Annotated in this window: 101 protein-coding genes and 1 tRNA gene (2 of these 102 cut by a window edge); 66 read left to right on the top strand and 36 right to left on the bottom strand. The window is 65.3% G+C overall.

Annotated features, from left to right (window positions below):
- From AC56KL_RS03805 to AC56KL_RS03730, 16 genes are all read left to right on the top strand, one after another.
- Positions 1 to 1222, top strand: partial view of a response regulator gene (locus AC56KL_RS03805; RefSeq protein ID WP_497178802.1) — the final stretch only. Its footprint begins 2249 nt before the window's first position; only the last 1222 of its 3471 coding nucleotides appear in the window; its start codon lies off the left edge, out of view; it ends in the stop codon at positions 1220 to 1222.
- A gap of 47 nt (positions 1223 to 1269) precedes the next feature.
- On the top strand, positions 1270 to 2061 hold the full coding sequence (locus AC56KL_RS03800) for a CheR family methyltransferase (protein ID WP_497178952.1): 792 nt from the start codon (positions 1270 to 1272) through the stop codon (positions 2059 to 2061).
- 29 nt (positions 2062 to 2090) lie between these two features.
- Positions 2091 to 2687 carry a chemotaxis protein CheB gene (locus tag AC56KL_RS03795; protein WP_497178951.1) on the top strand — a complete coding sequence of 199 codons (597 nt, stop codon included), beginning with the start codon at positions 2091 to 2093 and terminating at the stop codon, positions 2685 to 2687.
- Complete coding sequence (locus tag AC56KL_RS03790) at positions 2684 to 3898, top strand: hybrid sensor histidine kinase/response regulator (RefSeq protein WP_497178801.1); 1215 nt, start codon at positions 2684 to 2686, stop codon at positions 3896 to 3898. The genes AC56KL_RS03795 and AC56KL_RS03790 overlap by 4 nt, the downstream gene beginning before the upstream one ends.
- Before the next feature lie 374 nt (positions 3899 to 4272).
- Complete coding sequence (ahpC, locus tag AC56KL_RS03785; RefSeq protein WP_497178800.1) at positions 4273 to 4836, top strand: alkyl hydroperoxide reductase subunit C; 564 nt, start codon at positions 4273 to 4275, stop codon at positions 4834 to 4836.
- Between the two features lie 114 nt (positions 4837 to 4950).
- Positions 4951 to 6534, top strand: a complete 1584-nt coding sequence (gene ahpF / locus AC56KL_RS03780; protein WP_497178799.1) for an alkyl hydroperoxide reductase subunit F — start codon at positions 4951 to 4953, stop codon at positions 6532 to 6534.
- Between the two features lie 105 nt (positions 6535 to 6639).
- Positions 6640 to 7227, top strand: a complete 588-nt coding sequence (locus AC56KL_RS03775; protein ID WP_497178798.1) for a helix-turn-helix domain-containing protein — start codon at positions 6640 to 6642, stop codon at positions 7225 to 7227.
- The gene (locus tag AC56KL_RS03770; RefSeq protein ID WP_497178797.1) at positions 7224 to 7748 is read left to right on the top strand and encodes a GNAT family N-acetyltransferase; all 525 of its coding nucleotides are present in this window, start codon (positions 7224 to 7226) and stop codon (positions 7746 to 7748) included. Before AC56KL_RS03775 ends, AC56KL_RS03770 begins: the two co-directional genes overlap by 4 nt.
- A 363-nt stretch (positions 7749 to 8111) precedes the next feature.
- A complete protein-coding gene (locus tag AC56KL_RS03765) occupies positions 8112 to 9263 on the top strand; it encodes a sensor histidine kinase (protein WP_497178796.1) in 1152 nt (383 codons plus the stop codon).
- A 64-nt stretch (positions 9264 to 9327) separates the two neighbouring features.
- A complete protein-coding gene (locus tag AC56KL_RS03760) occupies positions 9328 to 9669 on the top strand; it encodes a response regulator (protein WP_497178795.1) in 342 nt (113 codons plus the stop codon).
- A gap of 411 nt (positions 9670 to 10080) precedes the next feature.
- Positions 10081 to 11787 (top strand): RecQ family ATP-dependent DNA helicase, encoded by a 1707-nt coding sequence (locus AC56KL_RS03755; protein WP_497178794.1) that lies wholly within the window; start codon positions 10081 to 10083, stop codon positions 11785 to 11787.
- A 27-nt stretch (positions 11788 to 11814) separates the two neighbouring features.
- The gene (locus tag AC56KL_RS03750) at positions 11815 to 12891 is read left to right on the top strand and encodes a ligase-associated DNA damage response exonuclease (protein WP_497178793.1); all 1077 of its coding nucleotides are present in this window, start codon (positions 11815 to 11817) and stop codon (positions 12889 to 12891) included.
- The gene (locus tag AC56KL_RS03745) at positions 12884 to 14518 is read left to right on the top strand and encodes an ATP-dependent DNA ligase (protein ID WP_497178792.1); all 1635 of its coding nucleotides are present in this window, start codon (positions 12884 to 12886) and stop codon (positions 14516 to 14518) included. The genes AC56KL_RS03750 and AC56KL_RS03745 overlap by 8 nt, the downstream gene beginning before the upstream one ends.
- Positions 14515 to 16977, top strand: coding sequence for a ligase-associated DNA damage response DEXH box helicase (locus tag AC56KL_RS03740; protein WP_497178791.1), 2463 nt, complete (start codon positions 14515 to 14517; stop codon positions 16975 to 16977). The genes AC56KL_RS03745 and AC56KL_RS03740 overlap by 4 nt, the downstream gene beginning before the upstream one ends.
- Positions 16974 to 17648 carry a ligase-associated DNA damage response endonuclease PdeM gene (gene pdeM / locus AC56KL_RS03735; protein ID WP_497178790.1) on the top strand — a complete coding sequence of 225 codons (675 nt, stop codon included), beginning with the start codon at positions 16974 to 16976 and terminating at the stop codon, positions 17646 to 17648. Before AC56KL_RS03740 ends, pdeM begins: the two co-directional genes overlap by 4 nt.
- Before the next feature lie 84 nt (positions 17649 to 17732).
- The gene (locus AC56KL_RS03730; protein ID WP_497178789.1) at positions 17733 to 18878 is read left to right on the top strand and encodes a glycine zipper 2TM domain-containing protein; all 1146 of its coding nucleotides are present in this window, start codon (positions 17733 to 17735) and stop codon (positions 18876 to 18878) included.
- Positions 18879 to 18984: 106 nt separating this feature from the next.
- Here AC56KL_RS03730 and AC56KL_RS03725 read toward each other — a convergent pair whose 3' ends face one another.
- The 3 genes from AC56KL_RS03725 to AC56KL_RS03715 form a co-directional block, all read right to left on the bottom strand.
- Positions 18985 to 19779: a Crp/Fnr family transcriptional regulator gene (locus AC56KL_RS03725; RefSeq protein WP_497178950.1), complete on the bottom strand. Its 795-nt coding sequence runs from the start codon at positions 19777 to 19779 to the stop codon at positions 18985 to 18987.
- Between the two features lie 432 nt (positions 19780 to 20211).
- A complete protein-coding gene (locus tag AC56KL_RS03720) occupies positions 20212 to 20856 on the bottom strand; it encodes a response regulator (protein ID WP_497178788.1) in 645 nt (214 codons plus the stop codon).
- A 76-nt stretch (positions 20857 to 20932) separates the two neighbouring features.
- Positions 20933 to 21442, bottom strand: coding sequence for a universal stress protein (locus AC56KL_RS03715; RefSeq protein WP_497178787.1), 510 nt, complete (start codon positions 21440 to 21442; stop codon positions 20933 to 20935).
- 386 nt (positions 21443 to 21828) lie between these two features.
- Here AC56KL_RS03715 and AC56KL_RS03710 point away from each other — a divergent pair, with 386 nt between their 5' ends.
- The 13 genes from AC56KL_RS03710 to AC56KL_RS03650 all read left to right on the top strand — a co-directional run bounded on the left by AC56KL_RS03710 (position 21829) and on the right by AC56KL_RS03650 (position 37076).
- Positions 21829 to 22683: a protein phosphatase CheZ gene (locus tag AC56KL_RS03710; protein ID WP_497178786.1), complete on the top strand. Its 855-nt coding sequence runs from the start codon at positions 21829 to 21831 to the stop codon at positions 22681 to 22683.
- Positions 22683 to 24560, top strand: a complete 1878-nt coding sequence (locus AC56KL_RS03705; protein WP_497178785.1) for a chemotaxis protein CheA — start codon at positions 22683 to 22685, stop codon at positions 24558 to 24560. The genes AC56KL_RS03710 and AC56KL_RS03705 overlap by 1 nt, the downstream gene beginning before the upstream one ends.
- 339 nt (positions 24561 to 24899) lie before the next feature.
- The gene (gene leuC, locus AC56KL_RS03700; protein ID WP_497178784.1) at positions 24900 to 26300 is read left to right on the top strand and encodes a 3-isopropylmalate dehydratase large subunit; all 1401 of its coding nucleotides are present in this window, start codon (positions 24900 to 24902) and stop codon (positions 26298 to 26300) included.
- Positions 26301 to 26344: 44 nt separating this feature from the next.
- Positions 26345 to 26467, top strand: coding sequence for an entericidin A/B family lipoprotein (locus AC56KL_RS03695; protein ID WP_497178783.1), 123 nt, complete (start codon positions 26345 to 26347; stop codon positions 26465 to 26467).
- Positions 26468 to 26508: 41 nt separating this feature from the next.
- Positions 26509 to 27156 carry a 3-isopropylmalate dehydratase small subunit gene (gene leuD, locus AC56KL_RS03690; RefSeq protein ID WP_497178782.1) on the top strand — a complete coding sequence of 216 codons (648 nt, stop codon included), beginning with the start codon at positions 26509 to 26511 and terminating at the stop codon, positions 27154 to 27156.
- An 18-nt stretch (positions 27157 to 27174) separates the two neighbouring features.
- Complete coding sequence (gene leuB / locus AC56KL_RS03685; protein ID WP_497178781.1) at positions 27175 to 28245, top strand: 3-isopropylmalate dehydrogenase; 1071 nt, start codon at positions 27175 to 27177, stop codon at positions 28243 to 28245.
- Between the two features lie 32 nt (positions 28246 to 28277).
- Positions 28278 to 29417: an aspartate-semialdehyde dehydrogenase gene (asd, locus tag AC56KL_RS03680; protein WP_497178780.1), complete on the top strand. Its 1140-nt coding sequence runs from the start codon at positions 28278 to 28280 to the stop codon at positions 29415 to 29417.
- Positions 29418 to 29820: 403 nt separating this feature from the next.
- On the top strand, positions 29821 to 33021 hold the full coding sequence (locus AC56KL_RS03675; RefSeq protein ID WP_497178779.1) for a FimV/HubP family polar landmark protein: 3201 nt from the start codon (positions 29821 to 29823) through the stop codon (positions 33019 to 33021).
- A complete protein-coding gene (gene truA, locus AC56KL_RS03670) occupies positions 33018 to 33818 on the top strand; it encodes a tRNA pseudouridine(38-40) synthase TruA (protein WP_497178778.1) in 801 nt (266 codons plus the stop codon). Before AC56KL_RS03675 ends, truA begins: the two co-directional genes overlap by 4 nt.
- Before the next feature lie 8 nt (positions 33819 to 33826).
- Entirely contained in the window at positions 33827 to 34519 is a 693-nt protein-coding gene (locus tag AC56KL_RS03665; RefSeq protein WP_497178777.1) for a phosphoribosylanthranilate isomerase, read from the top strand.
- Positions 34503 to 35744 carry a tryptophan synthase subunit beta gene (trpB, locus tag AC56KL_RS03660; protein WP_497178776.1) on the top strand — a complete coding sequence of 414 codons (1242 nt, stop codon included), beginning with the start codon at positions 34503 to 34505 and terminating at the stop codon, positions 35742 to 35744. Before AC56KL_RS03665 ends, trpB begins: the two co-directional genes overlap by 17 nt.
- Positions 35745 to 35794: 50 nt before the next feature.
- Positions 35795 to 36592, top strand: a complete 798-nt coding sequence (trpA, locus tag AC56KL_RS03655; RefSeq protein WP_497178775.1) for a tryptophan synthase subunit alpha — start codon at positions 35795 to 35797, stop codon at positions 36590 to 36592.
- A 199-nt stretch (positions 36593 to 36791) separates the two neighbouring features.
- A complete protein-coding gene (locus AC56KL_RS03650; RefSeq protein WP_497178774.1) occupies positions 36792 to 37076 on the top strand; it encodes a hypothetical protein in 285 nt (94 codons plus the stop codon).
- A gap of 271 nt (positions 37077 to 37347) precedes the next feature.
- Here AC56KL_RS03650 and AC56KL_RS03645 read toward each other — a convergent pair whose 3' ends face one another.
- Positions 37348 to 37647 carry a hypothetical protein gene (locus AC56KL_RS03645; RefSeq protein WP_497178773.1) on the bottom strand — a complete coding sequence of 100 codons (300 nt, stop codon included), beginning with the start codon at positions 37645 to 37647 and terminating at the stop codon, positions 37348 to 37350.
- A gap of 381 nt (positions 37648 to 38028) precedes the next feature.
- Here AC56KL_RS03645 and accD point away from each other — a divergent pair, with 381 nt between their 5' ends.
- The 7 genes from accD (at position 38029) to AC56KL_RS03610 (ending at position 45708) form a co-directional block, all read left to right on the top strand.
- Positions 38029 to 38901, top strand: coding sequence for an acetyl-CoA carboxylase, carboxyltransferase subunit beta (accD, locus tag AC56KL_RS03640; RefSeq protein ID WP_497178772.1), 873 nt, complete (start codon positions 38029 to 38031; stop codon positions 38899 to 38901).
- A 174-nt stretch (positions 38902 to 39075) separates the two neighbouring features.
- Complete coding sequence (gene folC, locus AC56KL_RS03635) at positions 39076 to 40374, top strand: bifunctional tetrahydrofolate synthase/dihydrofolate synthase (RefSeq protein WP_497178771.1); 1299 nt, start codon at positions 39076 to 39078, stop codon at positions 40372 to 40374.
- A gap of 12 nt (positions 40375 to 40386) precedes the next feature.
- The gene (locus tag AC56KL_RS03630; protein WP_497178770.1) at positions 40387 to 41313 is read left to right on the top strand and encodes an SPOR domain-containing protein; all 927 of its coding nucleotides are present in this window, start codon (positions 40387 to 40389) and stop codon (positions 41311 to 41313) included.
- A 17-nt stretch (positions 41314 to 41330) separates the two neighbouring features.
- On the top strand, positions 41331 to 41819 hold the full coding sequence (locus tag AC56KL_RS03625; RefSeq protein WP_497178769.1) for a CvpA family protein: 489 nt from the start codon (positions 41331 to 41333) through the stop codon (positions 41817 to 41819).
- Between the two features lie 37 nt (positions 41820 to 41856).
- Positions 41857 to 43380, top strand: coding sequence for an amidophosphoribosyltransferase (gene purF / locus AC56KL_RS03620; RefSeq protein WP_497178768.1), 1524 nt, complete (start codon positions 41857 to 41859; stop codon positions 43378 to 43380).
- Between the two features lie 10 nt (positions 43381 to 43390).
- A complete protein-coding gene (locus AC56KL_RS03615; protein WP_497178767.1) occupies positions 43391 to 44644 on the top strand; it encodes a cystathionine gamma-synthase family protein in 1254 nt (417 codons plus the stop codon).
- Positions 44645 to 44940: 296 nt separating this feature from the next.
- On the top strand, positions 44941 to 45708 hold the full coding sequence (locus AC56KL_RS03610) for a tetratricopeptide repeat protein (RefSeq protein WP_497178766.1): 768 nt from the start codon (positions 44941 to 44943) through the stop codon (positions 45706 to 45708).
- Between the two features lie 62 nt (positions 45709 to 45770).
- Here the strand turns inward: AC56KL_RS03610 and lexA are convergent, their stop codons facing one another.
- Positions 45771 to 46403 (bottom strand): transcriptional repressor LexA, encoded by a 633-nt coding sequence (gene lexA, locus AC56KL_RS03605; RefSeq protein ID WP_497178765.1) that lies wholly within the window; start codon positions 46401 to 46403, stop codon positions 45771 to 45773.
- 296 nt (positions 46404 to 46699) lie between these two features.
- Between lexA and rpsF the strand changes: the two genes are divergently transcribed.
- The 8 genes from rpsF to pulA all read left to right on the top strand — a co-directional run bounded on the left by rpsF (position 46700) and on the right by pulA (position 54797).
- Positions 46700 to 47089, top strand: coding sequence for a 30S ribosomal protein S6 (gene rpsF, locus AC56KL_RS03600; protein WP_497178764.1), 390 nt, complete (start codon positions 46700 to 46702; stop codon positions 47087 to 47089).
- Between the two features lie 39 nt (positions 47090 to 47128).
- Positions 47129 to 47419 carry a primosomal replication protein N gene (gene priB, locus AC56KL_RS03595; RefSeq protein WP_497178763.1) on the top strand — a complete coding sequence of 97 codons (291 nt, stop codon included), beginning with the start codon at positions 47129 to 47131 and terminating at the stop codon, positions 47417 to 47419.
- Positions 47420 to 47468: 49 nt separating this feature from the next.
- Positions 47469 to 47759, top strand: a complete 291-nt coding sequence (gene rpsR, locus AC56KL_RS03590) for a 30S ribosomal protein S18 (protein WP_091874943.1) — start codon at positions 47469 to 47471, stop codon at positions 47757 to 47759.
- 36 nt (positions 47760 to 47795) lie between these two features.
- Complete coding sequence (gene rplI, locus AC56KL_RS03585; protein WP_497178762.1) at positions 47796 to 48248, top strand: 50S ribosomal protein L9; 453 nt, start codon at positions 47796 to 47798, stop codon at positions 48246 to 48248.
- A gap of 132 nt (positions 48249 to 48380) precedes the next feature.
- Entirely contained in the window at positions 48381 to 49766 is a 1386-nt protein-coding gene (locus tag AC56KL_RS03580; RefSeq protein WP_436104940.1) for a replicative DNA helicase, read from the top strand.
- A gap of 88 nt (positions 49767 to 49854) precedes the next feature.
- Complete coding sequence (locus tag AC56KL_RS03575) at positions 49855 to 50481, top strand: DUF47 domain-containing protein (protein WP_497178761.1); 627 nt, start codon at positions 49855 to 49857, stop codon at positions 50479 to 50481.
- Positions 50482 to 50505: 24 nt separating this feature from the next.
- Positions 50506 to 51516, top strand: a complete 1011-nt coding sequence (locus AC56KL_RS03570; protein WP_497178760.1) for an inorganic phosphate transporter — start codon at positions 50506 to 50508, stop codon at positions 51514 to 51516.
- A 194-nt stretch (positions 51517 to 51710) separates the two neighbouring features.
- Entirely contained in the window at positions 51711 to 54797 is a 3087-nt protein-coding gene (pulA, locus tag AC56KL_RS03565) for a pullulanase-type alpha-1,6-glucosidase (protein ID WP_497178759.1), read from the top strand.
- A 135-nt stretch (positions 54798 to 54932) separates the two neighbouring features.
- On the opposite strand, the gene AC56KL_RS03560 is transcribed toward pulA, so the two are convergent.
- Positions 54933 to 57293, bottom strand: coding sequence for a GspE/PulE family protein (locus tag AC56KL_RS03560; protein WP_497178758.1), 2361 nt, complete (start codon positions 57291 to 57293; stop codon positions 54933 to 54935).
- A gap of 10 nt (positions 57294 to 57303) precedes the next feature.
- Positions 57304 to 58209 carry an MBL fold metallo-hydrolase gene (locus tag AC56KL_RS03555; protein ID WP_497178757.1) on the bottom strand — a complete coding sequence of 302 codons (906 nt, stop codon included), beginning with the start codon at positions 58207 to 58209 and terminating at the stop codon, positions 57304 to 57306.
- 237 nt (positions 58210 to 58446) lie between these two features.
- On the opposite strand from AC56KL_RS03555, the gene AC56KL_RS03550 reads away from it, so the two are divergent.
- From AC56KL_RS03550 to AC56KL_RS03530, 5 genes are all read left to right on the top strand, one after another.
- Positions 58447 to 60066, top strand: coding sequence for a GAF and HD-GYP domain-containing protein (locus tag AC56KL_RS03550; RefSeq protein ID WP_497178756.1), 1620 nt, complete (start codon positions 58447 to 58449; stop codon positions 60064 to 60066).
- 15 nt (positions 60067 to 60081) lie between these two features.
- Positions 60082 to 62346, top strand: coding sequence for a CHASE2 domain-containing protein (locus AC56KL_RS03545; RefSeq protein WP_497178755.1), 2265 nt, complete (start codon positions 60082 to 60084; stop codon positions 62344 to 62346).
- A gap of 202 nt (positions 62347 to 62548) precedes the next feature.
- Positions 62549 to 64156 (top strand): ShlB/FhaC/HecB family hemolysin secretion/activation protein, encoded by a 1608-nt coding sequence (locus AC56KL_RS03540; protein WP_497178754.1) that lies wholly within the window; start codon positions 62549 to 62551, stop codon positions 64154 to 64156.
- Positions 64157 to 64165: 9 nt separating this feature from the next.
- Positions 64166 to 69676 carry a two-partner secretion domain-containing protein gene (locus AC56KL_RS03535; RefSeq protein ID WP_497178753.1) on the top strand — a complete coding sequence of 1837 codons (5511 nt, stop codon included), beginning with the start codon at positions 64166 to 64168 and terminating at the stop codon, positions 69674 to 69676.
- Positions 69642 to 70469, top strand: a complete 828-nt coding sequence (locus AC56KL_RS03530; RefSeq protein WP_497178752.1) for a FecR family protein — start codon at positions 69642 to 69644, stop codon at positions 70467 to 70469. Before AC56KL_RS03535 ends, AC56KL_RS03530 begins: the two co-directional genes overlap by 35 nt.
- A gap of 67 nt (positions 70470 to 70536) precedes the next feature.
- Here AC56KL_RS03530 and AC56KL_RS03525 read toward each other — a convergent pair whose 3' ends face one another.
- From AC56KL_RS03525 to AC56KL_RS03485, 9 genes are all read right to left on the bottom strand, one after another.
- Positions 70537 to 71808 (bottom strand): RNA polymerase sigma factor, encoded by a 1272-nt coding sequence (locus AC56KL_RS03525; RefSeq protein ID WP_497178751.1) that lies wholly within the window; start codon positions 71806 to 71808, stop codon positions 70537 to 70539.
- Positions 71808 to 72245 carry a VOC family protein gene (locus tag AC56KL_RS03520; RefSeq protein ID WP_497178750.1) on the bottom strand — a complete coding sequence of 146 codons (438 nt, stop codon included), beginning with the start codon at positions 72243 to 72245 and terminating at the stop codon, positions 71808 to 71810. Before AC56KL_RS03520 ends, AC56KL_RS03525 begins: the two co-directional genes overlap by 1 nt.
- 27 nt (positions 72246 to 72272) lie before the next feature.
- Entirely contained in the window at positions 72273 to 72704 is a 432-nt protein-coding gene (locus AC56KL_RS03515; protein ID WP_497178749.1) for a VOC family protein, read from the bottom strand.
- A gap of 24 nt (positions 72705 to 72728) precedes the next feature.
- On the bottom strand, positions 72729 to 73097 hold the full coding sequence (locus AC56KL_RS03510; RefSeq protein ID WP_497178748.1) for a YciI family protein: 369 nt from the start codon (positions 73095 to 73097) through the stop codon (positions 72729 to 72731).
- Between the two features lie 103 nt (positions 73098 to 73200).
- A complete protein-coding gene (locus AC56KL_RS03505) occupies positions 73201 to 73557 on the bottom strand; it encodes a YciI family protein (RefSeq protein WP_497178747.1) in 357 nt (118 codons plus the stop codon).
- A gap of 28 nt (positions 73558 to 73585) precedes the next feature.
- Positions 73586 to 74407, bottom strand: coding sequence for a hypothetical protein (locus AC56KL_RS03500; RefSeq protein ID WP_497178746.1), 822 nt, complete (start codon positions 74405 to 74407; stop codon positions 73586 to 73588).
- Positions 74408 to 74508: 101 nt separating this feature from the next.
- Positions 74509 to 76353, bottom strand: coding sequence for a PhoH family protein (locus AC56KL_RS03495; RefSeq protein WP_497178745.1), 1845 nt, complete (start codon positions 76351 to 76353; stop codon positions 74509 to 74511).
- Between the two features lie 246 nt (positions 76354 to 76599).
- Positions 76600 to 77070: a peroxiredoxin gene (locus AC56KL_RS03490; protein ID WP_497178744.1), complete on the bottom strand. Its 471-nt coding sequence runs from the start codon at positions 77068 to 77070 to the stop codon at positions 76600 to 76602.
- A gap of 207 nt (positions 77071 to 77277) precedes the next feature.
- Complete coding sequence (locus AC56KL_RS03485; RefSeq protein WP_497178743.1) at positions 77278 to 77652, bottom strand: SMR family transporter; 375 nt, start codon at positions 77650 to 77652, stop codon at positions 77278 to 77280.
- A gap of 253 nt (positions 77653 to 77905) precedes the next feature.
- Between AC56KL_RS03485 and AC56KL_RS03480 the strand changes: the two genes are divergently transcribed.
- Positions 77906 to 80719: a DUF4214 domain-containing protein gene (locus AC56KL_RS03480; protein WP_497178742.1), complete on the top strand. Its 2814-nt coding sequence runs from the start codon at positions 77906 to 77908 to the stop codon at positions 80717 to 80719.
- 75 nt (positions 80720 to 80794) lie between these two features.
- Here the strand turns inward: AC56KL_RS03480 and AC56KL_RS03475 are convergent, their stop codons facing one another.
- Positions 80795 to 81178, bottom strand: a complete 384-nt coding sequence (locus AC56KL_RS03475) for an Mth938-like domain-containing protein (protein ID WP_497178741.1) — start codon at positions 81176 to 81178, stop codon at positions 80795 to 80797.
- 184 nt (positions 81179 to 81362) lie between these two features.
- Here AC56KL_RS03475 and AC56KL_RS03470 point away from each other — a divergent pair, with 184 nt between their 5' ends.
- Together AC56KL_RS03470 and AC56KL_RS03465 are read left to right on the top strand one after the other, a co-directional pair.
- Complete coding sequence (locus AC56KL_RS03470) at positions 81363 to 82589, top strand: pyridoxal phosphate-dependent aminotransferase (RefSeq protein WP_497178740.1); 1227 nt, start codon at positions 81363 to 81365, stop codon at positions 82587 to 82589.
- Positions 82590 to 82619: 30 nt separating this feature from the next.
- On the top strand, positions 82620 to 83939 hold the full coding sequence (locus AC56KL_RS03465) for a homoserine dehydrogenase (RefSeq protein WP_497178739.1): 1320 nt from the start codon (positions 82620 to 82622) through the stop codon (positions 83937 to 83939).
- A 102-nt stretch (positions 83940 to 84041) separates the two neighbouring features.
- Here AC56KL_RS03465 and AC56KL_RS03460 read toward each other — a convergent pair whose 3' ends face one another.
- A complete protein-coding gene (locus tag AC56KL_RS03460; RefSeq protein ID WP_497178738.1) occupies positions 84042 to 84224 on the bottom strand; it encodes a hypothetical protein in 183 nt (60 codons plus the stop codon).
- Between the two features lie 285 nt (positions 84225 to 84509).
- Here AC56KL_RS03460 and AC56KL_RS03455 point away from each other — a divergent pair, with 285 nt between their 5' ends.
- Entirely contained in the window at positions 84510 to 86405 is a 1896-nt protein-coding gene (locus tag AC56KL_RS03455; protein WP_497178737.1) for an MFS transporter, read from the top strand.
- Between the two features lie 74 nt (positions 86406 to 86479).
- Here the strand turns inward: AC56KL_RS03455 and AC56KL_RS03450 are convergent, their stop codons facing one another.
- The 7 genes from AC56KL_RS03450 to AC56KL_RS03420 form a co-directional block, all read right to left on the bottom strand.
- Positions 86480 to 87016 carry a GNAT family N-acetyltransferase gene (locus AC56KL_RS03450; protein ID WP_497178736.1) on the bottom strand — a complete coding sequence of 179 codons (537 nt, stop codon included), beginning with the start codon at positions 87014 to 87016 and terminating at the stop codon, positions 86480 to 86482.
- Between the two features lie 161 nt (positions 87017 to 87177).
- Positions 87178 to 87254 (bottom strand) — tRNA-Pro (locus AC56KL_RS03445).
- 157 nt (positions 87255 to 87411) lie between these two features.
- Positions 87412 to 87975 carry a D-glycero-alpha-D-manno-heptose-1,7-bisphosphate 7-phosphatase gene (locus AC56KL_RS03440; RefSeq protein WP_497178735.1) on the bottom strand — a complete coding sequence of 188 codons (564 nt, stop codon included), beginning with the start codon at positions 87973 to 87975 and terminating at the stop codon, positions 87412 to 87414.
- Positions 87972 to 89408 (bottom strand): glycosyltransferase, encoded by a 1437-nt coding sequence (locus AC56KL_RS03435; RefSeq protein WP_497178734.1) that lies wholly within the window; start codon positions 89406 to 89408, stop codon positions 87972 to 87974. The genes AC56KL_RS03440 and AC56KL_RS03435 overlap by 4 nt, the downstream gene beginning before the upstream one ends.
- Before the next feature lie 7 nt (positions 89409 to 89415).
- Positions 89416 to 90414 (bottom strand): glycosyltransferase family 2 protein, encoded by a 999-nt coding sequence (locus AC56KL_RS03430; RefSeq protein ID WP_497178733.1) that lies wholly within the window; start codon positions 90412 to 90414, stop codon positions 89416 to 89418.
- A 246-nt stretch (positions 90415 to 90660) separates the two neighbouring features.
- Positions 90661 to 90981, bottom strand: a complete 321-nt coding sequence (locus tag AC56KL_RS03425) for a hypothetical protein (protein ID WP_497178732.1) — start codon at positions 90979 to 90981, stop codon at positions 90661 to 90663.
- Positions 90978 to 91655, bottom strand: a complete 678-nt coding sequence (locus AC56KL_RS03420) for a hypothetical protein (protein WP_497178731.1) — start codon at positions 91653 to 91655, stop codon at positions 90978 to 90980. The genes AC56KL_RS03425 and AC56KL_RS03420 overlap by 4 nt, the downstream gene beginning before the upstream one ends.
- 349 nt (positions 91656 to 92004) lie before the next feature.
- On the opposite strand from AC56KL_RS03420, the gene AC56KL_RS03415 reads away from it, so the two are divergent.
- The 5 genes from AC56KL_RS03415 (at position 92005) to AC56KL_RS03395 (ending at position 95725) form a co-directional block, all read left to right on the top strand.
- The gene (locus AC56KL_RS03415; protein WP_497178730.1) at positions 92005 to 92316 is read left to right on the top strand and encodes a KGG domain-containing protein; all 312 of its coding nucleotides are present in this window, start codon (positions 92005 to 92007) and stop codon (positions 92314 to 92316) included.
- 197 nt (positions 92317 to 92513) lie between these two features.
- A complete protein-coding gene (locus AC56KL_RS03410) occupies positions 92514 to 92885 on the top strand; it encodes a hypothetical protein (protein WP_497178729.1) in 372 nt (123 codons plus the stop codon).
- 65 nt (positions 92886 to 92950) lie between these two features.
- On the top strand, positions 92951 to 94072 hold the full coding sequence (locus tag AC56KL_RS03405) for a M14 family metallopeptidase (RefSeq protein ID WP_497178728.1): 1122 nt from the start codon (positions 92951 to 92953) through the stop codon (positions 94070 to 94072).
- A 10-nt stretch (positions 94073 to 94082) separates the two neighbouring features.
- The gene (locus AC56KL_RS03400; RefSeq protein WP_497178727.1) at positions 94083 to 94553 is read left to right on the top strand and encodes a CYTH domain-containing protein; all 471 of its coding nucleotides are present in this window, start codon (positions 94083 to 94085) and stop codon (positions 94551 to 94553) included.
- An 11-nt stretch (positions 94554 to 94564) separates the two neighbouring features.
- Positions 94565 to 95725: a serine hydrolase domain-containing protein gene (locus tag AC56KL_RS03395; protein ID WP_497178726.1), complete on the top strand. Its 1161-nt coding sequence runs from the start codon at positions 94565 to 94567 to the stop codon at positions 95723 to 95725.
- Between the two features lie 130 nt (positions 95726 to 95855).
- On the opposite strand, the gene AC56KL_RS03390 is transcribed toward AC56KL_RS03395, so the two are convergent.
- Entirely contained in the window at positions 95856 to 96593 is a 738-nt protein-coding gene (locus tag AC56KL_RS03390; RefSeq protein ID WP_497178725.1) for a carboxylesterase family protein, read from the bottom strand.
- A gap of 112 nt (positions 96594 to 96705) precedes the next feature.
- On the bottom strand, positions 96706 to 97959 hold the full coding sequence (locus tag AC56KL_RS03385) for a DUF2863 family protein (RefSeq protein WP_497178724.1): 1254 nt from the start codon (positions 97957 to 97959) through the stop codon (positions 96706 to 96708).
- A 204-nt stretch (positions 97960 to 98163) separates the two neighbouring features.
- On the opposite strand from AC56KL_RS03385, the gene AC56KL_RS03380 reads away from it, so the two are divergent.
- Complete coding sequence (locus tag AC56KL_RS03380; protein WP_497178723.1) at positions 98164 to 100500, top strand: TonB-dependent receptor; 2337 nt, start codon at positions 98164 to 98166, stop codon at positions 100498 to 100500.
- Positions 100501 to 100584: 84 nt separating this feature from the next.
- Positions 100585 to 101268, top strand: a complete 684-nt coding sequence (locus AC56KL_RS03375; protein ID WP_497178722.1) for a Fe2+-dependent dioxygenase — start codon at positions 100585 to 100587, stop codon at positions 101266 to 101268.
- Here the strand turns inward: AC56KL_RS03375 and AC56KL_RS03370 are convergent, their stop codons facing one another.
- Positions 101269 to 101400 carry a hypothetical protein gene (locus tag AC56KL_RS03370; RefSeq protein WP_497178721.1) on the bottom strand — a complete coding sequence of 44 codons (132 nt, stop codon included), beginning with the start codon at positions 101398 to 101400 and terminating at the stop codon, positions 101269 to 101271. It lies immediately after the preceding gene.
- A 109-nt stretch (positions 101401 to 101509) separates the two neighbouring features.
- Here AC56KL_RS03370 and AC56KL_RS03365 point away from each other — a divergent pair, with 109 nt between their 5' ends.
- Complete coding sequence (locus tag AC56KL_RS03365) at positions 101510 to 102889, top strand: DUF4214 domain-containing protein (RefSeq protein WP_497178720.1); 1380 nt, start codon at positions 101510 to 101512, stop codon at positions 102887 to 102889.
- Between the two features lie 168 nt (positions 102890 to 103057).
- Here the strand turns inward: AC56KL_RS03365 and AC56KL_RS03360 are convergent, their stop codons facing one another.
- The 4 genes from AC56KL_RS03360 to budC all read right to left on the bottom strand — a co-directional run bounded on the left by AC56KL_RS03360 (position 103058) and on the right by budC (position 106282).
- Positions 103058 to 103573 (bottom strand): type II secretion system protein, encoded by a 516-nt coding sequence (locus tag AC56KL_RS03360; protein ID WP_497178719.1) that lies wholly within the window; start codon positions 103571 to 103573, stop codon positions 103058 to 103060.
- 108 nt (positions 103574 to 103681) lie between these two features.
- Entirely contained in the window at positions 103682 to 104974 is a 1293-nt protein-coding gene (locus tag AC56KL_RS03355; RefSeq protein ID WP_497178718.1) for a PQQ-dependent sugar dehydrogenase, read from the bottom strand.
- A complete protein-coding gene (locus tag AC56KL_RS03350; protein WP_497178717.1) occupies positions 104971 to 105399 on the bottom strand; it encodes a DUF2231 domain-containing protein in 429 nt (142 codons plus the stop codon). The genes AC56KL_RS03355 and AC56KL_RS03350 overlap by 4 nt, the downstream gene beginning before the upstream one ends.
- Positions 105400 to 105517: 118 nt before the next feature.
- On the bottom strand, positions 105518 to 106282 hold the full coding sequence (gene budC / locus AC56KL_RS03345; protein ID WP_497178716.1) for a meso-2,3-butanediol dehydrogenase: 765 nt from the start codon (positions 106280 to 106282) through the stop codon (positions 105518 to 105520).
- Positions 106283 to 106553: 271 nt separating this feature from the next.
- Here budC and AC56KL_RS03340 point away from each other — a divergent pair, with 271 nt between their 5' ends.
- Together AC56KL_RS03340 and AC56KL_RS03335 are read left to right on the top strand one after the other, a co-directional pair.
- Positions 106554 to 107192, top strand: coding sequence for an OmpA family protein (locus AC56KL_RS03340; protein WP_497178715.1), 639 nt, complete (start codon positions 106554 to 106556; stop codon positions 107190 to 107192).
- A gap of 33 nt (positions 107193 to 107225) precedes the next feature.
- Complete coding sequence (locus AC56KL_RS03335; RefSeq protein WP_497178714.1) at positions 107226 to 107687, top strand: hypothetical protein; 462 nt, start codon at positions 107226 to 107228, stop codon at positions 107685 to 107687.
- Between the two features lie 107 nt (positions 107688 to 107794).
- Here the strand turns inward: AC56KL_RS03335 and acnA are convergent, their stop codons facing one another.
- The 4 genes from acnA to AC56KL_RS03315 all read right to left on the bottom strand — a co-directional run bounded on the left by acnA (position 107795) and on the right by AC56KL_RS03315 (position 113251).
- Entirely contained in the window at positions 107795 to 110503 is a 2709-nt protein-coding gene (gene acnA, locus AC56KL_RS03330) for an aconitate hydratase AcnA (protein WP_497178713.1), read from the bottom strand.
- Between the two features lie 65 nt (positions 110504 to 110568).
- Complete coding sequence (locus AC56KL_RS03325) at positions 110569 to 111144, bottom strand: hypothetical protein (RefSeq protein WP_497178712.1); 576 nt, start codon at positions 111142 to 111144, stop codon at positions 110569 to 110571.
- Positions 111144 to 112148, bottom strand: a complete 1005-nt coding sequence (locus AC56KL_RS03320) for an HpcH/HpaI aldolase/citrate lyase family protein (protein WP_497178711.1) — start codon at positions 112146 to 112148, stop codon at positions 111144 to 111146. Before AC56KL_RS03320 ends, AC56KL_RS03325 begins: the two co-directional genes overlap by 1 nt.
- A gap of 113 nt (positions 112149 to 112261) precedes the next feature.
- The gene (locus AC56KL_RS03315; RefSeq protein ID WP_497178710.1) at positions 112262 to 113251 is read right to left on the bottom strand and encodes a malate dehydrogenase; all 990 of its coding nucleotides are present in this window, start codon (positions 113249 to 113251) and stop codon (positions 112262 to 112264) included.
- Positions 113252 to 113515: 264 nt separating this feature from the next.
- On the opposite strand from AC56KL_RS03315, the gene AC56KL_RS03310 reads away from it, so the two are divergent.
- The 3 genes from AC56KL_RS03310 to sdhD all read left to right on the top strand — a co-directional run.
- Positions 113516 to 114280 (top strand): GntR family transcriptional regulator, encoded by a 765-nt coding sequence (locus AC56KL_RS03310; protein WP_497178709.1) that lies wholly within the window; start codon positions 113516 to 113518, stop codon positions 114278 to 114280.
- Positions 114281 to 114619: 339 nt separating this feature from the next.
- Positions 114620 to 115045 (top strand): succinate dehydrogenase, cytochrome b556 subunit, encoded by a 426-nt coding sequence (gene sdhC, locus AC56KL_RS03305; RefSeq protein ID WP_497178708.1) that lies wholly within the window; start codon positions 114620 to 114622, stop codon positions 115043 to 115045.
- A gap of 2 nt (positions 115046 to 115047) precedes the next feature.
- Positions 115048 to 115343 carry the 5' portion of a succinate dehydrogenase, hydrophobic membrane anchor protein gene (sdhD, locus tag AC56KL_RS03300; protein ID WP_497178707.1) on the top strand. Its footprint extends 73 nt past the window's final position, so 296 of the gene's 369 nt are visible here — the first part of the coding sequence; its start codon is at positions 115048 to 115050; the stop codon falls past the right edge of the window.

Below are 115343 nucleotides of genomic sequence, written 5' to 3'. Positions count from 1 at the left end.
TTCCTTCCCCGATGATCGCGACCAGCCTGCCATCGGTAGCCGAACCGTGCTGGTGATCGAGGACGAGGCCGAGTTCGCGCGCATCCTGTTCGACCTGGCGCACGAGCTCGATTACCGCTGCCTGGTGGCGATGAGCGCCGGCGAAGGACTGGCGCTGGCGGCCACCCAGAAGCCCGACGCGGTGCTGCTCGACATCCGCCTGCCGGACGGCTCGGGCCTGTCGGTGCTGCAGCAACTGAAGGACAACCCGGCCACCCGCCACATTCCGGTGCACGTCGTGTCGAGCATCGAGAACGGCGGCGAAGCGCTGCACCTGGGCGCGATCGGCTATGCACTCAAGCCGACCTCGCGCGAACAGCTGGAGGAGGTGTTCCGCAAGCTGCAGGAAAAGTCGAGCCAGAAGATCAAGCGCGTACTGCTGGTCGAGGACGACGAGCGCCAGCGCGACAGCGTGGTGCAGCTGATCGCCGACGCCGACGTCGAGATCGCGGCGGTCGGCACCGGCGGCGACGCCCTCGACCTGCTGCACAAGCAGATCTTCGACTGCATGATCATCGACCTCAAGCTGCCCGACATGCAGGGCAGGGAACTGCTGGAGCGCATGTCGCACGAAGAGCTGTGTTCCTTCCCGCCGGTGATCGTGTACACCGGCCGCAACCTGACGCGCGACGAGGAAGCCGAACTGCGCAAGTATTCGCGCTCGATCATCATCAAGGGCGCGCGCTCGCCCGAGCGCCTGCTGGATGAAGTGACGCTGTTCCTGCACAAGGTCGAAAGCGAGCTGTCCTCGGAACGCCAGACGATGCTGAAGGCCGTGCGCGGACGCGACCGCGTGTTCGAAGGACGCACCATCCTGCTGGTGGACGACGACGTACGCAACGTGTTCGCCCTGACCAGCGCGCTGGAGTCGCGCGGCGCCAGGGTCGAGGTGGGCCGCAATGGCTTCGAGGCGATAGACAAGCTCGACCAGGTTCCAGGTGTCGACCTGGTGCTGATGGACGTGATGATGCCGGGCATGGACGGCCTGGAAGCGACGCGCCGCATCCGGGCTGACGGGCGCTTCGACCGCCTGCCGATCATCGCGATCACGGCCAAGGCCATGAAGGACGACCAGGAACAGTGCCTGGCCGCCGGCGCCAACGACTACCTTGCCAAACCGATCGACCTGAGCCGCCTGTACTCGCTGCTGCGCGTGTGGATGCCGGCACTGGAGCGCATTTGAACACCGGGAACCAGCAGCCGCCGGAGGACTTCGACATCGAGCTGAAGATGCTCGTGGAAGCCGTCTACCTGAAGTACAACTACGACTTCCGCGACTACACCGGGGCCTCGCAGAAGCGCCGCGTGCTGGTGGCCATGCGCGAAATGGATTGCGATACCGTCTCCGCGCTGCAGGCCAAGGTGATGCATGCCCCGGACGGCTTCGCCCAGCTGCTGCAATACCTGACGATTCCGGTCACCGAGATGTTCCGCGACCCGGAATACTGGATCGCGCTGCGCGAGCAGGTCCTGCCTTTCCTGAAGACCTATCCGTCGCTGAAGATCTGGGTGGCTGGCTGCAGCACCGGCGAAGAGGTGTATTCGCTGGCCATTCTGCTGCACGAAGAAGGGCTGCTCGACCGCACCATCATCTACGCCACCGACATCAACCCGGTGTCGCTGGAAGCGGCGCGCAAGGGCGTGTTCAAGGTCGAGGCGATGCGCCTGTACACCGAGAACTACCAGAAGGCGGGCGGCAAGCGCGCGTTTTCCGACTATTACACGGCGGCCTACGAAGGCGCGCTGTTCGACCGCGCCCTGATCGAGAACGTGACCTTCGCCGACCACAGCCTGGCCACCGACAGCGTGTTTTCGGAGACCCATTTCGTCAGCTGCCGCAACGTGCTGATCTACTTCAACCGCAAGCTGCAGGACCGCGTGCTGGGCCTGTTCCACGAGTCGCTGTGCTACCGCGGCTTCCTCGGGCTGGGCAGCAAGGAGAGCATCGAGTTCTCCAGCCATGCCGGCCGCTTCGACGTGCTGGCGCGGCGCGAGCGCCTGTATCGCAAGGGCGCCGCGTGAGCACCGGAGGCAAGCCGCTGGCGGGCGCGCTGGAGCAGGTCGGCGAGCTGCTGCGCGGACGCCATACCGAGCTGGTCGTGATCGGCGGTTCGGCCGGCGGCGTCGATGCGCTGGTTGGCCTGCTGCCTGCCGTGCCGCTGGACTACCGCGCGGCCGTCGTGTGCATCCTGCACGTGCCTGCCGACCGCGAGAGCCGGCTGGCCGAAGTGTTCGACCTGCGCGCCGCCTTGCCGGTGCGCGAGGCCCGTGACAAGGAGCCCATCCAGCCCGGCACGATCTATTTCGCCGGTTCGGGCTATCATCTGTCGATCGAGCGCGATCGCCGCTTCTCGCTCAGCTGCGAGCCGCCCGTGCATTTCGCGCGTCCGGCGATCGACGTGCTGATGGAGTCCGCCGCCGACGCCTATGGGCCGCGGCTGGCCGGCATCCTGCTGACCGGCGCCAACCACGACGGCGCCGGGGGCATGTGCCGCATCCGCGAACGGGGCGGCCTGACCGTCGTGCAGGACCCGCGTGAAGCCCAGGCCAGTGCAATGCCGGAAGAAGCCATCCGCCGCTGCGCACCGGACCTCGTGTTGCCGCTGTCCGGCATCCGGACACTGCTCCCCATGCTGAGGAACCAATGAGCATTCAAGACCCAAGCAAACTCCTGATCGTCGACGACCTGCCGGAAAACCTGCGCGCCCTCGACGCCCTGATCCGCGGCGAAGGCCGCCTCGTATTCCAGGCATCCTCGGGCGAAGCGGCGCTGGCGCTGATGCTCGAACACGAGTTCGCGCTCGCCATCCTGGACGTCCAGATGCCGGGCATGGACGGCTTCGAGCTGGCCGAACTGATGCGCGGCACGGAACGCACCCGCAACATCCCGATCGTGTTCGTGTCCGCCGCCGGGCGCGAGCTGAACTACGCCTTCAAGGGCTACGAATCGGGCGCCGTCGACTTCCTCTACAAGCCCCTCGATTCGGATGCGGTGCGCAGCAAGGTGCACGTGTTCGTCACGCTCGACCAGCAGCGCCGCGAGATGCAGCGCCAGATGGCGGCGCTGGAGCGCAGCCGCCAGGAGCAGGAGACCCTGCTGCGCGAACTGAACCAGACCCAGGACGAGCTGCAGCGCTCGCTGCGCATGCGCGACGAATTCATGTCGCTGGTGGCGCACGAGCTGCGCACGCCGCTCAACACCCTGTTCCTGGAAACGCAGATGCGCAGCCTGCAGCTCAAGCGCGGCACCCTGGCTGCCATCAAGCCCGACCAGTTCGAGACCATGATCCGGCGCGACGAACGCCAGATCAAGGCCATGATCCGCCTGATCGACGACATGCTCGACGTCTCGCGCATGCGCAGCGGCCAGCTGTCGATCCGCCCGGCCCAGGTCCAGCTGATGGACCTGCTCGAGCGCATCGTCAGCGACCTGTCGCTGCAGGCGGCGGCCACCGGCTGCACGCTGTCGCTCGAGCCGCATCCGGCGGTGGAGGGCTGCTGGGACGAGTTCCGCATCGAGCAGGTGGTGGTGAACCTGCTCACCAATGCCTTGCGCTATGGCGGCGGACAGCCGGTCGAGGTCAGCGTCCAGCGCAGCGGCGACAGCGTGCGCATCGACGTGCGCGACGAGGGCAAGGGCATCGCCCCGGCCGACCTGGAACGCATCTTCGAGCCCTACGAACGCGGCGCGCGCAACGGCGAGCCGAAGGGGCTGGGACTGGGGCTGTACATCTCGCGCCAGCTGGCGATGTCGCATGGTGGCGAGTTGCGGGTGAGCAGCAGGCCGGGGGAGGGCTCGACGTTCTCGCTGATCCTGCCGACCTGTGAGCAGACCGCTGAAGCGAGCACAGTCGCGTAGGGTGGTCGGCTGTGCCGACCGCGCGTTCAAATCACGCTTGAATACACGGCGCGACTGGTTATCCGCTGCCTGAACGCGCGGTCGGCAGTGCGTGGTCCAGTCCACTGGACTGGACCACCCCTACGACACCCTCCAATAACACAAAGCCCGTATCCTCCCCAATCGAAGCACGGGTTGCGCAATACTGTCGTTTCGGCCACACTCCCCGGATCGCGCCGGCGCGCCCGGCGCGGTAGACCCAATAGACTAAAACAATACTTGCTCGATAGTTAAAATCAATCGACAATATCGTATCAATCAATTTCACAAAAGACGACCGCGGCACTACACTGGCGTCTATCAACTCTCTCAACAACCCGAAAACAGGAGAATACATGTCCCTCATCAACACCCAGATCAAGCCGTTCAAAGCCACCGCTTACCACAACGGCAAGTTCATCGATCTGACGGAAGAGAACTTCAAGGGCACCTGGTCGGTTCTGATGTTCTACCCGGCTGACTTTACCTTCGTCTGCCCGACCGAACTGGAAGACCTGGCTGCTTTCCAGCCTGAATTCGAGAAGATGGGCGTGAACGTCTACGGCGTGTCGACCGACAGCCACTTCGCGCACAAGGCATGGCACGACACCTCGGACGCCATCAAGAAAGTGAACTACCCGCTGATCGGCGACCCGACCGGCGCCCTGTCGCGCAACTTCGAAGTCATGATCGAAGAAGAAGGCATGGCGCTGCGCGGCACCTTCGTGATCAATCCGGAAGGCCAGATCAAGCTGATGGAAGTGCACGACAACGGCATCGGCCGCGACGCATCGGAACTGATGCGCAAGGTGAAGGCTGCCCAGTACGTCGCTTCGCACCCGGGCGAAGTGTGCCCGGCCAAGTGGACCGAAGGCGCTGAAACCCTGACCCCGTCGCTCGACCTGGTCGGCAAGATCTAAACAGCAGTCCGGTAGGTCTGTCCCGGGCCGCCGTGGCGGCCCGGTTCATTTCAGGGATCCGATTCGGGTCCAGGCCCTGTCATACCCCATCACGTCATCGTCAAGGAAACCATCATGCTGGACGCAACCCTCAAGAAGCAGTTGCAAGCCTATCTGGAAAAAGTGGTGCAGCCGATTGAGCTCGTTGCATCGCTGGATCATTCGCCAAAGGCGCGCGACATGGACGAACTGCTCCGCGAAATCGCCGCGTTGAGCAACAAGATCACCGTGCGCAACGATGGCGCCAACGCCCGCAAGCCATCCTTCTCGATCCGGCGCGTGGGCACCGATGTCGCCGTCGATTTCGCCGGCATCCCGCTCGGCCACGAATTCAGCTCGCTGGTGCTGGCGCTCCTCCAAGTGGGCGGCCACCCGATCAAGCTCGACCAGGCCGTCATCGACCAGATCAGGAACCTGGACGGCGACTACGTATTCGAAACCTTCATTTCGCTGAGCTGCCATAACTGCCCGGAAGTGGTGCAGGCACTCAACGCGATGTCGGTCATCAACCCGCGCATCAAGGTCGTCGCCATCGACGGCGGCGTGTTCAAGAGCGAAGTCGAAGCGCGCCAGATCATGGCGGTACCGATGATGTTCCTGAACGGCCAGCACTTCGGCCAGGGCCGCACCAGCGTGGAAGAGATCCTGTCGAAGATCGACACCGGCGCCGGCGCCCGCAAGGCCAAGGAACTGAACCAGAAAGAACCGTTCGACGTGCTGATCGTCGGCGGCGGCCCTGCCGGCGCGGCCGCGGCGATCTACGCGGCCCGCAAGGGCATCCGCACCGGCGTGCTGGCCGACCGCTTCGGCGGCCAGGTGCTGGACACGCTCGCCATCGAGAACTTCGTCTCGATGAAGGAAACCGACGGTCCGAAGTTCGCCGTTGCCCTGGAAGAGCACGTCAAGCACTACGAAGTCGACATCATGAACACCCAGCGCGCGAACAAGCTGGTCGAAGGCAAGCTGATCGAAGTGCATACCGAGACCGGCGCCGTCCTGAAATCGAAGTCGGTCATCCTGGCCACCGGCGCCCGCTGGCGCGAGATCAACGTGCCGGGCGAGCGCGAGTACCGCAACAAGGGCGTTGCCTATTGCCCGCACTGCGACGGCCCGCTGTTCAAGGGCAAGCGCGTGGCCGTGATCGGCGGCGGCAACTCGGGCGTCGAGGCGGCGATCGACCTGGCGGGCATCGTCAAGGAAGTGACCCTGGTCGAGTTCGGCGCGGAACTGCGTGCCGATGCGGTCCTGCAGCGCAAGCTCTACTCGCTGAAGAACGTCACCGTGATCAAGTCGGCCCAGACCACCGAGATCCACGGCGACGGCAAGATCGTCAACGGCCTGTCCTACAAGGAACGTCAAAGCGGTGAACTGAAGCGCGTTGACCTGGAAGGCGTGTTCGTGCAGATCGGCCTGGTGCCGAACGCCGAATGGCTGAAGGGGACGCTGGACCTGTCGGCGCACGGCGAAATCGAAGTCGATGCCAAGGGCCAGACCTCGCTCCCGGGCGTGTTCGCGGCCGGCGACGTCACCACGGTGCCGTTCAAGCAGATCGTGATCGCGGTGGGCGAGGGCGCCAAGGCCTCGCTGGCAGCCTTCGACTACCTGATGCGCCTGCCGGTGGAAGAAGAGAGCATCGTCGAGGAAGCCGAGGCGGCGTAACAGACGGATCGGCTCAACAGAGCGCCATTCTTGTCATGAGGATGGCGTTCTTTTTTGTCCACCGTATCCAGTTTACCGGATAAAAGATTCCGGTATAATGGATGCATGGAGATCAATGAACGCATTTCCCGCCGTGTGCGGGCCCTGCGCGAGGAACGCGGCTTCTCGCTCGCGACCCTTGCCGAGCTGAGCGGTGTCGGCCGCTCGACCATTTCCCTGATCGAGCGCGGCGAGAGCAGCGCCACCGCCACGGTGCTCGACAAGCTGGCCACTGCCCTGGGCGTCACGCTGGCCGCGCTGTTCGAGCAGTCGGGCGGCGAGACCGAAGCCTCGCCCGTTTCTCGCGCCGCCGAGCAGCCGGTGTGGACCGACCCCGTCAGCGGCTACGTGCGCCGTCACTTGTCTCCTGCGTCGCCTTCGCCGGTCCAGCTGGTCGAGGTTGTCTTCCCGCCCGGCCAGCGGGTCGCCTTCGACACCTCCGCGCGCGACGTCGACATCCGGCAGCAGGTCTGGATGATCGAAGGAGAAATGGACATCACGGTCGGCGACGCGCACTGGCGCCTGGCAAGGGGCGACTGCCTGGCCATGCGCGTGGACCGCCCGGTCAGCTTCCATAATCCCGGCGCCAAAGCGGCGCGCTACCTGGTGGCGCTGGTGACGCAGGCGAACATGCCCAACAGGAGGAACCCATGAGGGAGACCGTGACCGTGCGCCGCCTGGGCGAACCGGACGCCGCCGCCATCGAGGCGCTGGCCGATGTCGTGCTCGACTGTGTCGAAGGGGGCGCCTCCGTGAGTTTCATGTGGCCGCTGGCGCGCGAGCGTGCGCTGGCCTTCTGGCGTGGGGTGGCCGAGGGCGTCGCACGCGGCGAGCGCGCCCTGCTGGTGGCCGAAGATGGCGCTGGCCGGATCGTCGGCACCGTGCAGCTCGTCACGGCGATGCCGGACAACCAGCCGCACCGGGCCGATGTCGCCAAGATGCTCGTCCATCGCTGCGCGCGCCGTGCCGGCGTCGGACAGCGGCTGCTGGCGGCGCTCGACGCGGTGGCGAAACAGGAGGGAAAGTCCGTGCTGGTGCTCGACACGGTGACGGGTGGCGACGCCGAACGCCTCTACGAACGGGCCGGGTGGCAGCGCGCCGGCGTGGTGCCGAAGTTCGCGCTGATGCCCGACGGCGAATTCTGCGCGACCACCTTCTTTTACAAGCATCTCTAGCATTGCTGTGTGCCTTGCCGGATTGGCCCGAGTGACAGCTCAACCGGGCTAATCCTGATTGCTCGCTTGCGTTGCCGGCAATAATACAGATAGAAAATGATTTTGCTTGAATAAGCACACCGTTACGAAATGCGAAAAAATGCGCTGGATTTGAGCTGGAAATTTCGGGGGGATATTGTACAGGTGTTTCCGGTATAAACAGAACCGTTTTTCTGGTATTCCTGGATTGTCTGATAAAGGAAATGAATTACCGAATAGCTGTTAATATGGATTTCCGCTCCAGGTAAATCCCGTTGAATCGGCAATATAAAGGTTTTGAAAATAATGATCCAATATGGGTTAAGCCGTTTCATCGAAAATAACATGGAGCCCATCATGCAGGCGTGGGAGGATTTTGCGCGAACGATCGAGCCGCCGGCGCTGACGATGGACGATGTCGAACTGCGTGACCACGCGAAGCAGATGCTGCATGCCTTCGCTGCCGACCTGGCAACGCCGCAATCCGAGCACGAACAGGTCGCCAAGTCGCGAGGGCTCGGGAAACGCGGGCCCGAGGATACGGCAGCCGAGACGCATGCCGAAGCGCGTCTCCTGTCGGGTTATACCGTTGTCCAGCTCGTCTCTGAATACCGCGCATTGCGTTCCAGCGTGCTGATGCTGTGGGCTGCGGACACGGATGGGCACGGGCGCAATGACCTTGCCGAGATTACCCGTTTCAATGAGGCGGTTGACCAGGCGCTGGCCGAATCGATCGCCCGCTACGAATTCATGGTGAAGCAATCACAGAACATGTTTCTTGCGATACTAGGGCACGACCTGCGCAACCCGCTCGGCACCGTCGTATCCGGGTCGAGTTTCCTGATGCAAGCGATGGACCTGCCACCAAAATATATTTTGGTCGCAACAAGGATGTTTAACAGCGGCAAGCGCATGAGCAAACTGATCAATGACCTGATCGATTTCACGCGCACCCACCTCGGCCCCGGCATCCCTATTCGCGTCAAGCAAAACAGCCTTGTTGCCCTGTGTGAAGAGGTCGTCAACGAATCACGCACTTTCCATCCGGAGCGCTCGATCGAGCTCCAGGTGCCAGCGAAACTGGACGCCATTTTCGATGAAGCGCGCCTTGCGCAAGCGCTGTCGAACCTGATCGGCAACGCCATCCAGTACAGCGGCCCGGATTTGCCTGTGAGCATACGGCTTGCCGGTGATGGCGACCGGGTGAGTATTTCGGTGAATAACCGGGGAGAAGCCATCCCGCCGGAAAAGATGGCGAGTATTTTCGATCCCATGGTGCGCATCGCGTCGCACGCAAGCCATCGGGAGCACGACTATACGGAACGCACCAGCCTGGGGATTGGCCTCTACATCGCCCGTGAAATCATCCATGCGCATGACGGGCAGATTCAGCTGACTTCCACTGTGGAAGAGGGCACGACGTTTACCGTGACCATGCCGCGCTTGCCGCAGGGGTTTCGCCTTCCGGACGGCGCCGCAGATGTCAAGATACGCTGAGGCCGCAGCCATGATCGAACAGTGCAGTGGTGTCGAAGAGGACGGGAAGCTTGCAGGACCTCGCTTGACCACCCTGGTGGTCGACGACGAACCGGATCTGGCGGATATAGCGGGAGAGTTGCTGACCTACCATGACATCGACGTAGTGGTGGTGAACTCGGCCCGCGCAGCCCTCGCACTTCTGAAAGTGCGCGGAGACATCAACGCGGTCTTTTCCGACGTAATGATGCCCGGCATGAATGGGCTTGATCTGGCAGACACGGTCGCCGACGCTTACCCGACCATCAAAATCGTATTGACCTCGGGATTTACCGCGCGTGCTGACTGGGAACGGCACACTCGCCGTTTTCCCTTCGTCGAAAAACCCTATTCGATCGACACGGTCGTCCGTCTGTTGACTTCCTGAGCCCGTCGCGCGAGCGGGACAGTGACATACAGTGGTCTTTGCCCGGCAAAGCAGGCGACAGTGGACAGCGATTTAGTGGAATGCCACCAGCAAGGCGCCTGTCAGCGCTTCGGTCTCGAGCAGCAGCCAGGTGGCCGCACTGGCCAATGCCAGGTGGACTGCGGTCCAGGTCATAGGATGACGGCGTGCCATGGTGAGACTCCTGTTCGGTGGAATGTGTAGTGAGGATGGTGTCATCTTAGTCACTCCGCTCGACCGTAACCATCGGCAAAAACTCCGTACAGTTGTAGGATTAGAGCTTGTGAGATTGTCACGATGAATATCAGTGACGGGAAACGCTGAGCTCCTACGGGCGAGCTAGGCTGTGTCCTATACGGTGCGCGGGGCGGCGGGCATAGAGTAGCCTCCATCATGACCCGACACGAACCCAAACTCCTGCACCGCGGCCTGCTCGCCGTGCGCCGCAATACCATCCGCCGCCTGCTGCGTTCCACCTTTGGAATCGAACAGCTGCGCGACGGCCAGCAACGCATCATCGACAGCGTCCTCGACGGCAAGGACACGCTGGCGATCATGCCCACCGGCGGCGGCAAGTCGCTGTGCTACCAGATCCCCGCCAAGATGCTCGAGGGGATCACCATCGTCGTCTCACCCCTGATTTCCCTGATGAAGGACCAGCTCGAGAAGCTGGAAGAGCTGGGCATCCGTTCGGTCCAGGTCAACAGCAGCCTGAACGCGGAGGAAGAAGCGGCGGCCATCGAGGCGATCGCCAGTGAAGCCTGCGAGATCGTGTTCTGCACGCCGGAACGCCTGGTCTCGCCCGAATTCATCGCCGTCCTCAAGGGGGTGACGCTGGACATCGTCGTCATCGACGAAGCCCACTGCATCTCGCAATGGGGACACGATTTCCGCCCCGCCTACATCGGCCTGTCCGCTGCCCTCGACGCCCTCGGCAAGCCGCCGGTGCTGGCGCTGACCGCCACCGCGACCGACGAGGTCATCGCCGACATCGGCAAGCAGCTGGGCCGCAAGCTGAACGTCATCAATACCGGCATCTACCGGCCCAACCTGCACTACAGCGTGGTGCAGGTGACCAATCCCCAGGAAAAGCTGACGCAGGCATTGAAGCTGGTGCAGGACACCGAGGGCGTCGGCATCGTGTATGCCGCCACCGTCAAGCTGGCCGAGGAAATGCTGGCGGTGCTGGAAGAAGCGGGCGAGTCGGTCACGATCTACCACGGCAAGCTGGCAGCCAGCGAGCGCAAGCAGAACCAGGACATGTTCATGGACGGCGAACGCCGCGTCATGGTCGCCACCAACGCCTTCGGGATGGGCATCGACAAGAGCGATACCCGCTTCGTGATCCACCTGCAGATTCCCGCCAACCTGGAGTCCTACTACCAGGAGTCCGGCCGCGCCGGGCGAGACGGACTGGACGCGCAGTGCACGCTGCTGTTCCTGCAGGACGACAAGCGCATCCAGCAGTTCTTCCTGGTCAAGCACTATCCGGCCGAGGCCGAGCTGCAGACCGTGTATACCGTCGTGCGTGAACTGGCGGAAGACGGGCCGGTCACCACCGAGCGCCTGGAAACGGCCCTGGAAGAGGCGGGCGAAGCCAAGCTCAAGGTGTGCATCAAGCTGCTCAAGGATGGCAAGCTGCTGCGCCAGAACCGCAAGCTCGACTACCTGCCTGCCGCCAGGGAACCTGAACCGGGAGTGTTCGGGAAACTGGCCGAGGTCTATGTTCACAAGGCTGAACGGGAACGCGAAGCGCTCGACCAGATGGTAGGCTATGCGGTAAGCGGTTTTTGCCGCTGGAAGCTGTTGCTGGACTATTTCGGCGACGCGGTCGAGGGCTTCGAAACCTGCTGCAAGTGCGACAACTGCCTGAATCCGCCGGCGCTGGCGCTCGAGGACATCGAGATCCGCGACGACGAATTCGACCGCGAGCCGCATCCGGAGCCGAGTGGGCCGCAGTTCGAGGTCGGCAGCCGGGCCCGGGCGCCGAAGTATGGCAAGGGCACGGTGGTTGCCGTCGCCGGCGACCAGGTGACACTGGCATTTCCCGGCCAGGAAGAGCCGCGCACCTTCCTGGCTGAATTTCTCGCGCCGGCGTAACGCCGCGCTTTTTCGTGAAGGGACCGCATGGGAGACATGGTCGTCGTTCGCAAGGAAGGCTTGTATTGCGTACCCGGAGGGTTCTACATCGACCCCTGGCGCCCGGTGGACCGGGCCGTCATCACGCATGCCCACGGCGACCATGCGCGCTACGGCCACGGCCATTACCTGGCGGCGGCTCCCGGCGTGGGCGTCCTGAGGTCGCGCCTGGGCGACATCCATGTGCAGGGCCTGGCGTACGGGGAGAGCATCGTTCACAACGGCGTCACGGTCTCGCTGCATCCGGCCGGCCACGTGCTGGGTTCGGCGCAGGTCCGCATGGAGTGCGGCGGCGAAGTCTGGGTCGCATCCGGCGACTACAAGGTGGAGCCGGACAAGACCTGCGCCCCCTTCGAGCCGGTGCGCTGCGACACCTTCATCACCGAATCCACCTTCGGGCTGCCGATCTACCGCTGGGAGCCGGAGCAGCAGGTCATCGACGAGATCAACGCCTGGTGGCGCCGCAATGCCGACGAAGGCCGCTGCAGCGTGGTGTTCGCCTACGCCTTCGGCAAGGCCCAGCGCATCCTGTCGCGCCTGGATCCTTCCATCGGACCGATCGTCTGCCACGGCGCGGTGGAGCCGCTCAACCGCGTCTACCGCGCGGGCGGCGTCGACTTGCCCGAGACGGTCATGGTGAGCGAGATCGACAAGGCGGCCCTGCGCCGGGCGATCGTGATCGCGCCGCCATCAAGCAGCGGCTCGCCCTGGATGAAGCGCTTCGGTGACTACAGCGATTCCTTCGCCAGCGGCTGGATGCTGCTGCGCGGTGCACGGCGCCGGCGCGGTGTCGATCGCGGCTTCGTGCTGTCCGATCATGCCGACTGGCCGGGCCTGATGAGCGCCATCAAGGCCACCGGGGCGCAGCAGGTCATCGTCACCCACGGCTCGATTCCCACCATGGTGCGCTGGCTGTGCCAGAACGGGCTGGATGCCAAGGGCTTCGATACCGAGTACGGCGACGAGGAAGAGGACAAGGCTGGCCCAGCGGCCGGGGCGGCCGCAGCGAAAGAAGCGGCGAAGGATCCTGCCGAGGAGGCGTCGCCGGGAGATGCCGATGCGTGAATTCGCCCGCCTGTACGCCGAACTCGACGAAACCACCTCCACCACCCGCAAGCTCGACGCCCTGCAGTCCTATTTTTCGCACGCCGCCCCGGAAAACGCGGCCTGGGCCGTGTACTTCCTGGCCGGAGGAAAGCCCCGGCAAGCCGTACCAACGAAATTGCTGCGCCAGTACGCCATCGACTACGCGGGCCTCGACGAGTGGCTGTTCGACGAGTCCTACCATGCGGTGGGCGACATGGCCGAAACCATCGCCCACATCCTGCCGCCGCCGACACGCCGCAGCAACATCGGGCTGGCCGAGTGGATGGAGACCCGGATCGGGCCCCTGCGCGGCGCCGACCCGGGCGCCATCCGCGAGGCCCTGTTCGCGGCCTGGGATGAACTCGACTGGCGCGAGCGCTTCCTGTTCGTCAAACTCATCGGCGGCGGCTTCCGGGTGGGCGTGTCGCGCCTGCTCGTGACGCGTGCGCTGGCGGCGATCGCGGCCGTGGACAGCAAGCTGATCGCCCAACGCCTGATGGGATGGACCGACAATTCGGTCAGACCCACCGCCACCAGCTTCCTGCTGCTGATCGCCGCCCAGTCCGACGAGGAACACACGCTGCGCGGCGGCCAGCCCTATCCCTTCTTCCTGGCCCACCAGCTGCAGGGGGAACCAGCCGCTTTGGGCGAGGTCGACGACTGGCAGGTGGAATGGAAATACGACGGCATCCGCGCCCAGCTGGTGCGACGCGGCGGCCAGAACTTCCTGTGGTCGCGCGGCGAAGACCTGATTACCGAACGCTTTCCCGAGCTGGCCAGTATACGCATCCCCGAAGGGACGGTATTGGACGGCGAAGTGCTGATCTGGCAGCCCGGTGTTGATGCGCCCGCGCCGTTCGCCGACCTGCAGAAGCGCATCGGCCGCAAGACCTTGAGCGCCAAGCTGCTGGCCGAGCTGCCGGCCGTGCTGTGCTGCTACGACCTGCTGGAGTTCGGCGGCGTCGACCTGCGCGCGCTGCCCCAGCACGAGCGGCGCGCCCTGATGGAAACCGAGGTGGCGGCGATCGATACGCCGCAACTGCGCCTGTCGCCGCTGGTCGAAGCGGACGGCTGGGACGCACTGGCGGCGCTGCGCGCCGAGTCGCGCCGGCGCGGCGTGGAGGGAATGATGCTCAAGGCGAGGAGCAGCGAGTACGGCGTGGGCCGCACCAAGGACGTTGGCACCTGGTGGAAGTGGAAGATCGACCCCTACACGGTGGACGCGGTGCTGATCTACGCCCAGGCCGGCAGCGGGCGCCGCGCCTCGCTGTATACCGACTACACCTTCGCCGTGTGGGACGGGGAGGGCGAAGAGCGCAGGCTCGTCCCCTTCGCCAAGGCCTATTCCGGCCTGACCGACGCCGAGATCGCCCAGGTGGACAATGCGGTGCGCAAGACCACCATCGAGAAATTCGGCCCGGTGCGCTCGGTGAAGCCCACCATGGTGTTCGAGCTGGGCTTCGAGGGGATCGCCCTGTCGACCCGCCACAAGGCCGGCATTGCGGTGCGCTTCCCGCGCATCCTGCGGCGGCGCTTCGACAAGCCGGTGGAGGAGGCCGATACCCTCGATACCCTGAAAGGCCTGCTGGCCGCCGCAGGCGCATGAGCAAGAACCTTGTTACCGAACGCATCGACGCCTGGTTCGCCGCGCGCGGCTGGAAAGTCTTCCCGTTCCAGCGCAATGTCTGGAAGGCGGCGCTCAAGGGCCAGTCCGGCCTGCTGCACGCGAATACCGGCGCCGGCAAGACCTTCGCGGTATGGTTCGCCGCCCTGCAGCGCGCTGGACTGAAGAGCGGAAGGCACACTGCCGGCCTGCGGGTGCTGTGGATCACGCCGATGCGCGCCCTGGCTGCCGACACCATGCGCGCGCTGCAGGAATCGACCGCCCAGCTGTTACCGGAGTGGGAAGTCGGGGCCCGCACCGGCGACACCGGTTCCGCCGAGCGCGCGCGCCAGACCCGCAAGATGCCTGCCGCGCTGGTGACCACGCCCGAGAGCCTGTCGCTGATGCTCAGCCATGCGGCAGCGGCCGAGCAGTTCAGGCACCTGGACATGATCGTCATCGACGAATGGCACGAACTGATGGGCAGCAAGCGCGGGGTGCAGGTGCAGCTGGCGCTGGCGCGCCTGCGCCACTGGCGCCCGGAACTCTTGATCTGGGGCGTGTCGGCCACCATGGGCAACCTGGACCTGGCGCGCCAGGTGCTGCTGGGCGGCGACGAGGGTGTGCTGGTCGAGGGCGACCTGCGCAAGCAGATCCTGGTGGATTGCCTGATCCCCGAGAACGTGGCGCGCTTCCCCTGGGGTGGGCACATGGGGCTGCAGATGCTCGCCCCCGTGATCCGCGAGATCGAGCAGCACGCCGCCACGCTGGTGTTCACCAACACCCGGGCCCAGTCCGAGATCTGGTACCAGAACATCATCGACGAGCGTCCCGACTGGGCCGGCCTGATCGCGCTGCACCACGGCTCGCTCGACCGCGACGTGCGCGAATGGGTCGAGATGGGACTAAAGAAGGGCGAGCTGAAGGCGGTGGTCTGCACCGCCAGCCTGGACCTGGGCGTGGACTTCCTGCCGGTCGAGCGCGTGCTGCAGGTGGGCAGCGCCAAGGGCATCGCGCGCCTGCTGCAGCGCGCCGGGCGCAGCGGCCACGCGCCGGGCAGGGTGTCGCGCGTGACCCTGGTGCCGACCAACAGCCTGGAGCTGCTGGAAGCGGCCGGCGCCAGGAAGGCGGTGGCGGCGCGCCGCATCGAAGGGCGCTACGTGCCGAACAAGCCCTTCGACGTGCTGGTGCAGCACCTGGTGACGGTGGCGCTGGGTGGCGGTTTTCGCTCCGGCGAGCTGTATGAGGAAGTGAAGCGCGCCTGGTCCTACCGTAACCTGGGCGAGGAAGAGTGGCAGTGGGCGCTCGACTTCGTCGCGCGCGGCGGCCAGAGCCTGCTGGCCTACCCGGAATACCGGCGCGTGCTGCCGGACGAAGAGGGCGTGTACCGGGTGCCGGATACGGCCATCGGACGCCGTCACCGCATGGGCATCGGCACCATCGTGTCCGATTCGACCATCTCCGTGAAATACATGAGCGGCGGGCGGATCGGCAGCGTCGAGGAATCCTTCATCTCGCGCATGAAGCCGGGCGACCACTTCCTGTTCGGCGGGCGCATCCTCGAGCTCGTGCGGGTGCACGAGATGACGGCCTTCGTGAAGCGCGCCACCAGCAACCGCGGCGCGATCGCACGCTGGGGCGGCGCCAAGATGCCGATGTCGTCCGAGCTGGCCCATGCGGCGCTGGAAGAACTGCGCCTGGCCTCGCAAGGCATCTACGACAGTCCGGAAATGGAGTCGATTCGCCCGCTGATCGAGATCCAGTGCCGCTGGTCGGCGCTCCCGACCAGCGAGACCCTGGTCCTGGAGAGCATGAAAAGCCGCGAAGGCTGGCACCTGTTCGTCTATCCCTTCGCGGGGCGATCGGTGCACATGGGACTGGCCTCGCTGTTCGCCTACCGGATCGGCCGCATGCAGCCGTCGACCTTCTCGATCGCCATCAACGACTATGGCTTCGAGCTGCTCGCGCCGGAACCGGTGGACTGGTCGCGCATCTTCGATGGCGAAACGGGCGCCGCGGTGGACCTGTTCAGTACCGACTGTCTTCTGGAAGACGTGCTGGGCAGCCTGAATGCGACCCAGCTGTCGCAACAGCGTTTCCGCGAAGTGGCGCGCATCGCTGGCCTGGTGTTCCAGGGCTATCCCGGCCAGCCCAAGTCGAACCGCCAGCTGCAGGCCTCGTCCTCGCTGTTCTTCGAGGTCTTCCGCAAGCACGATGCGGGCAACCTGCTGCTGACCCAGGCCCAGCGCGAAGTGCTGGAGCAGGAGCTGGAACTGACGCGCCTGCGCGAGACCCTGGTCGAGCTGCACGGGCGGCGCGTCGCCTACCGCGAAGTCAAGCGCGCCACGCCCTTCGGCTTTGCGCTGATGGTCGAGCGCTTCCGCGAAAAGGTCAGCACCGAGAAGCTGTCCGACCGGGTCGCGCGCATGGTGCGCGAACTCGAGAAGGCGGCTGCGGTATGAACGGGAAGCCAGGTACGGGCACGGGCGGCGTCGCGGTGCGGGTCGCGGGTGAAACGCTCGTGCTGCTGCCCGAGAAGGCGCTGTATTGGCCGCATGAGAAGATGCTGATCATCGCCGACATCCACTTCGGCAAGGCTGCTGCCTTCCGCGCCCTCGGCGTGCCGGTGCCGCGCGGGACCACCACCGAGAACCTGCTCGGCCTCGATGCCTTGGTCGAGGCGCACGGGGCGCGTCACATCGTATTCCTCGGCGACTTCCTGCATGCGCGCGCAGCGCATGCCAGCGCTACCCAGCTGGCGATGCTGGCCTGGCGCCAGCGCCGCCGCGACCTGGCGCTGACCCTGGTGCGCGGCAACCACGACCGCCATGCGGGCGACCCGGCGGCCGCGCTCGACATCCTGCTCGTCGACGAGCCGCATGCGGTCGGCCCGTTTGCCTTCTGCCACCATCCCGATCTCGAAACGCCACATTACGCGCTGGCCGGCCACATCCACCCGGTCTATGTGCTGGCGACCCGCTTCGACTCCTTGCGGCTGCCCTGCTTCGTGGTGGGGGAGGACCGCATGATCCTCCCATCCTTCGGCGCCTTTACCGGCGGCCACGCGATCCGTCCGGAGCCGGGCGACAGTATCTACGTGACCTCGGGCGAGGCCGTTCACTGCGTACGATAGCGTACGGACCCCTGTCGTGCTGGAGCGTAAATTCCTCTTAGACAGAGGTGATCCTGTACCGCCATCGACAAGGGAGGAGTAGCCATGTATTTCCGCAAGTTCTTACAAGCTGCGTTCGTCGCGCTGGTCGCGTTGGGCCCAGTCACCCTGGGCGGCGCTGCGGCCCAGGCCCAGCAATACCAGAGCAACCGTGCCTACGCACCGGTCATCAACGGATTCAACGTGGAAGAAGTGCGCCGCCTGACCCCGGGCGTCGAGCTGCAGTTCGACATGTATGGCACCCCTGGCGGCGCCGCCACCCTGCGCATCGACGGCGCCAGGCGTAACCTCAACCTGACCGAAGTCGAACCCGGCCAGTACACCGGTACCTACATCATCGGCACCCATGACCGCATTCGTCCGGAAAGCGGCGTCACCGCCAACCTGCGCCTGGGCAACCAGGTAGCGACCAGCCTGCTGAGCGAATCGCTGCTGCAGCCGAACGCGCCGCGCAGCCGCAGCGGCCAGCTGGCGTCGACTGTACCGCGCAGCCGCAGCGGCGAGCTGGCCTCGGCCCCGGCGATCGAGCGCTTCGAGGTGCAGGGCAGCCCCGACCTGGGGCCGGGCAACGAACTGCGCTTCACCGTGTTCGGCACGCCCGGCGGACGCGTCGAGTTGTCGCTGGCCGGTGCGCGCGGCGTGTTCTTCCTGCCGGAAGTACGCCCGGGCGAGTACGACGCCATCTATACCATCCGCAACGCCGACCGGATCACACCAAGCAGCCGCGTGACCGCGACCATCCGCGCCAACGGCCGCTATACCAGTTCGGTGCTGGGCCGGCCGCTGCTGGCAAACGGACCGGCAAACGGACTGGCAAACGGACGCGTCAGCGAACCGCGCCAGGCGCGCTACTGCACCAATTGCGCCGTCGTGGAAGCGGTCAACGTGATCGAAGTGTCGGGCAACGGCAACTACCTGGGCACCGCCGGCGGCGCCGTCGTGGGCGGCCTGCTCGGCAGCCAGGTCGGCAGCGGCAGCGGCCGTACCGCAGCCACGGTCGCCGGCGCGGTGGCCGGTGGCCTGGCTGGACGCAACATCCAGCGCAACATGAACCGCGACCAGCGTTATGAAGTGGTGGTGCGCTATGCGAACAGCGGTGCTACCCAGACTTTGCAGTACGAGAATGATCCGGGCTTCCGCCAGGGGGACCGGGTGCGGGTTAACAATGGTGTGCTGTCGCGCGACCAGTAAGGCTAGCGTTCTTTTGAATGTAGGGTGGTCGGCAGAGCCGACCACCCTACAAAAAAGGCCGGCTCCTTCGCAGGGGCCGGCCTTTCCTTCTTTTCTAACGAGCGGTTCAAGCCGTCGCCAGCACCTGATCGTCACCCGGCTGCTCCAGCTCTGCCTTCTGCCTGGCCGCGTTCTTGGTGCGCGAGCGCGAGGGCGGCAGGCGGCGCAGGGTCTTGAGGGCCTCGGCATCCTTGATGCCGATGGTGCGCTGGTCGACCGTGATCAGGCCGATTTCGTTGAAGGCAGACAGCGTGCGGCTGACGGTTTCGAGGGTCAGGCCGAGGTAGCTGCCGATCTCGTGGCGCGTCATGCGCAGGTTGAACAGCTTGCTGGAATATCCCATGGCGGCGAAGCGGTCGGCCAGCGAGACCAGGAAGCGGGCCACGCGCGCCTCGGCCGAGAGGGCGCCGAGCATGCCGATCATGGTTTGCTCGCGCACCAGTTCGCGGCTCATCACGCCGTACATCATGTTCTCGAGCTCGGCATGGACGCGGCCGAGGGCGGTCAGTTTCTTGAAGGGCAGCAGGATCAGGTCGCAGTCGGACAGGGCCACGGCTTCGGAAGCGTAGTGGCGGGTATGGATGCCGTCCACGCCCAGCATGTCGCCCTTCATCGGGAAGCTCAGCACCTGCTCGTTGCCGAACTCGTCGATGAGCACGGTCTTCAGGAAGCCGGAGTTGACGATGTACAGGGTGTCGAAGGCCTGGCCGATGGTGTGGACGCGCTGGCCGGTCTTGAACTGGACGTGCTGGAACAGCAGTTCTTCGGAGGTGACGGAGACGCTGGCCGGGATGCGGAGCAGGTCGCAGACTTCCTTGAGATTGGACCAGAGGCGGCCCTGGCGCTGGCGGCCGGCTTCCATGGGGGTATGCAGGGTCGGCTGGGTGACGCTACGTTGTTCTGACGTTGGCTGGGACTGCATGCTCATCTCCAGGTGAAAGACTCAGGGTTTCAGGCGGCGACCACGGGGCAGAGCCCATGAGTGAAGCTGTGGCGGCACTGGGGAGTCAACTCCGCCGAACACCGGCTCACGCTGGGACTTGGATCGCAAGCAAGTCGAAACGCTGAATTCAGTATGCCAACACGAGTCCGGCACGGATATCAGCGACTGCTGAATATGTAGGTAGGAGAGATCATCGGTCTGTAGGAATGCTCTTACCCCTACATGGCGGCCCCCAGAGGAAAGGGCCGCTCGAGATGGAAATACGGGGAAACATTGGAAGGCAGCAGGCGCTGCCGGAAGAAGGCGCTACGGGCACAAAGCGAGCAGCGCCGTGTCTAAACGGGTTGCGCTTCAGGCCTGCATCGGCGAGAGCAGCCGGTGCGCCACGGCATACTGCACCATCTCGGAGAGCGAGTTCATGCCCATCTTCTGCATGATGCGGGTCTTGTGGGTACTCACCGTCTTGACCGACAGGTGCAGGCTGTTGGCGATTTCGGTAATCGATTTGCCACCGACGAGGTGCGAAAATACCTCGAATTCGCGGTCTGACAGCTGCTTGTGCAACAACTGTTCGTTTGGCGCCATGATGTTCAGGGCCAGCTGCTCGGCCACTTCGGTACTGATATAAGGGCGTCCCGAGGCCACCTTGCGGATCGCGCCCACCAGCTGGGTGCCTGCGCTTTCCTTGGTCAGGTAGCCCTGGGCCCCGGCGCGGATCGCGCGCACCGCGTACTGCTCTTCTTCATGCATGGTCAGGATCAGGATGGCCAGCTTCGGCGCTTCGCTGCGTACCTGGCGTATCAGGTCGACGCCGCTGCGGCCCGGCATCGACAGGTCGAGCAGCAGCAGGTCGAATCCGCCCTGGCGCACTTGGGCCAGCACCTCGAAGCCATTGGTCGCTTCGCCGGCGATGTCGATATCCGGCGCGCCGTCGAGGATGCGCTTGAGGCCTTCCCGCATGATCGTGTGGTCGTCGGCAATTACGATGCGAATCATAAATCCATCCTTCCCGGGAGGCGACAAGACCGAATCAGGCTAACACAGGATCGCCGCGCCAATTGTCTTCCTTTGGTCAGGTCCGGCTTTCCGGGGTGCGGCCTTCCGGGGGGCGGCTTTCCTGCGCCGCCGGTTCGCTGATCAGGCGGTGCACCAGGACCGGCCTGGTGGTGTGCGACAGCACCTTGTTGGTCACGCTGCCCAGCAGCAGCTGGCCCCAGCCGCTGCGGCCGTGCGAGCCCATGAAGATCAGGTCGCAGCCTTCCTGCTCGGCGACCTCGACGATCTTCAGGGCTGCAGCGTCGGAAAACGCCGTCATGCAGGCGTGGGGCAGGCCGGCGCCGGCGCAGGAGCGCATGATCTTCCCCATGTATTCCTCCCCCATGCGGCGCATCTGGGCGGTGTATTCTTCTTCGCTGGGGTAGGAGGGCGGGATGATTTCCACGTACACCGGATACTGGTACTCGGGCGCGACGAACAGCGCCAGCACCTCGGCGCCCATCTGTTGGGCGAATTTGACGCCGGCGCAGGCCGTATGCTGCGACACGGCCGAGCCGTCGGTGGTGATCAGGATTTTGCGGTACATGATGACTCCTCCAAAGGCCACGCCATTCTGGGCGTTTCGCGGCGTGGCGGCGATTGCAAGAACGCAAACTGTTGAGCTCGATCAAATTTGTAGCTTATTTTCCAGTGCGCAACAACACGCGCACCGAGGCCGTTGCGTTACGAAAAACAACACCTCCATTGTGTAAACAATCAGGAACCCTGCGATTTGATTGTCGCGGAATTAAGTTTCCATGTCCATTTTGTTGCGTCCCTATCTCCGACATTTACCTGCGGCAACCACACTGCTACACTCGCATGCAGATTCGAACCATCCCGCATGTTGCACCTGAGCGGCCGGATGGTCGCAGCAAACACACCTACGCAGAGCGCTTTGCGAACTAAATACACCATGGAGAAGCAGGGATCATGACCGACGCCGCTGACGATTTCGACGCACTATTCGAGGAAGTGGCAGCGCAGCGCGCCAGCACTCCCGCTGCCGCCCCGGCGCCTGCGCCCGAGCCGGCCGCCGCCCCAGCCGACGAGGACGACCTCGAATCGCTGTTCGACCAGGTGGCTGCCTCGAGCGCACCCGCCGCCGCAGCCGCTGCGCCGGCCGCTCCTGCAGCAGCTGCCCCGGCCGCCGCTCCGGCGGCCGTGAACGAAGGCGAGCATATGATGTTCGAACGCCTCGGCGGCATCGTGCGCCTGCTGCACGATTCGCTGCGCGAACTCGGCTACGACAAGGCGCTGACGGAAGCCTCGTCGGCCATCAACGATGCCCAGGACCGCCTGGAATATGTCGCCACCCTCACCGAACAGGCCGCCAACAAGGTCCTGAACACGCTGGACGAAGGCATGCCGGCCCAGGACCTGCTGTCGAAGCAGGCCAAGGACATGGAAACCCGCTGGGCCGACCTGTTCTCGGGCAAGCTCAGCCTGGACGAATTCAAGGCCCTGGCCGGCGACGCGCGCCAGTTCGCCGCCAGCGTCAACGAAGCGACCGAAGCCGAGAAGGCGCGCCTGCTCGAGATCATGATGGCCCAGGACTTCCAGGACATCACCGGCCAGTTGATCAAGAAAGTGGTCAAGATCACCCAGACGGTGGAGTCGGAACTGGCGCAGCTGCTGCGCGACAGCGCCCCGGCCGACCTGAAGGAAAAGCTGGCGAAGAAAGAGGCGCCGGCCGCGCCTGCGCCGCTGATGCAGGGCCCGTCGGTGCCGGATACGGCGCTGAACCAGGATAACGTTGACGATCTTCTCGCCGATCTGGGGTTCTAATGGACGATATGCTCAAGGACTTCGTCGTCGAGGCGATGGACCTTGCGGTAAATGTTGAAGAACATTTGCTGCGTCTCGAACGCGATCCGGACAACAAGGAAACGCTCAATGCCGTGTTCCGCTCCTTCCACACGATCAAGGGCGGCGCCGGCTTCATGGGCCTGCCCGCGCTGGTCGCGGCCTGCCACCTGACCGAGAACCTGTTCGACGCGCTGCGCACCGGCGCCGCGCCGGTGACCCCGCTCGCCATCGAAGCGGCGCTCGAGGCCTCCGGCTTCGTGGCCGACCAGCTCAATGACCTGAACAACGGCACCCCGCCGGAAGGCCTGGCGTCGATGCCGCAAGCCCTCGAGCGCATCCTGATGGACGCGATCGAAGGCAAGGACGCGCCGGCTGCGGCCGCCGCGCCTGCCGCTGCAGCACCGGCCGCAGCCGCTCCCTCCGCAACTGCGGTAGCGCTGGCAGCGCCGGCGGTCGGCGCCGATGGCCTGGACTGGGTCGGCATGTACAACGCCGTGGTCCCGGCCGGCGCCGCGATCGCCTCCGCGCCGGCAGTTGCAGCCGCTGCACCGGCTGCGGCGTCGGCCGCAGCGCCGGCCGACGCCGCGCCGGCCGCCAGGCCGAACGGCTGGGACGGCATCGACCGCCGCCAGCAGGACAAGGTCGCCGAGGCGCGCGCCGCCGCGGCGCCGGCCAAGGACGAAAGCATCCGTATCGATGCGGTCAAGCTGGACGCGCTGCTGGAAGTGGCGGGCGAATCGGTGCAGGCCGCCAACCAGGCTGCCGTGCTGCTCGAGCGCCTGCAGCAGTTCAAGTTCGAAGGTCCTGCCGCCGCCCTGATGGCGACGCTCACCGAGACCCTGGAACGCGCCTCGCGCTACTCGGCCGAACTGCAGCGCGCCACGCTGGCGACCCGCATGCAGCCGGTGGGCCGCCTGTTCCAGAAGTTCCCGCGCCTGGTGCGCGAGCTGGCCAAGGACCTGGGCAAGGATGTCGAGCTGACCATCGAGGGCGCCGAGACCGAAGTCGACCGCGTCGTGGTGGACAGCCTGTACGATCCGCTGGTGCACATGCTCCGGAATGCGCTCGACCATGGCGTCGAGTCGCCGGAAGAACGCGTGGCCGCCGGCAAGCCGGCCAAGGCCTTCATCCTGCTGAAAGCCTGGCAGGAAGCCAACAGCGTCATGATCGTGCTGCAGGATGACGGCAAGGGGATGGACCCGGTCAGGCTGCGCCGCAAGGCGATCGACAAGGGCCTGATTGGCGAGAACGGCGCCCCCAACGACGACGACGCCTACCAGCTGGTGTTCCTGCCGGGCTTCTCGACCAAGGAAGTCGCTTCCTCGGTCTCGGGCCGCGGCGTGGGCATGGACGTGGTCAAGACAGCGGTGGAAAAGAACCGCGGCGCGATCCGCATCGAGTCGCAGCTGGGCGCCGGCACGCGCTTCGCGATCCGCCTGCCGATCGAACTGTCGATCGTGCCGACCATGCTGGTCTCGACCTCCAGCGCCTCGCTGGCGCTGCCGATGGCCGTCGTCGAGCGCGTGGTCGAGCTGCCGGAAGAGTTCCAGTGCGTGGGCGGCGCCCCGGTACTGAAGGACCAGGGCCGCCCGCTGCCGGTGCGTTCGCTGGCGCTGGCGCTGGGCTACGAAGCCTGCTCGGAACGGGTCGGCATCGTCATCAACGCCCCGCAGCCCTATATCCTGGCGGTGGAAGCGGTGGACGGCACGGCCGACCTGGTGATCAAGCCGATGACGGCGCTGTCGGTCGAAGGCATTACCGGTACGGCGCGTTCCGCCGAGGGCGAGCTGGTGCTGGTGGTCGGCCTGTCCTTCCTGATGGATGGGTGCCGTAGCAACGTGCGCCTCGCCGCGTAGGGTGGTCGGCTTCGCCGACCGCGCGTCCAAGCGGCTTGCGAATGGCCGCGACGCTATTCCATTAAGATTTGAACGCGCGGTCGGGGGACCCGACCACCCTACCGCAGTGCGCAAAGCGGACACCGCGCCACTCTGTGACAAAAGCGCATACAAAAGCCTGAGCCACCCCGCTCAGGCTTTTTTTATTTGCATTGGAAGTTTTCTATGCAAATTAAATTTGCATGAATCTATCTTGATTGGCAGAAAAATGCGTTGCCCCGGCTTGGTGCGGCAGTGCACAATTATGGCATAATCAAAAACCGTCCCCGCCCAAGGGGTAGCGCCTTCACCGGATAGATCATGCAAAAAACGCTCTACGACAAACTCTGGGATTCCCATGTCGTGCGTGCCGACGCCGATGGCACCACCGTCCTCTACATCGACCGCCACCTGGTGCACGAAGTCACCAGCCCGCAAGCCTTCGAGGGCCTGCGCGAAGCCGGCCGCGGACTATGGCGTACGGCAGCGAACCTGGCCGTGGCCGACCACAACGTGCCGACCACCGACCGCGCCCATGGCATCCTCGACGCCACCTCGCGCCTGCAGGTCGAAACCCTGGACGCCAACGCGAAGAGCTTCGGCCTGACCTACTTCGACATGAACGACAGGCGCCAGGGCATCGTGCACGTGATCGGCCCGGAGCAGGGCGCCACGCTGCCCGGCATGACGGTGGTGTGCGGCGACTCGCACACCAGCACCCACGGCGCCTTCGGGTGCCTGGCGCACGGCATCGGCACCTCGGAAGTGGAGCACGTGCTGGCCACCCAGACGCTGCTGGCGAAGAAGTCGAAGTCGATGCTGGTGCGGGTCGAGGGCGCGCTGCCGCCGGGCGTGACGGCGAAGGACATCGTCTTGGGGGTAATCGGAAAGATCGGCACCGCCGGCGGCACCGGCTACGCCATCGAATTCGGTGGCTCGACCATCCGCGCGCTGTCGATGGAAGGCCGCATGACGGTTTGTAACATGGCGATCGAAGCGGGCGCGCGCGCGGGCATGATCGGTGTCGACGACACCACCATCGGGTATGTGCAGGGTCGCCCGTTCTCGCCCAAGGGCGAGCAGTGGGAACGGGCTGTCGCCTACTGGCGCACCCTGCATTCGGACGAAGGCGCGAGCTTCGACACGGTCGTGGAGCTCGACGCCCGCGAGATCCGCCCGCAGGTCACCTGGGGCACCTCGCCCGAGATGGTCACCGCGATCGACGGCCGCGTGCCGGACCCGCGCGAGGAATCCGACGCCGTACGCCGCGGCGCGCTGGAAAAGGCGCTGGCCTACATGGACCTGGCGCCCAACACGCCGATCGAGAACATCCGCATCGACAAGGTCTTCATCGGTTCCTGCACCAACTCGCGCATCGAAGACCTGCGCGCCGCCGCCGAAGTGGTGCGCGGCCGCCGGCGCGCGGCCAACGTCAAGCTGGCGATGGTCGTGCCGGGCTCGGGCCTGGTGAAGGAACAGGCCGAGCGCGAAGGCCTCGACCGCATTTTCCTCGATGCCGGTTTCGAGTGGCGCGAGCCGGGCTGCTCGATGTGCCTGGCCATGAACGCCGACCGCCTCGAGCCGGGCGAGCGCTGCGCCTCGACCTCGAACCGCAACTTCGAGGGGCGGCAAGGGCAGGGCGGGCGCACCCACCTGGTCTCGCCCGCGATGGCCGCCGCAGCGGGCATCGCCGGCCACTTTGTCGACGTACGCGCCTTGTAGCGCGTTAATACCGTTTTAACCGTCACACCGACCACAGGAACATCATGAAAAAAGCAATCGCCCTCTCCGTCATCGCCATCGTCCTGGCAGGCTGCAACACCATTTCCGGCATCGGCAAGGATGTGCAAAAGGTCGGCCAGGTCGTCACCAGCGCCGGCGGCAAGTAATCAACCAGCGGCCGCCAGGGCCGCGCACAAGGGGGCACGAATTGGACAAATTCACCGTACACGAAGGACTGGTGGCGCCGCTCGACCGCGCCAATGTCGACACTGACGCCATCATCCCGAAGCAGTTCCTGAAATCGATCCGCCGTACCGGCTTCGGCCCCAACCTGTTCGACGAATGGCGCTACCTGGACCACGGCGAGCCGGGCCAGGACTGCAGCACCCGTCCGCTGAACCCGGACTTCGTGCTGAACCAGCCGCGCCATGCGGGCGCCTCGATCCTGCTGACCCGCAAGAACTTCGGCTGCGGCTCATCGCGCGAACATGCACCCTGGGCCCTGCAGCAGTTCGGGTTCCGGGCGATCGTCGCGCCGAGCTTCGCCGATATCTTCTTCAACAACTGCTACAAGAGCGGTCTGCTGCCGGTCGTCCTGTCGGAAGAAGCGGTGGACGGCCTGTTCAGGGCGGTTGACGCGCAACCGGGCTTCAAGCTGGTCGTCGACCTGGCAAACCAGCGCATCGGCACGCAGGACGGCAGCCTCTCGTATGGCTTCGCCATCGACGAGTTCCGCAAATACTGCCTGCTGAACGGCCTCGACGACATCGGCCTGACCCTGCGCCACGCCGACGAGATCCGCGCCTTCGAGGCGCGCCACCTGGCCGCCCAGCCCTGGCTCGCGAACACCATCTGAACCACTGAAAGAGAGCGCATGAAAATCGCAATCCTGCCGGGCGACGGCATCGGCCCGGAGATCATGGACCAGGCGGTCAAGGTCCTGGACGCGCTGGGCGAGCCCTTCGAGATGGAAACGGCCCACGTCGGCGGCGCCGGCTATGCCGCGCATGGCCATCCGCTGCCCGACAGCACGCTGGAGCTGGCCATGCAAGCCGATGCCGTGCTGTTCGGCGCGGTGGGCGACTACAAGTACGACACGCTCGAACGCGCACTGCGCCCGGAGCAGGCCATTCTCGGTCTTCGAAAAGAACTCGGCCTGTTCGCCAACCTGCGCCCGGCGATCCTGTATCCGGAACTGGCCGGCGCCTCGACCCTCAAGCCCGAGGTCGTGTCGGGGCTGGACATCCTGATCATCCGCGAACTGACGGGCGACATCTACTTCGGCAAGCCGCGCGGCGTGCGCGAATGCCCCGACGGGCCGTTCGCCGGCCAGCGCGAAGGCTTCGACACGATGCGCTATGCCGAAGGCGAGATCCGCCGCATCGCCCACGTCGCCTTCCAGGCCGCGCGCAAGCGCGACCGCCGCGTGACCAGCGTCGACAAGGCGAACGTGCTGGAAACCTTCCAGTTCTGGCGCGACATCGTCACCGATGTGCACAAGGAGTACCAGGACGTCGAACTCGAGCACATGTACGTCGATAACGCGGCCATGCAGCTGGTCCGGGCCCCGAAGAAGTTCGATGTCCTCGTTACTGGTAACATGTTCGGCGACATCCTGTCGGACGCTGCCGCCATGCTGACCGGTTCGATCGGCATGCTGCCCTCGGCCTCGCTCGACGCGAACAACAAGGGCCTGTACGAGCCCTCGCACGGCTCGGCGCCGGATATCGCGGGGCAGGGCGTGGCCAATCCGCTGGCGACCATCTTATCAAGCGCGATGATGCTGCGCTTTACCTTCGGACGCACGGAGCAGGCCGACCGCATCGAGAACGCGGTCAAGCGTGTGCTGGCCCAGGGCCTGCGCACGCCCGACATTTACGAAGCGGGTACCACGAAGGTAGGTACCGAAGAGATGGGCAAGGCGGTGGTGGCTGCGCTTGCATAACATCCAAACATTTTGATAGCCAAGGGAAAATCATGAAACTTGTAGGCCTGGTAGGTTGGCGCGGCATGGTGGGTTCGGTCCTCATGCAGCGCATGCAGGAAGAGGGCGATTTCGACCACATCGAGCCGGTGTTCTTCACCACCTCGAATCCGGGCGGCGCCGCGCCGAAGATGGCGAAGAACGAAACTACCCTGAAAAGCGCGCTCGACGTCGCCGAACTGTCGAAGTGCGAGATCATCATTTCCTGCCAGGGCGGCGACTACACCACCGAGGTCTATCCACAGCTGCGCGCAGCCGGCTGGAACGGCTACTGGATCGACGCCGCGTCGACCCTGCGCATGCAGGACGACGCCGTCATCGTGCTGGACCCGGTCAACAAGGAAGTCATCAAGAACGCCATGTCGCGCGGCGTCAAGAATTTCATCGGCGGTAACTGCACTGTGTCGTGCATGCTGATCGGACTGGGCGGCCTGTTCGAGCAGGGCCTGGTCGAATGGATGAGCTCCATGACCTACCAGGCGGCATCGGGCGGCGGCGCGCAGCACATGCGCGAGCTGCTGACCCAGTTCGGCACCATCAACGGCGCCGTCAAGCCGCTGCTGGACGATCCGGCTTCGGCTATCCTCGAGATCGACCGCCAGGTGCTGGCCACCCAGCATGGCCTGTCCCTTGAGGAGACCAGGCAGTTCGGCGTGCCGCTGGCCGGCAACCTGATCCCCTGGATCGACAAGGACCTGGGCAATGGCCAGTCGAAGGAAGAGTGGAAGGCCGGCGCCGAGACCAACAAGATCCTCGGCCGGGGCGAAGGCTTCGGCAAGGGTGACGGGAACAAGGCGATCCCGGTGGACGGCCTGTGCGTGCGCATCGGCGCGATGCGCTGCCATTCGCAGGCGCTGACCATCAAGCTGACCAGGGACGTGCCGCTCGACGAGATCAGCGATATCATCGCCTCGCACAACCAGTGGGTGAAGGTGGTGCCGAATACCCGCGAAGCCTCGATGCGCGACCTGACGCCGGCGGCCGTCACCGGCAGCCTGACCATCCCGGTGGGCCGCCTGCGCAAGCTGGCGATGGGCGGCGACTACCTGTCGGCCTTCACCGTCGGCGACCAGCTGCTGTGGGGCGCCGCCGAACCGCTGCGCCGCATGCTGCGCATCGTGCTGGACAAGTAGCCTCTGTAGGGTGGTCGGCTTTGCCGACCGCGCGTTCAGCATCAGTTCGCTTCGTGGTAGCACATGCCGGAGTTGGACGCGCGGCCGGCGGAGCCGGCCACCCTAGGTGGGTACGATTTGCCATTGCCAACTGCATTGGCAGCATTGAAACACCTCCTGTAATATTGCCAAGCGCTGGTAGTCAAACGCTATCAAACGCCGTTCGCAGCGCTCATTCTGGCCACACATCCCCCACTGCTGCGCCTATCATGTGCGCAGGGAGCTTGCATGCTCCAGAGCATGGTGATATGTTGAGACTCGCAGGAAACGTCTTTCCTACGGTCAACTTCTTTCTCGTCTTTTCTCGCGCCTAACTATGCATTTTCCTCACCGTCCTCCGCTCATGGCGTTTGCGCTGAAAACAGTGTCCGCGGCCGTGGCCAGCGCCGTGCTTCTGGCGCCCGCCGTCCAGGCAGCCGGCCTCGGCAAGCTGACGGTGCTGTCGGCACTCGGCCAGCCGCTGCGCGCCGAGATCGAACTGACAACGACCGCCGGTGAAGATGCATCCAGCCTGGCCGTCAAGCTGGCGTCGCCGGAAGCCTTCCGCACCGCCAACATCGAATTCAACCCGGCCCTGCTGTCGCTGCGCTTCAACGTCGAGCAGCGAGCGGGCCGCCAGTTCATCCGCGTGAGCTCGACCCAGCCGCTCAACGAGCCCTTCGTGGACATGCTGCTCGAGCTGACCTGGAACAATGGCCGCCTGGTGCGCGAGTACACCTTCCTGCTCGACCCGGCCGAACTGCGCACGACCCAGTCGGCCCAGGCCACGGCCGAGGCTCGTCCCGCCACGCCCGCGGCCCAGCCGCGCGCCGCCGCGCCGCAGCCGGCCGCATCGCAGCCGCAGCCCCAGCCGCCAGCGGAACAGCGCCGCGATACCGCCACCAGCGCTCCCGCGCCGGCCCCGCGCGCCACAGCTCCGGCTGCGGCAGCAGAGGCTCCGTCGCGCTACCGCGTGCGCCAGGGCGACACCCTGGGCAAGATCGCATCCCGGCTCAAGCCGGCCGACATCTCGCTCGACATGATGCTGGTAGCCCTGTACCGCGCCAATCCGGACGCCTTCATCGGCAACAACATGAACCGCCTGAAGTCAGGCCAGATCCTGTCGGTGCCGGATGCCGGCGCCCTGCAGGGTACGGGCGAAGGCGAGGCGCGCGGCATCGTGGTCGCGCACGCGGCCGACTTCAACGCCTACCGCAACAAGCTGGCAGGCCAGGTCGCCAACGCCGCGCCCCAGCGCACGCCGCAGGCCGGCCAGAGCGCGGCCGGCAGGATCACCGCCAAGGTCGAGGAACGCCCGACCGCGGCCAAGGAATCGGCCGACCAGTTGCGCCTGTCGAAAGCCACCGGGGTGGCCCCGGGTGCGGGCGGCGCCACCGCCAGCGCCGAGGACAGCATCGCGCGCGAGCGCGAACTGGCGCAGGCCCAGGAGCGCGTCAGGGAACTCGAGCGCAACGTGAACGAGCTGGAACAGCTGATGACGGTGAAGAGCCGTTCCGGCAGCGAGGTGCAGAATGCCGCGGCCGCCGGCGCCGCCGGCGCCACCGTCGTCGCCGCAGCCCGGGACGCCGCCACGCCTGCGGCGCCGGCCGCCAGGCCGGCCGAGAAAGCCAGCCCGAAGACGGTGAAGCCGAAGGAGGCCAAGGCCGCCAAAGCGCAGGAAAAGAGCTTTGCCGACAGCGTGATGGACAACATCAACTACGTCGCCGGCGGCGCCGCCATCCTGCTGCTGGCCGCGCTCGGCATCTCGCGGCGCCGCAGGAAGAACAAGGACGACGCCGAGGCCGTGGTCGCCGAACCGTCGGTGCTGGGCGTGCCGACCCCGGCCGCGCACGCGCTGTTCGCGGAAGCGGGCGGACAGAGCGTCGACACCAGCAACAGCGTGTTCAACTCGAGTTTCGCGCCGTCCGCCTCGCAGCTCGACACGAATGAAGTCGATCCGGTTGCGGAAGCCGACGTCTATATCGCCTACGGCCGTGACGCCCAGGCCGAGGAAATCCTGAAGGAAGCCCTGCGCACCCATCCGGAGCGCCATCCGGTTCGCCTGAAGCTGCTCGAGATCTACGCCGCCCGCAAGGACCTGCGCGCGTTCGAGATCCAGGCCCGCGAGCTGCACGCCATGACGCGCGGCGCCGGTGACGAATGGGTCCAGGCCGCGGCGCTCGGCCTCAACATCGACCCGGCCAATCCCCTGTATGCCGGCGCCGGCGGCGCTGCCCCTAGCGCACCGGCCAAGAGCCCGCAGGAACGCGACCAGCAGTCGCTGCTGTCGCAGCAGCTCGAGGATGCCTTCCGCATCGGCGCTCCGGCGGCGGCCCTCGGCGCAGGAGCGGCCGCAGGCGCCTACGCTGCCCTCGACGACGATCGCGACGCGACCGCCGTGCCGGCCGCTGCCGCGCCCCTTGCGGCGGCGGGCGACGAGCGCCAGGACGACAACGCACTCGACTTCGACCTGGGCGGCCTCACCTTCGAACCGGTCAGCAGCGGCGAACCGATCGCCATGGCTGGCCCCGGCGCCGATGCGGCGCAAGACCAGACCGCGGTGCCGGACCTCGACTTTGCACTGGATCCGATTGGTGACGCCATCACCGAGCCAGCCGATCGCAGCGCGGCGCCGGCACGCGAGGATGCCTTCGATCTCGCTTTCGACATGAACTTCGGCGAGCCGGAAGCCGACGCGCGCAGCCCGGCACAGGCCGCGGCAGCTGGCGCAGGCGCGGGCGTCGACATGGCCGGCCTGGCCGCCGAGTTCGACCTGCCGCCGCTGCCCGCCGCCAGCGAGGAGGAAGCGCCGGCCCTGGCTACCCCCGCAAGCCTGGAAGACGACCCGCTGTTCGACCTCAATGCCATGGACTTTGGCCAGCCGGCCACCCCGGCAGCGCCGGCCGCCGTGGCCGAGGCGACCCCGTTCCACGACGACGTGCCGGCCATCATCGCCACGCCGGCGCCGCAGGACGGCATGGACGATCCGCTGTTCGACCTCGACACCATGGACTTCGGCAGCCCGGCCGAGCCGGCAGCGGCGCCTGCGCCGGCCCTGGCCCAGCCGCAGGTCGAGCCCTTCGCGTTCGACGCGCCGCCAGCCGCTACGGTGCCTGCTACTGCTACTGCTACTGCGCCTGCCGCCGACGCGTCCGGCATGGACTTCACGCCGGACGCTGTCGACGATACTTTCGCGCTCCCTGAAATTCCGGCGATCGCAGCGTCCGGCGACGCGGCTCCGGCCGCGGCCCATGGCGCACCGGGCGAGCCCGCGTTCGACCTGAGCGACATCGACCTCGACCTGCCGCCACTGGCCGAGTCCGCGCCGCAGCCGGCGCCGGAGATGGCGCCCGCGCTGGCGGCCGAACCGGCGTTCGGACTTGCCGCTGAGCCGGTGGCCGAACCCGCGGCCGAGCAGGCCATGTCGCCGGAACACATGGAGATGGAGACCAAGCTCGATCTCGCGATCGCCTACCAGGAAATCGGTGACAAGGAAGGCGCGCGTGAGCTGCTCGACGAGGTCATGAAGGGTGGCAGCAGCGACCAGGTGAGCCGTGCCGGCGCAATGCGCAACCTGCTCGCGTGAGGCGCATCGCACTGGGTGTCCAGTACGTCGGCACTGCCTGGAGCGGCTACCAGAAGCAACCGGCGCGTAACACCGTCCAGGACCAGCTCGAGATCGCCCTCGAGAAGTTCGCCTGCACGATTCTTGCTACCACCTGCGCCGGCCGCACCGACGCCGGCGTGCACGGCATCGAGCAGGTCGTCCACTTCGACACGGAACTCGACCGCAGCATGCAGAGCTGGGTGCGTGGCGTGAACGCCTTCCTGCCCGAGTCGATCGTGGTGCGCTGGGCCCACGAGGTCGCCCCCGACCTCGATGGCAATGAATTCCACGCGCGCTTCTCGGCGCGCTCGCGCACCTACCACTACGTGCTCTACAACCACCCGAACCCGTCGGCGCTGCTGGCGGGACGGGCAGGGTGGACCTTCCGTCCGCTCGACGTCGCGCGCATGGTCGAAGCCGGACAGTACCTGATCGGCGAGCATGATTTCTCGGCCTTCCGCGCCTCCGGCTGCCAGGCCAGGTCGCCGGTCAAGCAGATGCACGAGGTGAGCATCCGGCGCTACGGCGACGTGATCGTGTTCACGGTGCGCGCCAGTGCTTTTCTCCACCACATGGTGCGCAACATCGTCGGTTCGCTCGTCTATGTCGGCACGGGACGCAACGAACCGGGCTGGATGAAGGAGGTGCTGGAAAGCCGCTCGCGCGACGTGGCCGCGCCCACCTTCATGCCGGACGGCCTGTACCTGGCCAAAATCGATTACGATCCCAGATGGGGACTCCCCCAGGAGCCGGCGTCCCCGCTCCCCTGGTTGTAAGGATCGCTATGCAACGCACCCGTATCAAGATTTGCGGCATCACGCGCGAGGAGGACCTGCGCGCGGCCGTGTCAAGCGGCGCCGACGCGCTGGGCTTCGTCTTTTATCCGGCCAGCCCGCGCTATGTCACGCCGGAGCAGGCGGGACAGCTGTGCGCCGCGCTGCCTCCCTATGTGAGCGCCGTCGCCCTGTTCGTCAACGCGAGCGTGGACGAGGTGAGGGCGGTGGCGGCCCTCGCGCCGCTGTCCCTGATCCAGTTCCACGGCGACGAAACGGCCGGGCAGTGCGCGGAGCTGGCTGCAGCCGTGCAGCGCCCGTTCGTGCGGGCCTTCCGCGTGAGGCCGGACACGAGCCCGGATGAACTGCTAGAATACGAGCGTATATACCGCGCCGCCAGTCCCTGGTTCTCCGGCCTGTTGCTGGACACCTGGGTGGACGCCTACGGCGGCGCAGGAAAGGTCTTCGATTGGTCTCTCGTCCCAAAAGAGCTCGCGCCTCGGCTCGTTTTGAGTGGTGGCTTGAACGTACAAAACGCGACTGACGCGATCGTACGTGTTCGCCCTTTCGCGGTCGACGTCAGCAGTGGCGTCGAAGCGCAGAAGGGCATCAAGGATGCCCGCAAGATTGCCGACTTCATCCAGGCCGTGCGGGCCGCCGATGCCATCCTATCAAGCGAGAACCATCATGAAAGATCGTCCTAGCGGACATACTCCGCTGTTCCAGACCCCGGATTACCAACTGCCCGACCAGAGCGGGCACTTCGGCCCCTATGGCGGCAGCTTCGTTGCCGAAACCCTGACGCATGCGCTGGCCGAGCTGAACGAAGCCTACGCGCGCTATTCGAACGACCCCGAGTTCCTCGAGGAATTCCGCTACGAGCTGGCCCACTTCGTCGGCCGTCCTTCGCCGGTCTACCATGCCAAGCGCTGGTCAGAGCAGGCTGGGGGCGCCCAGATCTTCTTCAAGCGCGAAGACCTGAACCATACGGGCGCGCACAAGATCAATAACGTGATCGGCCAGGCCCTGCTGGCGCGCCGCATGGGCAAGAAGCGCATCATCGCCGAAACCGGCGCCGGCCAGCACGGCGTGGCCACGGCCACCATCTGCGCCCGCTTCGGCATGGAATGCGTGGTGTACATGGGCAGCGAAGACGTCAAGCGCCAGGCCCAGAACGTCTACCGCATGAAACTGCTGGGCGCGACCGTCGTGCCCGTCGAATCGGGCAGCAAAACCCTGAAGGACGCGCTCAACGAAGCGATGCGCGACTGGGTCACCAACATCGAGAACACCTTCTACATCATCGGCACCGTGGCCGGTCCGCACCCGTACCCGATGATGGTGCGCGACTTCCAGTCGGTGATCGGCGAGGAATGCCGCGTGCAGATGCCGGCCATGACCGGCCGCCAGCCGGACTACGTGCTGGCCTGCGTCGGCGGCGGTTCCAACGCGATGGGCATCTTCTATCCGTATATCGACGAGCCGGGCGTGAAGCTGGTCGGCGTCGAGCCGGCGGGCGAGGGGCTGGAGACGGGCAAGCACGCGGCATCGCTGAGCGCCGGCATCCCGGGTGTGTTGCACGGCAACCGCACCTACCTGCTGCAGGATGCGAACGGGCAGATCATCGAGACGCATTCGGTGTCGGCCGGCCTGGATTATCCCGGCGTGGGGCCGGAGCACGCGTGGTTGAAGGACATCAAGCGCGCCGAGTACGTGTCGATCACGGATGACGAAGCGCTGGCCGCCTTCCATGACTGCTGCCGCATCGAAGGCATCATCCCGGCGCTGGAGTCCTCGCACGCGATCGCCCATGCGTTGAAGCTGGCCGCCACGCTGCCGAAGGACCAGCTCATCCTGGTCAACCTGTCGGGCCGCGGCGACAAGGACATGCACACGGTGGCGCAGAGGATGGGACTCGACTTCGGCTGACCGGCCGCGCGTCTTCCATCTTCTCGTCATCCTTTCAAAGAAAGAACAGCATGTCCCGCATTGCATCGACTTTTGCCGCGCTCAAGGCGCAGAACAAGACCGGCCTCGTTACCTTCATCACCGCCGGCGACCCCGGGCCTGAACTGACCGTGCCGCTCATGCACGCGCTGGTGGAGGGCGGCGCCGACGTCCTGGAACTGGGCGTCCCGTTTTCCGACCCGATGGCCGAAGGGCCGGTGATCCAGCGCGCCTGCGAACGCGCGCTCAAGTTCAACATCGGCCTGCAGGACGTTTTCGGCTTCGTGCGCGAATTCCGCAAGACCAACACCAGTACGCCCGTGGTCCTGATGGGCTACGCCAACCCGATCGAGCGCATCGGCCCTGATCAGTTCATCCGCTGCGCCAAGGAGGCGGGCGCCGACGGCGCGATCGTGGTCGACTACCCGCCGGAAGAATGCGCGGCTTTTGCCGAGGCCATGCGCGCTAACGAGCTCGACCTGATCTTCCTGCTGGCGCCGACCTCGACCACGAAACGCGTGCAGCAGGTGGCGCAGTACGGCAGCGGCTTCAGCTATTACGTCTCGCTCAAGGGCGTGACTGGCGCCGGTAGCATCGACACGCTTGACGTCGCGCGGCGCGTGGCGGCCATCCGCGAGCACGTCAAACTGCCGATCGGCGTGGGCTTCGGCATCCGTGACGGCGCTACCGCGCGTGCGGTGGCGGAGGTGGCGGATGCGGTGGTGATCGGCAGCCGCATCATCCAGGAACTGGAGTCGGTGCCGAAGGAAGAGGCGGTCGATGCCGTGCGCAGCTTCACCGCGGGCATCCGTAGCGCGCTGGATGCCTGAGTGGCGCACGAGGGCAGATCAGCAGGGACGCCTCCAGGCGTCCTTATTTTGGACAGTTGCATCGTACTCACGCATCGCCGCTGAACCGAATGAGCTTGCCTTGCGGCAAGGAAACTATTGCGGTAGCGCGCAACAAGCGCCAGTGCGCACCAGTATATTGACATCGTATTTCCCATGAACAATCTACTGGGACCTAACAATGAAAAAACAGATCGTCAACGTGTCGGTAACGCAATCTGCGAAGGTACTGGCCTTGCTGTACATGGTGATGTCGATTCCCATCATCGTGGTTATGGGAGCGATTGGCTTGCTCGGCGGCGGCAGTGCAGCACTGTTCGCCGTCATTCTGGCGCCAGTCATTTACGGTCTCATTGCTTTCCTCGGCACTGGCCTGGCTGCCTGGCTGTATAACGTCGTCGCCGGCTGGGTCGGCGGCCTGGAATACAGCACCAAGGAAGTCTCGGAAGCGCAGGCCAACACCTGAGCTGACCGAGGGTCGGGGGGATTGCCTGGAATCCCCACGTCGTCAAACAATTCGACCCTGACCCAATCGCTACTGTGCCAGGACCTTTGCGGTGGCGGAAATGGCGGATGCGATGGTAAGCGGCGGCCGCATCATCCCGGAGGTGGGGTCGGTACCGAGAGAACTGGCAGTGCAAGAGGTGCGGAACTTTACTGCGGGCGTCGCACTATGATGGACCAATAGGGGATGACCGCTCTCCCAGTCCAGCAGTCCGGGAGTCGGTCGGTGCGGCTCAGCCCTTGCGCTTCTGCTGATGGTCGTGGGGTGCAGAGGCGTCCTTGTCGCCTTTCTCGTGGTAATGCTGAGGTACACGTTGGGCGTTGCCAAGCGCGGGGGTCTCGCCGGTTTGTCCGGCTTCCGCCACGCTCTGACGATTGCCTTCGTCACGCAGCGGAGGCTGGCCGACGCCGCCATCCCTACCTTTGTCGTTCAGGTTGCCGGTCGTACCGGTAATGCCGGCATTACTGGTGCCAACGCCGCTCAGCTCGTCATATGGGCGCCCTTTGACGCCTTTTCCCTTGTTCTCGGCCATTGCTTTCCTCCTTCGTGGTTCGAGTGGGTCCATGGTAGACGGCCGGGGTGACACGTGTATCGGCATACGTGAGTGCGGCTTGTAGGACTTTCCTCACTCAATCACTTAAGGGTCAGCACTTAAGGGTCAGAGTTGAATTTCCAGGAAATTCTTAAAAGTTGTCAAAGAATTCGACTCTGACCCCGATTGCTGGGCCGCACCCTTACATTTCGGCAATTAGGGTCGGAGTCGAATTGGCAGGAAATTCTGGAGAATTGCCCAACAATTTGACTCTGACCCCAATGATGTCGGAATGATAATTGGCCGGGTGACAGGATTCGACAAGCCGGACGCTTGCGGCTACACTACCGCCACCTCGAAGAACTGCCGCAAGGAGAAAAGATGAGTTGGCTAGAAAAACTGCTGCCCCCACGGATCCAGCGCTCCGATGCCGCCAACCGCAAAACCATGCCCGAAGGGCTGTGGGTCAAGTGCCCGTCGTGCGAATCGGTCCTGTACCGCGCCGACCTGGAGTCGAACCTGCACGTCTGCCCGAAGTGCGACCATCACATGCGCATCCGCGCCCGCGAGCGCCTGGATAGCCTGCTCGACGAAGGCGGCCGCTATGACATCGGCCAGGAAGCCCTGCCGGTCGATACCCTGAAGTTCAAGGACAGCAAGAAGTACCCGGACCGCCTCAAGCAGGCCATGGACGCCACCGGCGAAACCGATGCCCTGATCGTGCAGGGCGGTTCGATCATGAGCCTGCCGGTCGTCGTCGCCTGCTTCGAATTCGAGTTCATGGGCGGCTCGATGGGATCGGTCGTCGGCGAGCGCTTCGTGCGCGGCGCCCAGGTGGCCCTGGAGCAGAAGGTGCCCTTCATCTGCATCACTGCCACCGGCGGCGCCCGCATGCAGGAAGGCCTGCTGTCGCTGATGCAGATGGCCAAGACCACCGCGATGCTGACCAAGCTGTCCGAGAAAAAGCTGCCGTTCATTTCCGTGCTGACCGACCCGACCATGGGCGGCGTCTCGGCCTCGTTCGCCTTCATGGGCGACGTCGTCATCGCCGAACCGAAAGCCCTGATCGGCTTCGCCGGCCCGCGCGTGATCGAGAACACCGTGCGCGAAAAGCTGCCGGAAGGCTTCCAGCGCGCCGAGTTCCTGGTGCAGAAGGGCGCCGTCGACATGATCGTCGACCGCCGCAAGATGCGCGAAGAAATCGCCCGCCTGCTGGCGCTGCTGCAAAACCAGGCCGCCGACGCGCTGGCTTGATTCTACCCACGGAGCTTGTGAAAAAACCTCCAGGGCAAGGCGCATCGTCGAAGACAGTACGCCAGTACGGCGAGACGATGCAACGCTGCCATGGAGGAATTTTTCACAAGCTCAAGGTGCGGGCGCCCACGCGTCCGCACCAGCGCCCTCCGCGCTCTCACCGAAGTCCAATCAATGTCCACTCTCCCGACCACCTTGCCTGACTGGCTGGCCCTGCTCGAGTCGCGCCATGCCGAAACCCATATCGACATGGGCCTCGATCGCGTGCGCGCCGTCAAGGAACGCATGGGGCTTGCCTTTGGCTGCCCGGTGATCATGGTGGCCGGCACCAATGGCAAGGGCTCGACCTGCGCCATGCTGGAATCCGTGCTGCTGCAATCCGGCTATCGCGTGGGCCTGTACATCAAGCCGCACTTCCTCGACTTCAACGAGCGCGCCCGCATCAACGGCGAAATGGCGTCCGACGAAGCGCTGGTAGCGGCCTTCGATGCGGTGGAAAGCGTGCGCGGCGATGTCTCGCTGACCTACTTCGAATTCACCACGCTGGCGATCATGCACCTGATCTCGCACAGCGGTGTGGACGTGGCGATCCTCGAGGTTGGCCTGGGCGGGCGCCTCGATGCCGTCAACGTGGTCGACGCCGACGTGGCGATCGTCACCAGCGTCGACATCGACCATACCGACTACCTCGGCGACACGCGCGAGAAGATCGGCTTCGAAAAAGCCGGCATCTTTCGCGCCGGGAAGGCCGCGATCTGCAGCGATCCCGTGCCGCCGCAATCGCTGGTCCAGCATGCGGAAAGCATCGGCGCCGACCTGTGGCTGCTGGGCCGCGACTTCAACTACCAGGGCGACCAGCAGCAGTGGAGCTATGGCGGGCGCGGACAGCGCCGCAACTCGCTGGCCTATCCGGCCCTGCGCGGCGCCAACCAGCTGCTCAACGCCTCGGCCGCGCTGGCCGCGCTGGAAGTGCTGCGCATGCAGCTGCCCTGCGGCGCCCAGGAAGTGCGCGCGGGCCTGGCCATGGTCGAGCTGCCGGGACGCTTCCAGGTGCTGCCGGGCCGACCGACCCAGGTGCTGGACGTGGCCCACAACCCGCACGCGGCAAGCGCGCTGGCGCACAATCTAGGCAACATGGGCTTCCACCGCTACACCTATGCGGTGTTCGGCATCATGGAAGACAAGGACATCGAGGCCGTGGTCGCCCCCCTGCGCGAAATCGTCGACCACTGGTGCGTCACCGCGCTGCCTTCGCCGCGTTCGGCGCAGCCGCAGCAGCTGGCGCAACAGCTCGAGGCCTTGCGGCCCGCGGGGGCGAAAGAAGGCGATTTTTCGGTCGTGCCGTTCGCCACTCCCCTCGATGCCTATGCAAACGCCGTGAGCAGGGCAGGGGAGAATGATAGAATTGTGGTCTTCGGCTCGTTCTACACGGTCGCCGGCGTCATGGCGGCACGTAAAAACTCTCTACACTGATTCTAGATACGCATGGGCTTGTTCTCGTTCGGTAGCAAAAACAAGCAAGACACTGTCCGGGACAGTGGCCACTTCGTCAAGGACGACGATGCCGCCTACGGGCAGCAGGCCCGGTCCAAGCGCGCAACCCACGCCGGCGATGGCGCCACCCGCGGCCGCGGTCCCGGCCGTTCTGGCGCCGATCCGATCCTGCCCGAGAAGAAGCGCGCACGCCGCCGCCTGGTGGGCGCCATCGCGCTGGCCCTCGCGGCGGCGGTAGGCCTGCCGATGCTGCTCGACTCCGAGCCCAAGCCGCTCGGCGCAGACATCGCCATCCATATTCCGGCCAAGGACAAGACGGCCCCGCTGCCGGTGCCCGCCGCCGCCACCGTCGACAGCGGCGAGGAGATCGTCGAGCCGGAAGACGCGGCGCCTCCAACGCCTGCGCCGGACGCCCGGCCGGCGACGCCGCCGTCCGACCCGCCGCCGCTGCGCACCATCGACACCGCCCGTGCCGCGCCGCAGGAGCCGGAAGCGCCCGGGACGGACAAGCCGGCCGTGGAGAACAAGCCGGTCAAGCTGGCCGAAGCCGAACCGAAGAAGATCGACAGGCCGCTCGAGAAACCGGTCGACAAGCCGGCCGTGAAGCCGCTGCCGGCGGCGGAAAAACCGCGCACCCAGGACGACGCGGCCCGCGCCATCGCCATCCTGGAAGGCAAGCCGGCCGTCAAGGCCGTCGGCCCGTCGCAGAAATACGTGGTGCAGGTGGCCGCGCTGGCGACCCAGGAAAAGGTCAACGAGCTGCAGGGGCGCCTGCGCGCGGCCGGCGTGTCCTCGTTCACCGAGAAGTCCGGCGAGCTGATCCGCGTGCGCGTGGGGCCGTATACCAGGGAAGAGGGCGAAAAGATCCGCTCGAAACTGATCGGCATGGGCCTGTCGGGCACCATGGTGCCGCTCTGATGCAAGGTTGAGCGGGCGTGACGATTTTCGATTACCTGGTCCTGTTCGTGCTGGGTTCGTCGGTCATCATTTCCACCCTGCGCGGGCTGGTCAAGGAGATCCTGTCGCTGCTGGGCTGGATCGTGGCTTTCGTGGTGGCCAATGCCTACGGCGCGACACTGGCGCCGATGTTGCCCGATGTGCTGCCCGGCGAAGCCACGCGCCTGATCATGGCCTTCGTGCTGCTGTTCCTCGGTGCGCGGATACTGATGGGCTTGCTGTCGCTGGCGATCGGGGCCCTGATCACGGCGTCCGGCCTGAGCCTGGCGGACCGGGGGCTCGGCGGATTGTTCGGATTAGCGAGGGGCATTGTAATCGTGCTTGCCGCCGTCATATTGTGTGGGATGACTTCCATCCCGCAAGCGGATTTCTGGAAGAATGCGCTGCTGTCGCCCATGGCGGAAACCGGCGCGCGCACTGTGAAACCTTTCCTCCCTGCTGCCCTGGCGCAGCATGTGAAGTTTTAATTTTTGTAATCAAGCTGTCCAGTTTTAGGAGCGCACCATGTGTGGCATCGTCGGCGTCGTCTCGAACAATCCCGTCAACCAGCTTCTCTATGACGCACTGCTGCTCCTGCAGCACCGCGGCCAGGACGCGGCCGGGATTGCAACCAATCACAGCAGCATGTTCTCGATGTACAAGGCCAATGGCCTGGTCCGTGACGTGTTCCGCACCCGCAACATGCGTTCGCTGCAGGGCAATACCGGTATCGGCCACTGCCGCTACCCCACTGCAGGCTCGTCGAGCGAGGAGGAAGCGCAGCCGTTCTACGTGAACGCGCCCTTCGGCATCACCCTGGCCCACAACGGCAACCTGACCAACCAGGCCCAGCTCAAGGAAGAGCTGTTCAAGAACGACCGCCGCCACATCAACACCGATTCCGATTCGGAAGTGCTGCTCAACGTGCTGGCGCACGAAATCCAGGAAGCGGCCGACGGCTATAACCTGGACACCGACGCGGTTTTCAAGGCGGTGGCGGCGGTGCACCGCCGCGTGCGCGGCGCCTATGCCGTCGTGGCCCAGATCGCCGGCCACGGCATGCTGGCTTTCCGCGACCCCTTCGGCATCCGTCCGATCTGCCTTGGCGTGAACGAGGGGGAACACGGCACCGAATACGTGGTGGCCAGCGAATCGGTGGCGCTGGAAGGCCTGGGCTTCCGCTTCGTGCGTGACATCGCGCCGGGCGAGGCCATCTTCATCGACAACGACGGCAAGCTGTATGAGCGCCAGTGCGCCGAAAATCCGTCGCTGAACCCCTGCGCCTTCGAATACGTGTACCTGGCGCGTCCGGACTCGGTGATCGACGGCGCCTCGGTGTACGCGACCCGCCTGCGCATGGGCGAATACCTGGCCGACAAGATCCGCAACGAGATCCCGGTCGAGGAAATCGACGTGGTCATGCCGATCCCCGATTCCTCGCGTCCGGCCGCGATCCAGCTGGCCCTGAAGCTCGGCGTGGAATACCGCGAAGGCTTCATCAAGAACCGCTACATCGGCCGCACCTTCATCATGCCTGGTCAAGGGATGCGCAAGAAGTCCGTGCGCCAGAAGCTCAACGCGATCGCCTCGGAATTCAAGGACAAGAACGTGCTGCTGGTGGACGATTCCATCGTGCGCGGCACCACCAGCCGCGAGATCGTGCAGATGGCGCGCGACGCCGGCGCCAGGAAAGTGTTCTTCGCCTCGGCCGCGCCGCCGGTGCTGTACCCCAACGTGTACGGCATCGACATGCCGACCCGCGACGAGCTGATCGCGCACGGCCGCACCGTCGACGAAGTGTGCAAGGAAATCACGGCCGACCGCCTGGTCTACCAGGACGTGGATGCGCTGAAGAAGGCGATCTCGGACGTGAATCCGGCGCTGAAGAACTTCGAGGCGTCCTGCTTCGACGGCGTGTACGTGACGGGCGACGTGACCCCGGAATACCTGGACCGCCAGGAAACCGCGCGCCACAACCCGAAGAAGAACCAGGTCGAGGATCCGGTGCGCACCCAGCTCAACCTGAACACGCCGGCGACTGCGGAATAAGGGCGAGAGCATGAGCGAAGCGCATCGCAAGCCGGCCTCCTACGGTTTCACGACCACGATCCTGCACAACGACCGCAGGAAGAGCATCGAGCAGGGCTCGCTGCACAAGCCGGTGCACACCTCGGTGGCCTTCGGCTACGGCGACGCGCGCCAGCTGGCCAGCGTGTTCCAGGGCAAGGAGCCGGGCTTCCGCTACGGCCGCCAGGGCAACCCGACCGTCGCTGCGCTGGAAGACAAGATCACCAGGATGGAAGACGGCGTCGGCACGATCTGTTTCGCGACCGGCATGGGCGCCATCGGCGCGCTGTTCCAGGCCCTGCTGCGCGCGGGCGACCACATCGTCTCGTCCTCCTTCCTGTTCGGGAACACCAACAGCCTGTGGCAGACCGTGGCGGGGCAGGGCGTGGCCGTCGATTTCGTCGACGCGACGGATGTCCGGAACGTCGAGGCGGCCTTGAAACCGGACACGCGCATGGTGTTCGTCGAAACCATCGCCAACCCGCGCACCCAGGTCGCCGACCTGGCCCGCATCGGACAGCTGTGCCGCGAGCGCGGCATCCTCTACGTGGTCGACAACACCATGACCACGCCCTGGCTGTTCCGCCCGAAGTCGGTCGGGGCGGGCCTGGTAGTGAATTCGCTGACCAAATCGATCGGCGGTCACGGCATCGCCCTGGGCGGCGCCCTGACCGATACCGGCCTGTTCGACTGGAGCGCCTACCCGCATATCGCGCCCAACTTCCGCAAGCAGGCCCCAAGCGCCCAGGGCCTGGCCCAGCTGCGCGCCAAGGCCCTGCGCGACTTCGGCGCGGCCCTCGGGCCGGAAGCGGCGCACCACATCGCCGTGGGCGCGGAGACGCTGGCGCTGCGCATGGAGCGCACCAGCGCCAACGCGCTGGCGCTGGCGCAGATGCTGGAAGCCGACGACAGGGTGGCGGCGGTCCACTATCCGGGCCTGGCTTCGCATCCGCAACACGGCATCGTGAAGGAACTGTTCCGCAGCGCCGGTTCCCTGATGAGCTTCGAGCTGGTCGATTCCATCGACCCCTTCGACTACCTCAACCGACTGCAGCTCGGCATCCCGGCCAGCAACCTGGGCGACACCCGCACCCTGGTGATCCCGGTGGCGCACACGATCTTCTTCGAGATGGGGGCGGAGCGGCGCGCCAGCATGGGTATCGCCGAGTCGCTGATCCGGGTGTCGGTGGGCATCGAGGATACCGAGGACCTGCTGGCGGACTTCCGCCAGGCGCTCGACGCCTGACGATACGCACTGCGGACAAGGGCAGATCCGGGTTGCCGTTTTCATGGCGGCTACCGCGGGCTTGCTGTTTCGTAGGGTGGGCGGCTCCACCCGTGCGCTGGATCAGCGCTGGCGTCACCGCCGCCAGCGCGTTCAGACAGTGTTTGAGCTGCGCCTCAGCTCGAATGTGAGTTGAACGCGCGGGCGGCGTTCACGCCGCGGGTGTACCGGCCTCCGGGGTGTAGCCGCCCGCCCTACGAGAAGCGTGCCACGCTTTTTGTTTCAGCGGTTGAGCCGGGCCCCGGATTGCCGCTATCATGGGATTTCTTTTTCACCTCCTCGATCCGCCCATGAAGACCAAGCTGTTCCTTGCATCCCTGCTGCTGTGCGGCGCCGCCTATGCCGGCGAGCTGGAAGATGCCAACGCCCTGTTCCAGAAAAAGGACTACCCGGCGGCGCTGAAGATCTATACCAAGCTGGCCAATGCCGGTAATCCCGAGGCGCAACAGGCGCTGGGCCAGATGTACTGGTACGGCGAAGCAGGGCAGGTCGACGAAGCCAAGGCCGAGGCGCTGTTCAGGAAGGCGGCTGCGAAGGGCAACAAGGTAGCCGCCGCTTCGCTGGAACTGATGGACCAGCGCCTCAAGCGCAGGAAAGAGATCGACTACTGGATCAGCGGCTACGACGGCGAAGACCTGAAGTCGGGCGAATTCCGTTGCGTGGCGCCGCGGATCCCCGCGATGTCGAAGGTCAACGCGGACATCGACCGCATCGGTGCGGCGGTGGGCGTGTGGCAGCAGTGCTACAACAAGTTCGTCACCAACCTGAACGAGGCAATGCCCCTGACCAAGCGCATCCCTGCCGACATCCAGAAGCTGATGAACAAGGAAGAGGTCGAGAAGTCAACGGCCTACCTCGCGCAACTGCAGGAAAACCTGAGCGAGGAAGCGAAGGTGAGCTCGAAGCTGGTGCTGGCCGACTTCGCGGCGTGGCGCTCGGCGACCGAGGCCTACGTGGAAGAGCACAACAAGATGGTAAAGTCCGCCAAGAAAGACTCCTACTGGGCGGACAAGAAGATCCAATAAGCCGCCTGGCGGCGCGGCGCGGGTAAGCCCGCACCGGCCGCAGTCCAGCCTGAGTGCGAGCCTTAGTGCCAGCTGCGCATCAGGCCGACGGCCAGGCCTTCCAGTGCGAACTCGTCTTCCGGGCTCACCTGGATCACCTTGAAATCGGGATTTTCCGGCAGCAGCTCGACCAGGTTGCCGGTCTTGCGGTAGCGCTTGACCGTCACTTCCTCGCCCAGCCGTGCCACCACGATCTGGCCGTTCTTGGCGCTGTCGATCTTCTTCACCGCCAGGAAGTCGCCGTCGCAAATGCCGGCGTCGCGCATCGACCAGCCCTTGACCTTCAGCAGGAAGTCCGGCCGCGCCGAGAACATGGCCGCATCGACGGAATAGGTGGCTTCCACGTGTTCCTGGGCCAGGATCGGTGAACCGGCGGCGACGCGGCCGACCAGCGGCAGCGACATCATCAGGTTCGGCGGCGGCATCGGGACCTGTTCGACCGAGGCGCCGACGAGGCGGATGCCGCGCGAGGTGCCGGGCGAGATCTCGATCGCGCCCTTGCGCGCCAGCGCCTGCAGGTGCTCCTCGGCCGCATTGGCCGACTTGAAGCCCAGCTCGGCCGCGATTTCGGCGCGGGTCGGCGGGAAACCGGTGTTCTCGATCGCTTCCTTGATCAGGTTAAGGATCTGTTCTTGCCTTGGGGTGAGCTTGAGCATGGATGTTTTACGGCAAATGGTTGTAAGAGCAGACTGTATTTTTGTACAGTATTCTGATATACGCAAGGGCAAACACGGGAAAAGTGTGAAAAATTTGTGCAATGCGGTTCCGATGGACGTAACTGTGGCGGGATGCACGCATCATTCCTTGCTTCATGCCGGCTCATCTGGCTTCGCAAACACGCTCCACCTTCCCAACTGCACATTTTTCCGGCTATAATGTTCGGCTTACCCCTTCCCACACTCGTCTTGACGCCGAGGTGGGCATTTGTTTAAACGTCCTTAAGGAGTGTTGCATGCGTCATTATGAAATCGTTTTTATCGTCCACCCGGACCAGAGCGAGCAAGTCCCGGCGATGATTGAGCGTTACAAGGCCACGGTGAGCAGCCGCGGCGGTAACATCCATCGCGTGGAAGACTGGGGCCGTCGCCAGATGGCTTACCAGATCCAGAAGCTGCCGAAAGCCCACTACATCTGCATGAACATCGAGTGCGACAACGAGACCCTGGTCGAGCTGGAAACCGCATTCAAGTTCAACGATGCCGTCCTGCGTCACCTGACCGTCAAGATGAAGAAGGCCGAAACCGCACCGTCGCCGATGATGAAGTCGGTCCAGCGCGAAGACGCAGCCAAGAGCCACCGCGCAGAAGCAGCAGCCCCTGCCCCGGCCGCCGCCGCTGCCTAAGGTTTTCCTGAGGAATTCAGCAAGAAGCGACACAGCGCAGTGAACCGGTTCCAGCTCATCGCGACCATCGCGGAGCGAGACGTACTGCGTTTTACCCCGGCCGGCGTTCCCATCGTGGGCGCAATGCTGCAGCACAGTTCGCAGCAGCAGGAAGCAGGGGTGGCAAGGCTGGTCGAGTTTGAGCTTCCCGCGCTGGCCGCGGGCGAGATTTCAGGCAAGGTCGCCAGCGCCGAACTCGGCGCCGCTTACCGCTTCGAAGGATTCCTTGCAAGGAAAGGCCGCAACAGCAAAGCCTTGGTGTTTCACATCGTTGATTTCAGTGCCGCATAGTCGCCCAGCGACACGGCCAATTTAGATTACAGATACAGGAGCCTCAAAAATGGCATTCGGTAAAAAGTTCGACAAAAACAAAGCTAAAGAAAAACTCAAGCGCAAGCAGCAGAATCCGCTGTTCAAGCGCAAGAAGTTCTGCCGCTTCACCGCTGCAAACGTGGAACAGGTCGATTACAAAGACGTCGACACCCTGAAGGACTTCGTCCAGGAAAACGGCAAGATCATGCCGGCACGTCTGACCGGTACCAAGGCGCACTACCAGCGCCAGGTCGACACCGCCATCAAGCGCGCACGCTACCTCGCGCTGCTGCCGTACACCGACCTGCACCACGGTTAATCCGCGGCGAACAGATCAGAACTTCTGGAGAAAAAAATGCAAATTATCCTTTTGGAAAAAGTTGTTAACGTCGGCAACCTGGGCGACGTGGTCAAGGTCAAGGACGGTTACGCACGTAACTTCCTGATCCCGCAAAAGATGGCGCGCCGCGCCACCCAGGCTGCCGTGGCCGAGTTCGAAGTCAAGCGCGCCGAACTGGAAAAAGCAGCAGCTGCAAAGCTGTCGGCTGCCCAGGCGCAAGGCGAGAAGCTGAGCGGCATGACCGTCACCATCGCCCAGAAGGCGGGCGTGGACGGCCGTCTGTTCGGTTCGGTCACCAACTTCGACATCGCCGAAGCCCTGAGCAAGCAAGGCTTCCCGGTCGAAAAGGCGCAGGTTCGCATGCCGACCGGCCCGCTGAAGACCACCGGCGAATTCCCGGTCGCCGTCGCGCTGCACACCGACGTCGTCTCGGAAATCACCATCGCCGTCGTCGGCGAAGCTGCTTGATGAATGCACCAGGGGAGCTGCACTAAGCTTCTGTTGTAAAAACGAAAAGCCGGGCTTGCCCGGCTTTTTTTACGTCCTGAAAAACCGGTCATTTATGACAGCCGTATGACAGGAGAAGGTATAATGCCCGCCATGAATTCCCCAGCCGATCCGCAAGTCGACTCCCTGCGCATCCCGCCGCATTCCATCGAAGCAGAACAGTCCGTCATCGGCGGCCTGCTGCGCGATAATGCCGCGTGGGACCGCATCGCCGACTTCATGAACGCGGACGATTTCTACCGCTACGACCACCGCATCATCTTCGAACAGATGGTCCGCCTGATCAATGCCGGCAAGCCGGCCGACGTGATCACGGTCTACGAGGCTTGCAACAACCTCGGCAAGGCCGAGGAAGTGGGCGGCCTGCAATACCTGAACGCGATGGCGCAGAACACCCCGTCGGCGGCGAATATCCGCCGTTACGCCGAAATCGTCCGCGACCGCGGCATCCTGCGCAAACTCATCACCGTCGCCGACGAAATCTCGGGCAATGCATTCAACCCGCAGGGCAAGGAAGTCAAGCAGATGCTCGACGAAGCCGAGTCCAAGATCTTCGCGATTGCCGAAACGGGCTCGCGCGGCCAGCAGGGCTGGAACCCGATCCAGCCGCTGCTGACGCAGGTCGTCGAGCGCATCGACGAGCTGTACTCGCGCGAGAACCAGGGCGAAATCACCGGCGTGCCGACCGGCTTCATCGACCTCGACCGCATGACCTCCGGCCTGCAGCCGGGTGACCTGGTCATCGTGGCCGGCCGTCCGTCGATGGGAAAGACCGCGTTTTCGGTCAACATCGGCGAGAACGTGGCGATCGAAGCCGGCCTGCCGGTGGCCGTGTTCTCGATGGAGATGGGCGGCGCCCAGCTGGCCATGCGTATGCTCGGCTCGGTGGGCCAGCTCGACCAGCACCGCCTGCGTACCGGCCGCCTGAACGACGAAGACTGGCCGCGCCTGACGCACGCGATCCAGAAGATGAACGACGCCCAGCTCTATATCGACGAGACCCCGGCGCTGAACCCGATCGAGATGCGCGCACGGGCACGACGCCTGGCGCGCCAGTGCGGCAAGCTGGGACTGATCATCGTCGATTACCTGCAGCTGATGCAGGGCAGCCAGCCGGGCGACAACCGCGCGGCCGAGATCTCGGAGATCTCGCGAAGCCTGAAGGGCCTGGCGAAAGAGCTGCATTGCCCCGTCATCGCACTGTCCCAGCTGAACCGTTCGCTGGAACAGCGTCCCAACAAACGCCCTGTCATGTCCGACCTGCGCGAATCGGGCGCTATCGAGCAGGATGCGGACGTGATCATCTTCCTGTATCGCGACGAGGTCTATAACCCCGATTCGCCCGATAAGGGAACCGCCGAGATCATCATCGGCAAACAGCGTAACGGCCCGATCGGGGCGATCCGCCTTACCTGGATCGGCTCCTATACCAAGTTCGGCAACTACAGCGGCAACCTGAGCGTCTACCAGGGCGATTAATCAGCGACAAGCCGCGGATTCACCACCTCGCCGCCGCCAGCCGTGGCAGCGGTTTCGAAGTCCCAAGAGATTCACAACGGAGAACACAATGTTTGGACGCCTGATGCCCCAGGAGGGCAAATTTTTCGACCTGTTCAACCAGCACGCCGCCCTGTGCGTGAAGGGTGCGCAGGAAATGCTCGGCCTGATGACCAACTTCGACGACCTGGAAAACCGCACCCACGCCGTGGAGAGCATCGAAAAACAGGCGGACAAGATTACCTACGAATGCGTCGACCTGCTGCACAAGACCTTCATCACCCCGCTCGATCGCGACGACATCCACAAGCTGATCACCAGCATGGATGACATCCTCGACATGATGGAAGACGCGGCCCAGACCGTCTCGCTGTACGACCTGCACGCCGTGACCCCGGAAGCGGCGCGCCTGGCGGAATTGTGCCTGTCGGCTTGCAAGAAGGTGCAGGAAGCCGTCTCGCTGCTGCACGACATGGGCAACGCCGCCAAGATCGTCGCCATCTGCGAAGAAATCGACCGCTTCGAGTCGGACGCCGACCACGTGATGCGCGCCGCCATGTCCAAGCTGTTCCGCGACGAGCCGGACGTGCGCAACCTGATCAAGATGAAGGCGATCTACGAGATCCTCGAGACCGTTACCGACCGCTGCGAAGACGTGGCGAACATCGTCGAAGGCATCATCGTCGAGAACGCATAAGCTGCGCGCACAACAAGAAGAAACATGGAAACTATAAATATCAGCATTTACGTGCTGGGCTTCCTGGTGCTGCTGGCACTGGTGTTCGACTTCATGAACGGCTTCCACGACTCGGCGAACTCGATCGCCACCGTGGTGTCGACCGGCGTGCTCAAGCCCCACCATGCGGTGGCGATGGCGGCCTTCTTCAACTTCATCGCGATCTTCGTGGTCAGCATGAAGGTTGCCCAGACCATCGGCAAGGGCACCATCGAGGCCGACGTCGTCGACCATTACGTGATCTTCGGGGCCCTGGTCGGGGCCATTACCTGGAACGTCATCACCTGGTACTACGGCATCCCGTCGTCCTCCTCGCATGCGCTGATCGGCGGTCTGGTGGGCGCCGCGGTGGCCAAGTCGGGCACCGGCGCGCTGATCTCCGCGGGCCTGCTCAAGACGGTGATGTTCATCGTGCTGGCCCCGATGCTCGGCTTCATCCTGGGCTCGACCATCATGCTGATGGTGTCCTGGATCTTCGTGAAGTCCACGCCGCGCAAGGTCGACGTCTGGTTCCGCCGCCTGCAACTGGCGTCGGCGGCCGGCTACTCGCTCGGCCACGGCGGCAACGATGCGCAGAAGACCATGGGTATTATCTGGATGCTGCTGATCGCGGCCGGCGTGACCAGCCCGGACGACCCACTGCCGCCGGCCTGGGTCATCATCTCGTGCTACGCGGCGATCGCCTTCGGCACGCTGTTCGGCGGCTGGCGCATCGTCAAGACCATGGGCCAGAAGATCACCAAGCTCAAGCCCGTCGGCGGCTTCTGCGCGGAGACCGGCGGCGCCATGACCCTCCTGATGGCCAGCTTCTTCGGCATCCCGGTCTCGACCACCCACACCATCACCGGCGCGATCGTCGGCGTGGGCGCCTCGCAGAAGATGTCGGCGGTGCGCTGGGGCGTGGCGGGCAACATCGTCTGGGCCTGGGTGTTCACCATCCCGGCATCGGCCTTCATGGCCGCCATCGCCTGGTGGATCGGCACCCACATCATGTAATACCGCTTGCGAGGCAGGCAGCAGAGCAGGGCGCAAGCCCTGCTTTTTTTTCGCGTGTTCCTTTACAAATTTTTTAACGATGGTAGTAATATTACATGGCGGTGCTACGCCGCCAGCGCCGCTGAGGTGAGTGCACCGGCGGCACTACCTGTAAAAATAATGATATAGGGGACATTATGCGCATTAGAAGTAGTTTGACTTCACGCCTGCGGCTCAGCCTGGTCACTTGCAGCATCCTCGCCACGGTGGCCGGCGCCGGCCTGGCGCCAGCCACCGCCCACGCCCAGCAGCCAGCCGCCACTGCCTCCGCGCCGGTGGCCGCCAATACCATCCGCGTCCACTTCCGCCGCGTGCAGAACGATACGGCGCAATGGGGCGTGTACTCCTGGGACGGCCCCGCCAACCCGAGCTCGGCCTGGATCACCGACCGCTTCATGTTCACCCAGAGCGATGACTTCGGCGGCTACGTCGACATCCCGCTGGCCGCCGGCAAGACCTCCATGTGGTTCCTCGTCACCGACGGCAATGGCACCAAGAACTGCGGGGCCGACCAGGGCGCGCCGCTGCCGGCGGACGTGGCCACCCGAGGACATGAAATCTGGCTGCTGGAAGGCGACTGCACCGTCCATACGGCGCCCCCGAGCCTCAGCTTCGGCAACCTGGCCAATGCCAGCGCCCACTGGCTGGCGGCGAACGTGCTGGCCTGGCCGGGCGTGCCCTCGAACGGCAGCTACCGGCTGTACTACGCGGCGGGCGGCGGCCTGGGTTCCGGAGCCGCGGGCGTCACCGGCGCCGACGGCAGCATGGACCTGCGCCTGGCGCCGCTGCCGGACGCCATGCGCGCCAGGCATCCGCACCTGGCCGGCGCCACCGGCCTGGCGCTGTCCGACGCCGACGCCGCGAAACTCGGCGGCCTGGCCAGCGCCCAGTTCGCGATCGCCCAGTTCGACGCCGCCGGCAAGCTGGTGCAGGTCACCTCGCTGCAGAACGCCGGCATGCTCGACGACCTGTTCGGCGCAAAGGCGCTCAATGCCAAGCTGGGCGTCACCTTCAACGGCGACGGCGTGCCGACCTTCCGCCTCTGGGCGCCGACCGCCAAGTCGGTCATGCTCGACATCTATCCGGACGCGAATGCGCCGGCCGCCAGCCAGGCGCCGATGCGCTTCGATGCCGACTCCGGCGTGTGGAGCTATACCGCACCTAGCGCCTCCTGGACCAACCGCGCCTATTACACCTATACCGTGAAGGTGCTGTCGCGCTGGGCCAACAACACGATCGTGACCAACACCGTCACCGATCCGTACTCGCTCAGCCTGAACGCCAACAGCGCACGCTCCTTCGTGGCCAACCTCGACAGCCCGGCCCTCAAGCCGCGCGGCTGGGACGACCACCGCCTGCCGAAGCTCGCCCACCCGGCCGACATCGCGCTGTACGAGCTGCACGTGCGCGACTTCAGCGTGAGCGACGAGACGGTGCCCGCCGCCCGCCGCGGCAAGTACCTGGCCTTCACAGAGCGCGACTCGAACGGCATGCGGCACCTGAAGTCGCTGCAGAAGGCCGGCCTGACCCATGTGCACCTGCTGCCTGTCTTCGACCTGGCCAGCATCAACGAAGCCGGCTGCATCACCCCGGCGATTCCCGAGGCGGGGCCGGATTGGACCGATCAGCAGGCTGCGGTGGAGGCGGTGCGCGATGCCGACTGCTTCAACTGGGGCTACGATCCGGTGCATTACAACGCGCCGGAGGGCAGCTACGCGTCGAACACCGACGACGGCGCCGTGCGCGTGCGCGAGTTCCGTGCGATGGTGCAGAGCCTGCACGAGACCGGACTGCGCGTGGCCATGGACGTGGTGTACAACCACACCAGCTCCTCGCAGCAGGGACCGCTGTCGGTGCTCGACAAGATCGTGCCGACCTACTACTACCGCCTGAACGACAAGGGCGCCAACCTGAACGACAGCTGCTGCGCCGACACCGCCGCCGAACACGCGATGATGGGCAAGCTGATGATCGATTCGGTGTCGCTGTGGGCCAGCGCGTACAAGATCGACAGCTTCCGCTTCGACATCATGACCTTCGCCCCGCTCGAGGTCATGAAGCAGCTGCAGGCACGCGTCAACAAGGCGGCCGGCCGCGAGATCTACCTGTACGGCGAAGGCTGGAACTTCGGCGCCGTGGCCGACGACCAGCGCTTCGTGACGGCGCGCCAGGCCAACCTGTTCGGCACCGGCATCGGCTCCTTCAACGACCGCCTGCGCGATACGGTGCGGGGCGGCGGCTGCTGCGACGGCGGCGAGAACCTGATCACCCAGCAGGGCTTCATCAACGGCGTATGGTACGACCCGAACCACCTGGCGAACCAGTCGCGCGACGATGCGCTGCGCCTGGCCGACCTGGTGCGCGTGGGCCTGTCCGGGACGCTGCGCGACTACCGCTTCGTTGACCGCTTCGGTTCGCTGCGCACGAATGCCGACATCGACTACTTCGGCCAGCGCGCAGGGTACACGGCCAGCCCGGCCGAAACCATCAACTACGTCGAGAAGCACGACAACCAGACCCTGTTCGACATCAACGCCTTCCGCCTGCCGCAATCGACCAGCATGGCCGACCGGGTGCGGGTGCAGAACCTGGGTGCGGCCGTGGTGCTGCTGGCGCAGGGCATTCCCTTCATTCATGCGGGCCAGGAACTGTTGCGCTCCAAGTCGCTCGACCGCGACAGCTATAACGCGGGCGACTGGTTCAACCGCCTGGATTACAGCTACGCGTCGAACAACTTCGCCGTCGGCCTGCCATCGAGCGACAAGAACCGCGACAACTGGGGCCTGATGGCGCCGATCCTGCGCAACGAGCTGATCAAGCCAAGCACCGAAGCGATCCTGTCGGCCAGGGAGGCCTTCGAAGACCTGCTGCAGATTCGCATGGACACCAGCCTGTTCCGCCTGCGCACGGCGAAGGACGTGAGCGAGCGCCTGAAGTTCCACAACACCGGGCCGGACCAGTTGCCGGGCCTGGTCGTGATGCGGATCGACGGCGAGCAGCCGAGCCGCTACCCGGGCGCGCAATACCGCAGCGTGGTGGTGCTGTTCAACGTGGACAAGGAAGCGAAGACGATCGCCATTCCGGAACTGAAGGGCCTGAAGCTGAAGCTGCACAAGGTGCAGCGCAAGTCGGATGATCCGGTGGTGAAGACCTCCAGCTACAGCCAGGGCAGCGGCAGCTTCACCATCCCGGCGCGCACCACGGCGGTGTTCGTCGAGCAGGGCGAGGGCCGCGACGACTGAGCGGGCGACCGGACCTCGACACGGAACGGCCAGGAATTCCTGGCCGTTTTTCGTTCCGCGGCTCCGGCCCGGCGCCGTGCCCAGCCGGCGGACACCGCGGGCATCTTCATGCCCGTTCCTGGTGTCGTGTGCTGTTTACCTGATGCAGACAGCCCGGACCATCTTGATGTCGGTAAGGCCGGCCAGCACTTTTTCGATACCGTCCATCTTGAGGGTCAGCATGCCGTCGTCGAGCGCCGCCGCGAGCAGGTTTGAAACCCGGCTGTGCTCGACCAGCAGGCGCTTGACCGCGTCGGTGCCGAGCATCAGCTCATGCAGGCCGATGCGGCCGCGGTAGCCCTTGTTGCAGTCGTTGCAGCCGACCGCGCGGTACAGGGTAAGGCGGCCTTCGGGGTCGCCATGGCGCTCCTTCCACCCCGCAAGGATGCCGGCGCGCGCCTGGTCGGGATCGTCGCGGAAGCGCGCAGTCCCGCGCAGGTCTTCGCAGTACTCCGCCAGCAGCGCCTCCACTTCGGCATCCTCCGGGTGGTAGGCTGTGCGGCAAGCCGTACACACGCGGCGCGCCAGGCGCTGCGCCAGGATGCCCAGCAGGGCATCGGCGAAATTGAAGGGGTCCATGCCCATGTCGAGCAGGCGCACCACCGATTCCGGCGCGCTGTTGGTGTGCAGCGTGGCGAACACCATGTGGCCGGTGAGCGAGGCTTCGATGCCGGTGCTGACGGTCTCCTTGTCGCGCATCTCGCCGACCATGATCACGTCCGGGTCGGCGCGCAGGAAGGCGCGCATCACGCTGGCGAAGTCGAGGCCTGCCTTGCGGTTGACCTGCACCTGGCGCAGCCCCTTCTGGGTGATCTCCACCGGGTCTTCCGCGGTCCAGATCTTGGTTTCGGGCGTGTTCAGGTGGTGCAGGATCGAGTGCAGGGTGGTGGTCTTGCCCGAGCCGGTCGGGCCGCACACGAAGAACAGGCCGTAGGGCTTTTGGATGGCCGGCAGCAGGCGCCCCAGGTTGTAGTCGGTGAGGCCGAGCTTTGCCAGCGGAATCGGTTCGCCGGCCTGCAAGATGCGCATCACCACGTCCTCGACGCCGCCGCTCGATGGAATGGTCGCCACGCGCAACTCGATGTCGAGCGGGCCATACTTCCTGAAGCGGATCTTGCCGTCCTGGGGCTTGCGGCGCTCCGAGATGTCGAGGTCGCACATGATCTTGATGCGCGCCACCAGCGCGCTGCGGTAGCTCGCCGGGATCTCGACGTAGGGCACCAGCACGCCATCCTTGCGGAAGCGGATGCCGGTCTTGCCCTTGCCGGGTTGCGGTTCGATGTGGATGTCCGACACGCCCTGGCGGTAGGCGTCGATGATCACCTTGTTCAGCAGGCGCACCAGTTCGTTCTCGACCGCTTCCGTGATGTCGGCGGAGGTCTCGTAGTCCTCATCTTCCTCGAGGCCGGACAGCAGTTCGCCCACGCTCTCGCCGGCGGCAGCGCCGGTGCCGAAGAACTGCTCGATGGTGAGGCGCAGGTCGGCGCGCGTGGTCACGCGCCAGCTCACCCTGGACTTCGGGAACAGCTGGGCGACGATGCGGCTGGCCGCGGTGCGCTCGGGGTCGACCGCGACCACCACCAGGCCGCCGGCGCCGTCCTCGAGCGGCAGCCAGCCGTTCTCCTCGACGTACTGCGCCTTCAGGTTGCGCAGCAGGTCCACCGGCTTGACCCGGTCTGCGCGGAAGGGCTCGTAGGGCAGCTTGAAGAAGTCCGCCAGGGCGGCGCCGATGGCGGCGCGACGCACCTGCAGTTCGCCTTCCAGTACCTCTTCGAGCTCAAGGTCGAGTTCGCGCGCGCGCCGGCTCGCTCCTTCCAGCTCGGAGGGGGTAAGCACTGCTTCCTGCACCAGCGCATCGTACTTGCCGCGCATGCGCGCGCGCACGCCGTGGCCGAGGCGCTGGCCGAGCGCCACCGACAGCGTTTCGCACAGCTGGCGCACCGCATCCATCGCGCGCGGCGGGAAGGGGCCGCCGCCGCGGTTGTTGATGAACTGGACCACGCCGAGCAGTTCGCCGGCTCCGCTCTGCAGTGGCGCGACCAGCATCTCGCGGGTGCGGTAGCCGGTGCGCTGGTCGACGCCGCGCTGGAACCGCAGCTCTGGCGATAACCGGTGCAGCTCGGCCTCGTCGTACACGTCGGCGATCGCGACCAGCTGCCGCGCCTGCGCCACGAAGCCGGCGATCGACGTGGGGCCGATCGGCAGCCGCAGGTCGCGGAAGGTGGACAGGCCGGTCTTGACCTTGGAGACGATGTGCTCCTGGTCCGGCGCGACGGCGTACAGGGTGAAACGGTCGCAGCCGAGCAGGTCGCAGAAATCCAGCCCCAGGTCGAGCATGATCTCCTCGACGTTGGCAGTGGCGTGGATGCGGTTGGTAACACGCTGCAGCTTCTGCAAGAAGGCCAGCTGGCCGGCGGCGTCGTCGGCCAGGCCGTTGCCTGCCTCCTCGCGCTTCACGGCCTGCCCTTCACAGCGTCACCTCGAGCCCCTCGAAGGCCAGCTGCACGCTCAGCGCGCCCAGGCGCTCGCGGTGGCGCGCCAGCACGGCGGCGAACACGCTTTCCAGCTCGTCGTCGCTGCGGGTCGGCTCGTGGTGGGTGCAGTACAGGGCCCGGGCGCCGACGCGCAGGGCCATCTCGATGGCGGCGTCGAAGGTGCCGTGGCCCCAGCCGGCCTTGGACGGGTATTCCTCGCGCGTGTACGAGCAGTCGACGATCAGGGCGTCCACGCCCTGCATGGCGGCGTCGATCTCGCGCTGGCGCTCACCCAGGTGTGCTTCGAAGGCGTCGAAGGCCGAGTCGCCCGGCCGGTAGGGGTTGTGCCAGTGCTCGTGGTCGCCGGTGAAGAACACCGAGCGTCCACGGCAACTGATGCGGTAGCCGAGATTGGTGACCGGATGGTTCATCAGGACGTTGCCCACCACCGCGTCGCCCACCTGGACCGGCACGCCGATGTCGAGGGTGCGGTACTCGATGGTGGCGCCCATCTGGGTCTCGCTCACCGGGAAGTAGCTGTTCTGCAGCTGCACGCCCATCACGTGCTCGATGCCGCGTCCCGTCACTTCGTCATGCGCGCCATGCAGGCGTACGCGGCTGCCCTTGATGAACAGCGGCGTGAAGAAGGGCAAGCCGTGGATGTGGTCCCAATGGCTGTGGGTGATGAAGATGTTCGCCTGGATCGGCGGCGTTTGCGGCGTGCGCGGCTGCGCCAGCATGTGCTGGGCCAGCGGGAACAGGCCGGTGCCGCCGTCGAGGATGATCAGGGCGCCGTCGTCGCTGCGTACTTCGATGCAGGTGGTATTGCCGCCGTAGCGCGCGGTACGCGGGCCTGGGGACGGTATCGAACCACGCACCCCCCAGAAACGGAATTTCATTGGGTTTCTCCGCCAAACTGTCGTTATTGTTCTAGAACATCAATCATGATAGCGGCTTTGTTCTCCAGTGCATCCACAATTTGTGAGTTTTTGGTGGGAATTCCACAGTAAACACGCTTCGGGATATACAGCCGGTCTTAACAAAGCTACACTTTCGGGCAATTACCATCTGGCAAAAAAGTTGCCGCATGCATATGCATCCCGCATCTGCATTTGCTTCTTCCCAGGCCGTTTACCATGCAAGAGCTGAGCCCCACACAAATCGCGCAACGCCTGCACCAGCTCACGGAAGTCAGCGTGGCGCTCGGCGACACCCACGACACCGCGGCGCTGCTCGACCGCATCCTGCGCGTCGCCAAGCTCATGACCGATGCCGACGGCGGCACCCTGTACCGCCCCAGCGAGGACCGGAAGAGCCTGTGCTTCCACATCTCGATCAACGACAGCCTCGGGATCTACCAGGGCGGCGTGAGCGGCAAGCCGATCGACATCGCGCCGGTACCGCTCTACGACAGCTACGGCAACAAGAACCTGGCCTCGGTCGCCGCCTACGCGGCCAACTTCAACCAGTCGGTGAACATCGAGGATGTCTACAAGGCGGACGTGTTCAACTTCTCGGGCATGCGCAGTTTCGATGCGGCCTTCGGCTACCACTCGCAATCCTTCCTGACGGTGCCGATGACCGACCACGAGGGCGAACTGGTGGGCGTGCTCCAGCTGGTCAATGCGAAAGACCCGGAAACCGGCGCCATCCGCGCTTTCAGCCAGACCGACCAGCGCTTCATCGAGGCGCTGTCGGCGCAGGCGGCGGTGGCGCTGACCAACCAGCTCCTGATCCTGCAGCTGGAAAACCTGCTGGAATCGCTGGTCAACCTGATCAACATCGGCATCGACGAGAAGTCGCCCTATACCGGCCGCCACTGCCAGTTCGTGCCCGAGCTGACCATGATGCTGGCCGAGGCGGTGCACGCCACCACCCAGGGGCCGATGGCGGATTTCCGCATGAGCGACGCCGACCGCAAGGAGCTGTGGTTCGCGGGCCTGCTGCACGACTGCGGCAAGATCACCACGCCGGTGCACGTGGTCGACAAGTCGACCAAGCTGGAAACCATCTTCGATCGCATCCATATGGTGGATACCCGCTTCGAGGTGCTGCTGCGCGACGCCGAGATCCGCGCGCTGCGCGCGCGCCTCGAGCCGGGCGCGAACGCCGCGGCCATCGAAGACTGCCTGCTGTCGGAGCAATCGCGCATTCGCGCCGACCGCGAATTCCTGCGCCGCGCCAACGTCGGCGGCGAGGGCATGTCGCCGGAGGACCAGGAGCGCGTGCAGCGCATCGCCCAGTACCGCTGGACCGCGCCAGGCGGCCAGGAGGAGAACTTCCTGAGCGAGAACGAGCTGCAGAACCTGACCGTACGCTTCGGCACCCTGACCGATGCCGAGCGCAAGATCATCAACAACCACATCGACGTCACCGTGCGCATGCTGGAATCGCTGCCGTGGCCGAAGCACCTGAAGAACGTGCCGGAATACGCGGGCGGCCACCACGAGCGCATGGACGGCAAGGGCTATCCGAAGGGACTGACGCGCGAGCAGATGTCGGTGCAGGCGCGCTGCATGGCGATCGCCGACATTTTTGAAGCGCTCACTGCCTGCGACCGCCCCTACAAGAAGGGCAAGACCTTGTCGGAGTCGCTGCAGATCCTCGGCAAGTTCGCGCAGAATGGCCACATCGACCCGGACCTGTTCGACATCTTCATCCGCAACCGCGTGTACCTGCAGTTCGCGCACAAGAACATGGATGCGCACCAGATCGACGAGGTCGACGAGTCGCAGATTCCGGGCTACCAGCCTTAAGTGGCGGGGCAGGGCATGAAACGGATTCGCCAGGCTTTTTCCCGGTATGGGGCGCGCTGGGCGCTCGGGCTGCTGCTGACGCTCGTCGCGGCGCTGTATGTCTATGGCGCCTGGTCGAGCCACGCGATCGAGCGCCAGGACACGATTCTGTCCGACATGCGCATGCGCCTCGAGCCGGTCGAGCTCGACCCACGCATCGTCATCGTCGATATCGACACCAGGAGCCTGACCGAGGTCGGGCGTTTCCCGTGGAGCCGCAACGTGCTGGCCCGCCTTGTGACCCAGCTGACCGACCACTACGGCGTCGGCGCAGTCGGCTTCGACATCTCCTTCCCGGAGCCCGACACCAGCTCGGGTTACGACGTGCTGGCCCGGCTCGCACGGAACGAACTCAAGGGCGTCCCTGCTCTCGAGCGCCAGCTCGGGGCGCTCAAGGGGCAGCTCGACTACGACGGCCAGTTTGCCGCTGCACTCGCAGGCAAGCCCGTGGTACTGGGATTTAACGTGTCCGACGACCAGGCCAAGGGCGTGTTGCCGCCACCGTCGTTCACGACCGAGATCCTGAACGGACGCGCGGTCCAGGTGTACTCCGTCAAGGGCTACGAGGCGAACATCGCCCGTCTCCAGAAGGCGGCCCGCGGCGCCGGCATCTTCACCGCAGTGCCCGATGCCGATGGCGTGGTCAGGTCCTCGCCCCTGATGATGCGCATCGGCGACGGCTTCTATCCGGCCCTGTCGCTGGCGACGCTGGCGGCCTTCGTGGAAGCACGCGCCATCACGCCCCTGATGCTGGAAACCAGGGACGAGATGTCCAGCGCCGCGCTGGCAGCTGGCGAGTTGAACTACGTGTCGCTCTGGATCGGGCGCCAGCGTTTCGACGTACCGGTGGGTGAAGGCATGGCGAATCTGGTCCAGTTCCGCGGTACCGGCGGGCCCCAGGGCGGCGCTTTCCGCTACGTGTCGGCAGCCGACGTGCTGCAGGGACGCGCGCCCAAGGACGTGTTGGAAGGGACGCTGGTGCTGGTCGGCACCTCCGCGCCAGGCTTGCAAGACTTGCGGGCCACCCCGGTCAACGCCCAGTATCCCGGAGTGGAGATCCATGCCAACCTGATCAAGTCGATGATGGACGAACGCTTCAAGCTGCGTCCCTACGACGTCTTCGGCATCGAATTCCTGCAAGTGCTCGTTGTCGGAGTGGTGCTGAGCCTCGGGCTGGCGATCCTGTCGCCCGCCTGGTCGGTGCTGCTGGCCGCATCTGCCTTCGTGGCCGTCGGCGCCTTCAATTACTGGTTGTATGCCGAAATGGACATCGTCTCGAACGTCTTCATCTGCCTGCTCCTGATCGCCACCCTGTTCGTCCTGAACCTCGCCTGGGGCTACTTCTTCGAATTCCGCAAGGGCAGGGCGCTGGTCACCCGCTTCGGCGAGTACGTCGCCCCCGAGCTGGTGGAAAAGATGGCCGAAGATCCGGAAGCCTACAACATGGACGGCGAGAGCCGCGAACTCACGGTCATGTTCGTCGACGTGCGCGGCTTCACCACCATCTCCGAGGGCCTGAGCCCGAAGGAGCTGCGCGAGTACATCAACCTGTATCTCACCGCGATGTCCGAGGACATCCGCTCCAGCCACCAGGGCACGCTCGACAAGTACATCGGCGACGCCGTGATGGCCTTCTGGGGCGCGCCGGTGTCCTTCCCCGACCACGCCAGCCGTGCGGTCGCGACCTCGCTCCTGATGCAGGCCAGCGCGGCGCGCCTGAACCGCGACTTCCTGGCGCGCGGCTGGCCGGAACTGAAGATTGGCATCGGCCTGAATACGGGACCCATGCACGTGGGCGACATGGGGTCGAAAATCCGCCGCGCCTATACCGTGATGGGCGACGCCGTGAACCTGGGCTCGCGCCTGGAAGGCATCACCAAGGTGTATGGCGTGGGCATCGCGGTTGGCCTCGCGACCCGCCTGGCGGCCCCGGAATTCGCCTACCGCGAACTCGACCTGGTGCGGGTCAAGGGCAAGAACGAACCGGTCGCTATCTTCGAGCCGCTCGGCAAGCCGGCGGAGCTGGCGCGGGAAGTCGTCGACGAGCTGGCACAGTGGGAGGCGGCCCTGGCCCTGGTGCGCAGCCAGGCCTGGAGCGACGCGCAACAGGCGGTCGAGGCGCTGGCGCGCGCCCATCCGGAACGCGGCCTGTATCGGCTCTACCTGGAGCGGATCGCCCATTACTGCGCGCATCCGCCGGGACAGGACTGGGATGGCGTGACCACCTTCGACACCAAGTAGGTTTGCGGCGCAGACTGGTTGTATCAACGGAGCAACGGAATGTCCCCCTTTCTATGGGGGAAGTTCCCGAGCCTCTCCTATTTTTTCTCCTTTGCAACTAAAAGCTCGCTAAACTTGCCAGCGAGCATGGTGTTTATCTGGCCACCGCATGCCCGATTCATAAGAATATCTTATAAAAACAACAATTCATAAAGCACATCCGATGAAACAACGCTTTGCGCGCCTGCTTGCAGGCTCAATGCTTGCGATGGCCGTGAGCGCGGCCTGGGCGCAGGAAGCTCCACCAGCCGGCGCGGACGACATCGTGCGCTTCGAGGTCAAGCGCTTCGAAGTGAGCGGAAATACCCTCTTGTCCGCACAGGACATCGAGGCCGCGGTGGGGCCCTTCACCGGCAAGGGCCGTGACTTCGGCGACGTGCAGCGCGCGCTCGAAGCGGTCGAAGCGCTGTACCACGCGCGCGGCTACAAGGTGGTGACGGTACAGCTGCCCGAGCAGGAGCTCGATGGCGGCGTGGTGCGCCTGAACGTGCTGCAGACAAGAATCGGCAAGGTGAAAGTCGACGGCAACCGCGCCTTCGGCGAAGCGAACATCCGCCGCAGCCTGCCGGCGCTGCGCGAGGGCGAGACGCCCAACCTCGACCGCGTCTCGGCCAACCTCAAGCTGGCCAACGAACACCCGGCCAAGAAAATCAAGATGAGCCTCGGCAGCGGCGAATCGGACGATACGGTGGATGCGCGCATCGAGGTGGCCGACGAGCGCCCATGGAACCTGATGGCCAACTTCGACAACACCGGCAGTGCCGAAACCGGCAAGACCCACGCCGGCGTGGTGCTGCAGCATACCAACCTGTGGGGACGCGACCACCTCGCCAGCCTGCAGTACACCACCACGGTCGAGGAGCCCTCGCAGGTGGCGGTCTGGGGCCTGGGCTACCACGTGCCGCTATATGGGCAGAACGCGGCGCTGGACCTGTACGCGAGCTATTCCGACGTCGATTCGGGCGTGGTGAGCGCCGGCGTGTTCGACCTGGCCGTCAGCGGCCGCGGCGCGGTCTACGGAGCCCGCTACACGCAGCTGCTGCCCAAGCGCAGCCTGGGCGCAAGCGATCTCGAAGGCCGCCTGGTGTTCGGCATGGAAGTGAAGGCCTACAAGAACAGCGTCCTGTTCTTCGACCAGGATTTCGGCAACAACGTCACCGTGCGTCCGCTCAGCATCGGCTACCAGGGCCGCGTGGCGCTGGACAAGGGCGAAGCGAACTTCGCCGCGACCCTGCTGCGCAACATCCCGGGCGGCTCGCGCGGCAAGCAGGAAGACTTTACGGCGGCACGCGCCGGCGCCAGGGACAGCTACACGGCGCTGCGCCTGTACGGCGCCTGGACCCGCGCCCTCGGCAGCGGCGACTGGATGACGCGCGTGCTGGCCAGCGGCCAGTATTCGCCGGACGCATTGGTGCCGGGCGAGCAGTTCGGCGCCGGCGGCAGCACCAGCGTGCGCGGCTTTCGCGAACGCGAGCTGGCGGCCGACTCGGGCCTGGGCCTGAACCTCGAACTGTACACGCCGAACCTGTGCAGCCGCAGCGGCTGGCAGTGCCGCCTGCTGGGCTTCTACGACACCGCCTACGGCAAGCGCAACAAGGCGCTGCCGGGCGAACTGCGCAGCACCACGATCGCCGGCGCCGGCGTCGGCCTGCGCTTCTCGGTGGGCAGCGCGGTCAGCGTGCAGGCCGACTACGGCCATGTGGCGAAAGAGGGCGCGCTGGACAGCGCCGACAAGGACAGGCTGCACGTGCGCGTCGGCCTGGCCTACTAGGAGAGATGGATGAGGAACGGATTGATTCGTTTAAGTAAGGCGGCCCTGTGCGTCGCCGCCTGCTTCGGCGCAGGGTACAGCGCCGTGCAGGCCGCCCCCACGCTGCCGAAGGTGGTGGCGGGCCAGGCGAGCTTCAACCAGGACGGCAACGTGTTCTCGATCACGAACACGCCCGGCACCATCATCAACTGGCAGAGCTTCTCGGTGAATGCCGGCGAGATCACCCGCTTCATCCAGCAAAGCAGCGACAGCGCGGTGCTCAACCGCATCGTCGGCCAGGACCCGACCCGCATCCTGGGCGCCCTGCAATCGAACGGCAAGGTCTTCCTGATCAACCCGAACGGCGTGGTGTTCGGACGCGACGCCCGCGTGGACGTGAACGGCCTGGTGGCCTCGACCCTGAACATCAGCGATCGCGACTTTTTGGCGGGGAACAAGCACTTCAGCGCCGGCCCCGAGGGGACCAGGGCGGGAAGCGTGCGCAACGAAGGATTGATCACGACACCGAACGGCGGCAAGGTTTTCCTGGTTGGCCAGAACGTCGAGAACAGCGGCATCATCACCGCGCCGAACGGCGAGGTGGTGCTGGCGGCGGGCCGCAGCGTGCAGCTGGTCGATGCCGGCAATCCCGACCTGAACGTCGTGGTGTCGGCCCCGAGCGACCAGGCCGTCAACCTCGGCCAGGTGGTCTCGAACGGCGGCCGCATCGGCATCTACGGCGCCCTGGTGAACCAGCGCGGCGTGCTCAATGCCGACAGCGCCGTGATCGGCCGGGACGGCCGGATCGTGCTGAAGGCCAGCCGTGACACCGTGCTCGAACAGGGCAGCGTCACGAGCGCCCTCGGTGCGGTGGCTGGAACCAAGGGCGGCGAGATCCAGCTGCTCGGCGAGCGCGTCGGCCTGGCCGGCAACGCCCGCGTCGACGCCAGCGGCGCCCTGGGCGGCGGCACGGTGCTGGTGGGCGGCGACTACCAGGGCAAGAACGCGAAGCTGCCGAACGCGCAGCAGACCTGGTTCGGCAAGGATGCTAGCATCCGCGCCGACGCCACCGGCGCGGGCAAGGGCGGTACGGTGGTGCTGTGGTCGGATGGCGCCACGGCGGCCTACGGCAGCATTTCGGCGCGCGGCGCGGGCGGCGGCAAGGGCGGGCTGGTCGAGACCTCGGGCCGCCAGCTCGACATCGACGGCATCCGCGTCGACGCCGGCGCGGGCCTCGGCGGCAAGAGCGGCACCTGGCTGCTGGACCCGTGGGACATCGTGGTGGCGGCCAACGGCACCGCGGCCGCTTCGAGCGTCGACATGTTCAGCAAGCCGCCCGCCACGGGCGAGACGCGCATCTCGGCGGCGACCCTGAAGGCGACCAATGCCGACATCGTGCTGCAGGCGCAGAACGACCTGCGCATCGAGGACAAGCTGGAGACGCAGCACAGCGTGCGCGCCGAGGCCGGCCGCAACCTCACCGTCAGCGCGGCGGTGAGCTCGACCGGCGGCGACCTGGACTTCCGTGCGGGGCGCAGCTTCATTCTCCAGGCCGGCGGCTCGCTCGCCAGCCCGAACTACATCGACCTGAAGGCCGAGCGCATGCTGCTCGCCGGCGGCATCGGCGGCGTCGGCGACGTCCTGCCGGTGCTGTCCTTCAATACCTTCGAGCACACCACCGCCATCATCGTCAGCGGCGCCGACGCAGACCAGGACGCCGGACTGGCGCTGGACCCGACGCGCCTGGCCGCTTTCAAGACCTACGAGATCAACCTCGGCAACAGCGGGCACAAGGGCAGGGTCGCCATCAAGCAGGCGCTGAACATCGCCGGCAACCTGGCCATCGACACGGCCGGCGGCATCGACATCTCGGCGCCGGTGGCGCTGGGCGGCGCCGGCAGCCAGTTCGTCGGCACGGTGCATGCGCCGTCCGGCACCTCGGTCGTGGTCGGCACTGGCGGCTCGATCGAGGCCGCGAAGAAAATCAGCATCAAGGGCGCCGCCAGCGCTTCCATCCAGGGCGAGCTCAGTTCCAACGAGATCGATCTGGCTACTTCCGGCGGCAACATCGAGCTGGGCGGCAAGCTCACGGCCAACAGCAGCGTGACGCTGCGCAGTGGTGGCGGTGCGTACCAATCCGGCGGGTCGGTCGTGAAGACGCCGCGCCTGCTGGTGGAAGCAGACAGCATCCAGATGCAGGGCGCCAACGAGGTCGGCATGCTGGCTGGCCGGATCACCGGCACGGGCGTCGGCGCGAGCCTGAGCTTCCGCTGGACCGGCGACCTGGTGGTCGGCGCCGTCGGCGGCGTGGCCGGCCTGTTCTCGCCGAACGAACTGTCCCTGATCGGCACCGGCGCCTTGCGCGCCGACGCCGGGATCGACGGCCACGCCATCCTGGTCGATGCCGCATCGATCGGCGGAACAGGGACCTTCATGGCCAATGTGCTGGCCTTGACCTCCCGTGGCGGCATCGGCGCTGGCGACGCCCCGCTGCGCACCAGCGCCTCCTACCTCAGCGCCTGGAACACTGCCAGCGGAAATGCGCCAGTCAGCATCGTGAACGACCGCGCCCTGACCGTCGGCAACGTGGTCCAGGAAGGCAGCGGCAACGGCGGCGCCATCTCGATCGAGAGCACCGGCGGCCTGACCGTCGGCCCGAGCGCGGGCCTTGAGCCCGGCGTCAAGACCGGCAGCGGCGACATCAGGCTGGTCACCCACAGCCCGCTGACCATCGAAGGCAAGGTCACTACCGAGAGCGGCAACGTCGCGCTGGTCGCGGACAACGACGGCATGCTCACAATCAACGGCCAGGTGGCATCGAAGACTGGCAGCGTCAGCGTCAAGGCCGGCGACACCGCGATCAAACCTGGCAGCATCGAGGTGGATCCAGCCAAGCTGACCGTCACCAGGACCAAGGTGCCGGACCTGCCGCCTCCCGACCCGGTGCCGCCGCTCGACACCTGCCTGTCCAAGCCGACCACGGCAGGCTGCGGCGGCGTGATGGAGAAGGCCACGCAGGCCTGTATCGCGAATCCGGAAGGGCCGAACTGCGCCCAGGTGCTGCCCCCGGCGGACACCTGCCGCGACAACCCGGGCAAGCTCGGCTGCGCCGTGGTCCAGGTCCGTGAATGCATGGCAACGCCGAAGGCGCCTTCCTGCGTCGGCGTGCTGCCGAGCTACGAGGTGTGCAAGAAGACGCCGCTGACCTATGGCTGCGCAGTCGTGGTGGGCGAGTACGACCGGATCGAGGCCTGTATCGCGACGCCGAAGGCGCCGGCTTGCATCGGCGTGCTGCCTGATTACGCCGTCTGCAAGAACGCACCGAACACCCATGGTTGCGGCCCGGTGGTCGACGAGTACAACAAGGTCGAGGCCTGCATCTTGAGCCCGAAGGCGCCGTCCTGCCTGGGCGTCCTGCCAAGCTACGCTGTCTGCAAGACCGCGCCGAACACCCACGGCTGCGGTCCGGTGGTGGACGAGTACAACAAGGTCGAGGCCTGCATCCTGACGCCAAAAGCACCAAGCTGCATCGGCGTGCTGCCCGACTACGCGGTCTGCAAGACCGCACCGGGCACCCACGGCTGCGGCCCGGTGGTGGACGAGTACAACAAGGTCGAGGCCTGCATCCTGAGTCCGAAAGCGCCGAGCTGCATCGGCGTGCTGCCGACCTACGCCGTCTGCAAGACAGCACCGAACACCCACGGCTGCGGCCCGGTGGTGGACGAGTACAACAAGGTCGAGGCCTGCATGCTGACGCCAAAAGCACCAAGCTGCATCGGCGTGCTGCCCGACTACGCAGTCTGCAAGACCGCACCGGGCACCCATGGCTGCGGCCCGGTGGTGGACGAGTACAACAAGGTCGAGGCCTGCATCTTGAGCCCGAAGGCGCCGTCCTGCATCGGCGTGTTGCCGACCTATGCCGTCTGCAAGACCGCACCGAATACCCACGGTTGCGGCCCGGTGGTCGACGAGTACAACAAGGTCGAGGCCTGCATCCTGACCCCGAAGGCGCCGTCCTGCATCGGCGTGCTGCCCGACTACGCAGTCTGCAAGACGGCGCCGAGCACCCACGGTTGCGGCCCGGTGGTCGACGAGTACAACAAGGTCGAGGCCTGCATCCTGACCCCGAAGGCGCCGTCCTGCATCGGCGTGCTACCGACCTACGCCGTCTGCAGGACCGCACCTGGCACCCACGGCTGCGGTCCGGTGGTAGACGAGTACAACAAGGTCGAGGCCTGCATCCTCACGCCCAAGGCGCCGTCCTGCATCGGCGTCCTGCCCGACTACGCCGTCTGCAAGACCGCACCGAACACCCACGGCTGCGGCCCGGTGGTGGACGAGTACAACAAGGTCGAGGCCTGCATCTTGAGCCCGAAAGCGCCGTCCTGCATCGGCGTGTTGCCGACCTACGCCGTCTGCACGACCGCACCGAACACCCACGGCTGCGGCCCGGTGGTGGACGAGTACAACAAGGTCGAGGCCTGCATCCTGAGCCCGAAAGCGCCGTCCTGCATCGGCGTGTTGCCGACCTACGCCGTCTGCAAGACCGCACCGACCACTCACGGCTGCGGCCCGGCGGTGGACGAATACAACAAGGTCGAGGCCTGCATGCTGACGCCAAAAGCACCAAGCTGCATCGGCGTGCTGCCCGTGTACGCAACCTGCGAGCAGGCGCCGTCGACCCACGGCTGCACCCCGGTGATCGCCGAGCGCAATGCCATCACGGCCTGCATCGCCACGCCGAAGGCTTCGGGCTGCGGCGACATCCTGCCGAAGCTGGAGACCTGCCGCCTCGACGCCGGCGTGTACGGCTGCGCGCCGGTGCTGGATCGCGCCGAGTTCCTGGCCTGCGTGGCCAACCCGCTCGGCGCCGGCTGCGGCCAGCGCCTGCCGGCCCTGGCGACCTGCAAGGCCACGCCGGGCACGGAAGGCTGCGACCAGCGCATCAAGCTGACCTTCGACGCCTGCCTGGTCAACAAGAACGACCCGTCCTGCGCCGGCATCCTGCCGACCGTGACGCAGTGCGTCATCGACCAGTCCGCACCAGGTTGCGGAGTCGTGCTGCCGACCATCACGGCCTGTATCGCCAACCCCGCGCAGGACGGCTGCTCGGTGCGCCTGCCGAAACTGGAGCAGTGCGCGGTAAACCCGAACCTGCAGGGCTGCGAAGCCGTGCTGCCCAAGCCGGATTTCTGCGTCACGCATCCGACCGATCCAAAGTGCGTGGTGTTCAATCCGGCCCCGACCCAGGGCGGCGGCGAATCGAAGCAGCCGGTGGCCGAGGTACAGCAGGCCACCGTCAACCTGATCAATACGAGCACGCCTGCTTCGCAAACGAAGCCGCCTGCGGCCCCGGTGACCGGCGCCTCCGCCGGCGCTGGTTCGGGAGCAGCTACGGCGGGCGGCACGAGCGCCGGCTCGGGCGAGGACGGCGCGACGGCGGAAAAGTCGGAGAAGTCGGAGAACCAGGCCGGCCCGGCGCAGAGTACGAATTCTGGAGCAAAGAATGAAAAACCAGCCACAAAAATGTACTGCAACTGAGGCGCCGGGGCTGACCCGCCGGGCGCTGGGCGCGCTGCTGTTCGCAGCGCTGCTCGGCGTCGGCAATGCCGCCTGGGCGGCCCAGGTGGCCGGCGTCGTGGCGCGCCTGAGCGGTCCGCTGATGGCCAAGAAGGCGGACGGCAGCGTCAAGGTGCTGGGGGTGAAGTCCGAGATCGAAAGCGGCGATACGCTGGTGTCCGAGAAGAACACCTACGCGCAGATCAGGTTCATCGACAACAGCGAGATCACGCTGCGCCCGGGCACGACCTTCAAGGTCGAGAACTTCGCGTTCGACGAAGGCAAGCCGGAGAACGACAGCGCGCGCTACAGCCTGGTCAAGGGCGGGCTGCGCTCGATCACCGGCCTGATGGGCAAGCGCAACAAGGAAAAGTTCTCGCTGAAGACGCCGAGCGCCACCATCGGCATCCGCGGCACCACCTTCATTGCGCACTATATGCCGGCGGGAGCGACCGGCCCCGATACCGAGGGCATGGGACGAAGCCGGGCCACCGCGCCGACCTCACCGGGCGCGCCGCCTCCACTCGCGCCGGGTCTGCACCTGAACGTGATCGACGGCGCCATCATCGTGACTAACAATGGGGGAGCGCTGGGCTTCCAGGCCGGCCAGTTCGGCTACGTGCGGAGCCAGAGCCTGCCGCCGGTGCTGGTGCCGCAGAACCCGGGCATCCAGTTCGCTCCGCCGCCAAGCTTCAATGTCAACCAGGCTGCAGCCGGTCCTGGGGGCGGCGAGGCCATCGCGCAAAAAGACGCGGTGGATTGCGTGGTGCGCTGAGCACAGGCGATTCTGCCCCCATCCATCGCCAAGCCCCGTGCGCCGCAGGCCCACGGGGCTTGTCGTTTCAGGAGCCTTGCGCGCGGGCGCGTTCGAGCAGCAGCTCGCGCTCGCGGCTGTTGGCCGTCATGCCGGCGGCCCGTTCAAATTCGTGCCGGGCTTCCTCGACCCGGCCCAGCTTGGCCAGCAGGTCGGCGCGCACGCTCGGCAGCCAGTGGTAGCCCTGCAGCTTGCCGTCCTGCGCCAACGCGTCGGCCAGCGCCAGGCCGGCGGCGGGACCATCGGCCATGCCGACCGCCACGGCGCGGTTGAGTTCGACCACCGGCGAGGGTTGCACCTGCGCCAGTTCGGCGTACAGCGCGGCGATCGCCTGCCAGTCGGTGTCCAGCGCGACGTGGGCGCGGGCGTGGCAGGCGGCGATCTCCGCCTGCAGCAGGTAGGGCCCGCGCGGCAGGCCGAGGCGCGCGGCGCGCTCCAGCGCGGCCAGGCCGCGGCGCAGCAGCACGCCGTCCCAGCGCGAGCGGTCCTGGTCGAGCAGCAGCACCGGCCGGCCTTCGGCGTCCAGGCGCGCCGCCATGCGCGAGGCCTGAAGTTCCATCAGGGCCACCAGCCCGTGCGCTTCCGGCTCGCCCGGCGCCAGTTCGGCCAGCATGCGCCCGAGCCGCAGCGCTTCCTCGAGCAGGGCGGGGCGCATCCAGTCTGCGCCGGCGGTGGCGGTATAGCCTTCGTTGAAGATCAGGTAGACGGCTTCCAGCACGGCGCCCAGGCGCTCGCCCAGCTCAGCGGGCGGAGGCAGCTCGAAGGGCACGCGCGCCTCGGATAGCGTGCGCTTGGCGCGCACGATGCGCTGGGCCATGGTCGCTTCCGGCACCAGGAAGGCGCGCGCGATCTCCTGGGTCGACAGGCCTCCCAGAAGCTTCAGGGTGAGCGCCAGGCGCGCATCCAGCGACAGCACCGGGTGGCAGGCGGTGAACATCAGGCGCAGCAGGTCGTCGCCGATCACGTCGTTGCGCGCCGCGTCGAGGCCATCGACGAAATCGGGCACGACCAGCGCCTCCTGGGCTTCGAGGTCGAGGCCGATCTGCTCGAGCTTCTGCTGCAGCAGGCGGTCGCGCCGCAAGCGGTCGAGTGCGGCGTGCCTGGCCGTGGTCATGAGCCAGGCGCCCGGCTTGTCCGGGATGCCTTGCCGCGGCCAATGCTCGAGCGCCGACACCAGCGCGTCCTGGGCGAGCTCCTCGGCCAGGCCGACGTCGCGCACGATGCGCGCGATGCTGGCCACGATCTTGGCCGACTCGATGCGCCAGACGGCGGTGATGCTGCGCTCGACCTGGGCGTCCATCAGATGGCGGGGTCCGCGCTCGCGACTGCCGCGTCCGCTCCATCGGGCATGGCCTCCATGTAAGCCAGCTCCCACATGTGGCCGTCCAGGTCTTCGAAGCCGTGCTGGTACATGAACCCGTGGTCCTTGGGCGGATTCGGCAGGCTGCCGCCGGCCGCCTGCGCCCTGGCCGCCATGTCGTCGACGGCGGCGCGGCTGTCGCAGGACAGGCAGAGCAGTACTTCGGTGCTCTTTTTCGCGTCCGCCACCGGCTTGTTGGTGAAGCCCTGGAAGAAGGGCTCGGTCAGCAGCATCACGTAGATGTCGTCGCTGACGATCATGCAGGCGGCGTCCTGGTTGGTGAACTGCGGGTTGAAGCCGAAACCGAGCGCGCCGAAGAAGGCCTTGCTGCGTTCGAGGTCGCGGACCGGGAGGTTGATGTAGATCTGTTTGTTCATGGCGTGTCCTTTCGCGGGAAATAAATTTCAGGTAGCCGCGTGTTCGGCGGGCGAGGAATGCTGCTCCGGCATGCTTGCGACATAGGTCAGCGCCCACATGTGGCCGTCGAGGTCCTCGAAGCCGTGCTGGACCATGAAGCCGTGGTCCTCTCTCGGCTCCGGCAGCGTGCCGCCCAGCGCCAGCGCCTTGCTCGCCATCGCATCGACTTCCTCGGGGCTGTCGCAGAACAGGCACAGCAGCGCAATCCGGCTGCTGCGCGGGTCGGCCAGCGGCTTGGCGCACAGGGTCCGGGCAATGTCCTCGGAAGCGAGCATCACGGTAATGTCCCCGGAAACGATCATTGCGGCGCCGTGCTCGCTGCCGAAACGGGCGTCGAAGCCGAAGCCAAGGCCGGCGAAGAAGGCCTTGCTGCGTTCCAGGTCCTTGACCGGGAGCGTGATGGCGATTTGCTGTTTCATGGTCTTGTCCTTTTTCTCGATGGCTCAGAAAGGCAGGTCGGCCGGCTCGTAGAGCTGGCGCACCTCGATCTCGGCCTTGGCGAATTCGCCGTGCGGATTGGGAAAGCGGCGCGACCACTCCATGGCTTCCTCGCGCGAGCGCACCTGCACCAGCGTGTAGCCGGCGAGCAGTTCCTTGGTCTCGGCGAAGGGGCCGTCCACCACGCTGCGGCGGCCTTCGTCGTAGCGGATGCGCCAGCCGTCGCTGCTCGGACGCAGGCCGTTGGCGTCGAGCAGGACGCCGGCCCGGGCCAGCTCCTGGTGATAGGCGGTCATGGCGGCGAACAGCGGTTCGCCGGGCATGATGCCGGCCTCCGTGTCGCCCGTCGCCTTGACGATGATCATGAAACGCATGGTGCTCTCCTTGTCGTGAGGTCGAAGCGTGAATAAACGCTTTCACCAGGTACGACGAACGGAGGAGCGGCGCTTCGACATGCGGCCGAAACTAATTATGCGGCTAGCGGTCGAAGCAGGGCGCCAGGCCCCGCACCTCGACCGTCGCCCACTCTGCAGCCGGACACTGCTGGGCCAGTGCGATTGCCTCTTCGCGGGTGTCGACGTCCACCAGGAAGAAGCCGCCCACCATCTCCTTGGCCTCGGCGAACGGCCCGTCGACGATGCGCGCCTTGCCCGCCGGGCCGGTCACGCGCGCCGCCTTGTCTGTGGACGCCAGCGACTCCATTGCCAGCAGCAGGCCGCGGCTGCGCAGGTCTTCGCCCCAGCGCAGCATGCGTTCGTAGACGGCGCGGCCCTCGGGCTCGCTGCGGGTGTCGCGCTGGCCGGCGGGTTCATGGATCAAGAGCATGTGCGGCATTGGAATTTCTCCTCGTTGGGAAACCCGGCTATTCTAAGCTGCGTTGCGCGTCGGGGCACGCTGCAGCGCGCAAAGACGCTGCCCGTTGCGGCCGGCCCACGATCCACTTCATCGCCAGCTGCACGGCCAGCGCTGCGCTTGTGGCGGCCAGGAATGCCGGGCCCGTACCCTGGGAACGCAGCAGCACCGACAGCACCAGGCAGAACACGGCGAAGGCGTAGTAGCCATTGACCATGCCACGCAGCAGCGCCACCGCGAAGCCCGGCCCGCTGGCCCGGTGCGAAAACCCGACCAGCACCGTGCTCATCACGGGGAACATCGCGAACAGTCCGGACAGGCGTGGACCGAGCGAGGCGGCCGCATAGGTCACGCCAAGGGACAGCAGGGCGCCGGCCAGCATGCGCCAGGGCAGGTCGTTCGCCGGCTTGCCCGCGGGCGCCTGGCCGGCTGGCCGCGGGAGCAGCCGCGGCGCCGCCAGCAGCGCCAGCAGCACGGCGCCAACGCCCGCCCATAGCGGCAGGGAAACCGACTTCAGCAGGGCCACGGCGAGCGCCCATGCGAGCAGGGCGGCGGCCATGGCCGTCGCCAGGCCGCGCCGGGCGAAGCGGGCGTAGGCGACCGTGAAGGCCAGGATCGCCAGCACCGCCAGCAGGGTGCCGGCGGCCGCACCGGCGGCGAAGTCCGCGCCCTGTTCGAGCGTGATGACCAGCAGGATCGGCCCGGAGACGATGGGGAAGGCGGACAGCCAGCCGGCGATGCCGGGACCCCAGCGCCGGCCGGCGAGGGTGACGAGGGCGATCAGGATCGGTACCAGCAGGAGCTTGAGCAGCAGGATGGGAAGGTCGGTCATGCGTGGCGGATAGAGGGTGGAAATGAAAAACGCCCGCCCTGGCGGGCGAGCGTTCTTGTCAAACACCTGTCCGGACGGCGACAGGCGGGAAGGCGGCTGGCTTACAGCACGTCGCTGGCGTGGTCCGCCAGGCGCGAGCGTTCGCCGCGCGCCAGGGTGACGTGGCCGCTGTGGCTCCAGCCCTTGAAGCGGTCGACCACGTAGGTCAGGCCGCTCGAACCCTCGGTGAGGTAAGGCGTGTCGATCTGGGCGATGTTACCGAGGCACAGGATCTTGGTGCCGGGACCGGCGCGCGTGACCAGGGTCTTCATCTGCTTCGGCGTCAGGTTCTGCGCCTCGTCGATGATGAGGAACTTGTTCACAAAAGTGCGGCCGCGCATGAAGTTGAGCGACTTGATCTTGATGCGCGAGCGGATCAGGTCCTGGGTCGCGGCGCGGCCCCAGTCGCCGCCGTCGCTGTCGGACTTCATCAAGACTTCGAGGTTGTCGTCGAACGCGCCCATCCACGGCGACATCTTCTCTTCCTCGGTGCCCGGCAGGAAGCCGATGTCCTCGCCCACCGGCACCGTGACGCGGGTGACGATGATCTCGTTGTACTGCTTCGTTTCCAGCACCTGGGCCAGGCCCGCCGCCAGCGCGAGCAGGGTTTTACCCGTACCGGCCTGGCCCAGCAGGGTGACGAAGTCGCACTCCGGGTTCATCAGGAGGTTCAGGGCAAAGTTCTGCTCGCGGTTGCGCGCCGTGATGCCCCACACGTTGTTCTTGTTGTGGCTGTAGTCGCGCAGGGTCTGGAACACGGCGGTCTTGCCGTTGATCTGCTTCACCTGGCCGTAGAAGGGCGCTTCGCCGTTCTGCGGTTCGATGAAGATGAACTGGTTCACCAGCAGGGTCGGGATCAGCGGCCCGGTCACGCGGTAGTAGGTCGCGGAATTGCCGTTCTTGTTTTCCTGCCAGGACTCCATGTCCTTGCCGTGCTTGTTCCAGAAATCGTCCGGCAGCTGGACGATGCCCGAGTACAGCAGGTCGGTATCTTCCAGCACATGGTCGTTGAAATAGTCCTCGGCGGGCAGGCCCAGCGCGCGCGCCTTGATGCGCATGTTGATGTCTTTCGACACCAGCACGATGGCGCGGCCGTCCATCGTGTCCTCGAGCGCGCGCACCACGCCCAGGATCTGGTTGTCGGCCTTGCCGGAGGGCAGGCCTTCCGGCAGCGGCGCGGAATCGAGCTTGGTCTGGAAGAACAGACGCCCGCGCGCGTCCTTGTTGCCGAGCTTGGCCAGCGGGATGCCGGCCTCGATGGCGTCGTCGTCGACGTTGGCGATCAGGGCGTCGAGGGTGCGGGCCACCTGGCGGGCATTGCGCGCGACTTCCGACATGCCTTTCTTGTGGTTGTCGAGCTCCTCGAGCGTCATCATCGGCAGGTAGACGTCGTGCTCCTCGAAGCGGAACAGCGAGGTCGGGTCGTGCATCAGGACGTTGGTGTCGAGCACGAAGACCTTGGTGGCGCCCAGCTTGTCGGCCTTGCGGCTGGCGGACGACTTGACGTTGACCTCGACCGGCTTGTGCTTGGCCGGATGCGGCTGGCCGGCATCAGGCTCGCGAAGGCGCGCGCCGGCGCCGTCCTTCGACTTGCGGGACGGGCCCTTGGCCTGCGGCGCCTCGCCCGTGGGGGCGTCGGCGTTCGGCGCGCCCACGACATTCACGGGCGCAGTGCCGGTCGTGCCGGCTGCGACCGCATCGTTCGCGGCCGGCGCCGCAGCGGCCTTGGCCTTGCGTGCCTTGGCCGCCTTCGGCGTGGCGACGGCCTGGCCGCTGATCAGTTCTTCGAGGTCGGTGTCGGCGGTGGCCGATGCGGGGCGCACGGACGACTTGCCCGGTTCGGCCTTGGGGTAATCTTTTGCCAGCAGCATGGTCGCTGGCTTGCTTGGCATTTTTGGCAGTGGCATCAGGTTCTCAATGTAAAAAAGGTCGGGAAGGACGCGTGGGCGCAGCTCGGAGCGCGCCGCTGCACGGAAATGATGCTACTTGGGAGAGTGCTGCTGCTGGCAATGTCGCCAGCTTAAGGGCTGCGGCCGGAGGATGCCGGTCCGGCAGCAGCGGGGAGGAGTAATACTGATGAGATATTCGGTGACTCAAAATAGGTGGCAATGTCCAGCAAAGTTAAGAAACCGGGAGCTGGAGCCATCCATTTTTCAGGGCTGGCTCTTCACAAATTCCAGCACTTCGGCCACGTGGTCGTTGACTTTCACGCCACGCCATTCTTTCACCAATCGGCCTTGAGCGTCAATGATAAACGTACTGCGCTCAACGCCGCGCACTTGTTTGCCGTACATGTTTTTCATCTTCATGACACCGAACTGATTGCACACCGTTTCCTCCGGGTCGGAGATCAGTTCGAAGGGCAGGCCCAGCTTGCCCTTGAACCCCTCGTGCGAGCGCAGGCTGTCGCGGCTGATGCCGTAGATTTCGGTCTGGGCAGCCTGGAATTCCGGATAGGCTTCGCGGAAGGCAATGCTTTCCGTGGTACAGCCCGGGGTATTGTCCTTTGGATAAAAATACAGCACGGTGTACTTGGCAGGACGGCCTGCCAGCGCGAAGGTCCGGCCTCCCGTCATGGGGGCGGAAAAATTGTCGACGGTTGCGGCGGTGGGGCTCTCGGCCACGGGGTTCTCCTGGTGTCATGGCGGCAGCGCCGCCGGGTCCCTGCAAAGCAGGGGAACGGATACCAGAATGATAATCGGCGCCGCCTCCCCTTGCTAGCCCCGTATCGACGTGCCGGACGCCGGCGCGGCCTGCAGGGGCAGGGTGTCAGCCGGAAATATGGTGCATCTTTTCATTAGTTCAAGATGCAAAAAGGAAATATTTACCGATTAGCTGCGCGCCAGCAGCACCACGCCCAGCACGATGACGCCGAGCGCCAGCATGCGTTGTGGCGAAATCACTTCGCCCAGGAACATCCAGGCGCCGATGGCCCCGATGACATAGCCGAGCGAGAGCATCGGGTAGGCCACCGTGACGTCGGTGCGCGACAAGCCCAGGATCCAGACGACCAGGGAGATGCCGTAGCACAGCATACCGACCACGATCGGCCACTGGCTGGCCACCTTCAGGCCGGTCAGGAACCAGTTGTCGCGGGTCAGGTGGATGGCGCCGCCGAGGGCATTGGTGCCGGCCTTGAGCAGGAGCTGGGCGGCGGCGTTCAGGATGACGCCGGTGATGATGAAGGCAAATGCCGATGGATTCATGTTGTCGTTCGAATAGTCTGGCTGCACCGGTCATGCGCCCTGCATGAGCTGCTGCACTGAAACGTGCATTGTAACCGGACAGGCGAACGAATTTGTGTCGGGCTGCCGGAACGTGGACGTGACGATCCCCCATCCTTGGGGGTAGTCGCGAGATACATACCCATGGGTAAATGCGGGCTGAAGGCGATGGGCGGCTTCCTCGGCCATCGCCGCTTCGTTCACTTATTTTTCGCAACCTGACCGGGAAACTCGCATGGCTCTCTATACCACCGCAATCCAGCAACTCTATGTCGCCTATTTCAGCCGCCCCGCCGATGCCGGTGGCCTGGAGTGGTGGGAAGGGGTCGTCGCCGGCGCCCAGGGCGACACCTCGATGATCTCGGCGGAGTTCGCCAAATCGAACGAGTACAGGCAGACCTTCGCCGGCAAGAACAACTTTGAGGTCGTCCGCACCGTCTACATCAACCTGTTCGGCCGCGAGCCCGAGAAGGCGGGCGTCGATTACTGGTCCGGCGCCCTGGACAAGGGCCTGATGACGATCGACGTGGTCGTGACCGAGATCGCCAAGGGCGCGCAGAACGATGACCTGAAGGCCTTCAACAACAAGGTGACGGCGGCGACCGCCTTCACTGCCGCCCTGGATACCCATCCGGAGCGCACCGCCTACAATGGTGACGAGGCGCAGAACGCGGCCAAGGCCTTCATCCGCACCGTCACGAACGACGCCTCGCTGGCCGAGGCCATCGCGCCGGCCAAGCTGGCCGCCTCGGTGGCGGCGTTTGTGGAAGCCAGCCTGCAGACGATCGAATTCAGCCTGACTCCCAATGCCGACGCCGGCGTGGCGTTTACCGGCGGCGGCGGCAGGGACTTCTTCAATGCCACGACAGCGACGCTGGGCGCGGGCGACGCGCTCAAGGGCGGCGGCAATATCGATACCCTGATCGTGGACGACGTCAATGCGGGCGGCCTCGCAGCACTGCCGGCAGGGGTGTCCACCACATCGATCGAGAACGTCACGCTCCGTTCGGGCGCCGGCATCGGCACCGCCACGTCGGCCTACGACCTGAGCGGCCAGGCCGACGTGCGCCTGCTGGCTGCACACGCCAAGGGCGCGGTGAACGTCAAGATCCAGGACGCCACGGAGGCATACATTGCGACCACGGCGGGCGCCGTTACGGTGACGGGCGGGCATAGCATCCGCGTGGGCGGCAATACCGGCGTGGCGACCCTCACCGGCAATGCAATCACCGCAGTGACGCTGGAAAACAGCAACCAGAATGCCGTCATTGCGAACGCCACCGCCGGCCACACGCTGAACCTGACGCTGGACCGGATCAAGGGCGGCGCCACCGTCACCGACGCGGCCGCCACGACCGTCAACCTGCACGCCACGCTCACGCCGATCGCCAAGCCAGCCGACGGCATCGTCATCGATCCTTCCACGGCCGGCGTCAACGTCAACCTCGACATCGCCAAGGCGACCGCGCTGAACATCACTAACGAAGGCCCGCTCACGCTGGTGACGACGGCGCTCGCGGCCGCCGACACCCTGCAGTCGATCACGCTGAAGGGCTCGGGCGGCGGCTTGCCGCCCCTGCCGGACTTCCTGAAAGGCGTCACCCCGACGATGCAGGCAGACCTGTCCGGCATCCTGCCGCTCAAGAATTTCGACGCCAGCCTCTACACCGGCAACACTTCGGTGAAGATCGCCAGCGCCACCGACCTGGTGGTCAAGGGCGGCAGCGGCGCCGACCACGTCGTCATGACCGGCCGCCTGGCCGGCACCGCCAAGGTCCAGCTGGGCGCGGGCAACGACATCTATGACTTCAGCCAGGCCGCCCAGGCGGGCGCCAAGGTCGACGGCGGCGAAGCCGGCAACGATATCCTGGTCGTCAACGATGCGGCCCTGCTGAATACCGAAGGGCAGGTATTTACCAACTTCGAAACCCTGAACTTCTCGAGCGGCAAGGGCACCTATGATCTCGACAAGGCCGGCAGCGTCACCATGCTGAACGCCAGCAAGGTGCTGCGCGAGGACGTCGATTTCATCAATGGCCGCGCCAATTCCAGTATCAATCTGATCGCCGAAACCCTGAACTACAACCAGAATGGCGACCTGGATCTGGATTTCGTGCCGCATGGCAACATCTCGTTCCGCCTGAAGGATGCGTCCGGCAGCAACGATGCGCTCACCATCTCCCTGACGGGGCAGGATGCCAAGGCCGATGGCAGGGCCTACGGCGTCGTCCAGGCCGCGTCGATTAAAGCCCAGAACATCGAGACCATCAACCTGCATTCGGCCGTCAGCGTCGTGGAAGCGGACAATCCCGCTACCCCCGCCATCGATCCGGTCGGCGCGGCCAGCTACAACAACGCGATCTCCTACCTGTATATCGACGGTGCGAAGACGCTGACCTTGACCGGCAACGCCAGCCTTTCCCTGAGTAATATCTACGCTAGCACGCTGACCCTGTTCGACGCATCCGGCTCGACCGGCAACATCGACTTCGGCAGCGTCATCAATACCAGCGACACGACCATGACCCGCATGACCTACCTGGGCAGCAACGGCAAGGATGACCTGGACAGCTCCGACGTCGGTGTCGTGTTCCAGGGTAATGGCGGGGGCGACGAGCTGATCATGTGGCACTACGACAAAGTCGCCGACATCATCCGTTTCAACAAGGGGAGCGATTCCTTCATCACCCTCGGCGCCGAAGTGAGCACCGATAGCATGGATACCTACAGCGCTTTCCAGTCGGGCGTGGACAAGATCGACCTGTCGGGGCTGAAACTGGCTGCCGGCGCCAACCGCGACGGCATCACGCTTCACTCGATGTATTCGAACAATACCGCGGCATTGCGCGACGTGATCGGCAACGGCCAGGGCTTCTTCAACGACGGCGGCACCAATCGTTCGCTGGCCTTCGGCAATTTCGGCGGCAACGATGGTTTCCTCATGGTCGACGTCAATGGCGACGGCAACTTCTCGAGCGAAGTCGACCTGATCATCCTTATGTACAGCAATACTGCTGCGCTGACGGTGACCGACTTCATCTGGGGCTGATCGGGGCCCAGGGGCGCATATGCTGCCCCGTATCCCGCCGGTGCGAGCCGGCGGGATTTTTTTTTCGCGGCTGCCTCAGGCGCCGGCGCCGTCGATGATCAGGGCCAGCGTGACCTTGCGCCCTTCGCCCATCAGCACGTTGTAGGTGCGGCAGGCCGCCTGGCTGTCCATGCAGTCGACGCCGACGTGCAGGGCGGACAGGCTGGCAACCAGTTTCGGATGCACGAAGCGCTGGCGCTCGCCGGTGCCGAGCACGACCACGTCGGGGGCATCCTTCGCGATGTCCTCGAAATGGGCCGCAGTCAGGTCCTCGAAGCGCGCCACGTTCCAGGGGCGCGGCGGAACTTCCGGCATGACGGTCAGGCTGAAATTGAAGCGTTGGGCATTGATTTCGACGCCGCTGGCGTCGTAGCCGGTCACGGTCTGGTATTGCTGGGTGTTGTCGGAATGGAGCTTCATCGTGTCACAGGATGGTAGGCCGCGGGCGGCGGGTTGGCCGGACGGAGGGTCCGCATCGGAAGGTCCATTGTAACCGGCAGATAGGCACAAGCGGCAAGGTTGCTTAAATCCTGCGCTTTCGGCAGAATGGTATTTTTCGCAGTGCAACAAAGCACACCGGCGAGCGCTACCAACAGGGGATACCTTGCGACCGATCCTGAAATCGAACAAGCTGGACGACGTCTGCTACGAAATCCGCGGCCCGGCCCTGGAGAAGGCCCGGCAGATGGAAGAAGACGGCCAGAAGATCATCAAGCTCAACATCGGCAACCTGGCGGTGTTCGGCTTCGATCCGCCGGACGAGATCGTTCACGACATGATCCGCAACATGCATGGCGCGGCCGGCTATACGGATTCGAAAGGCATGTTCGCGCCGCGCAAGGCGGTCATGCACTATACGCAGAGCAAGAACATCGCCGGCGTCACGATCGACGACATCTACCTGGGTAATGGCGCGTCGGAACTGATTGTCATGGCGATGCAGGGCCTGCTCAACAACGGCGACGAAGTGCTGGTGCCGGCGCCCGATTATCCGCTCTGGACGGCGGCGGTGAGCCTGGCGGGCGGCAACCCGGTGCACTACGTGTGCGATGAACAAAGTGGTTGGCTGCCGGACATCGAGGACATGCGCAGGAAGATCACGCCGAACACGCGCGCGATCGTCGTCATCAACCCGAACAACCCGACCGGCGCCCTGTACCACCGCGAGGTGCTGCTCGAGATCGTCGAGCTGGCGCGCCAGCACGGCCTGATCATCTACGCCGACGAGATCTACGACAAGACCCTGTACGACGGCGAGGAGCACGTCTCGATCGCCTCGCTCGCCGACGACGTGCTGTTCCTGACCCTGAACGGCCTGTCGAAGAACTACCGTTCCTGCGGCTACCGCGCCGGCTGGATGGTGGTGTCCGGCGAGAAGCGCCACGCCAAAGGCTACATCGAAGGCCTGAACATGCTGGCCTCGATGCGCCTGTGCGCCAACGCGCCCGGCCAGTTCGCGATCCAGACCGCGCTCGGCGGCTACCAGAGTATTGCCGACCTGGTCGGCCCCGGCGGGCGCCTGCTGAAACAGCGCGACCTCGCGCACAAGTTGCTCACCGATATCCCAGGTGTGTCCTGCGTCAAGCCAAAAGCGGCGCTGTACATGTTCCCCCGCCTCGATCCGAAGATGTACCCGATCACGGACGACCAGCAGTTCATCTGCGAACTGCTGTCCGAGGAAAAAGTGCTGCTGGTGCAAGGCACCGGCTTCAACTGGATCGCCCCGGACCATTTCCGGCTGGTGTTCCTGCCCAATTCCGACGACCTGACGGATGCCTGCGGACGCATCGCGCGTTTCCTGGACGGCTACCGCCGGCGCCACGCACGCTAACCCAGGTCGACATATAACGAGATCGAGATCATGAAACCCATCAAAGTAGGCCTCCTGGGGATCGGCACCGTCGGCGCCGGCACCTTCAACGTTCTTCGACGCAACCAGGAGGACATCCGCCGCCGCGCCGGCCGCGGTATCGAGATTACGATGGTGGCGGCGCGTAACCTGGACAAGGCGCGTGGGATCGTCGGCGCCGATGTGGAAGTGGTGGGTGACCCTTTCGCGGTCGTGAACGACCCAAGCATCGACATCGTCGTGGAACTGATCGGGGGTTACGAACTGCCGCGCAGCCTGGTGCTGCAAGCAATCGCCAACGGCAAGCACGTGGTGACGGCCAACAAGGCGCTGCTGGCGCTGCACGGCAACGAGATCTTCGCCGCCGCCCAGGAAAAGGGCGTGACGGTGGCATTCGAGGCGGCCGTGGCCGGCGGCGTGCCGATCATCAAGGCGCTGCGCGAGGGCCTGACCGCGAACCGCATCGACTCGGTGGCCGGCATCATCAATGGCACCACCAATTTCATCCTGTCGGAAATGCGAGAAAAGGGCCTGGACTTCGGCACCGTGCTGAAGCAAGCGCAAGAGCTCGGCTATGCCGAGGCCGACCCGACTTTCGACATCGAAGGCGTGGATGCGGCGCACAAGCTCACCATCATGTCGGCGATCGCCTTCGGCATCCCGGTGCAGTTCGACAAGGCCTATATCGAAGGCATCAGCCAGCTGCAGGCGCGCGACATCCGCTATGCCGAACAGCTCGGCTACCGCATCAAGCTGCTGGGCATTACGCGCCGTACCCGGACCGACGGCAAGGAAGGCATCGAGCTGCGCGTCCACCCGACGCTGATTCCAGCGGCGCGCCTGATCGCCAACGTGGAGGGCGCCATGAACGCGGTGCTGGTGCAGGCCGACGCGGTCGGCGCCTCGCTGTACTACGGCAGGGGCGCGGGTTCGGAACCGACTGCCTCGGCCGTCATTGCCGACCTGGTCGACGTGACCCGGCTGGCCACCGTCGACCCGTATTGCCGCGTGCCGCACCTGGCCTTCCAGCCGAACGAGATGACGGACGTGGCCATCGTGCCGATGGACGAGATCACCACCAGCTACTACCTGCGCGTCTACGTGAAGGACCAGCTGGGCGTGATGGCCGACCTGACCCGCATCCTGGCCGACGCCGGCATCTCGATCGACGCGGTGCTGCAGAAGGAACCCGGTGACCAGGTCAACCTGGACATCATCCTGCTCACTCACCAGACCCGCGAGAAGAACATCAATGCGGCGATCGGGAAGATCGAAACACTGCCGGCGGTGATCGGCAAGGTGACGCGCATCCGTCTCGAAACCCTGGCTTGACCCGGCTGCCCGCCGACGCACACGACATGATTCGAATCTTGCGGCATGTCCCGCATATTCGAATCATTTTTTTCGTGCGCCTGCGGCAGCAAGCCGGACGGCTCAGCTCAGTGGCGTGTCAAGCGGCTGCAAGGCAGGAGGCGGCAGCGCATCCTGCCAGCCTGGTGAGGAAGCGTCGTCATCGTCGATGAAGGCGGAAGACAGGACCAGCATGTCGTGTTCGATGTGGTCGAACAGCGCGGTTGTCACGCTGGCGTAGCGGAGGAGGAAGTCGGAAGAAGTCATCCGCGGATTCTACCTGCGCTGCGCTGCGCAATTCTTCCCCTTGCAGGCTCGCTTGAGACGTTTCAATCAAGTTTATCAATGCGGGGGCTTGACGCCGCACGCCGCTTGAACCGATTCGCGGTCTATGCTTTTTACCCATCCGGTATCGCCAGCCGAGACTTTCCGGTTTAGTATCAGCGACGCAATGATGTGAGAGGGCAAGAACCTTGGTGGGGGCCCAGCCATTGTTGTAGATTACGATTTTCCGTGACGTCAGTCCAACCTGATCCAACCCGAGCCTCCCGCATGAGCCAACCGAGCCAGTTTTCCCTGCTGACACAGCGCCGTTTCGGCCCGTTTTTCTGGACCCAGTTCTTCGGGGCCTTCAACGACAACCTGTTCAAGACCGCACTGCTGGTCGCCCTCACCTTCGATACGGCCAACTGGACCGATGCCGACCCGGGACTGATGAACAACCTGGTCGCCGGCCTGTTCATCCTGCCCTTCGTGCTGTTCTCGGCCACCGCCGGCCAGATCGCCGACAAGTTCGACAAGGGACGCATGGCCAGGTTCGTCAAGCTGCTGGAAATCGCCATCATGCTGGTGGCCGGCATCGGCTGGCTGACCCACACGCTGTGGGTCTTGATTGCGGCCGTGGTCGGCATGGGCCTGCACTCGACCCTGTTCGGCCCGGTCAAGTACGCCTACCTGCCGCAGCACCTGAAGTCCGAAGAACTCGTGGGCGGCAATGGCGTCATCGAGATGGGCACCTTCGTCGGCATCCTGCTGGGCGAGGTGGCGGGCACGCTGCTGGTCGGCGTCAAGCCCTGGGGCATCGAGCTGGTCGCCGGCGGCACGCTGCTGTTCGCATTGCTGGGCCTGGCGGCGAGCTGGCGCATTCCGCCGTCGCCGGCGCCGGTGCCGGACCTGAGAATCAGCCGCAACCCGTTTGCCGAATCGATCCGCAACCTGAATTTCTCGCGCCAGAACCGCACCGTGTTCCTGTCAATGCTGGGCAACTCCTGGTTCTGGTTCTATGGCGCCCTGGTGCTGTCGCAGTTCCCCCTGTATGCAAAGGATTACCTGCACGGCGACCACAGCGTGATCATGCTGCTCCTGACCGTGTTCTCGCTCGGGATCGGCGCCGGTTCGCTGCTGTGCGAAAAGCTCTCCGGCCACAAGGTCGAGATCGGCCTGGTACCCTTCGGCGCGATCGGGCTGTCGGTGTTCGGCATCGACCTGTATTTCGCGAGCGTGGCCTATGCAGGGGCCAACGGCGCGGCCATGGTGGACGCGGTCACGCTGCTCGGCCAGCCGGGCGCATCGCGCATCATGCTCGACCTGGTCCTGATCGGCGTGTTCGGCGGCCTGTTCATCGTGCCGCTGTTCGCCCTGATCCAGACCCGCTGCGACCCCCGGCACGTCTCGCGCACCATTGCCGGCATGAACATCCTGAACGCGCTGTTCATGGTAGCGGCGGCCGGCCTGGCAATCGTGCTGCTGGGGCAGGGCTTCACGATTCCCGAACTGTTCCTGATAACGGCCCTGCTGAACGCCTGCGTGGCCGTGTATATCTTTTCGCTGGTGCCGGAATTCCTGATGCGTTTCCTGGCCTGGATGCTGATCCACACCGGCTACCGCGTGCGCACCATCGATGCCGACCGTATTCCGGCGGAGGGCCCGGCGGTACTGGTCTGCAACCACGTGAGCTATGTCGACGCCCTCGTGATCGGCGCCGCCAGCCCGCGCCCGATCCGCTTCGTGATGGATCACCGCATCTTCCGCACGCCATTCCTGCGCTGGATCTTCCGCGCGGCCAAGGCGATCCCGATCGCGCCGGCCAAGGACGATCCTTTCATGATGGAGCGCGCCTTCGTCGACATCGCGGAGGCGCTGCACCAGGGCGAGCTGGTCTGCATCTTCCCGGAGGGTAAGCTGACCCACACCGGCGAGATCAACGAGTTCCGCAGCGGCATCGCCAAGATCGTCGAGCGCAGCAAGGTGCCGGTGATCCCGATGGCGCTGCGCGGCCTGTGGGGCAGCGTGTTCACGCGCGACCCGTCGAACCTGTTCGGGCGCTCGTTCGCGCGCGGGATCCGCTCGAAGCTGGCGCTGGCCGTGGGCCAGCCGGTGGCGCCGGAGGCGGCCTCGCCGGAGTATCTGCAGGAGCAGGTGCTGGCCTTGCGGGGCGACTGGAAATAAGGAGACGGCGCAAGTGTGCGCACCAGGTCGCTCCCAAGGTGCTTGCGATGACCTTTATCGACCGGGAGCGGGTGTTATTGTCCTGACGGACGTACCAGCGCCAGCACATGCGCATCAAGCTGGCGTTCACCCACTTTCAGCCTGTTCCGCACGACACCTTCGTCGATCGCACCCGCTTTTCGTGCGACGCCCAGGCTGGCGTCATTGCCGACGCCTACGACGATTTCAATACGGCCGAGCTTTAACCCGTCGAACCCGAAATGCGAGAGCGCCTGTACCGCCTGCGTCGCCGCACCACGCCGTTGGCAGGATTGGCGTACCCAATACCCGAGATTGCAGTAGTTATCCAAGCGGTTGAACTGGTTGAGACCACAGGCGCCGACGAGTGCACTGGTTTCCCGGTCGAAGATACCAAACTCAAAGCTATCGCGGGTTATCCAATCATGCTGGCAATGATCGATCCACCCGTCCGCATCGGCCGCGGAATATTGCTCGTGAGCCCATGGCATCCATGTCGCCAAGGTCGGCATCGTTTCGCGCACGGCATCGAAAAGGGCCGCTCCATCGCCGGGCACCAGCGGGCGGAACAGGAAGTCGTCGGAACACAGCATGGCGTCAGTCCTTTACGGTGAGGATCGATGCTTACCCGTTCAACTCCAGTTGGCGACGACCACCTCGGGGTTAAATGCAGGCGTCGACGCGCAGGAACGGTAGGAATGGGGACCGCAAAACGAAAAGGCCAACCGATGGTTGGCCTCGTTCGTTGATTTGTTGGTCGGGGCGAGAGGATTCGAACCTCCGACCCCCTGCACCCCATGCAGGTACGCTACCAGGCTGCGCTACGCCCCGACGAACTCCGAAATTATATCAGAGCTCGCCGAAATACTTGAGTTTTTGTAATACGTTCGTGCCTGCATCTTTTGCTTCCGCGCATAAGGCGCGCATCGGGATCTTGTGAATACGCGGATGCGCCGCAACGGCTGGCAGGAGAATGCCTGCTGCGCATTCACCGCGCGTCTCCATGCGCGGCGATCAGCACGGCCGCTGCATACAGGTCGGGCGCCATGCGGGTGGGCACGCGGCGCTGGCCGAGCCGCCATTCGGTTTCGTTGCCGTTGTCGATCAGGATGGTGCGGCAGCCGGCACGGTTGCCGGCCTCGATGTCGTGCAGGATGTCGCCGATCATCCAGGACTCGCGCAGGTTGATGTCGTGCTCGTGTGCCGCCTTGATCAGCATGCCCGGCGCGGGCTTGCGGCAGGCGCAGACCATGGCGTAGGCCCCGACTGTGCCCAGCGGATGGTGCGGGCAGTAGTAGAAGCCGTCCAGCGCCAGGTTCTCGCGGAACAGCAGGTCGGCCAGGCGGTCAGCCACCGGCCCCATCGCTTCCTCGCCGAAGCAGCCATGCGCGATGCCGGACTGGTTGCTGATGACGAAGAAGCGGTAGTCGAGCCGCGCCAGCAATCGCAGGGCGGCGCCGGCGCCGCTCACCAGGTGAATCCGGCGCGGCTCGACGTTGTAGGGGAGGTCATCCACCAGGGTGCCGTCCTTGTCGAAGAAGATCGCCTTCATGTCCTGCTCCCGACGGTATGCCCGGCAGCACCGTGCACGGACAAATCGTGCTCCACCGTCGTGCTCATGTGCTCTTGCGCCAGGCTGGGGGCGCTTCCTGGCCTTGCTCTGTCGCCAGGGGCGGCCGTGCCGAAGGCTGTCGCACCTGCCTTGCCGCATTCCAGCACCTGGGCGTAGGTGGCGCTCAGCTGGGCGGCGACCCGGCGCCAGGTGTGGTGCTCGCAGGCGCGGCGGCGTCCGGCTTCGCCCATTGCCTGCGCCAGTTCGGGATGACGGTGCAGGCGCGCCAGCCGGTCGGCCAGCGCCGCCGGGTCGCGCGAGGGAATCAGGAAGCCGGTCACCCTGTCGTTGACCGTGCTCCTGATGCCGCCCACCTCGGAACCGATGACCGGACGCGCGCACGCCATTGCTTCCACCGGTGTCATGCCGAAGGATTGGTACCACGGCATGCTGGCAAATACATTGGCGGCGCTGTAGTAGTCGCGCAGGATGGCGCGCGGCTGCGGGCCGGTGAAGCGGACGTGCGTACCCATGCCCAGGTCGGCCGCCACGCTGCGCAGGCGCCTTGTCTCGAGGCCGTCACCCGGCTTGCCTGCGCCGGCATACCCTTCGTCCGCATCGCCGCCCACCACCAGGAGTTGCGCATCGACCCCATGATGGTGGCGCAACATGGCGACACCCTGGATCACCGTATCCACGCCTTTACGCGGGGCCATCCGTCCGAGCTGGAGCACGATGAAGCGATCCGCATCGAGGCCCAGGCGGGCGCGCGCTTCGCGCATCGGCACGGGCCACAGCTCGTCTGGCGAGAAACCGCCCGGCGCCACCGCAATGTGCGAGGAGGGCATGCCAACCAGGCTTGCCAGGTCTTGCCGGTCTTGAGGGCATGTGGCGATGATGCGGTCAGCCGCGCGCAGCAATGTCGTTTCGATGTGCGTACGCACGGTGTCGAAGCTGTCGTCAGCGCGCTGCGCTGGCCGCCGGACCTTTCCCGGCGCAGGAAGAGCGATGACGAAGGGTAGCCCGAGGGCGGTCTTCAAGTGCCGGGCGACCATGCCCGACATGAATAAACTGGCGTGCACGATGTCGTAGGGGGCCGGCTGGCGCCGCGCGAAGCGGGTGACGAAACGCGCAAAGTCGTCGACGCAGGGCAGCATCTGCTCCATGGGAACGTCGCGCGGCGGGCCGGCCGGGACATGGATGACGCGGAGATGATGGGGCCAGTTCGTGACCAGCCGCCGGTCAGGCGCATCGCGGCGCGTGAATACGTCCACCAGGTGACCGGTGCGCGCCAGCTCACGCGCCAGGTTGGCCACATGGGCGCCCCGGCTCGGGCCGCCGTCGGTCGCCACCAATGGCGAGGCATGGATGCTGATGATCGCGATGCGGTAGCGGGCGCCTTGGCGCCACAGCGGCAGGGTCTGTTCGCGCATGGCGGCCTTAAGCGAAACGGACACGGTAGCGCACCGCGCCGGCCAGGCGCCAGAACACCGTCAGCGGCGGCAGCAAGGCCGAGGTGACGACGATCTCGGCCACGTGCCCGGGGGTGTGCGTGACGCCGCGCAGCCGGTGCGCACACAGGCGCCCGGTGAGCAGCAGCCAGGCCGCGAAGGCCAGGCCGGCCAGCACCGGCAGGCCGGCCAGCAGGCCCGCCACCGCCAGCAGCAGCACCCCGACGATGGCATGGTGGTTCCAACGCGGGCGCGGTTCGACCTTCTGGCGGTACAGGGCCGGGTGCTTCTTGTACAGCAGGGCGTCGTACACGGCGTGGCGGATCTGCAGCAGGCTAGCGCCCCAGGGCGCAGGGCGCAGCGGATGGACGACCAGGGCGCGCGGCGCGCGCACGATGGCGACGCCGTGTTCCAGCAGCCTGAAATACATGTCGGCGTCGCTGCCGCGCGGTACGCTGAAGCGTTCGTCGAAGCCTTCGAGCATGTCGAGCACGGATTTGCGGAAGAAGCAGCTGGCGCTGGTGAAGTCGGCTTCCGCGTGCCCGTGCGCGCTGCGCTGCTGCTCGGTGGGGCGGGCCGGCACCGGGGTCTGGACGCGGCCGCAGACGACCTCGGCGTCGGGGCGAAAGGCGGCCATGCCTTCGGCCAGCCAGCCAGGATCGGGCACGGCGTCGTCGGTAGTGAAGGCGACGATGGGCGCGCGCGCGGCGCGCCAGCCGCGGTTGCGGCTCGATGCCGGGCCCACCGGCCCCGGGTTGGCGACGTAGGACAGGCGCGGCCCGCGCTCGAGCGTGCGGGTGCGCCAGCCGGCGACCAGGTGCAGGGTATTATGGTTGGGCTCGTCGTCGACGACGATGATTTCGTAGTGCTGCGGGTCGAAGCCCTGGCGCATCAGGGCGTCCAGGCAGCGGTCGAGCAGGTCCATGCGGCCATAGGCCGGCACCACTACCGACACCGCGATTCTCACCTTATCCGTCGTTGCAGGCATGTCTCGTCTCCGCATCTGCTTCAGCCACGTTTATCGCTACCCATTGTCAACACCCGTCGCCGCCAGCATTGCCAGGGTCTGACGCGGACGACAAAGCGTGTCGCGTACGGTTGGAGTGGCACGGGAACGGACGGGTTCCGTCAGGCGCAGGCGGCTTGGACGGGGATCAATGATCGGCCCGGATGCAGTCCGGCAAGCAAAGAAAAAGGGCGGCCGCAGCCGCCCTCGGATCGCGATGTACCCGGCCTACTTGCGCGAGAAGCCCGTGTCGTCGTCCATCTTGCGGTCGCCGGCCAGGCGGTTCGCGCCAGCCGGACTCTTCGGCAGGCCGCCGGCCACGTCGTTCGACTGGTGCACCGGATTGGTGTCGGCCTGGACGCTCTGGCCCGGCTTCCAGCCCGCGTCATCGTTGCGTGGCCCGCTGTTGCCCGGGCTGCGCGGCAGGCCGCCGGCCAGGTCGTTCGACTGGTGCACGTCCTGGCTGCCGGCATCGCGCCCGCCCGGGCCCGTCTGCGAGCCGCTGCGGTCCGTGCTGCCCTGCTGGTTCCGGTTCGTCTGGTCGCTCATGATTCCCTCCTTTGCTGGTTCTTCGGGTGCGGGCCGACCGCCATGCCGGTGCCTTCGCCCTGGGCGGCCGCGCTCTGCTGGTTGCCGTGGCCCAACTGGGCGCTTGAGTCCTGCGGCTGGTAGGTTCCCGGCGACACCCCATGGTGGCGTCCCAGCGAGCCGCCCTGCAGTTCCGGTTGCGCCGGGTCGTGCGGGTTCATCGCGTGCGCGTCGCGGCTGTGGCCCTGCTGGTTGGCCGGGTGGGCGAGCAGGTCGGTGCCGGAAGCCTTGTCGCGGTGGCCGACCGGCTGTTCCAGCAGGCCCCAGGCGCCGGAGCGCTGTTCCATCTGGCGCTGGTGGCTGTCGGTGATGCCTTGCTGCGGTCCCGAACCGCCGGTCTGCTGGCTCTGCATCGAGCCGCCCGGCAAGTCCACCGGGATAGCGCCCGGCAGGGTCGTTTCATGGCCGGCGCGGCCGCCGTCCTCGGCGGCGGCTTCCTGCCGGCCCATGTGCGAAGGGTCTTGCCCGCCCTGCATCGCGTTTTCGCCGCGGATCACCTCGTCCTGCCCGGGCCCTTGCGGATAGGTATGGTCCAGCGGGCCCGATTTGGTATTGCCCTTGGAGCCGGGCGTCCATTTTTCATTGGCGCCGTTATTCGTCTGGTTGTTGAATTCACTGCGTTGGTTCGCGTCCATGTCGACTCCTTTCGATGTGTCGGCGGCGTCCCGCGCGGCCTCTGTTCCAGCCCGGGCGGGCGTCGCCTGATAGTGCCATCATGCGCGCCCATCCCTCTGCACAGTATAGGAAGACGTAGGGGGTTCGTGTAGGACGCTTACTGAAGGGTTTGTTGTCTACTGGAAGTACATTTTCACCAGCGCATTTTCTGTCGCGTGAAGTCCTACAAAGTCATCTGAAAGCGTCCTATACCGGCATTCATCAGTGCTACCTAAGATGATTTGCCACTCACTCATCGGCGTCGATAGCGAGGGTAACAGCCTGCCGCAGGACGCGGCGGTTCATAAGCGTACAAGGGAGAACATGATCATGGCCTCAGGAAATCAAGGTAGCAAGCAAGGCGGCAACCAGGGTGGCAGCAGCCAGAGCAGCGGTACCCGTAATCGCGGTTTCGCATCGATGGATCCCGCCCGCCAGCGTGAAATCGCCAGCCAGGGCGGCAAGGCCGCCCACGCCAAGGGCACTGCCCACGAGTTCACTTCGGAAGAAGCCCGCCGTGCAGGTAGCATGAGCCACGGCAACCGCCAGTCGGCCAGTGCCGGTTCGGGCGGCCCGTCGCGCGCCGCCTCGAGCAAGGGCGGCCGCAGCTCGCAGGGTGGCGGGCGCGGCTCGAAGCAGTAAGGCCGGACGCTGCGTTCCTGCCCGGCAGGAACGTGCAGGCACGACGAACACGGGGAGCGCAAGCTCCCCGTTTTGTCGATGCCGCCACGGATACCACACAAAGCGACGGTGGGATGCGGTAGAATCGCTGCGCCTTTTTCAACCTTTTCCCTAGGAATATCGTCGTGAAACCAGCGGTCATTCGTCAAGTCAAGAGCATGTCCATGTCCTGCGACCGGGTCGGCAACCTGTTGCTGGTCAAGTTCTCCAACCAGGGCGCCAGCGACGTGTGCATCCACGTACCGGCCAGCATCGTGTTCTGGCTGCTCAAGCACCTGCCGGTCAACCGTGACCCGCAACTGGCGCCGCCGCCGGCGCCTCCGGCGATCACGCAGCAGGACTGGGACAATCCCTATACCCCGCGCGCCGAGTACGTGCAATGCAAGGAGACGCGCGGCGCACTGCGCATGACCTTCGTCCTGAACAGCAGGGAAGACCTGACCGTCGTGCTGGATCGCAGCAACGTGGAACTGATGCGCCAGATCATGGTGATGTACACCAAGGACCTGATCGACCTCGACGCGCAGTAAGGTAGTGCAGCTGCGCCGCCGGCGCGACGACGCGCTGCCCGTGAACCGACCTAAGAGGATTCTCCATGCCCATCAAAATCAGCCAGGCCTTCGATTCCGGCGCCATCGAGGTCGTACGCGCCGACGGCCCGAAGGCGATCGACCTGAAGCTGCGCGCGGATTCGCACGCCGACATCCACCAATGGTTCCACTTCCGCCTGCAGGGCGCGCGCGGGCAAGCCTGCAGCATCCGCTTCCTGAACGCCGGCCAGGCCACCTACCCGAAGGGTTTCGAGGACTACCAGGTGGCGGCCAGCTACGACACCGAGAACTGGTTCCGCGTGCCTACCACTTTCGACGGGCAAGTGATGACGGTCAATCACACGCCCGAACTCGACAGCATCTACTACGCCTACTTCGAGCCCTATACCTGGGAGCGCCACCTGCGCCTGCTGGGCGAGGTGGCCGAGAACCCGATCGCGCGCGTGCACGACATCGGCACCACGGTGGACGGGCGCGACATGAACCTGGTCGTGATCGGCAATCCGCAGGCGGAAAAGAAGATCTGGGTGATCGCGCGCCAGCATCCGGGCGAGACCATGGCCGAGTGGTTCGTCGAAGGCATGATGGATGCACTGCTCGACAGCGCCAACCCGGTGGCCCGCAAGCTGCTTGCCCGCGCCGTGTTCTACATCGTGCCGAACATGAACCCGGACGGCTCGGTACGCGGCAACCTGCGCACCAATGCGGCCGGCGCCAACCTCAATCGCGAATGGATGACGCCGTCTCTTGAGCGCAGCCCCGAAGTGCTGTGCGTGAAGAACAAGATCACAGAAACCGGCGTCGACATGTTCTTCGACATCCATGGCGACGAAGTGCTGCCGTATAACTTTGTGGCCGGAAACGAGATGCTGGAAGACTTCACGCCCGAACGCCAGGCGCGCCAGAACGCCTTCGTGCAACAGTACATGGCGGCCAGCCCGGACTTCCAGAACGAACACGGCTACGCGGCCAGCAAGTACAACGAAGAACTGCTGACGCTGGCCTCGAAATACGTTGGTCACACCTTCAAGTGCCTGTCGCTGACGCTGGAAATGCCGTTCAAGGACAACGCCAACCTGCCCGACCAGCACACCGGCTGGAACGGCGCGCGCAGCGCCGGGCTCGGTGCGGCAATCCTGCAGCCGATCCTGCAGTCGCTCGATTAAGGAGTCCGGCATGGGCGTCGAAATCGAGCGCAAGTTCCTCCTCTCGGGCGACGGCTGGCGCCGGCTCGGCAAGCCGGTCCTGCTGCGCCAGGGCTACCTGTGCGCGGACCCGGTGCGCACCGTGCGCGTGCGCATCGAAGGCGACAAGGGTGTCCTTACCATCAAGAGCAAGAGCAGCGGCGCCACGCGCGGCGAGTGGGAATATGCGATTCCCCTGGCCGAGGCCGAGGAATTGCTCGACCGCCTGTGCGAGCGTCCCCTCGTCGAAAAATACCGGCGCCGCATCCCTTACGCCGGCTTCACCTGGGAAGTCGACGAATTCCTGGGCGAGAACACGGGCCTGGTGGTGGCCGAGATCGAGCTGCCATCGGAAGACACCGGGTTCGACCAGCCCGACTGGATCGGCAAGGAAGTTACCGGCGACAAGCGCTACTACAACTCCAGCCTGATCCGTTTGCCATTTTCGCAGTGGACCATTTAGTGGATAAATCGATGACGTATGTTTCACGCCGCAAGGCGCTGGCACTGTGCCTGGGCGCGCTCCTGCCGGCAGTTGCCGGCGCCGTTACACCCGCGGCAGCCACGCCAGGCGCCTACTTCCCGCCTGCCGGCGAATGGGCCCGCAAGTCCCCGGCCGAGCTCGGCATCAATGCCGCCGCCCTGGCCGCCGCGGTGCAGTTCGCGCAATCGCGCGAAACCACGCGCGCACTGGACTTCTCGGACCAGGAAGCGACGTTCGGGACGCGCCTGGGCTCGATGCCGACCGCGCGCGCGCGCACCAACGGGCTGGTGATCTACAAGGGCTTCGTGGTGGCCGAATTCGGCGACACGCAGTTCGTGGACCCGACCTATTCGGTAGCAAAAAGCATGCTGGCGACCGTGGCCGGTGTCGCCGTGCGCGACGGCCGCATCGCCGTGGACGAAGCCGTGGGCAAGCGTGTCGACGACGGCGGCTATGCGTCGCCGCGCAATGCCCAGGTGACCTGGAAGCAGCACCTGCAGCAGGAAACGGAGTGGGAAGGCAGCCTGTGGGGCAAGAACGCCGACTTCATCGGCAAGGCGGCCTTCGGAGCGGGCGAGCGCAAGCCACGCACCCTGCAGGCCCCGGGCAGCTTCTACGAATACAACGACGTGCGCATCAACCGCTTCGCGCTGTCGCTGCTGCGGGTGTTCGGCCAGCCGGTGCCGGACGTGTTCCAGCAGCAGGTGATGGATCCGATCGGGGCCTCGAACAGCTGGAAGTGGGTTCCCTACCATAACAGCTATGTGGAACTGAACGGCAAGCAGGCGCCGTCGGTCAGCGGGGGCACGCGCTGGGGCGGCGGCATGTGGATCAGTTCCTGGGACATGGCGCGCTTCGGCTACCTGTGGCTGCGCGGCGGCGAGTGGCGCGGCAAGCAGATTCTGCCGGCGTCATACGTCAGGGCGGCCCTGAGTCCGAGCGCGCACGGACCGGACTATGGCTACCTGTGGTGGCTCAATACCAAGGGCAAGAACCTGCCGGGCCTGCCCACCAACGCCTATGCGGCGCTGGGCGCCGGCAGCAATACCGTCCTCGTGTCGCCCGACCACGATCTCGTGATCGTGTGGCGCTGGCATGCCGGCAACGTGGCCGACTTCGCCATCAGGGTCATCGCCAGCCTGCCGCGCTGAGCGTAGATGCCAGAGACCCGTAGGGTGGTCGGCTCGGCCGACCGCGCGTTCAACAATCAGATGAACAGCCGACCATCAATTCATAGGCGATCTGGACGCGCGGTCGGCAAAGCCGACCACCCTACAACATCTACTGTTTGCGCTGCTGCGCGAACCAGTCGAACAGCCCGGCCTCGCCGTAGGCATGCACCCAGGCTTCGATGTGGCCTGCTTCCGGCAGCACCGTGTACTTCACGTTCCCACCCTCCGCCTTGAGCGCCTCGACCATGCGCGCCGATTCCGATTCCGGCACCGCGTCGTCCTTCAGGCCGTGGAAGGCCCACACCGGCACGTCCTTGAGCGCCCTGGTCAGGCGCGGGATGCCGCCGCCGCAGATCGGGGCCACCGCGGCGAAGTATTCCGGATAGCGCGAAGCGAAATCCCAGGCGCCGTAGCCGCCCATGCTGATGCCGGTGAGGTACACGCGTTTCGGGTCGACGTTGTAGCGTTTCAGAATGTCGTCGAGCATCGACTTGAGACGGTAGGAATCCCACCATTCGCCGTCCGCCACCTGGGGAGAAACCACCATGAAGGGGAAGTCCGGATCCTTGTCGACGATGGCGGGCGGGCCCCAGGCCTTGACCTTGTTCAGGTCGGCGCCGCGCTCGCCCGAGCCGTGCAGGAACACGATCAAGGGCACCTTGTCGCCCTTGCTCGAATACGTCTTCGGCAGGAACGTGAGGTAGTTGATCTTTCCTTTGATGGTGCTGCTGCCGGGCTGCTGCGGGGACTTCGCGGCCGGAGTGGCAGGGGCGGGAGCGGCAAGCGCGAGGCTGGCGCTGTAGAGGGCGACGGTAACGAGGGCGAGGCGCAGGGCAAGACGGGGCATCGGATACTACTCCAGGCGACGGTGGGGGCTGCTGAGCAGGACACACAACTGTAGCATGGGGCCGCAGGGTGGACGGAAAACCGGCCACCCTGCGAACCGGGCCAGCGGCCGGTCAGTGGAAGTGCTCGGTCCCGGCCGGCGCGTCGTCCGGCATCTCGGCATGCACCAGTTCGCCCGTCGGGTCGGCGAACAGCGGGCCGCCGCAGTCGTCGCAGTATTCGGCGGGGTAGCGCTCGTTGATGCGCTTGATATGGGCGATGCCGGCCTCGTTCAGGTGGGCGACGATCTCGTTGATCGGCGTCAGCGGGGCAGGGCCGGCCGCGAATGGACCTTCCATCGGCGTGCCGTTCTCGTCTTCCTGGCCGTACAGCGGCCAGACGATGCCGTACATGACGTCGCTGTCCTGGCGCATCGTGAACGAGACCCGGTATTCGTCGATCAGGATGTCGGCCGACTCTTCGCCGAAGCCGGCGATCACGGCGCGCAGGTCCGAGGGCTCCACGCCCAGCGTGTGGGTCAGGTAGTGGACGGCGGCGCGGATCGAGATCGGGCGGATCAGCTTGTCGGCTTCGCGGCAGGCTACGTAATACGCTTCCGGCAGCAGCAGTTCCACGCCGCAGCCCGGCAGCAGGCGTGCGATGTTGGCCGTGCCCTGGGCGCGCCACTGCTCCAGCGCGCGGTTGCGTTCTTCGGCGAAGCCGATGTGGTGCTGCGGCTCCTGCCAGCGGAACATCGGCGCGCCTTGCGGCGCGACGACCGCCACCAGCAGGTAGCGGGTGTCGGCCAGGAAGGGCGCGGTCTCGTCCACCCGCGCGGCCGGCTTGACCGTGCCGCCCTTGTGCGCGCTCGCGGCCAGCTTGTGCGTCAGCGCATAGGTCTCGGCATGGGAGCGCGGCAGCTGGTCGATCGAATACAGCGAGGGCGCCATGCAGATACGGGTGCCTTCGGCCAGCAGGTGGGCGGAGAAGTGGGCCTGGAGCGTGGACAGCATCTCTGGTGGAATATTGCCCGAAGCGATGGAGAAGCGGGTCCAGGCGAGCACCGGCGCGGCCACCAGCAGGGCTTGCCAGGTGACGTCGCCGCCATCTTGCTGCTCGACCATGGTGGCCGATTCGCTCACGGCCTCGACCGCGTCCATCAGCACGTCGTACGAAGCGAGATCGTCCTTGAACAGGGCGTTCAATGCGGCGTCGATGCTGTCCTGGTGGTTGGTCTTGAGCAGCTTCTGCAGTTGCGTGTCCAGTTGGTGCTCCCAGGTCCGTTCCTCGACACGGCTGGCGGCCTGCATGATGGCTTGCGCGATGCTGACGAGACGCTGGCTTTCGACGGAAAGTTTAGGGGTTGAATCTTTGGAAGGACGACGCATGGCGCTAGGGGTCTCTCTTTTTCAAATAGTGGTCAAGGTCATGATAAACCCAAACCCCGGTATTGTAGTTGATTCGGCCACATGCCACGAACACGAGGCCTGCTTCAGCGGGAAAGAACCGCTTGCCAAGAATGTAAATAGAAAGGATAATGCGAATCGTTCTCATTAACTTTCAACGGCTCCGGCCTTCTGACCAAGAATAAAATGACCACCATCCCTTCGCAGGCAAGCAGCAGCTTCATCAAGAGCAAGAAACACTCCCGTCCTTCCGCTCCCGTCATGTCGGCTCCCGCGCTGGCGGTGCTGGCGACGCTGGCCATGCCGCTGTCGGTGCACGCCGGCGGCGTCGAGGCCGCGCCGGAGCTGGCGGCAGACGCGCCGCTGCCGAAGGTGCTGGTCACGGGCGGCGCCGACCGCGCCGTGCAGGGGCCCGTCAAGGCGAGCTCCGACAAGTTCACGGCGCCGCTGCTGGACACCCCGAAATCGGTCACCGTGGTGACCTCGGAAACCATCTCGCAGACCGGCGCCGTGTCGCTGACCGACGCGCTGCGTACCGTGCCGGGCATTACCATCGGCGCCTCCGAAGGCGGCAACCCGGTGGGCGACAACCTGTTCATCCGCGGCTACAACGCCCAGACCGATACCTATATCGACGGCGTACGCGATTCCGGCTCGCAGTCGCGCGAGATCTTCGCGATCGAGCAGGTCGAAGTGGTCAAGGGCCCGAACTCGGCGCTGGGCGGCCGTTCCTCGGCCGGCGGCGGCATCAACATCGTCACCAAGACCGCGCGCGACACTAACTTCAGCAACGCCACTGTCGGCCTGGGTACCGACAAGTATTCGCGCGTCACCGCCGACATCAACCGCGTCGTCGGCGAGAACACCGCCTTCCGCCTGAACACGATGGTGCATGCCAACGACATTGCCGGCCGCGACATCGTCGGCGGCGAGCGCTGGGGTATCGCACCCACCGTCACCTTCGGCCTGAACGGCCCGACCCGTGCGACCCTGAGCTACTACCATATGGAGAGCAGCGAGATCCCGGACACCGGCATCCCGTTCAACAACCCGGTCACCAGCGGCCCCGACGTCGCGAGGAATGGCGGCGGCACGCCGTTCACCATCGATCGCGAAGCCTTCTACGGCCTGAAGAACCGCGATTTCCGCGATACCGAGACCGATGTCGCCACCGTCGACCTGCGCCACGAGTTCAGTCCGAACCTGGTCCTGCGCAACGTGACCCGCTGGGGCAAGACCGGCCAGGACTACATCTACACCCAGCCGGATGACTCGAAGGGCAACACCGTCCGCTACGGCACCGTGTGGCGCCGTGCGAACACCCGCGACGTCGACACCCGTACGCTCGCCAACAGCACTAGCCTGACCGGCAACTTCGCTACCGCCGGCGTCAAGCACAGCTTCAACGTCGGCGTCGAATTCTCGCGCGAGGACACCCAGCGCGGCGCTTTCGTGTTCACACCGGGCACCAACAATCCGCTGACCAAGTCGTTCACATGCCCGACGTCCGGCGCGGAGACTCTGTACAACTGCACCACGCTGGTTAACCCGAATCCCTACGACCCGTGGGTCTACACCCGTACCACGTCGCCCACCCTGACCACGGTCGAGACCAGCACCCGCGCCGTGTACGGCTTCGACACCATCGAATTCACCCCCCAATGGCTGCTCAACATCGGTGCGCGCTGGGACGATTTCCGCAGCACGCTCGACACGCCGGCAACCAGCACACGCGCCCGGGTGGATACGAATTTCGATACCTACCAGGCCGGCCTCGTCTACAAGCCGAAGGCGAACGGCAGCATCTACGTATCGTGGGCGACCTCGGCCACGCCGCCGGGCAACGACGGCGGCGACGGCCTCGATGCCCTGAGCGTCCAGGTGCAGAACCTGCAGCCGCAAAAGAGCCGCAGCATCGAGCTGGGCACCAAGTGGGAAGTGCTGCCGGGCGGCCGCCTGTCGGTGAGCGCCGCCGTCTTCAGGAGCGACATGGACAACGCCCGCGTCACCGCGCCGGACGGCAGCACCCAGAACGTGGGCCGCAAGGAACTCAAGGGCGTCGAGTTCGGCCTGTCGGGCCGCATCACCAACGCCTGGACCGTGTTCGGCGGCTACACCTACCTCGACGGCGTCATCGCCGACAATGGCTTCGTCAACGCGAACGCCGGCACGACGGCCGCGCCGCGCTGGATCCCGTCGCCGTTCAACGGCAACGCTTTCCCGACCACGCCGAAGCACAGCGCCTCGCTGTGGACCACCTACGCGGTGAACAAGGCCATGACGATTGGCGGCGGCGCCAACTTCGTGGACCGCCAGTTCGCCAACGTGAACAACACCAAGTACTCGCCGAGCTACACCCGCTTCGATGCGATGGCGACCTACACCTACAGCCCGAACGTGTCCTTCCAGCTGAACATCCAGAACCTGACGGACAAGCTGTACTTCGACCGCGTCTCCTCGCCGCACTATGCCGGCGTGGGAGCGGGCCGGTCGGCCAGCCTGATGGCCAACCTCAAGTTCTGATCACCGCCTACCACCCCCGCCGGGAAACCGGATTCGCCCTCCTGATATGATCCGGAGGGCTTTTTTCCTTGAAGGACGAACATCATGATGCTGCACATCCCGGGCGTGCTCTCGCGTGAGCAGCTTGCCGCCATGCGCTCCCGCATGGAGGGGGCGCCGGAATGGGTCGACGGGCGCGAGAGCGTCGGCTCCCAGGGCGCCCAGGTCAAGCGCAACCGCCAGCTCATGGAAGGCTCGCCGCTGGCGGCCGAACTGGGACAGGTAGTGAGCAATGCGCTGATGAACAATCCGCTGTTCTTTTCCAGCGTGCTGCCCCTGCGTATGCTGGCGCCCTACTTCAATGCCTATGGCGGGGGAGAGCACTACGGACTGCACGTGGACGGCGCGGTGCGGCCGCAGCGCGGCGGCCTGCCGCCGGTGCGGGCGGACGTGTCCACCACCGTGTTCCTGAGCGAGCCCGGGGAGTACGACGGCGGCGAACTGGTGGTGGTCGATGCCTACGGCACCCACGAGGTCAAGCTGCCGGCCGGGGATGCGATCGTGTACCCGTCGGGGAGCGTGCACCAGGTGCTGCCGGTAACGCGCGGCGAGCGCGTGGCATCCTTCCTGTGGACCCAGAGCATGGTGCGCGACGACGGCAAGCGCGCCATGCTGTTCGAGCTGGATACGAACATCCAGAAGATCCGCGCGGCCTACGGCGAGAGCGACGCAAGCGTCGGCATGACCGGGCACTATCACAACCTGCTCCGCATGTGGGCGGAGATGTAGTCAAGCCTGGGGCGGCGCCTGGCCATGCTGTTGCTGCAGCCACTGCAGCAGCCAGCGCTCGCCCAGGTGCGCATGGCTGCGCGTGTCGCATGTCCGGTCCGCGTCCTGAACCTGGTGCTGTGGAGCATTCACAACATGGGAGCTCGCTTGATGTAAATACCTTGATGCTTGCCATAAGTGGGCAGATAATTGTTTCGAAGTTAATGGTTTTCCTTGTGTTTCATTTTAAAAGTGATAACCCATGCGCCCCGATCGCTTGCCCCTGGCACTGCGTGCTTTCGCCATCGTGTCCTTATCGGTGCTTGGCGCTTGCGGCGGGTCCAATCCCGTAGGCGAGTCGTCGGTGGTGCAGGGTAGCCGCGCATTGTCGGAGGTGGCGGCGAATGCGCAGGCAAGCGTCCCCGTGGCGACGTTCTCCAGGGCAAAGGCGAGTTACGCGATCGTGTCTGCCAATGGCGTCACGACCGTCAGCGACCTTGCGGGCATCGAGCCGGCGCGCGTGTTCCAGGGCCCGGTCACGCTCAAGTTTCCGGATGCCGTGATGAGCTTCGGCGTCGAAGATCTGATTCCGGGGGTCGCCTACCGCCTGTACCGCGCTGCCTTCGACCGCGTTCCTGACCAGGCGGGGCTCGGCTTCTGGATTCATGCCCTCGAAAACGGTGCCCAACCCGATGAGCTATCTGCCGGATTCCTCGGCTCCAGGGAGTTTATCGATGCCAACGGAAGCAATCTGTCGAATGCAGAACTGTTGCGGCGTTTGTATCGCAATATCCTGCATCGCGAACCGGACCCAGGAGGGATCGCATATTGGCAGGACATCCTCGACACCAATAAGGCGACCCGCGCGACGGTCTTGTCTGCATTCAGCGAAAGCGCCGAGAACAAGGCGGCGGTGCTGCCTGCCATCGCCAATGGCATCGAATACACCTTGCCGCCGCCTCCGCAAACGCAGGATGACGGCATCGCGAGGGTATCGAGTTTCTCGTGCAACGATCCAGGGATCTATGACTTGAACGGCCTTGAATGCGAGGTCCGTGGAACGAACCTGGTCCGGCCGCGGGATGCCAACAATCCTCCGATGTCCAGGGTGTACTTCAAGGTCGACGCAGCGCTGGGAAATTTTAGTTTCGGTACGCTCAGATCCTTGTGCAATAGCGGAATGCCCGACAGTTTCGACGACCCAAGCTACCTGAAATTCCGCTGCACGATTGGCACTGCCTTGCCGGTCGAGGCAAGACTGACGAACCCGGCATTCATCACTACTGAGCCCGTGTATTACCAGGACGATGCATCGAAGGGAGAAGTCGTCACGACTGTCTTTGCCAAACGCCGGCAGCCACGGGTGATCGCGAGCGTGGAGTGCTCCCATCTTGGGAGTGCCGGCGGCGTCACCGGCGGCAAGCCGGTGCCGAACGAGCCCGCCGAGTGCGTTGTACGAGGGCAGGGACTCGACGACAGGTTTCATATCGCAGGCCTGGCGGCCACGCACGGCGGGCCTGTCCTGTACGCCACCGGCCACGCCGGAGAAATCAGGTTCCGTGGCACTATGGAAACCGGCTACATTGCCGTGTTCGACGGTGAGTCCCTCGGTAACTCCTTCGAGGTCGATTACACGCCGTGAGTTGCGTTACGCAGACGAAGGCAATCCGCCGGAAGCTGACGGAAGCGCAGCCGAGCGCCAGCCCAGCCGGAGACGATCGGGCTCCTGCAATCGCTGTGCTGGATGACCTACGACCATGTCGCGTTCCAGAAGGGAAAATGCAAAGCTGTCCCAGGCCGACGCGGGAGCCTAGGCGCAGGTTTCGGCAGTGGTGCCGGCGCCCATTCTGATCGCGGGTCTCGGCTTGGCAGGTGAAGCCTGTTCGTACACCAGGAAGCATTGGCTTGCCTTGGGGGACCCGGCAATTGCCTTCGGGACGAGCGCTATTGCTCCGGCGGGAAACGACGGCGCGCCGACACCCGCCGTCCCGGTATGGACCACATAAAGCGCATCCAGTCCGGCCGCCTGCACCGTCGCCAGGTTTGCTGCGGGATAGCCGTGCACCAGCCTGACCGTGCTGTCCTCGAAGGTCTGGGTCGCTGCGCCGTTGATCAGGAACTTGGCGTGCGACATCACGGCCACCGAGGAAAGCGCCGCCCGTGCGTTGTCGAGCGCCGCATAGCGCGCTTCGCCGCCGAGGGCGGTCATACGGGGCAGGGCGGTAGCCGCCAGCGCGCCCACGATCGCGATGACGGCCGTCGTTTCCACCAGGGTGAAACCCCTTTCCCGCCGACGCCGCCCAGTTGGAATCCAGTTTGCAATCATAATAAAATGATAACGTTATTGGACCCATCCTATTACGAAAATCCGGCAGGCGGCGCTCGCTTGCAGCACATCACCCGGCAGGCCGAAGGCAGTGAGCAAGGGTAAGGGTCAAGGCGTGCGCGTCACCCGCCACACGGTGTTGGCCAGGTCGTCCGCCACGATCAGCGCGCCGCGCGGATCGACGGTCACGCCGACCGGGCGCCCACGCGTCTTTCCATCGCCATCGCGAAAGCCAGTGACGAAGTCGATGGGGGCGCCCGCGGGGCGGCCATCCCTGAACGGCACGAAAATCACCTTGTAGCCGACCGGCTGCTCGCGGTTCCAGCTGCCATGCTCGCCGACGAAGGCGCCTTCGGCAAACCCTTCCCCCATCGCCGGCAGGGAAAAGGACAGGCCGAGCGCCGCGACGTGCGAGCCGAGGCTGTAGTCCGGCTTGATGGCCGAGGCCACTTTCTTCGGGTCGGGCGGCATCACGCGCGTATCGACGTTCTGTCCCCAATAGCTGTAGGGCCAGCCATAGAATCCGCCCTCGCGCACCGAGGTGAGGTAATCCGGCACGAGGTCCGGCCCCAGCTCGTCTCGTTCGTTGACGACGGCCCACAACTGTCCCGTTCCCGGCAATATCGCCAGGGCAGTGGGATTGCGCAGGCCCGTCGCGTAGGGCTTGTAGGCGCCCGTATTCACGTCGATCTGCCAGACCATGGCGCGGTCGACTTCCGCTTCCATGCCGCGCTCGGTGATGTTGCTGTTCGAACCGATGCCGACGTAGACGAAACGCCCGTCCGGGCTGATGGTCATTGCCTTGGTCCAGTGGTGGTTGATCTCGGACGGCAGCCTGGCGATGCTGGCCGGCGGGCCGCTGGCCTTCGTCTGGCCCTCCTGATAGTCGAAGCTGACCAGTTCGTCCTGGTTGGCCACATACAGCTTGTTGCCGAAGAATGCCAGGCCATACGGTGCGTTGAGCTGGTCCGCGAAGACGGTCTGCAACTCGTAGCGGCCGTCGCCGTCGGCGTCGCGCAGCAGCGTCAGGCGGTTGCCGCTCTTGACCTTGGTATTGCCTTTTGCCTTGATATAGCCGGCGATGACATCCTTCGGTTTCAGTTTCGCCGCACCGCCGCCGCGGCCTTCCGCCACCAGGATGTCGCCGTTCGGCAGGACCAGCGTCTGGCGCGGAATCGCCAGGCCGGTCGCGATCGCCGTGACGGCATACCCCTTGGGTACGGTTGGCACATCCTTGCCCCATGCTGTCGGCTCGGCAATCGTCATGTTGGGGAGCAGGCCACGCTGGGGTTGCGGGAGGCTCGGGTTCGCGCCGGTAGCCGGGGTGGCGCTGCCGCCGTCGGTGCAAGCGCCCAGCAGCCACGCGGCGCCGATGATGCCCAGTATGCTTAATCGCTTCATCGCGCCACTCCTTTCCGTGCATGCAGTCCCATCCAGGCTGCGGCGCAAGCCAGCACGGCGACGATCGCCGACAGGATCAGGCCTGTGGGCATGGCCGCCCAGGCGTCCTTGGCATGTTCGAAGGCATTGACCAGTCCGAGGACCCATGTTGCGAGGAGCAGCAGGAAGTAGGTCAGGGGGCGCCCCGCCTTGCGCGGCGCGCGCACCAGGTTTGCCAGGGCGAACAGCAGGGCGAGTCCCCCGAACAGTTCGCCACCTGCGATCAGCCACGAAGCGAAATTGCTCCATTGGATTTGATAGCTTTGGTAGTAGGCGATATCGCTCAGCAAGGCGCCGAGGAAGAGGGGAACGGTCCCCGCCAGCAGGATGGTATGCAGTGTCCCCGGAAGGTGGTCAGGAAGATCGGATGTGGTCGAAGCATGCATCGAAGTGTCCTCGCCAATGATGTCATTCGTGCAAATCCTACCGTCGAACCGGATGAGATGGCGCATCGTTGAACGCGCCAGTGGCCTTGCCACGTCGGCCTGCCCATTACCGCCGCCGCTACTGCATGGGCGGCTGGCCGTTCGAGGCAGTCAGGCCGGCATCGACCGGCAGGTTCACGCCGGTGAGCAGGCGTGCGTCCTCGCTCGCGAGGAAGACCATCACGGCGGCAACGCCTTCCGGGTCCATTGGAGCGCCGAGCGGCATGCGCTCCCTGAACCTGGCGACCAGCTCGGGATCGCTCACCATGTCCTCGGTCATCCTGCTGGTCGTGAAGCTCGGATTGACGGCGTTCACCCGCACGCCATCCTTGGCCGCATCCATCGCCATCGCGCGCACCATGTTGCTGACCGCGCCCTTCGAGGTGTTGTAGGCGAACAGTTCCCAGTCGCCGCCCAGTCCCGAGACGGAGGAGGTCATGACGATCGAGCCGCGGGTCTTCACGAGTTCCGGCATCGCCGCCTTGGCCATGTGGAAGTAGCCGGCGACGTTGACCGCCATGACGCGCGCGAAGTCTTCTTCGCTGGTCTGCATGATGTCGCCCTCGGTGGCGACGCCGGCATTGTTGACCAGGATATGCAGGGCGCCGAAGCGCTCGACAGCCGCCTTGACGGCCGCCGCCGCGGTCTCCATGCACGCCGTATCGCCGACCTGCACGAGGACACGCTCCTGCGGCAGTGTTGCGGCGGACTCCCTGAGGCAGGCCTCGTCGATATCGAGCATGACGACCCTGGCGTCTTCGTCGAGGAAGCGGCGCGAGGCCGCCAGGCCGATGCCGGACGCGGCGCCGGTGACCAGCACGACTTTGTCCTTGAAACGCTTCATCGATACTCCTTTCCCTGTCAGCCAGATAGCGGTAAGGCCTGGGAGCTTAGCCTGTTCCGTCCAAGCGCGGCGGACGCCAGGCGCCTGACGGGCGGCGCAGTTGTCGCAGTGTATGGAACGGCGGATTATCCATGCGTGGAGTACAAATGGCGCAAGGAAGCCGCTGCATGCGCATCGTTTTTTTTCGGCATGCGCAGCGGCGTGGCGCGCGATGCCCGCGCAGGAGTTCCATGTCGGACACCCGACCAACAATAAACAAGGAGAATAGTTCATGGCAAATTCGGATCATCAGAACGACGGCGCCCCACCACGCGAGGTGCACGTCGGCCCGGCCTCGAAGAAAAAATGGCTGCCCTGGGTGCTGCTTGCGCTGGGGCTGCTCGCCCTCCTGCTCGGGCTACGGAGCTGCAACAGCCGGGAAGAGGTGCCGGTGGTAGCGACCGCGCCAGTTGCACCGGCGCCCGTGACACCGCCGCCGGCGGCAGCGGCGCCTGCCACCGAGACCGTGTCGGTCCTGCCCGGCACGGCGGCCATCGGGGGCTATCTTGCCGGAACTGAAGCGCTGCCCCGCACCTTCGTGTTCGAAAAGCTCAATTTCAACACTGACGGGAGCGACATCCGCGCCGAAGACCGCGACGAGCTGAACGAGCTGGCGGCCGCCATGAAGCAGCACCCGAGCGCACGCATCCGCGTGCTCGGCTACGCCGATGCGCGCGGCAGCGCCGGCGCCAACGTCAAGCTCGGCCAGGACCGGGCGGCGAGCGTGAAGGCGGCGCTCGTGGAGCGAGGCGTCGCGGCCGAGCGTATCGAAATCGCCACCGGCGGCGAGACCGACCCCGTCGCTACCAATGCCACCGCAGCAGGCAAGGCCGAAAACCGCCGGGCCGAAGTGGTCGTCCTGCAGCGCTGATTTCCGACATTTCCCTGTTTGAAAGGATTTTTCATGTCACGTACTCTCACTGCACTGTTCGACACGCGCGCCGATGCCGAGGCCGGCCGCGAGCGGCTGGTTGCCGCGCATGTCGACGCCGATCACATCCGGATCCACGACAAGTCCGCGATCGGCGAAACCGGCTACTCCTCGCAGGACAATCCCGGCATGTGGGCGTCGATCAAGAACGCCTTCCTGCCGGACCACGATCGTCATGTGTACGAGGAGGGCATCCGTCGCGGCGGCTTCCTTCTCACTGCCGACATTGACGGCGACGACTCGGGCGCGGCGATCCGGGCCCTCGAGGACACCGGCCTCAACAGCATCGATATCGACGAGCGTGCTTCCCAGTGGAAGTCGCAAGGATGGAACCCGCCGTCCGCGGGTGCTGAGACGAGTGCAGCCACGGCGCGCTCGATAGGCGCGCGTGGCGCGGTTGTCTGCTCCTACGGCGTCGGCAAGCCCGGTACCTGACCGGAAATCGCGATGGATGAAAAAAGGGCTGGAACCCGTCAAGGTTCCAGCCCTTTTTGTTGCCTGGGTGCGCCAGGCCGGCGCCCCCAGGTCTGTTCGCTTCTGCCTTACGCAGCCAGCAGCTGGCGCAGCACGAACGGCAGGATGCCGCCATGCTTGTAGTAGTCGACTTCGATCGGGGTGTCGATACGCAGCAGAACCTGCACTTCCTGCGATTCGCCGCCTTCGCGGTGGATCACCAGGGTCGCCAGTTGCTGCGGCTTGATCTCGCCTTCCAGGCCCTTCAGGTCGTAGGTTTCCTTGCCGGTGATGCCCAGCGACTCGACGCTGTCGTTGCCGATGAACTGCAGCGGCAGCACGCCCATGCCCACCAGGTTCGAGCGGTGGATGCGCTCGTACGAACGCACGACCACGGCCTTCACGCCCAGCAGCTGGGTGCCCTTGGCTGCCCAGTCGCGCGACGAGCCGGTGCCGTACTCTTCGCCGCCGAAGATCATGGTCGGGGTGCCTTCGGCCACGTACTTCATTGCCGCGTCATAGATCGACAGCTGTTCGCCCGACGGCTGGTGGATGGTGATGCCGCCTTCGACCGCCGAACCGTCCGCCTTCGGCGGGATCATCTTGTTCTTGATGCGCACGTTGGCGAAGGTGCCGCGCATCATGATCTCGTGGTTGCCGCGGCGCGAGCCGTAGGAGTTGAAGTCCGCCTTCAGGACGCCGTGGTCCTTCAGCCACTTGCCCGCCGGGCCGTCTTCCTTGATCGAACCGGCCGGCGAGATGTGGTCGGTGGTGATCGAGTCGCCGAACACGCCCAGCGCGCGTGCACCGGTGATGCCGGTGGCGGCCGCCTTCGGGGTCATCTCGAAGTCGGCGAAGAACGGCGGCTCGGCGATGTAGGTCGACTCGGGCCAGTTGTACACCTGGCCTTCGGTCGACGACACGCGCTGCCACAGTTCGCCCGGGTTGCCCTTCACGTCGGCATAGTTCTTCTTGTACACCTCGGAGTTCATCGCCAGGCGCATCAGTTCGCCCACTTCCTGCGAAGTCGGCCACACGTCGCCCAGGTAGACGTCGACGCCGTTCTGGTCCTTGCCCAGCGGCTCGCTCATCAGGTCGCGGGTCATGTTGCCGGCGATGGCGTAGGCGACCACCAGCGGCGGCGAAGCCAGGAAGTTCGAGCGGATGTTCGGGTGGATACGCGCTTCGAAGTTACGGTTGCCCGACAGGACGGCCGAGGCGACGATGTCGTTCTCGACGATCGCGGCGTTCAGTTCCGGGGTCAGGTCGCCGGCGTTGCCGATGCAGGTGGTGCAGCCGTAGGCGGTCACGCCGAAGCCCAGCTTTTCCATGTAGGGCAGCAGGCCGGCGGCGGTCAGGTAGTCGGTGACCACGCGCGAGCCGGGGGCCAGCGAGGACTTGATGTGCGGCGCCACGGTCAAGCCGCGCTCGACCGCCTTCTTGGCCAGCAGGCCGGCAGCCAGCAGGACGCTCGGGTTCGAGGTGTTGGTGCACGAGGTGATCGCCGCGATCAGGACGTCGCCGTTCTTCACGCGCACGCCGTTGGTCGTTTCGTAGACCTTAGCCAGGTCGCTCGGGTCCTTGTTGAAGCCGTTCTGGGTGGTCGGCTTGCTGAACAGCTCGGTGAAGGTGTTCTTCACCGAACCCAGTTCGATACGGTCCTGCGGGCGCTTCGGGCCGGCCAGCGACGGGGTCACGGTCGAGAGGTCCAGTTCCAGCACGCGGGTGTAGTCGATCTCGCCTTCCTGCGGGATGCCGAACATGCCCTGGGCCTTGTAGTAGCCTTCGAAGGCCGCCAGTTCTTCTTCGGTACGGCCGGTGCCGCGGAAGTAGTCGACGGTGGCTTCGTCGACCGGGAAGAAGCCCATGGTCGCGCCGTATTCCGGGGCCATGTTGGCGATGGTGGCGCGGTCGGTGGTCGACAGCGAGCGGGTGCCGGCGCCGAAGAATTCGACGAACTTGCCGACGACTTTTTCACGGCGCAGCATCTCGGTGACGGTCAGCACCAGGTCGGTCGCGGTGCAACCTTCGCGCAGCTTGCCCTTCAGGTTGACGCCGATGACGTCCGGGGTCAGGAAATAGACCGGCTGGCCCAGCATGCCGGCTTCTGCCTCGATACCGCCCACGCCCCAGCCGACCACGCCGACGCCGTTGATCATGGTGGTGTGCGAGTCGGTGCCGACCAGGGTGTCCGGGTAGTACACCTCGCCCTGCTTCATGACGCCGCGCGCCAGGTATTCCAGGTTCACCTGGTGGACGATGCCGAAGCCCGGCGGCACCACGCCGAAGGTGTCGAAGGCCTGCATGCCCCACTTCATGAACTGGTAGCGCTCGTTGTTGCGCTGGAATTCCAGCTTCATGTTCAGGTCGAGCGCGCCCGGCTCGCGGAAATGGTCGATGGTGACCGAGTGGTCGACCACCAGGTCGACCGGCACCAGCGGCTCGATCTTCTTCGGATCGGCGCCGGTCTTGGCGGCGACGTTGCGCATCGCGGCCAGGTCGGCCAGCAGCGGCACGCCGGTGAAGTCCTGCAGCACGACGCGGGCCACGACGAAGGGGATCTCGTCGGTGCGCTCGGCGGTCGCGCCCCAGTTGGCGAGCTGCTTGACGTGCTCTTCGGTCACCTTCTTGCCGTCGCAGTTGCGCAGGACGGATTCGAGGACGATACGGATCGACACCGGCAGGCGCGACAGGTTCACACCGAGGGATTCACCCAGGGCTGGCAGCGAGTAGTACTGGCCGGTCTGGCCGGCGCCGGCCGGGAATTCCTTCAGAGTGTTTAGGGTGTTGTGAGACATCATCTCTCCTTCAGTGGGATATTTTTCTTACAAAACATCAGGCGATCCGCGGCTTGCGCCCCCGATCAGCTTTTCTTTTCTTCCGGCAGCGACGCCGTCACCGGCGCCGACTGCTCGGCGTTCTTGCATTCGTTGGCCAGCTGGCGGTTCAGTCTCGAGTCCAGCAGGATGCCCTTGGCCGGGATGCCGATCCAGATCAGGCCCCAGTACTGGTTCTCGAAGCGCTGCGCGCCGGTGGTGGTGCCTACCCGGCTCAACCGATGCACACGCTTCTTCCAGCGCAGTGCGATGTAGTCGGGGGCAGTCTCGTTGGTGTAGATCGTGACCTTGTTGTTGAGTTCGCACTGGTACTCGGTGACGATCGTGTCGGTAATGTCCGGCTCGTCGTCCTGCACGGCATCGTAGGCGCGCACGGACTCCGCTGCGCCGGCAGCGGCAGCAGCAGCAGTTGCAGCTGCAGCGGCCTTGGTCGACTTTTTCGTCTGGGCTTTCGCCTTGGCTTTCGGCTTGGCCTTCAGGACCGCTTCGGCCTTCGGGTGTTTTTCGGGGGCCGCGGATGCATGCGCGCAGACGCCGGCGGCCGCCAGCGCAAACGCGCAGGCGGCAAGGAGACTCGGGAGTCGGGAGAGGGAGGTGGTCATCAATTGGAATCCGTGTGGTTGACGATCGCCGCAGCGGCTTCCGGCAGCGCCAGGCCAGCCAGTTTTGCGCGCTGCAACACGGTCCAATAATATCGGTAGCTCGCGCGGTCGTGCAAGCGGCCATGTTGTGCAATCGGCCCCCAGTTCGCGGTCATGGCTTCAAGCAAGATATTGCTTGCTTCGTTCACTTCCGAGAGGCGCGGCGTGAAGGCCTTCAGGATCGGCTTGATCTGGTCCGGGTGGATACTCCACATGCGGGTGAAACCGAATTCCGCGCCGGCGCGCTGGGCGTCGTTGGCCACCACCGCGCTGTCGCGGATGTCGGTGGTGACGTTGTGCGAAGCTACCTTGCCGTGCGCGTGGCAGGCCGCGACCATCTCGAGCTTGGCGCGCACCACCAGCGGGTGGGTGAACTGGGCGGGGGTGCGCATGGCGCTGGCCGGCACCGCGCCGTAGTGGGCGGAGACGAAGTCCATGATGCCGAAGGACAGGCACTCGACCTGGGGCAGGGCGGCGATATCGTAGGCCGCGCGCAGGGCGCCGTGGGTCTCGATCAGGACGTGGACAGGGAGATCGGTTGGTCCGGCACTCCGGCGACCGGCTTTTGCGGCATGCTGGTTGATCAGGTCGATCGCGCGGGTCACTTCATCCACGCTGTCCACCTTCGGCAGCACCACGTAGGCCAGGCGCGCGGCGGTGGCGCCGACGATCGCGGCGACGTCGGCCGCGAAGTGCTCGCTGGCCGTGTCGTGCAGGCGCACGCCGATGCGGTTGAACCGGTTGTCGTCGCTGTTGATCAACTGGGTAACCAGCAGGGCATGTTCAGCTTCGCTGCCGGCAATGGCGCCGTCCTCGCAGTCGAAGGTGATGTCGAACACGGGCCCAAGCTCTTGTTGCAGGGCCATCGATTTGCGCATCAGCTTCTCCGAGCCGGCGTAATGGTCGCAGGCGGGGAGCAGGAGCGGCTGGCGTTTGCCCTGGAATAAAACCTCGGAAGGATGCATGGTATGTCTTGAAACGAATCGGCCATGCCGTCACGGGTAGCACCCTGGGCGGCATGGCACGGTTGGCGCGGCGGCGACATGCGCGCCGCGCCGATTGTGTTACTTAAGCCAGCTCAGTTCAGCAGATGAGCGACGCCGGCCTTCTCTTCTTCGAGCTCTTTCAGCGTCAGGTTGATGCGTTCCTGCGAGAAGGCGTCGATTTCCAGACCCTGGACGATGGTGTACTCGCCGTTTTCGGTGGTCACCGGGAAGCCGAACATGGTGCCTTCCGGGATGCCGTACGAACCGTCCGACGGGATGCCCATGGTAGTCCACTTGCCATTGGTGCCCAGCACCCAGTCGCGTACGTGGTCGATCGCCGCGTTGGCAGCCGATGCCGCCGACGAGGCGCCGCGCGCTTCGATGATGGCGGCGCCGCGCTTGCCGACGGTCGGCAGGAAGGTGTCGCGGTTCCAGGCGTCGTCGCTGATCGCTTCCTTGACCGACTGGCCGTCGATGGTGGCGAAGCGGTAGTCGGCGTACATGGTCGGCGAGTGGTTGCCCCACACGGCCATCTTCTCGATGGCGCCGACCGGCTTGTTCAGCTTGGCGGCAACCTGCGACAGGGCGCGGTTGTGGTCCAGGCGCAGCATGGCGGTGAAGTTCTTGGCCGGCAGGTTCGGGGCCGACTTCATGGCGATGTAGGCGTTGGTGTTGGCTGGGTTGCCGACCACCAGCACCTTCACGTTACGCGAAGCGACGGCATCCAGCGCCTTGCCCTGCACGGTGAAGATCTGGGCGTTGGCTTCCAGCAGGTCCTTGCGCTCCATGCCCGGGCCGCGCGGACGGGCGCCGACCAGCAGGGCCACGTCGACGTCCTTGAAGGCGGTCATCGGGTCGGCGTGGGCGGTCATGCCGGCCAGCAGCGGGAATGCGCAGTCGTCGATCTCCATCATGACGCCCTTGAGCGCTTTCTGTGCCTTCTCGTTGTCGATCTCGAGCAGCTGCAGGATGACCGGCTGGTCCTTGCCCAGCATGTCGCCGTTGGCGATGCGGAACAGCAGGGAATAGCCGATCTGGCCGGCCGCGCCGGTAACGGCGACGCGCATTGGGGTTTTAGCCATGATGAATCTCCAAAGTGGGGAAAGAAGAAAACTGTCGAGCCGAGGGGGCGAATTCGGGGAAAGCTGCAATCATACCAAAAGCGCACCGTGTCAATTGGATATCGCGCGCGTAGCGACAAGGTAGGCGCGGAGGTCCAAGCCGACCGCGAGTTTATGCCTCGACTGTTCTATCTGTCAATTCATATCATATGTCTTATATAAGACACATGTCTTGGCAGTCATATACTGGACGTACAACCCGGTTTTGTGGTGAAATCGCGGTCTATGAACCCCCTCCCGCCCAACAGCAGCGATGCAACCGGAGCCGACGCATCGCCGTCGTTCCGTCCGCTGTACCAGCAGATCAAGGCCCTGATTACCCAGAGCCTGCAGTCGGGCGAGTGGAAACCGGGCGAGCTGATGCCGAGCGAAGTCGAGCTGGCGGGGCGGTTCAAGGTCAGCCAGGGTACGGTGCGCAAGGCCATCGACGAACTGGCGGCCGAGCACCTGGTCGTGCGCCGGCAGGGAAAGGGCACCTTCGTTGCCACCCACTTCGAGGAGCGCGCCCACTTCCGCTTCCTGCGCTTGATGCCCGACGAGGGCGTTCCCCACCACCCGGACAACCGCTTCATCGCCGTGCTGCGCATCCGCGCCACCTCGGAGGTTGCGCGCCTGCTCGAGCTGAAGTCGGGTGACACGGTCGTGTACATCAAGCGCGTGCAGTCCTTCGACGGCGTGCCGACCATCCTGGAAGAGCTGTGGCTGCCGGGGCAGCTGTTCAAGGGGCTGACGGCGGAGCGCCTGGTGGAGTACAAGGGGCCGATGTACGGGCTGTTCGAGTCGGAATTCGGCACGCGCATGATCCGCGCGACCGAGAAGATCCGCGCGGTAGCGGCGGATGCGGCGGCCAGCGAGCACCTGAAGGTGCCGGAGGGCACGCCGCTGCTGTGCGCGGACCGGGTGTCGTTCAGTTATGGCGACAAGCCCGTCGAGCTGCGCCGCGGTATTTACTCGACCGCGCGCCATCATTACCAGAACGAGTTGTCGTGACAACACATGGATAAGCGTAGGGCGGTCGGCTCCGCCGACCGCGCGTCCAGCCAGAACATGCGTTGCCACAACGCATCCGGGAGTTGAACGCGCGGTCGGCAAGCCGACCACCCTACATGGCGCCGTTAGCCCGGCGCCACTGCAGCGGACCCCGACCGGTTCACAGCAGGGATCGCCCGAAGCGATTAAAATGAGTCGGTTTTGCGTAAGCGACGAACACTGCCCGGTTCGCTGCAGGGATGCCCCGGTTATCTTCCACTGGATGCTTGGTGCCCCGTCACAAAATCGGCGAAAATGAAGGGTTCACTAAAAAACTGTCGTCATAGAGGGAGGTGTTTCATGTCCGAAGCCGTGAGAGAAGCTGCAAAAAAAGGGCGGCCGGAGTTCCGCAACATTGGCATTGGTGATATTACAAGTAAATATCGCATGCCGCCATCGGCCATCGTGTCGATCCTGCACCGCGTGAGCGGCGCCGGTCTGTTCCTGTTCCTGCCTTTCCTGCTGTATCTGTTCCAGGAAAGCCTGTTGTCGGAGATCTCGTTCGAGCACTTCCGCGGCATCGCGAGCCACTGGTTCACGAAGATCATCCTGCTGGGCCTGTCGTGGGCTTACCTGCACCACTTCGTCGCCGGCGTGCGCCACCTGTTCATGGACAACCACCTGGCCCTGGATAAGGATGCCGCTCAGAAAACCGCGCGCTGGGTGCTGATCATCACCCTGGTGCTGACCGCGCTGGTCGGCCTGAAACTGTTCGGAGTGTTTTAATCATGGCAAACAAGAATAACATCGGACCGCGCCGCCTCGTCGTCGGCGCCCACTACGGGGTCAAGGACTGGCTGGCGCAGCGCGTCACCGCCATCGTCATGGCCGTGTTTACCGTCGTGCTGCTGGTGGCCTTCCTCACCGGCCAGAATTTCACCTATGAAGGCTGGGCCGGGCTGTTCGCACGCCAGTGGTTCAAGCTGTTCGCGCTGGTGACTTTCCTGGGCCTGTTCTACCACGCCTGGGTCGGCATCCGTGACATCTGGATGGACTACATCAAGTCGGCAGGCCTGCGCCTGTT

Source organism: Telluria sp. ZB4P34 (genome assembly GCF_059686055.1).
Note: the sequence above shows the minus strand (reverse complement) of the source record. Positions and strands in the feature narration are given on the sequence as shown.

Coding starts and splice junctions, on each gene's coding strand:
- AC56KL_RS03800 (WP_497178952.1), top strand. CDS start 1,270: ATGCTCGTGGAAGCCGTCTACCTGAAGTACAACTACGACTTCCGCGAC.
- AC56KL_RS03790 (WP_497178801.1), top strand. CDS start 2,684: ATGAGCATTCAAGACCCAAGCAAACTCCTGATCGTCGACGACCTGCCG.
- ahpC (WP_497178800.1), top strand. CDS start 4,273: ATGTCCCTCATCAACACCCAGATCAAGCCGTTCAAAGCCACCGCTTAC.
- ahpF (WP_497178799.1), top strand. CDS start 4,951: ATGCTGGACGCAACCCTCAAGAAGCAGTTGCAAGCCTATCTGGAAAAA.
- AC56KL_RS03775 (WP_497178798.1), top strand. CDS start 6,640: ATGGAGATCAATGAACGCATTTCCCGCCGTGTGCGGGCCCTGCGCGAG.
- AC56KL_RS03770 (WP_497178797.1), top strand. CDS start 7,224: ATGAGGGAGACCGTGACCGTGCGCCGCCTGGGCGAACCGGACGCCGCC.
- AC56KL_RS03765 (WP_497178796.1), top strand. CDS start 8,112: ATGGAGCCCATCATGCAGGCGTGGGAGGATTTTGCGCGAACGATCGAG.
- AC56KL_RS03755 (WP_497178794.1), top strand. CDS start 10,081: ATGACCCGACACGAACCCAAACTCCTGCACCGCGGCCTGCTCGCCGTG.
- AC56KL_RS03750 (WP_497178793.1), top strand. CDS start 11,815: ATGGGAGACATGGTCGTCGTTCGCAAGGAAGGCTTGTATTGCGTACCC.
- AC56KL_RS03745 (WP_497178792.1), top strand. CDS start 12,884: ATGCGTGAATTCGCCCGCCTGTACGCCGAACTCGACGAAACCACCTCC.
- AC56KL_RS03740 (WP_497178791.1), top strand. CDS start 14,515: ATGAGCAAGAACCTTGTTACCGAACGCATCGACGCCTGGTTCGCCGCG.
- pdeM (WP_497178790.1), top strand. CDS start 16,974: ATGAACGGGAAGCCAGGTACGGGCACGGGCGGCGTCGCGGTGCGGGTC.
- AC56KL_RS03730 (WP_497178789.1), top strand. CDS start 17,733: ATGTATTTCCGCAAGTTCTTACAAGCTGCGTTCGTCGCGCTGGTCGCG.
- AC56KL_RS03725 (WP_497178950.1), bottom strand. CDS start 19,779: ATGGAAGCCGGCCGCCAGCGCCAGGGCCGCCTCTGGTCCAATCTCAAG.
- AC56KL_RS03720 (WP_497178788.1), bottom strand. CDS start 20,856: ATGATTCGCATCGTAATTGCCGACGACCACACGATCATGCGGGAAGGC.
- AC56KL_RS03715 (WP_497178787.1), bottom strand. CDS start 21,442: ATGTACCGCAAAATCCTGATCACCACCGACGGCTCGGCCGTGTCGCAG.
- AC56KL_RS03710 (WP_497178786.1), top strand. CDS start 21,829: ATGACCGACGCCGCTGACGATTTCGACGCACTATTCGAGGAAGTGGCA.
- AC56KL_RS03705 (WP_497178785.1), top strand. CDS start 22,683: ATGGACGATATGCTCAAGGACTTCGTCGTCGAGGCGATGGACCTTGCG.
- leuC (WP_497178784.1), top strand. CDS start 24,900: ATGCAAAAAACGCTCTACGACAAACTCTGGGATTCCCATGTCGTGCGT.
- AC56KL_RS03695 (WP_497178783.1), top strand. CDS start 26,345: ATGAAAAAAGCAATCGCCCTCTCCGTCATCGCCATCGTCCTGGCAGGC.
- leuB (WP_497178781.1), top strand. CDS start 27,175: ATGAAAATCGCAATCCTGCCGGGCGACGGCATCGGCCCGGAGATCATG.
- asd (WP_497178780.1), top strand. CDS start 28,278: ATGAAACTTGTAGGCCTGGTAGGTTGGCGCGGCATGGTGGGTTCGGTC.
- AC56KL_RS03665 (WP_497178777.1), top strand. CDS start 33,827: ATGCAACGCACCCGTATCAAGATTTGCGGCATCACGCGCGAGGAGGAC.
- trpB (WP_497178776.1), top strand. CDS start 34,503: ATGAAAGATCGTCCTAGCGGACATACTCCGCTGTTCCAGACCCCGGAT.
- trpA (WP_497178775.1), top strand. CDS start 35,795: ATGTCCCGCATTGCATCGACTTTTGCCGCGCTCAAGGCGCAGAACAAG.
- AC56KL_RS03650 (WP_497178774.1), top strand. CDS start 36,792: ATGAAAAAACAGATCGTCAACGTGTCGGTAACGCAATCTGCGAAGGTA.
- AC56KL_RS03645 (WP_497178773.1), bottom strand. CDS start 37,647: ATGGCCGAGAACAAGGGAAAAGGCGTCAAAGGGCGCCCATATGACGAG.
- accD (WP_497178772.1), top strand. CDS start 38,029: ATGAGTTGGCTAGAAAAACTGCTGCCCCCACGGATCCAGCGCTCCGAT.
- folC (WP_497178771.1), top strand. CDS start 39,076: ATGTCCACTCTCCCGACCACCTTGCCTGACTGGCTGGCCCTGCTCGAG.
- AC56KL_RS03630 (WP_497178770.1), top strand. CDS start 40,387: ATGGGCTTGTTCTCGTTCGGTAGCAAAAACAAGCAAGACACTGTCCGG.
- purF (WP_497178768.1), top strand. CDS start 41,857: ATGTGTGGCATCGTCGGCGTCGTCTCGAACAATCCCGTCAACCAGCTT.
- AC56KL_RS03615 (WP_497178767.1), top strand. CDS start 43,391: ATGAGCGAAGCGCATCGCAAGCCGGCCTCCTACGGTTTCACGACCACG.
- AC56KL_RS03610 (WP_497178766.1), top strand. CDS start 44,941: ATGGGATTTCTTTTTCACCTCCTCGATCCGCCCATGAAGACCAAGCTG.
- lexA (WP_497178765.1), bottom strand. CDS start 46,403: ATGCTCAAGCTCACCCCAAGGCAAGAACAGATCCTTAACCTGATCAAG.
- rpsF (WP_497178764.1), top strand. CDS start 46,700: ATGCGTCATTATGAAATCGTTTTTATCGTCCACCCGGACCAGAGCGAG.
- rpsR (WP_091874943.1), top strand. CDS start 47,469: ATGGCATTCGGTAAAAAGTTCGACAAAAACAAAGCTAAAGAAAAACTC.
- rplI (WP_497178762.1), top strand. CDS start 47,796: ATGCAAATTATCCTTTTGGAAAAAGTTGTTAACGTCGGCAACCTGGGC.
- AC56KL_RS03580 (WP_436104940.1), top strand. CDS start 48,381: ATGAATTCCCCAGCCGATCCGCAAGTCGACTCCCTGCGCATCCCGCCG.
- AC56KL_RS03575 (WP_497178761.1), top strand. CDS start 49,855: ATGTTTGGACGCCTGATGCCCCAGGAGGGCAAATTTTTCGACCTGTTC.
- AC56KL_RS03570 (WP_497178760.1), top strand. CDS start 50,506: ATGGAAACTATAAATATCAGCATTTACGTGCTGGGCTTCCTGGTGCTG.
- AC56KL_RS03555 (WP_497178757.1), bottom strand. CDS start 58,209: ATGAAATTCCGTTTCTGGGGGGTGCGTGGTTCGATACCGTCCCCAGGC.
- AC56KL_RS03550 (WP_497178756.1), top strand. CDS start 58,447: ATGCAAGAGCTGAGCCCCACACAAATCGCGCAACGCCTGCACCAGCTC.
- AC56KL_RS03545 (WP_497178755.1), top strand. CDS start 60,082: ATGAAACGGATTCGCCAGGCTTTTTCCCGGTATGGGGCGCGCTGGGCG.
- AC56KL_RS03540 (WP_497178754.1), top strand. CDS start 62,549: ATGAAACAACGCTTTGCGCGCCTGCTTGCAGGCTCAATGCTTGCGATG.
- AC56KL_RS03535 (WP_497178753.1), top strand. CDS start 64,166: ATGAGGAACGGATTGATTCGTTTAAGTAAGGCGGCCCTGTGCGTCGCC.
- AC56KL_RS03530 (WP_497178752.1), top strand. CDS start 69,642: ATGAAAAACCAGCCACAAAAATGTACTGCAACTGAGGCGCCGGGGCTG.
- AC56KL_RS03525 (WP_497178751.1), bottom strand. CDS start 71,808: ATGGACGCCCAGGTCGAGCGCAGCATCACCGCCGTCTGGCGCATCGAG.
- AC56KL_RS03520 (WP_497178750.1), bottom strand. CDS start 72,245: ATGAACAAACAGATCTACATCAACCTCCCGGTCCGCGACCTCGAACGC.
- AC56KL_RS03515 (WP_497178749.1), bottom strand. CDS start 72,704: ATGAAACAGCAAATCGCCATCACGCTCCCGGTCAAGGACCTGGAACGC.
- AC56KL_RS03510 (WP_497178748.1), bottom strand. CDS start 73,097: ATGCGTTTCATGATCATCGTCAAGGCGACGGGCGACACGGAGGCCGGC.
- AC56KL_RS03505 (WP_497178747.1), bottom strand. CDS start 73,557: ATGCCGCACATGCTCTTGATCCATGAACCCGCCGGCCAGCGCGACACC.
- AC56KL_RS03500 (WP_497178746.1), bottom strand. CDS start 74,407: ATGACCGACCTTCCCATCCTGCTGCTCAAGCTCCTGCTGGTACCGATC.
- AC56KL_RS03495 (WP_497178745.1), bottom strand. CDS start 76,353: ATGCCACTGCCAAAAATGCCAAGCAAGCCAGCGACCATGCTGCTGGCA.
- AC56KL_RS03485 (WP_497178743.1), bottom strand. CDS start 77,652: ATGAATCCATCGGCATTTGCCTTCATCATCACCGGCGTCATCCTGAAC.
- AC56KL_RS03480 (WP_497178742.1), top strand. CDS start 77,906: ATGGCTCTCTATACCACCGCAATCCAGCAACTCTATGTCGCCTATTTC.
- AC56KL_RS03475 (WP_497178741.1), bottom strand. CDS start 81,178: ATGAAGCTCCATTCCGACAACACCCAGCAATACCAGACCGTGACCGGC.
- AC56KL_RS03465 (WP_497178739.1), top strand. CDS start 82,620: ATGAAACCCATCAAAGTAGGCCTCCTGGGGATCGGCACCGTCGGCGCC.
- AC56KL_RS03460 (WP_497178738.1), bottom strand. CDS start 84,224: ATGACTTCTTCCGACTTCCTCCTCCGCTACGCCAGCGTGACAACCGCG.
- AC56KL_RS03455 (WP_497178737.1), top strand. CDS start 84,510: ATGAGCCAACCGAGCCAGTTTTCCCTGCTGACACAGCGCCGTTTCGGC.
- AC56KL_RS03450 (WP_497178736.1), bottom strand. CDS start 87,016: ATGCTGTGTTCCGACGACTTCCTGTTCCGCCCGCTGGTGCCCGGCGAT.
- AC56KL_RS03440 (WP_497178735.1), bottom strand. CDS start 87,975: ATGAAGGCGATCTTCTTCGACAAGGACGGCACCCTGGTGGATGACCTC.
- AC56KL_RS03435 (WP_497178734.1), bottom strand. CDS start 89,408: ATGCGCGAACAGACCCTGCCGCTGTGGCGCCAAGGCGCCCGCTACCGC.
- AC56KL_RS03430 (WP_497178733.1), bottom strand. CDS start 90,414: ATGCCTGCAACGACGGATAAGGTGAGAATCGCGGTGTCGGTAGTGGTG.
- AC56KL_RS03425 (WP_497178732.1), bottom strand. CDS start 90,981: ATGAGCGACCAGACGAACCGGAACCAGCAGGGCAGCACGGACCGCAGC.
- AC56KL_RS03420 (WP_497178731.1), bottom strand. CDS start 91,655: ATGGACGCGAACCAACGCAGTGAATTCAACAACCAGACGAATAACGGC.
- AC56KL_RS03415 (WP_497178730.1), top strand. CDS start 92,005: ATGGCCTCAGGAAATCAAGGTAGCAAGCAAGGCGGCAACCAGGGTGGC.
- AC56KL_RS03410 (WP_497178729.1), top strand. CDS start 92,514: ATGTCCATGTCCTGCGACCGGGTCGGCAACCTGTTGCTGGTCAAGTTC.
- AC56KL_RS03405 (WP_497178728.1), top strand. CDS start 92,951: ATGCCCATCAAAATCAGCCAGGCCTTCGATTCCGGCGCCATCGAGGTC.
- AC56KL_RS03400 (WP_497178727.1), top strand. CDS start 94,083: ATGGGCGTCGAAATCGAGCGCAAGTTCCTCCTCTCGGGCGACGGCTGG.
- AC56KL_RS03395 (WP_497178726.1), top strand. CDS start 94,565: ATGACGTATGTTTCACGCCGCAAGGCGCTGGCACTGTGCCTGGGCGCG.
- AC56KL_RS03390 (WP_497178725.1), bottom strand. CDS start 96,593: ATGCCCCGTCTTGCCCTGCGCCTCGCCCTCGTTACCGTCGCCCTCTAC.
- AC56KL_RS03385 (WP_497178724.1), bottom strand. CDS start 97,959: ATGCGTCGTCCTTCCAAAGATTCAACCCCTAAACTTTCCGTCGAAAGC.
- AC56KL_RS03380 (WP_497178723.1), top strand. CDS start 98,164: ATGACCACCATCCCTTCGCAGGCAAGCAGCAGCTTCATCAAGAGCAAG.
- AC56KL_RS03375 (WP_497178722.1), top strand. CDS start 100,585: ATGATGCTGCACATCCCGGGCGTGCTCTCGCGTGAGCAGCTTGCCGCC.
- AC56KL_RS03365 (WP_497178720.1), top strand. CDS start 101,510: ATGCGCCCCGATCGCTTGCCCCTGGCACTGCGTGCTTTCGCCATCGTG.
- AC56KL_RS03360 (WP_497178719.1), bottom strand. CDS start 103,573: ATGATTGCAAACTGGATTCCAACTGGGCGGCGTCGGCGGGAAAGGGGT.
- AC56KL_RS03355 (WP_497178718.1), bottom strand. CDS start 104,974: ATGAAGCGATTAAGCATACTGGGCATCATCGGCGCCGCGTGGCTGCTG.
- AC56KL_RS03350 (WP_497178717.1), bottom strand. CDS start 105,399: ATGCATGCTTCGACCACATCCGATCTTCCTGACCACCTTCCGGGGACA.
- budC (WP_497178716.1), bottom strand. CDS start 106,282: ATGAAGCGTTTCAAGGACAAAGTCGTGCTGGTCACCGGCGCCGCGTCC.
- AC56KL_RS03340 (WP_497178715.1), top strand. CDS start 106,554: ATGGCAAATTCGGATCATCAGAACGACGGCGCCCCACCACGCGAGGTG.
- AC56KL_RS03335 (WP_497178714.1), top strand. CDS start 107,226: ATGTCACGTACTCTCACTGCACTGTTCGACACGCGCGCCGATGCCGAG.
- acnA (WP_497178713.1), bottom strand. CDS start 110,503: ATGTCTCACAACACCCTAAACACTCTGAAGGAATTCCCGGCCGGCGCC.
- AC56KL_RS03325 (WP_497178712.1), bottom strand. CDS start 111,144: ATGACCACCTCCCTCTCCCGACTCCCGAGTCTCCTTGCCGCCTGCGCG.
- AC56KL_RS03320 (WP_497178711.1), bottom strand. CDS start 112,148: ATGCATCCTTCCGAGGTTTTATTCCAGGGCAAACGCCAGCCGCTCCTG.
- AC56KL_RS03315 (WP_497178710.1), bottom strand. CDS start 113,251: ATGGCTAAAACCCCAATGCGCGTCGCCGTTACCGGCGCGGCCGGCCAG.
- AC56KL_RS03310 (WP_497178709.1), top strand. CDS start 113,516: ATGAACCCCCTCCCGCCCAACAGCAGCGATGCAACCGGAGCCGACGCA.
- sdhC (WP_497178708.1), top strand. CDS start 114,620: ATGTCCGAAGCCGTGAGAGAAGCTGCAAAAAAAGGGCGGCCGGAGTTC.